99 protein-coding genes (2 of these 99 running past the window's edge) are annotated in these 115,343 nt (G+C 38.8%); 46 read left to right on the plus strand and 53 right to left on the minus strand.

Annotated elements, in window-relative coordinates; translation table 11 throughout:
* On the minus strand, window positions 1-153 hold the beginning of the coding sequence (locus RB215_RS15405; RefSeq protein ID WP_089369317.1) for a DNA replication terminus site-binding protein. It extends 723 nt beyond the left edge of the window; the window shows 153 of its 876 coding nt (coding positions 1-153); its start codon is at window positions 151-153; its stop codon lies beyond the left edge, outside the window.
* Between the two features lie 1,140 nt (window positions 154-1,293).
* On the opposite strand from RB215_RS15405, the gene RB215_RS15410 reads away from it, so the two are divergent.
* Window positions 1,294-2,643 (plus strand): class II 3-deoxy-7-phosphoheptulonate synthase, encoded by a 1,350-nt coding sequence (locus RB215_RS15410; RefSeq protein ID WP_172459254.1) that lies wholly within the window; start codon window positions 1,294-1,296, stop codon window positions 2,641-2,643.
* An 82-nt stretch (window positions 2,644-2,725) separates the two neighbouring features.
* Here RB215_RS15410 and RB215_RS15415 read toward each other — a convergent pair whose 3' ends face one another.
* A complete protein-coding gene (locus tag RB215_RS15415; protein ID WP_011330181.1) occupies window positions 2,726-3,535 on the minus strand; it encodes a pyruvate, water dikinase regulatory protein in 810 nt (269 codons plus the stop codon).
* A gap of 313 nt (window positions 3,536-3,848) precedes the next feature.
* Here RB215_RS15415 and ppsA point away from each other — a divergent pair, with 313 nt between their 5' ends.
* On the plus strand, window positions 3,849-6,224 hold the full coding sequence (gene ppsA, locus RB215_RS15420) for a phosphoenolpyruvate synthase (RefSeq protein ID WP_089369316.1): 2,376 nt from the start codon (window positions 3,849-3,851) through the stop codon (window positions 6,222-6,224).
* Between the two features lie 66 nt (window positions 6,225-6,290).
* Here ppsA and RB215_RS15425 read toward each other — a convergent pair whose 3' ends face one another.
* Window positions 6,291-6,500: a PGPGW domain-containing protein gene (locus RB215_RS15425; protein WP_089369315.1), complete on the minus strand. Its 210-nt coding sequence runs from the start codon at window positions 6,498-6,500 to the stop codon at window positions 6,291-6,293.
* 147 nt (window positions 6,501-6,647) lie between these two features.
* Here RB215_RS15425 and RB215_RS15430 point away from each other — a divergent pair, with 147 nt between their 5' ends.
* Window positions 6,648-9,704, plus strand: a complete 3,057-nt coding sequence (locus tag RB215_RS15430) for an FAD-binding and (Fe-S)-binding domain-containing protein (RefSeq protein WP_309217376.1) — start codon at window positions 6,648-6,650, stop codon at window positions 9,702-9,704.
* 61 nt (window positions 9,705-9,765) lie between these two features.
* On the opposite strand, the gene RB215_RS15435 is transcribed toward RB215_RS15430, so the two are convergent.
* Both RB215_RS15435 and RB215_RS15440 read right to left on the minus strand, forming a co-directional pair.
* Window positions 9,766-10,959, minus strand: a complete 1,194-nt coding sequence (locus RB215_RS15435) for a cation:proton antiporter (protein ID WP_309217377.1) — start codon at window positions 10,957-10,959, stop codon at window positions 9,766-9,768.
* Entirely contained in the window at window positions 10,959-12,170 is a 1,212-nt protein-coding gene (locus tag RB215_RS15440; RefSeq protein WP_011330177.1) for a tyrosine-type recombinase/integrase, read from the minus strand. Before RB215_RS15440 ends, RB215_RS15435 begins: the two co-directional genes overlap by 1 nt.
* A 138-nt stretch (window positions 12,171-12,308) precedes the next feature.
* On the opposite strand from RB215_RS15440, the gene RB215_RS15445 reads away from it, so the two are divergent.
* Both RB215_RS15445 and RB215_RS15450 read left to right on the plus strand, forming a co-directional pair.
* A complete protein-coding gene (locus tag RB215_RS15445) occupies window positions 12,309-12,872 on the plus strand; it encodes a YSC84-related protein (RefSeq protein ID WP_011330176.1) in 564 nt (187 codons plus the stop codon).
* A gap of 289 nt (window positions 12,873-13,161) precedes the next feature.
* A complete protein-coding gene (locus RB215_RS15450; protein ID WP_197182639.1) occupies window positions 13,162-13,785 on the plus strand; it encodes a hypothetical protein in 624 nt (207 codons plus the stop codon).
* Between the two features lie 220 nt (window positions 13,786-14,005).
* On the opposite strand, the gene RB215_RS15455 is transcribed toward RB215_RS15450, so the two are convergent.
* Window positions 14,006-14,737 carry an MIP/aquaporin family protein gene (locus RB215_RS15455; protein WP_033103174.1) on the minus strand — a complete coding sequence of 244 codons (732 nt, stop codon included), beginning with the start codon at window positions 14,735-14,737 and terminating at the stop codon, window positions 14,006-14,008.
* A 271-nt stretch (window positions 14,738-15,008) separates the two neighbouring features.
* Window positions 15,009-16,493, minus strand: coding sequence for a glycerol kinase GlpK (glpK, locus tag RB215_RS15460; RefSeq protein WP_192531716.1), 1,485 nt, complete (start codon window positions 16,491-16,493; stop codon window positions 15,009-15,011).
* Between the two features lie 188 nt (window positions 16,494-16,681).
* Between glpK and RB215_RS15465 the strand changes: the two genes are divergently transcribed.
* The 4 genes from RB215_RS15465 to RB215_RS15480 all read left to right on the plus strand — a co-directional run bounded on the left by RB215_RS15465 (window position 16,682) and on the right by RB215_RS15480 (window position 21,448).
* Complete coding sequence (locus tag RB215_RS15465) at window positions 16,682-17,443, plus strand: DeoR/GlpR family transcriptional regulator (protein WP_011330173.1); 762 nt, start codon at window positions 16,682-16,684, stop codon at window positions 17,441-17,443.
* A gap of 289 nt (window positions 17,444-17,732) precedes the next feature.
* Window positions 17,733-18,701 carry a class 1 fructose-bisphosphatase gene (locus RB215_RS15470; protein WP_197182640.1) on the plus strand — a complete coding sequence of 323 codons (969 nt, stop codon included), beginning with the start codon at window positions 17,733-17,735 and terminating at the stop codon, window positions 18,699-18,701.
* Window positions 18,702-18,812: 111 nt separating this feature from the next.
* Window positions 18,813-19,709, plus strand: coding sequence for a fructose bisphosphate aldolase (locus RB215_RS15475; RefSeq protein WP_011330171.1), 897 nt, complete (start codon window positions 18,813-18,815; stop codon window positions 19,707-19,709).
* A 122-nt stretch (window positions 19,710-19,831) separates the two neighbouring features.
* Window positions 19,832-21,448 carry an FAD-dependent oxidoreductase gene (locus RB215_RS15480; protein ID WP_309217378.1) on the plus strand — a complete coding sequence of 539 codons (1,617 nt, stop codon included), beginning with the start codon at window positions 19,832-19,834 and terminating at the stop codon, window positions 21,446-21,448.
* A gap of 141 nt (window positions 21,449-21,589) precedes the next feature.
* Here RB215_RS15480 and RB215_RS15485 read toward each other — a convergent pair whose 3' ends face one another.
* The 4 genes from RB215_RS15485 to RB215_RS15500 all read right to left on the minus strand — a co-directional run bounded on the left by RB215_RS15485 (window position 21,590) and on the right by RB215_RS15500 (window position 26,314).
* Complete coding sequence (locus RB215_RS15485; RefSeq protein ID WP_309217379.1) at window positions 21,590-22,633, minus strand: patatin-like phospholipase family protein; 1,044 nt, start codon at window positions 22,631-22,633, stop codon at window positions 21,590-21,592.
* Window positions 22,634-22,816: 183 nt separating this feature from the next.
* Window positions 22,817-24,223, minus strand: coding sequence for a sodium:alanine symporter family protein (locus RB215_RS15490; protein WP_011330168.1), 1,407 nt, complete (start codon window positions 24,221-24,223; stop codon window positions 22,817-22,819).
* A 112-nt stretch (window positions 24,224-24,335) separates the two neighbouring features.
* Window positions 24,336-25,247 (minus strand): citrulline utilization hydrolase CtlX, encoded by a 912-nt coding sequence (gene ctlX / locus RB215_RS15495; RefSeq protein ID WP_309217463.1) that lies wholly within the window; start codon window positions 25,245-25,247, stop codon window positions 24,336-24,338.
* Window positions 25,244-26,314 (minus strand): ornithine cyclodeaminase, encoded by a 1,071-nt coding sequence (locus RB215_RS15500; RefSeq protein ID WP_011330166.1) that lies wholly within the window; start codon window positions 26,312-26,314, stop codon window positions 25,244-25,246. Before RB215_RS15500 ends, ctlX begins: the two co-directional genes overlap by 4 nt.
* A 168-nt stretch (window positions 26,315-26,482) precedes the next feature.
* Between RB215_RS15500 and RB215_RS15505 the strand changes: the two genes are divergently transcribed.
* Window positions 26,483-26,914 (plus strand): Lrp/AsnC family transcriptional regulator, encoded by a 432-nt coding sequence (locus RB215_RS15505; RefSeq protein WP_011330165.1) that lies wholly within the window; start codon window positions 26,483-26,485, stop codon window positions 26,912-26,914.
* 93 nt (window positions 26,915-27,007) lie between these two features.
* Here RB215_RS15505 and RB215_RS15510 read toward each other — a convergent pair whose 3' ends face one another.
* The 3 genes from RB215_RS15510 to RB215_RS15520 form a co-directional block, all read right to left on the minus strand.
* Window positions 27,008-28,027: a patatin family protein gene (locus RB215_RS15510; protein ID WP_309217381.1), complete on the minus strand. Its 1,020-nt coding sequence runs from the start codon at window positions 28,025-28,027 to the stop codon at window positions 27,008-27,010.
* A gap of 270 nt (window positions 28,028-28,297) precedes the next feature.
* Window positions 28,298-29,287, minus strand: coding sequence for an LLM class flavin-dependent oxidoreductase (locus RB215_RS15515; protein ID WP_309217464.1), 990 nt, complete (start codon window positions 29,285-29,287; stop codon window positions 28,298-28,300).
* 128 nt (window positions 29,288-29,415) lie between these two features.
* On the minus strand, window positions 29,416-30,159 hold the full coding sequence (locus RB215_RS15520) for a siderophore-interacting protein (protein WP_309217382.1): 744 nt from the start codon (window positions 30,157-30,159) through the stop codon (window positions 29,416-29,418).
* Between the two features lie 120 nt (window positions 30,160-30,279).
* Here RB215_RS15520 and RB215_RS15525 point away from each other — a divergent pair, with 120 nt between their 5' ends.
* From RB215_RS15525 to RB215_RS15535, 3 genes are all read left to right on the plus strand, one after another.
* Window positions 30,280-30,699, plus strand: a complete 420-nt coding sequence (locus tag RB215_RS15525; RefSeq protein ID WP_086999137.1) for a MarR family winged helix-turn-helix transcriptional regulator — start codon at window positions 30,280-30,282, stop codon at window positions 30,697-30,699.
* 82 nt (window positions 30,700-30,781) lie between these two features.
* On the plus strand, window positions 30,782-31,195 hold the full coding sequence (umuD, locus tag RB215_RS15530) for a translesion error-prone DNA polymerase V autoproteolytic subunit (RefSeq protein ID WP_011330160.1): 414 nt from the start codon (window positions 30,782-30,784) through the stop codon (window positions 31,193-31,195).
* On the plus strand, window positions 31,183-32,442 hold the full coding sequence (locus tag RB215_RS15535; RefSeq protein ID WP_309217383.1) for a Y-family DNA polymerase: 1,260 nt from the start codon (window positions 31,183-31,185) through the stop codon (window positions 32,440-32,442). The genes umuD and RB215_RS15535 overlap by 13 nt, the downstream gene beginning before the upstream one ends.
* A gap of 18 nt (window positions 32,443-32,460) precedes the next feature.
* On the opposite strand, the gene RB215_RS15540 is transcribed toward RB215_RS15535, so the two are convergent.
* The 5 genes from RB215_RS15540 to RB215_RS15560 form a co-directional block, all read right to left on the minus strand.
* Window positions 32,461-32,922, minus strand: a complete 462-nt coding sequence (locus RB215_RS15540; protein ID WP_011330158.1) for a hypothetical protein — start codon at window positions 32,920-32,922, stop codon at window positions 32,461-32,463.
* A gap of 191 nt (window positions 32,923-33,113) precedes the next feature.
* Window positions 33,114-33,632, minus strand: a complete 519-nt coding sequence (locus RB215_RS15545) for a DUF4240 domain-containing protein (protein WP_011330157.1) — start codon at window positions 33,630-33,632, stop codon at window positions 33,114-33,116.
* Window positions 33,632-33,823 carry a YwbE family protein gene (locus RB215_RS15550; protein ID WP_011330156.1) on the minus strand — a complete coding sequence of 64 codons (192 nt, stop codon included), beginning with the start codon at window positions 33,821-33,823 and terminating at the stop codon, window positions 33,632-33,634. The genes RB215_RS15545 and RB215_RS15550 overlap by 1 nt, the downstream gene beginning before the upstream one ends.
* 69 nt (window positions 33,824-33,892) lie before the next feature.
* Entirely contained in the window at window positions 33,893-34,174 is a 282-nt protein-coding gene (locus RB215_RS15555) for a hypothetical protein (RefSeq protein ID WP_011330155.1), read from the minus strand.
* Window positions 34,175-34,270: 96 nt separating this feature from the next.
* On the minus strand, window positions 34,271-34,483 hold the full coding sequence (locus RB215_RS15560) for a hypothetical protein (RefSeq protein WP_197107475.1): 213 nt from the start codon (window positions 34,481-34,483) through the stop codon (window positions 34,271-34,273).
* An 80-nt stretch (window positions 34,484-34,563) separates the two neighbouring features.
* On the opposite strand from RB215_RS15560, the gene RB215_RS15565 reads away from it, so the two are divergent.
* Window positions 34,564-35,373 carry an ion transporter gene (locus RB215_RS15565; RefSeq protein WP_176359708.1) on the plus strand — a complete coding sequence of 270 codons (810 nt, stop codon included), beginning with the start codon at window positions 34,564-34,566 and terminating at the stop codon, window positions 35,371-35,373.
* A gap of 151 nt (window positions 35,374-35,524) precedes the next feature.
* Here the strand turns inward: RB215_RS15565 and asd are convergent, their stop codons facing one another.
* The 14 genes from asd to RB215_RS15635 form a co-directional block, all read right to left on the minus strand.
* Window positions 35,525-36,664 carry an aspartate-semialdehyde dehydrogenase gene (gene asd, locus RB215_RS15570; RefSeq protein ID WP_041454945.1) on the minus strand — a complete coding sequence of 380 codons (1,140 nt, stop codon included), beginning with the start codon at window positions 36,662-36,664 and terminating at the stop codon, window positions 35,525-35,527.
* 198 nt (window positions 36,665-36,862) lie between these two features.
* Window positions 36,863-39,544 carry a TonB-dependent receptor plug domain-containing protein gene (locus RB215_RS15575; protein WP_309217387.1) on the minus strand — a complete coding sequence of 894 codons (2,682 nt, stop codon included), beginning with the start codon at window positions 39,542-39,544 and terminating at the stop codon, window positions 36,863-36,865.
* A gap of 90 nt (window positions 39,545-39,634) precedes the next feature.
* Entirely contained in the window at window positions 39,635-41,251 is a 1,617-nt protein-coding gene (locus RB215_RS15580; protein ID WP_309217388.1) for a hypothetical protein, read from the minus strand.
* A 309-nt stretch (window positions 41,252-41,560) separates the two neighbouring features.
* Window positions 41,561-42,886 carry a CDC27 family protein gene (locus tag RB215_RS15585; RefSeq protein ID WP_309217465.1) on the minus strand — a complete coding sequence of 442 codons (1,326 nt, stop codon included), beginning with the start codon at window positions 42,884-42,886 and terminating at the stop codon, window positions 41,561-41,563.
* Window positions 42,887-42,937: 51 nt separating this feature from the next.
* Window positions 42,938-43,543: an energy transducer TonB gene (locus tag RB215_RS15590; protein WP_011330148.1), complete on the minus strand. Its 606-nt coding sequence runs from the start codon at window positions 43,541-43,543 to the stop codon at window positions 42,938-42,940.
* Between the two features lie 9 nt (window positions 43,544-43,552).
* Window positions 43,553-43,963, minus strand: a complete 411-nt coding sequence (locus tag RB215_RS15595) for a biopolymer transporter ExbD (protein ID WP_011330147.1) — start codon at window positions 43,961-43,963, stop codon at window positions 43,553-43,555.
* 54 nt (window positions 43,964-44,017) lie between these two features.
* Window positions 44,018-44,545, minus strand: a complete 528-nt coding sequence (locus RB215_RS15600) for a MotA/TolQ/ExbB proton channel family protein (RefSeq protein WP_011330146.1) — start codon at window positions 44,543-44,545, stop codon at window positions 44,018-44,020.
* A gap of 3 nt (window positions 44,546-44,548) precedes the next feature.
* On the minus strand, window positions 44,549-45,916 hold the full coding sequence (locus RB215_RS15605) for a MotA/TolQ/ExbB proton channel family protein (protein ID WP_309217390.1): 1,368 nt from the start codon (window positions 45,914-45,916) through the stop codon (window positions 44,549-44,551).
* A 10-nt stretch (window positions 45,917-45,926) separates the two neighbouring features.
* Window positions 45,927-46,679, minus strand: a complete 753-nt coding sequence (locus RB215_RS15610; protein ID WP_011330144.1) for a DUF3450 domain-containing protein — start codon at window positions 46,677-46,679, stop codon at window positions 45,927-45,929.
* Between the two features lie 307 nt (window positions 46,680-46,986).
* A complete protein-coding gene (locus RB215_RS15615) occupies window positions 46,987-47,601 on the minus strand; it encodes a DsbA family protein (RefSeq protein ID WP_309217392.1) in 615 nt (204 codons plus the stop codon).
* A 117-nt stretch (window positions 47,602-47,718) separates the two neighbouring features.
* Window positions 47,719-49,608: a methyl-accepting chemotaxis protein gene (locus RB215_RS15620; protein WP_309217393.1), complete on the minus strand. Its 1,890-nt coding sequence runs from the start codon at window positions 49,606-49,608 to the stop codon at window positions 47,719-47,721.
* A gap of 278 nt (window positions 49,609-49,886) precedes the next feature.
* The gene (locus RB215_RS15625) at window positions 49,887-50,399 is read right to left on the minus strand and encodes an RNA methyltransferase (RefSeq protein WP_011330140.1); all 513 of its coding nucleotides are present in this window, start codon (window positions 50,397-50,399) and stop codon (window positions 49,887-49,889) included.
* A complete protein-coding gene (locus tag RB215_RS15630) occupies window positions 50,399-50,911 on the minus strand; it encodes a YcgN family cysteine cluster protein (protein ID WP_011330139.1) in 513 nt (170 codons plus the stop codon). Before RB215_RS15630 ends, RB215_RS15625 begins: the two co-directional genes overlap by 1 nt.
* Before the next feature lie 93 nt (window positions 50,912-51,004).
* On the minus strand, window positions 51,005-52,858 hold the full coding sequence (locus RB215_RS15635; RefSeq protein WP_309217395.1) for a DUF885 domain-containing protein: 1,854 nt from the start codon (window positions 52,856-52,858) through the stop codon (window positions 51,005-51,007).
* Window positions 52,859-53,015: 157 nt separating this feature from the next.
* Here RB215_RS15635 and RB215_RS15640 point away from each other — a divergent pair, with 157 nt between their 5' ends.
* Both RB215_RS15640 and RB215_RS15645 read left to right on the plus strand, forming a co-directional pair.
* Window positions 53,016-54,287, plus strand: coding sequence for an amidohydrolase family protein (locus RB215_RS15640; RefSeq protein ID WP_309217396.1), 1,272 nt, complete (start codon window positions 53,016-53,018; stop codon window positions 54,285-54,287).
* A 293-nt stretch (window positions 54,288-54,580) separates the two neighbouring features.
* The gene (locus RB215_RS15645; protein WP_309217397.1) at window positions 54,581-57,001 is read left to right on the plus strand and encodes a TonB-dependent receptor domain-containing protein; all 2,421 of its coding nucleotides are present in this window, start codon (window positions 54,581-54,583) and stop codon (window positions 56,999-57,001) included.
* A gap of 73 nt (window positions 57,002-57,074) precedes the next feature.
* Here the strand turns inward: RB215_RS15645 and adhP are convergent, their stop codons facing one another.
* Window positions 57,075-58,085, minus strand: coding sequence for an alcohol dehydrogenase AdhP (gene adhP / locus RB215_RS15650; RefSeq protein WP_011330135.1), 1,011 nt, complete (start codon window positions 58,083-58,085; stop codon window positions 57,075-57,077).
* Between the two features lie 225 nt (window positions 58,086-58,310).
* On the opposite strand from adhP, the gene RB215_RS15655 reads away from it, so the two are divergent.
* A complete protein-coding gene (locus tag RB215_RS15655; RefSeq protein ID WP_011330134.1) occupies window positions 58,311-58,856 on the plus strand; it encodes a GbsR/MarR family transcriptional regulator in 546 nt (181 codons plus the stop codon).
* Window positions 58,857-58,920: 64 nt separating this feature from the next.
* Here the strand turns inward: RB215_RS15655 and RB215_RS15660 are convergent, their stop codons facing one another.
* Both RB215_RS15660 and RB215_RS15665 read right to left on the minus strand, forming a co-directional pair.
* Complete coding sequence (locus tag RB215_RS15660) at window positions 58,921-59,937, minus strand: lytic transglycosylase domain-containing protein (RefSeq protein ID WP_179806790.1); 1,017 nt, start codon at window positions 59,935-59,937, stop codon at window positions 58,921-58,923.
* Window positions 59,930-60,211, minus strand: a complete 282-nt coding sequence (locus tag RB215_RS15665) for a YcgL domain-containing protein (protein ID WP_179806791.1) — start codon at window positions 60,209-60,211, stop codon at window positions 59,930-59,932. The genes RB215_RS15660 and RB215_RS15665 overlap by 8 nt, the downstream gene beginning before the upstream one ends.
* 155 nt (window positions 60,212-60,366) lie before the next feature.
* Between RB215_RS15665 and minC the strand changes: the two genes are divergently transcribed.
* Genes minC through minE form a run of 3 tightly spaced genes read left to right on the plus strand, consistent with a single transcriptional unit; the run spans window position 60,367 to window position 62,154 of the window.
* Window positions 60,367-61,071, plus strand: a complete 705-nt coding sequence (gene minC / locus RB215_RS15670; RefSeq protein WP_309217400.1) for a septum site-determining protein MinC — start codon at window positions 60,367-60,369, stop codon at window positions 61,069-61,071.
* Window positions 61,072-61,076: 5 nt separating this feature from the next.
* Window positions 61,077-61,886: a septum site-determining protein MinD gene (minD, locus tag RB215_RS15675; protein WP_011330130.1), complete on the plus strand. Its 810-nt coding sequence runs from the start codon at window positions 61,077-61,079 to the stop codon at window positions 61,884-61,886.
* A gap of 1 nt (window position 61,887) precedes the next feature.
* Window positions 61,888-62,154: a cell division topological specificity factor MinE gene (minE, locus tag RB215_RS15680; protein WP_024604840.1), complete on the plus strand. Its 267-nt coding sequence runs from the start codon at window positions 61,888-61,890 to the stop codon at window positions 62,152-62,154.
* 123 nt (window positions 62,155-62,277) lie between these two features.
* Here the strand turns inward: minE and ltrA are convergent, their stop codons facing one another.
* The 5 genes from ltrA to RB215_RS15705 all read right to left on the minus strand — a co-directional run bounded on the left by ltrA (window position 62,278) and on the right by RB215_RS15705 (window position 69,640).
* Entirely contained in the window at window positions 62,278-63,552 is a 1,275-nt protein-coding gene (gene ltrA, locus RB215_RS15685; RefSeq protein ID WP_309217402.1) for a group II intron reverse transcriptase/maturase, read from the minus strand.
* Between the two features lie 923 nt (window positions 63,553-64,475).
* Window positions 64,476-65,651, minus strand: a complete 1,176-nt coding sequence (gene kch / locus RB215_RS15690; protein WP_011330128.1) for a voltage-gated potassium channel protein — start codon at window positions 65,649-65,651, stop codon at window positions 64,476-64,478.
* A 188-nt stretch (window positions 65,652-65,839) separates the two neighbouring features.
* Entirely contained in the window at window positions 65,840-66,970 is a 1,131-nt protein-coding gene (gene rnd, locus RB215_RS15695) for a ribonuclease D (RefSeq protein WP_011330127.1), read from the minus strand.
* A 51-nt stretch (window positions 66,971-67,021) separates the two neighbouring features.
* Window positions 67,022-68,674 carry a long-chain-fatty-acid--CoA ligase FadD gene (gene fadD, locus RB215_RS15700; protein WP_089369289.1) on the minus strand — a complete coding sequence of 551 codons (1,653 nt, stop codon included), beginning with the start codon at window positions 68,672-68,674 and terminating at the stop codon, window positions 67,022-67,024.
* A gap of 114 nt (window positions 68,675-68,788) precedes the next feature.
* Window positions 68,789-69,640, minus strand: coding sequence for an alpha/beta hydrolase (locus RB215_RS15705; protein ID WP_309217405.1), 852 nt, complete (start codon window positions 69,638-69,640; stop codon window positions 68,789-68,791).
* Window positions 69,641-69,968: 328 nt separating this feature from the next.
* Between RB215_RS15705 and RB215_RS15710 the strand changes: the two genes are divergently transcribed.
* Complete coding sequence (locus RB215_RS15710; protein WP_179806857.1) at window positions 69,969-71,258, plus strand: alkaline phosphatase; 1,290 nt, start codon at window positions 69,969-69,971, stop codon at window positions 71,256-71,258.
* Between the two features lie 92 nt (window positions 71,259-71,350).
* Here RB215_RS15710 and RB215_RS15715 read toward each other — a convergent pair whose 3' ends face one another.
* The 3 genes from RB215_RS15715 to RB215_RS15725 all read right to left on the minus strand — a co-directional run bounded on the left by RB215_RS15715 (window position 71,351) and on the right by RB215_RS15725 (window position 74,387).
* A complete protein-coding gene (locus RB215_RS15715) occupies window positions 71,351-71,680 on the minus strand; it encodes a hypothetical protein (protein WP_309217406.1) in 330 nt (109 codons plus the stop codon).
* Between the two features lie 76 nt (window positions 71,681-71,756).
* Window positions 71,757-72,461: a tRNA (adenosine(37)-N6)-threonylcarbamoyltransferase complex dimerization subunit type 1 TsaB gene (gene tsaB / locus RB215_RS15720; RefSeq protein ID WP_179806858.1), complete on the minus strand. Its 705-nt coding sequence runs from the start codon at window positions 72,459-72,461 to the stop codon at window positions 71,757-71,759.
* 9 nt (window positions 72,462-72,470) lie between these two features.
* Window positions 72,471-74,387 carry an ATP-dependent DNA helicase gene (locus RB215_RS15725; protein ID WP_309217407.1) on the minus strand — a complete coding sequence of 639 codons (1,917 nt, stop codon included), beginning with the start codon at window positions 74,385-74,387 and terminating at the stop codon, window positions 72,471-72,473.
* Between the two features lie 329 nt (window positions 74,388-74,716).
* On the opposite strand from RB215_RS15725, the gene RB215_RS15730 reads away from it, so the two are divergent.
* A complete protein-coding gene (locus RB215_RS15730) occupies window positions 74,717-76,000 on the plus strand; it encodes a sodium:proton antiporter (RefSeq protein ID WP_309217408.1) in 1,284 nt (427 codons plus the stop codon).
* Window positions 76,001-76,284: 284 nt separating this feature from the next.
* Window positions 76,285-78,141, plus strand: coding sequence for a cytochrome c/FTR1 family iron permease (locus tag RB215_RS15735; RefSeq protein WP_309217466.1), 1,857 nt, complete (start codon window positions 76,285-76,287; stop codon window positions 78,139-78,141).
* A 112-nt stretch (window positions 78,142-78,253) separates the two neighbouring features.
* On the opposite strand, the gene RB215_RS15740 is transcribed toward RB215_RS15735, so the two are convergent.
* The gene (locus tag RB215_RS15740; protein WP_192531736.1) at window positions 78,254-78,490 is read right to left on the minus strand and encodes a hypothetical protein; all 237 of its coding nucleotides are present in this window, start codon (window positions 78,488-78,490) and stop codon (window positions 78,254-78,256) included.
* A gap of 10 nt (window positions 78,491-78,500) precedes the next feature.
* Window positions 78,501-78,773 (minus strand): hypothetical protein, encoded by a 273-nt coding sequence (locus RB215_RS15745; protein WP_309217410.1) that lies wholly within the window; start codon window positions 78,771-78,773, stop codon window positions 78,501-78,503.
* 135 nt (window positions 78,774-78,908) lie between these two features.
* Here RB215_RS15745 and hisG point away from each other — a divergent pair, with 135 nt between their 5' ends.
* The 14 genes from hisG to RB215_RS15815 all read left to right on the plus strand — a co-directional run bounded on the left by hisG (window position 78,909) and on the right by RB215_RS15815 (window position 95,007).
* Entirely contained in the window at window positions 78,909-79,808 is a 900-nt protein-coding gene (hisG, locus tag RB215_RS15750) for an ATP phosphoribosyltransferase (protein WP_193038640.1), read from the plus strand.
* A 5-nt stretch (window positions 79,809-79,813) separates the two neighbouring features.
* Entirely contained in the window at window positions 79,814-81,115 is a 1,302-nt protein-coding gene (hisD, locus tag RB215_RS15755) for a histidinol dehydrogenase (protein WP_309217411.1), read from the plus strand.
* The gene (gene hisC, locus RB215_RS15760) at window positions 81,105-82,214 is read left to right on the plus strand and encodes a histidinol-phosphate transaminase (RefSeq protein WP_309217412.1); all 1,110 of its coding nucleotides are present in this window, start codon (window positions 81,105-81,107) and stop codon (window positions 82,212-82,214) included. Before hisD ends, hisC begins: the two co-directional genes overlap by 11 nt.
* Window positions 82,211-83,272, plus strand: coding sequence for a bifunctional histidinol-phosphatase/imidazoleglycerol-phosphate dehydratase HisB (gene hisB, locus RB215_RS15765; RefSeq protein ID WP_011330115.1), 1,062 nt, complete (start codon window positions 82,211-82,213; stop codon window positions 83,270-83,272). Before hisC ends, hisB begins: the two co-directional genes overlap by 4 nt.
* A complete protein-coding gene (gene hisH / locus RB215_RS15770) occupies window positions 83,269-83,859 on the plus strand; it encodes an imidazole glycerol phosphate synthase subunit HisH (protein ID WP_041454940.1) in 591 nt (196 codons plus the stop codon). The genes hisB and hisH overlap by 4 nt, the downstream gene beginning before the upstream one ends.
* A 33-nt stretch (window positions 83,860-83,892) precedes the next feature.
* The gene (locus tag RB215_RS15775; protein ID WP_192531741.1) at window positions 83,893-84,621 is read left to right on the plus strand and encodes a 1-(5-phosphoribosyl)-5-[(5-phosphoribosylamino)methylideneamino] imidazole-4-carboxamide isomerase; all 729 of its coding nucleotides are present in this window, start codon (window positions 83,893-83,895) and stop codon (window positions 84,619-84,621) included.
* 561 nt (window positions 84,622-85,182) lie between these two features.
* The gene (locus RB215_RS15780) at window positions 85,183-86,250 is read left to right on the plus strand and encodes an efflux RND transporter periplasmic adaptor subunit (protein ID WP_309217413.1); all 1,068 of its coding nucleotides are present in this window, start codon (window positions 85,183-85,185) and stop codon (window positions 86,248-86,250) included.
* A gap of 11 nt (window positions 86,251-86,261) precedes the next feature.
* A complete protein-coding gene (locus RB215_RS15785; protein ID WP_309217414.1) occupies window positions 86,262-89,327 on the plus strand; it encodes an efflux RND transporter permease subunit in 3,066 nt (1,021 codons plus the stop codon).
* Window positions 89,328-89,589: 262 nt separating this feature from the next.
* A complete protein-coding gene (locus RB215_RS15790) occupies window positions 89,590-89,718 on the plus strand; it encodes an SDR family NAD(P)-dependent oxidoreductase (RefSeq protein WP_309217467.1) in 129 nt (42 codons plus the stop codon).
* Between the two features lie 321 nt (window positions 89,719-90,039).
* On the plus strand, window positions 90,040-92,415 hold the full coding sequence (locus RB215_RS15795) for a diguanylate cyclase domain-containing protein (protein WP_309217415.1): 2,376 nt from the start codon (window positions 90,040-90,042) through the stop codon (window positions 92,413-92,415).
* A gap of 394 nt (window positions 92,416-92,809) precedes the next feature.
* Complete coding sequence (hisF, locus tag RB215_RS15800; protein ID WP_011330107.1) at window positions 92,810-93,583, plus strand: imidazole glycerol phosphate synthase subunit HisF; 774 nt, start codon at window positions 92,810-92,812, stop codon at window positions 93,581-93,583.
* A complete protein-coding gene (gene hisIE / locus RB215_RS15805) occupies window positions 93,580-94,194 on the plus strand; it encodes a bifunctional phosphoribosyl-AMP cyclohydrolase/phosphoribosyl-ATP diphosphatase HisIE (RefSeq protein WP_086997536.1) in 615 nt (204 codons plus the stop codon). The genes hisF and hisIE overlap by 4 nt, the downstream gene beginning before the upstream one ends.
* A 104-nt stretch (window positions 94,195-94,298) precedes the next feature.
* Window positions 94,299-94,814: a hypothetical protein gene (locus tag RB215_RS15810; protein ID WP_306288260.1), complete on the plus strand. Its 516-nt coding sequence runs from the start codon at window positions 94,299-94,301 to the stop codon at window positions 94,812-94,814.
* Window positions 94,815-94,830: 16 nt separating this feature from the next.
* Window positions 94,831-95,007 (plus strand): DUF1289 domain-containing protein, encoded by a 177-nt coding sequence (locus RB215_RS15815; RefSeq protein WP_065813981.1) that lies wholly within the window; start codon window positions 94,831-94,833, stop codon window positions 95,005-95,007.
* Window positions 95,008-95,176: 169 nt separating this feature from the next.
* On the opposite strand, the gene RB215_RS15820 is transcribed toward RB215_RS15815, so the two are convergent.
* A complete protein-coding gene (locus RB215_RS15820) occupies window positions 95,177-95,707 on the minus strand; it encodes a gluconokinase (protein WP_309217468.1) in 531 nt (176 codons plus the stop codon).
* Between the two features lie 162 nt (window positions 95,708-95,869).
* Between RB215_RS15820 and gntU the strand changes: the two genes are divergently transcribed.
* Window positions 95,870-97,213, plus strand: coding sequence for a gluconate transporter (gene gntU / locus RB215_RS15825; RefSeq protein WP_309217416.1), 1,344 nt, complete (start codon window positions 95,870-95,872; stop codon window positions 97,211-97,213).
* Between the two features lie 174 nt (window positions 97,214-97,387).
* Here the strand turns inward: gntU and gntR are convergent, their stop codons facing one another.
* The 3 genes from gntR to RB215_RS15840 all read right to left on the minus strand — a co-directional run bounded on the left by gntR (window position 97,388) and on the right by RB215_RS15840 (window position 100,308).
* On the minus strand, window positions 97,388-98,398 hold the full coding sequence (gene gntR / locus RB215_RS15830) for a gluconate operon transcriptional repressor GntR (protein ID WP_197183020.1): 1,011 nt from the start codon (window positions 98,396-98,398) through the stop codon (window positions 97,388-97,390).
* 240 nt (window positions 98,399-98,638) lie between these two features.
* Entirely contained in the window at window positions 98,639-99,910 is a 1,272-nt protein-coding gene (locus RB215_RS15835; protein ID WP_011330101.1) for an O-acetylhomoserine aminocarboxypropyltransferase/cysteine synthase family protein, read from the minus strand.
* Window positions 99,911-100,089: 179 nt separating this feature from the next.
* Window positions 100,090-100,308: a MetJ regulator of methionine regulon gene (locus RB215_RS15840; RefSeq protein ID WP_309217418.1), complete on the minus strand. Its 219-nt coding sequence runs from the start codon at window positions 100,306-100,308 to the stop codon at window positions 100,090-100,092.
* Between the two features lie 185 nt (window positions 100,309-100,493).
* Here RB215_RS15840 and RB215_RS15845 point away from each other — a divergent pair, with 185 nt between their 5' ends.
* Window positions 100,494-100,826 (plus strand): PBPRA1643 family SWIM/SEC-C metal-binding motif protein, encoded by a 333-nt coding sequence (locus tag RB215_RS15845; protein WP_309217419.1) that lies wholly within the window; start codon window positions 100,494-100,496, stop codon window positions 100,824-100,826.
* A gap of 133 nt (window positions 100,827-100,959) precedes the next feature.
* On the opposite strand, the gene RB215_RS15850 is transcribed toward RB215_RS15845, so the two are convergent.
* The 3 genes from RB215_RS15850 to RB215_RS15860 all read right to left on the minus strand — a co-directional run bounded on the left by RB215_RS15850 (window position 100,960) and on the right by RB215_RS15860 (window position 107,362).
* A complete protein-coding gene (locus tag RB215_RS15850; RefSeq protein ID WP_309217420.1) occupies window positions 100,960-103,131 on the minus strand; it encodes a S46 family peptidase in 2,172 nt (723 codons plus the stop codon).
* Between the two features lie 178 nt (window positions 103,132-103,309).
* On the minus strand, window positions 103,310-105,409 hold the full coding sequence (locus RB215_RS15855) for a bifunctional diguanylate cyclase/phosphodiesterase (protein ID WP_011330096.1): 2,100 nt from the start codon (window positions 105,407-105,409) through the stop codon (window positions 103,310-103,312).
* 165 nt (window positions 105,410-105,574) lie between these two features.
* Complete coding sequence (locus RB215_RS15860; RefSeq protein WP_309217421.1) at window positions 105,575-107,362, minus strand: M61 family peptidase; 1,788 nt, start codon at window positions 107,360-107,362, stop codon at window positions 105,575-105,577.
* A 226-nt stretch (window positions 107,363-107,588) separates the two neighbouring features.
* Here RB215_RS15860 and RB215_RS15865 point away from each other — a divergent pair, with 226 nt between their 5' ends.
* The 7 genes from RB215_RS15865 to RB215_RS15895 all read left to right on the plus strand — a co-directional run.
* Complete coding sequence (locus RB215_RS15865) at window positions 107,589-109,103, plus strand: GGDEF domain-containing protein (protein ID WP_309217469.1); 1,515 nt, start codon at window positions 107,589-107,591, stop codon at window positions 109,101-109,103.
* Window positions 109,104-109,324: 221 nt separating this feature from the next.
* Window positions 109,325-110,668 carry a nucleotide 5'-monophosphate nucleosidase PpnN gene (gene ppnN, locus RB215_RS15870; RefSeq protein WP_011330093.1) on the plus strand — a complete coding sequence of 448 codons (1,344 nt, stop codon included), beginning with the start codon at window positions 109,325-109,327 and terminating at the stop codon, window positions 110,666-110,668.
* 8 nt (window positions 110,669-110,676) lie between these two features.
* Window positions 110,677-111,450: a flap endonuclease Xni gene (gene xni, locus RB215_RS15875; protein WP_011330092.1), complete on the plus strand. Its 774-nt coding sequence runs from the start codon at window positions 110,677-110,679 to the stop codon at window positions 111,448-111,450.
* Window positions 111,451-111,519: 69 nt separating this feature from the next.
* Complete coding sequence (locus tag RB215_RS15880) at window positions 111,520-111,903, plus strand: DUF3192 domain-containing protein (RefSeq protein WP_011330091.1); 384 nt, start codon at window positions 111,520-111,522, stop codon at window positions 111,901-111,903.
* Window positions 111,904-111,915: 12 nt separating this feature from the next.
* On the plus strand, window positions 111,916-113,598 hold the full coding sequence (locus RB215_RS15885; protein WP_309217422.1) for a hypothetical protein: 1,683 nt from the start codon (window positions 111,916-111,918) through the stop codon (window positions 113,596-113,598).
* A gap of 187 nt (window positions 113,599-113,785) precedes the next feature.
* A complete protein-coding gene (locus RB215_RS15890; RefSeq protein WP_011330089.1) occupies window positions 113,786-114,793 on the plus strand; it encodes an isocitrate dehydrogenase in 1,008 nt (335 codons plus the stop codon).
* Between the two features lie 438 nt (window positions 114,794-115,231).
* A protein-coding gene (locus tag RB215_RS15895) for an acetolactate synthase 3 large subunit (protein ID WP_309217423.1) crosses the window boundary here: on the plus strand, window positions 115,232-115,343 show its beginning. 1,613 nt of this gene lie beyond the right edge of the window; 112 of the gene's 1,725 nt are visible here — the first part of the coding sequence; its start codon is at window positions 115,232-115,234; the stop codon falls past the right edge of the window.

Consider the following 115,343-nt stretch of genomic DNA (forward strand, 5'->3'; position numbering starts at 1 on the left):
TTCGGCCACTTTATCTTCATCAACAGTGCTTATATCAGGAAGTTGATAATATTCGGCTTTTGTATATTCACATAGATTAAGCTCTTCTATTAGCCTTAATGTTAGTTCGCTCATTAAATCAAACTGACTTCTTATTTGTACTTTAGTTACCATGCAACCTCCAAAGAACACATCTTACCTAACTAATTATCGCACATAACCTTATCTTTGTTTAGCAAATAATTCTAGTTTACTCGGGGCTAAGTTTATCTAATAATCTAATTTAAGTATGATGTGTTCTTTGCAGCTTTGGTTAATTTTAAATCTCGTGCTTATGCATTTGAGTAGCTTAGCTCTTAATAATAATTCCCCAATACTCACATTTGTATACCGTTATAGGTTACAGCTAATAACGGCCTACTAGCTTCTGAGTGCAATTTAACTTTAGCCATGATTTGTAGTGAGGCTTTAAAATCAGGTTGATATAATTAACCGGCTCATACTTTGGGATACTTAAAATGTTTAGCTTGTGAGAACTGAATATACATTTATTAGTACCGGGCAGGGCAAACCATTTTGAGTTCCCTGTAGCTTAACTAATTAAGCAGCTAGCTAGTGCTGTTAATTAGTGCCGATCCAAACGTTCATACAAAGAGTAACTTAATATATTGCAGAGTATTCTATTATGCCTGGGTGAAATACAATACGTTGTCATGTCTATTTACACTACAGCATAAGATGCTGCAAAGCGTAAAACTTATACATATTAAAATAAGTTTTAACCTCAGTAATAACTGCCACTATTCACATTTTTATAAAAACTTAGTACTGAGACCAAATAAGTCTTTGTATTTTAACCTTAATCAGGGAGAGCTTTAGCCTAATAAACCCACTGTTTATAAACATCTAGTATATGTTGCGGTGGTAAATAAAACTCGCCTTAGCATGTATTTTTAAAAGTGCATAGTTATTGGTCAATTATTGTTTATATTAACTGTAAAGTTAAGAATACACATGGTGCAATTTAAGTATGATGTGTTCCCAGCTCGACCTGTTATAATAATTAACTCAGATTGAATGTAGGTCAACAACTAAAAAGTAACCATGATTAATCTTAACTTTATGTTTTTAATCAGTTATATTCTTTCTATTTATCATTTTATATTTGCGCTAAGGGCCCAACATATATGGCTAAATATATTAATTACCTAACCCATAACTAAATAATTAGTAAATAGTGAATTTAGTCCTTGAACAAACAGCCCTGCATACGTTAATTTCGTTGTATCAGGTAAATAGGAATGAGGAATGAATATGCAAACGTGGAACCCAAATAGCTGGAGAGAACTGCCAATATTGCAGCAGCCAAACTACCCAGATCAAGAATCACTTAAATCAGTAGAAGCGCAATTAAAGAGTGCTCCGCCTTTAGTATTCGCTGAAGAGACCAGAAGTTTATTTAAGCAGCTAGAAGATGTATGCGAAGGGCGCGCTTTTTTACTACAAGGTGGTGATTGTGCTGAGTCGTTTAGTGACTTTAATGCCGCTAACATTCGCGATACTTTTAAAACAATTTTACAAATGGCCGTGGTATTAACTTACGGCGGTAAATGCCCAGTAGTTAAAATAGCGCGTATGGCAGGGCAGTATGCAAAACCACGTTCAGCAGATTTAGAAACGATTGATGGCGTATCACTACCGTCATACCGTGGCGACATTGTTAACAATTTTGAGTTTACCGAACAAGCGCGTATTCCAGATCCACAACGCCTAATGACAGCGTATCATCACAGTGCCGCTACGTTAAACTTACTGCGTGCATTTGCACAAGGTGGCCTTGCTGACTTACACCAAGTAAACCGTTGGAATATGGGCTTTGTTGCGGCCAATCCACAAAAAGAAAAGTATCAACAGCTAGCTGATAAAATTCAAGATGCGCTTGAGTTTATGGAAGTGTGTGGTATTAATTCTACTATTGCACCAAGCTTAAAAGAAACCGATTTATACACCTCTCACGAGGCGCTATTACTAGGCTACGAAGAAGCACTAACTCGCCGCGACCATTTATCTGGCGATTGGTACGATTGTTCTGCGCACTTTGTATGGATTGGCGAGCGTACGCGTCAACTAGACCACGCGCACATTGAATTTTTTAAAGGAATTAAAAACCCAATTGGGGTTAAAGTTGGTCCAGGTATGGACCCTGATGATTTAATACGTTTAATTGATGCATTAAATCCAGATAACATTCCAGGTCGATTAACATTAATTACCCGTATGGGCGCAGATATACTCCCTGAAAAACTGCCGGCATTGGTACGCAAAGTACAACAAGAAGGCCGTAAAGTAATTTGGAGTTCTGATCCAATGCACGGTAACACCGAAAAGGCGAGTTCAGGATACAAAACACGTAGCTTTGATAACATCATGCGTGAGATCAGCCAGTTTTTTGCAGTGCATAAAGCCGAGGGCAGCTATGCAGGCGGCGTGCATTTAGAAATGACAGGCCAACATGTTACTGAGTGTACTGGCGGTGCGTACGGACTGTCTGACGACGATTTAGCACAGCGCTATAAAACCCAGTGCGACCCACGTTTAAATGCCGATCAAGTATTAGAGTTAGGCTTTTTAGTTGCCGATTTATTAAAAGACGCACGTAAATAAATAAAATAACTACCCTAAATACAAACGCCGCTAATTAAGCGGCGTTTTTTATACTTTTTAGTTAAGTTAACCGCTAAGTAAGTTAGTACTTACGGCGCTCAAGATCGGTATCAGATATAATCTTCGCTGATATTTCTTCAACTGAGTGATGAGTAGAGTTTAAAAATGGAATTCTATTACGCTTATACAGCATTTCTACTTCGCGCACTTCTATACGACATTGACGAATAGATGCGTATTTAGAATTAGCCATACGCCTATCTCTAATGGCAGCAAGGCGCTCAGGATCAATAGTTAAGCCAAATAATTTATGTTTAAAAGGTATTAAGCATTTAGGCAGGCCTTCAGTTTCAAGGTCGTCTTCGGTGATTGGGTAGTTAGCGGCTTTAATACCATATTGTAGTGCTAAATATAAACTCGTTGGGGTTTTACCACTGCGGCTCACACCGATTAAAATAATATCGGCCTCTCCATAGTTTTTAATATTACCGCCATCATCATTCATCAGCGCGTAGTTAACCGCATCAATTCTAAAATCATAGCTTTTTTCATGAATAGAGTGAGTTCGATGAATTTTTGGTACTGGCGCCACATTTAGTTCTTTTTCTATTTTTTCGCTATAGGTTGTCAAAAAGTCATAACACACTGCATTAGCAGAGCTAATAATTTCAGTTAAGTTGTAATTTACAAAGGTAAAAAATATTAAAGGCTTTTCACCGTCTCTTTTAGCCGTTGCATTAATTAACTCTTTAATTTGATGCGCTTTCTCTTCTGTTTCTACAAAGGGAATGGTTTTATGATTAAATTCAACAGGGAACAGTGACAAAGTAGCATGGCCAAAAACCTCAGAAGTAATTGCTGTGCCATCTGAAATATAAAAAGCAGTTCTCATAAATCCTCTTTTTTATTACTTTTAATTTTAAAATTAAGTTTCTCACGGTTTACGTGAGGACTGTTGCCAGTGTAGAATGGGTGTGACCTTTATAAAAGGTTTTCTTTCTTAACTCTCACAGTTATATCGATTGTATTAAGTAAATAGTCAATTATAGCGATAGGAAGCGCTTTATTAGCAACATAAAAATTAACAGGTAGTTGTTCTACATGAAAATTTTTAACTTGTTAATACAATGTCTAACTCGCTAAAATGATTAAATGTTAATTAGTTGGTATTTAGTACTACAATTTGTTTTTTTGGAGAAAGATCCGTGCAAGAATACGTTCTCTGGTATCAAGAGCTTGGTATGCAAGATGTTCCTCGTGTTGGCGGTAAAAACGCTTCACTTGGCGAAATGATTTCAAACCTAGCAAACGCAGGTGTACAAGTGCCGGGTGGTTTTGCAACTACCGCTGATGCTTTTAATGAGTTTTTAGATCAATCAGGACTCACCGCAAAAATTCACGATATTCTAGATACACTTGATGTTGAAGATGTGAATACACTCGCTAAAGTCGGTGCCGATATCCGCCAATGGATAATCGATACACCATTCCAACCTAATCTAGATAAAGCCATTCGCGAAGCATACAGCCAACTCCACGGCGACACAGCAGCCGATGTTTCATTTGCAGTACGTTCATCAGCTACTGCTGAAGACATGCCAGACGCATCATTCGCAGGCCAGCAAGAAACTTTCCTAAACGTTGTTGGTATCGACTCAGTAATGGTCGCTATTAAACACGTATTTGCTTCATTATTTAACGACCGCGCTATCTCTTACCGTGTTCATCAAGGGTACGATCACCGTGGTGTTGCACTGTCTGCTGGTATACAACGCATGGTTCGTTCAGATAAGTCAGCATCTGGCGTTATGTTTAGTATTGATACCGAGTCTGGTTTTGAAGATGTTGTATTTATCACATCAAGCTACGGGCTAGGAGAAATGGTTGTACAGGGCGCAGTAAACCCTGATGAATTTTATGTTCATAAACCAACATTACTTAAAAACAAACCTTCAGTAGTACGTCGTAACATTGGCTCTAAAGCCATTCAAATGATTTACTCAGAAGACAAAGCACATGGTAAGCAAGTAGACATCGTTGATGTTGCCCCTGAGCTTTCAAATAAATTTTCGATTACAGATGAAGAAGTGCAAGAACTTGCCAAGCAAGCTGTAATCATCGAAAAACATTACGGTCGTCCAATGGACATCGAATGGGCAAAAGACGGTAACGACGGCAAACTATATATAGTTCAAGCTCGTCCAGAAACGGTTCGCTCAAACGAAGATGCCAACGTAATGGAACGTTTTCAATTAAATGGCACCAGCAAGGTTGTTGTTGAAGGCCGTGCAATTGGTCATAAAATTGGTAGCGGTGTTGTTCGTGTTCTTAACTCAATCAAAGAGATGGATCAGGTTCAAGTAGGCGACATTTTAGTTACCGACATGACCGACCCAGATTGGGAACCTATCATGAAACGTGCTGCAGCGATTGTTACAAATCGTGGTGGCCGTACTTGTCATGCTGCAATTATTGCACGTGAACTTGGTATTCCAGCCGTTGTTGGCTGTGGTAACGCAACTGATTTAATTACAGCTGGTCAAGAAGTTACCGTATCATGTGCCGAAGGTGATACAGGTTTCATCTACGAGGGTATTTTAGACTTTGAAGTACTTACTTCACGTGTTGACGAAATGCCTGAGTTACCAATGAAAGTAATGATGAACGTAGGTAATCCAGATCGTGCATTCGATTTTGCTCGTTTACCGCATTCAGGTGTTGGCCTAGCCCGTGTTGAATTTATTATCAACCGTATGATTGGCGTTCACCCTAAAGCACTACTTAATTTTGATGCACAAAGTGATGCGTTAAAAGCAGAGATTACCGACATGATGGCCGGTTATGAATCTCCGGTAGAGTTTTATATCTCTAAATTGGTTGAAGGTATTTCTACTCTGGCGTGTGCATTTGCACCAGAGCGTGTAATTGTTCGTATGTCTGATTTTAAATCAAACGAGTACGCAAACTTAGTTGGCGGCCAACAATACGAACCGGAAGAAGAAAACCCTATGATTGGTTTTCGTGGCGCCGCTCGTTATGTGTCAGAAGCTTTCCGCGACTGTTTTGCACTAGAGTGTGAAGCAATTAAACGCGTAAGAAACGGCATGGACATGACTAATATCGAAATCATGATCCCATTCGTACGTACCGTTGAAGAAGGTAAGCGTGTTATTGAACTACTTGAAGAGCATGGCCTTAAACGTGGCGATAATGGTCTAAAAGTAATTATGATGTGTGAACTGCCTTCAAATGCACTATTAGCTGAAGAGTTTTTAGAGCATTTTGATGGTTTTTCTATCGGTTCAAACGACTTAACTCAGCTAACGCTTGGTTTAGACCGTGACTCAGGTTTAATCGCACATTTATTTGATGAACGCGACCCTGCAATCAAAAAGCTACTTTCTATGGCAATTAAAACAGCTAAAGAAAAAGGCAAGTATGTAGGTATTTGTGGTCAAGGTCCTTCTGATCATGAAGATTTTGCAGCATGGTTAGTAGAGCAGGGCATCGACTCTGTTTCATTAAACCCAGATACAGTACTAGAAACATGGTTATACTTAGCTGAAAAACTAGCTAAATAATTACTTTGTTTAATAAAAATGCCAGCTTTTGCTGGCATTTTTGTTTGTGTAATTTAAAACAAAGTTTTAACGAGCTAATTTTTTATCTAAATATCGGCACGATTTAGTTAACGCTTTTTGACAAAGTCTCAAATAATGCCTTGCTTTTGGGTAGTCAAAAGAAAAACACAATAACCCCGCCATAAAAAATATTAACGATGGTCCAGGTACAATCGCAAAAAATAAACCCAGTAACATGCACAATACACCGGCTAAAAGTAATAGTATTTTTTTCATAGTTAAAGCCCCCTAGTAACTGTTAACTTGAGTATAATTGCAGTGCGAATAAAATCGATTAAAAGAGTGTTACAAACTGTAAAATCTTCAATTTCTATTACCCCGCAGCATGATATAATTAATCAAATGCCTTAAAATATCGCCGTCATGATAGCAACTATTACACAGCAAGATGCCGCGACAGAAGTTGTCGCAAATTACTTAAGTACCATTAAAAATCAAGGGTTTACTGGAGACACTGACGCAAGTTATGCAACCCGCATAACAGCTTCAACCGATAACAGTATTTACCAAGAGCTACCGCAAGGTGTTATCTTTCCTAAAACCGAAAAAGATATTCAACTTGCGTTGCAAACAGCATCTCGCGCCCCCTTTTTATCGTTAACATTTGGTCCGCGCGGCGGCGGCACTGGGACTAACGGGCAATCATTAACCCCTGGTATTATTGTCGATTTATCACGATACATGCGTGAAATACTCGAAATAAACACGCAAGAAGGCTGGGTGCGTGTACAAACTGGGGTAATAAAAGATCAGCTTAATGACTTTTTAAAACCTTATGGGTTTTTCTTTTCACCCGACTTATCTACCAGTAATAGAGCAACCATTGGCGGTATGATCAGCACTGATGCTTCGGGTCAAGGCTCGCTAGTTTACGGTAAAACGAGTGACCATGTTTTAGGGCTAACAACTTATTTGGTCGATGGCACACCTATGTGTACTGCAGCTATTGATACAGAGAAAGCAAAGGTAATCGCAGAGCAAGACACATTAGTTGGTCATTTATACAAAACCGTTTTAGATATTGCACTAAATGAGCGCGAAGCGGTATTAGCTAAATTCCCTAGATTAAACCGCTTTTTAACCGGATATGACCTAGAGCATGTGCTAAGTGATGACTTACAAACTTTTGATATGAGCCGTTTAATTACCGGCTCTGAAGGATCATTAGGTATAGTTACCGAGGCTAAATTAAAGCTAACCCCCATTGCTGAATTTAAAACTTTAATTAATATTAAGTATGATAGTTTTGATTCTGCACTACGTCATTCACCATTTTTGGTAGCTGCGAGAGCAACCTCAGTTGAAACTGTCGATAGCAAAGTTTTAAACTTAGCACGCCAAGATATTATTTGGCATTCAGTATCGGACTTAATAACCGATATTCCTAATAAAGATATGCAAGGGCTCAACATGGTTGAGTTTAATGCTGTATCACCAGAGGATATAAAAGACAAAGTAGACACTTTGTGCAAACTATTAGATCAGTGCGTGGCACAGCAAACTAATGGTGTTATTGGTTACCAGCTAACCAGTAATAAAAGTGATATTTTAAAAATTTACGCCATGCGTAAAAAGTCAGTCGGGCTTTTAGGTAATGTAAAAGGCAGCCAAAAACCACTCGCCTTTGCAGAAGACACCGCGGTACCACCTGAAAACTTAGCTGATTATATAGTAGAGTTTAGAGCATTACTCGACAGCCATAATTTACAATATGGAATGTTTGGCCATGTTGACGCTGGAGTTTTACATGTTAGGCCCGCGCTCGATATGTGTGACCCAGAACAAGAAAAACTGTTGCGTGTTATTTCAGACGAAGTGGTAAAACTCACCGCTAAATACGGTGGTTTAATGTGGGGCGAACACGGTAAAGGGTATCGTAGCGAATATGGCCCAGCGTTTTTTGGCGAACACTTATTTACTCAGTTACGTAAAATAAAAACTGCATTTGATCCAAACAACCGAATAAACCCAGGTAAAATATGCACACCTATCGATAGTGAAGACTCACTAGTTAGTGTTGATGGACAAAAACGTTCATGGTTCGATAAACAAATATCTATTGATGTAAAAACAAGTTTTAATAATGCCATGACTTGTAACGGTAACGGAATATGCTTTAACTACGATGAAAACTCACCAATGTGTCCGTCGTATAAAGTAACCGGCGATCGCCGACATTCACCTAAAGGCCGCGCAAGTTTAATGCGCGAATGGTTGCGCCTGCAAGAAGCAAAAAATGTAGATTTACTTGAGGTCGAAAAGCAACTTAATAAAGGCGAAGTAATTACCTGGTGGGAACGTTTTGTTCACAGCCGTGAAAAAAACAAAGGCATTTACGACTTTTCTCACGAAGTTAAAGCTTCGATGGACGAGTGCTTAGCCTGTAAAGCATGTACTACTGCTTGCCCAATTAAAGTAGATGTACCTACTTTTCGTTCGCGTTTTTTAAATTATTATCATAGTTACTACGCACGTCCACTCAAAGATTACCTAGTGGGTAATATAGAAGTTAGTGCGCCATTAATGGCTAAATTTGCACGTATTATTAATCCTATAGTAAGTACAGACCTAGTTAGTAACATAATTAAAAAAACCGTGGGTTATGTAAATACACCACAATTAAGTATTCCCGCACTAACTAGTCGAGTAAACAAAGCTCATACTTTTAATTTTGAATTACTAAATAAATTAAGTGCTGAGCAACAAAACGAATATGTATTAATAGTACAAGACCCATTCACTAGTTTTTATGAAGCAGAATTAGTAGAGAGTTTTATTACGCTTATTACTCAGCTCGGCAAAAAGCCAATGTTATTACCTTTTAAACCCAATGGAAAACCACAACATGTAAAAGGGTTTTTGCATGAGTTTAAAGTAACAGCAAAAAACGCTGCGGAGTTTTTAAATAAACTTAACGATATTAATGCGCCACTGGTTGGTTTAGATGCTTCATTAGTTATGTGTTACCGCGATGAATACAATACAATTTTAGAAAATAATCGTGGTGATTTCCATGTGCAACTTGCTCACGAGTGGTTACAAACTCAGTCGTTTACGCAATTAAAAACAAAACAAAATACTAATACTAATACTGAATTTACTTTATTAAGCCACTGTACCGAAACTACTGCCTTACCAAAAGCTGCGAGTGTTTGGCAAAATATTTTTAGCGATATTGGCTTAACATTAAAAACAACCAGTACTGGTTGTTGCGGCATGGCGGGTACTTATGGTCATGAAGCACAAAACCAAAACAACTCGCGCGCACTATACGAAATGAGTTGGAGACCTATTGTAGATAAAAATAAACCCGAGCAACTGTTATCAACAGGATTTTCTTGTCGTAGCCAAGTTAAACGATATGAAAAATTTAAACCTAAACATCCAATTGAGTTACTTGCACACCTACTTAGCAATTAAACTTTATTAGGCTGATTAAAAAATGCGTAACTTTATAAATAAAATTACGCATTTTTACTTTTTACTTTCTAGCAAAACTATCTGCAATTGGCTTAGTAGTTATACCATGAATAAATACACTAAATAAAATAGTGGTCATAGCAATAGTTGCAATCTGATATTTATTTTCTATTTGAGTATCAATTACCATTAACGTAAATACTATCGATGCGAGTCCTCTTGGTCCAAACCAAGCAAAAGTAAATCGCTCTTTTATATTCAGTGCAGTAAATTGCAGTGACAACATAACCGGAATTATTCTGATCAAAGTTGCACTAAGTAAAGCATAAATGATTATTTCAAAACTGAGTTTTGGTAAAACCAAATAGGCACTTACAAAACCAAATAAACACCAAATTAATAATGCAGCAAAATCGGCTATGTGCTCTGAGTCTTCAACAATTTCACAACGTATCGATTCTGGAGAAAACCGGTCAAACAATAAACCTGCTACAAACACGGCAATAAAACCACTACTATGAAAATACTGTGTAATAGAAAATATCGCCATTGCAAAACCTACCAGCAAAAAAGGACTGGTTTTTTGTGCAAAATAATGGCGTTGCATAGCAAAGTTTAAAGTAGGAATAAATATCGCAACACTCGCAATTGCAATTAATAGCGCTATACCAAGTTCCCGAGTAAAAATAATCATAGTTTGTGAAGCTGTGATCCCAAGCTCGGGGTTATTAGCTAATAACAAAAAAATTAAAAATACAGGTACACATAAACCATCATTTAAACCACTTTCAGTATTTATTCCTTCGCGGATATTTTCGGGCACTTGTGTACTTTCTAATAGTCCTTTACTGAGTGCTGCATCGGTTGGTGTTAAAATAATTGCTAATAATGCAGCTTGAATAAGTGTTAACTCTGCAAATAAAAATAATGCAGTACCAATACCTAACAACAAGGTAAGGGGTAGGGCAACAAATAATAATAAACTTGGGTACTGATAACTATGTTTTAAAACGCTTAGTTTTGTTTTTGTAGCGTCGGTAAATAAAAACAAACTTAAAGTTAATTCAATTAAAGGTAATATATAAGCTCCACCATTTTTTAATTGTTCAACTTCCTCAGGTATAAACCAGGCAAGTGCTATTCCTCCAATCACAAAAAACATTGGGCCAGTGATTTCGGTTCTTTCTAATTGCCGGATTGTTAATGAATAAATTAAAAACAAACTGCCAATAAAAGTAATAACTAAATATTCCATTATATTTTCCTTTTTAAACCAGATTTTGCACGTTCTTTTATATTTGTTTGAATATAAATTTGGTCTGTAGTTGCTATTTTTGCGTGTCCTAAATCTTCAGATAAATGTTTGAGTGGTCGTGTTTGCGCATCGTGTGTTGCACCTGTATGTCTAAGCCAATGTGCGGTTGCTGCTTCAAGTTGTTCAGAGTCATCTTTAAAACCATCATCAAGTAAAGATTGCTGAGCTAAATCAAAACTTTGTTGTACCAAACGTCGTATTTGCCTAACTGTCATGCCACCTTGGCCACGGATTTTATGCACCAAAGGTTCAGATTCATCAACGCGTGGTAGGGCAGGTAAACCACGATAAAGTCGGTAGCGTTTTAAATATTCAACAAAATCATCGCTTAGAGTTACATCTCGTAATTTATTACCTTTACCCATAATACGCAAAAACCAAAAGCCATCGTTGTCTTGCCAAAAATGCGACATAACGGGCGACCATTGTGGCCGCTCTGACAATTCGGAGATCCGTAAATATAATCCTTTTAAACATGCCAGAGTAAATAAATTTCTTTCTAGATCCGGTTGTTGCTCACATAAGTCGCGCGTTACCCCAAACACATATTCCCATTGTATATCGCTTAGCGTATCGGGGATCTGTATTTGCGATTGAACCACTAAATAGGGACTATTCTTTTTTACTACAGGCACAAAATTGGCAAAGGTTTTTTCTTCTAAAATAGCAAATTTATAAAATACGTTAAGTGCAGTAAACATTGCCGATAATGTTTGTTGGCTAGCAATTGATTCTTTTTGGATGAAAGGGCGCCAATTTGTATTTAAACGACGAATACCTTGCTCGTCTTTATAACGCCATTGTACTGATGTTGTAGCCCAAGCTTTATCTGGTTCAACAACAAAATCTACATAACCTTCAATATCTTCGCGCTTTAAATCAAATACTGATTTTTCAGCCACTAACCATGCCCATAAATAAAAACGTTCAAGCTCACTTCTAAACCGACTATAGGTTGCTTCCGATTTGCGACCATAAACATATAAAAACTGGTATAAGAAGGTAAGATCTTGTTTTGATTCAGTTACAGTCAAGCCAACTTGCTGTATAAAGGTAGCCAGTTCTGGATATTCTGAATTTAAAGTATTATCTTCAAGATGAGCAATTTGATATCTCAATTGTTTTAACGTATCAACCAAAGCAACTAGCATAGTAATAAAATATTCAATAAAATAATAGACTTATAGATTAACCATAAAGTCCGATACTGTCTAGTATTGGACATAAATAGATTCTATTATTTTGTAATTATATACTTGCTAGTTATAAATGTTATTTAAGGAAAATTCATGAAAAGATTTATTTTGCTAAGTATGGTCGTATTTACACTCGCGCTCACGGGTTGTGCAACAACAGGCAGCGCCTCACCAAGCGAAAAACGTGCATTAGTACATAGCATGGAATCAAATACATTAAGTAAACTTTACGCGATAAAACCAGATGTTAAAAAGCAAATTGCTAACTCTGCAGGTTATGCTGTTTTTGATAATGCCAACGTCAATGTTGTTTTAGCTAGTTTTGGTGGTGGTTATGGTGTTATTAAAAATAACCTAACGGGTAAATCTACATACATGAATATGGGCGAAGCCGGTTTAGGCCTAGGTTTAGGTGTTAAAGACTTTAACGTTGTTATGGTTTTTCATAACCAAGCGGCACTAAACAGATTTATTGAACACGGTTGGGCATTTGGCGGAAACGCAGATGCAGCAGCTAAATATAAAGAAAAAGGCGGTGCATTAGTTGCCGAAGCAATAGCAGACCAAGTTACTGTGTATTCTTTGACCGAAAGCGGCCTTGCACTACAAGCAGTATTAAAAGGTACTAAGTTTTGGGTCGACTCCGAGCTTAATTAACCCCTAAATTACTCTCCTAAAAGCGAGCTGATTTGAATAATCACCCTCGCTTTCTTTTAAATAAGGCAATTTAACATAACATAACTTATAGGTTATCTATTATGCTGTAAATGAGAGGTTACTAGCTGATTAGCAATGGCTGTTAATTTCATAAACTTTAGAGAAATTAACCAATATTTCCCTCGTTAGCCATATAGTTCTCTCTTTATTTAGACATTAATTAAGAGTAGTCTAGCTATCTGAAAATTAATGTCTTTTAAAGTTCTTTTGATCAATCTGTAGGTAACAAATGGAAGTGAATTTAAGTAATAAGCCAAGTAATGTGATGTCAGATAACTTCTTACGTCAACGACGTAATTTGTTTATTATAAATTTATTAGTACTTTTTATGATGTTAGCAGAAGTGCAAGCAAATAAGATTACGCTGGGGGGAGTTAGCTTTGAAAAGTTTGGTAACCCAAAAGCAATATTTCTTTTCTTATGGGTTTCATGGGGCTATTTTTTCTATAGATTTATTCTTTATTTCCTCGAAGATGAATGGTCTAAGTGTAAACATAAATTTTCTGACTCCTTCCACTATTTCCTTAATAATAAATATAGAAAATTATTATTCATTAGTGGTAAAGATCTTAGATTTAATGATTTTTCATATTCTCAACTTAAGCATAATCGTTTCAGATGTTTGATTCCAATGCCTTATAATCCAATTTCTGAATCTCAAAAGAACGATGAAATTCAGTTTTATGAAAAACAGTTCATGTTTACTAAACTAAAGTTTTTTCTGAATTTTTTGTTCTTAACTACAATTTTTACTAATTACTTTCTTCCATTTTTGATTAGTCTTTTTACTTTTGTAGTTGCGTTAAAATCAGATTGGGAAGGTTCGATTATTAAACTAACCACTTTTTTTTGAATAGAATTAATAATAGTAAAATTCTGTCCAATCAAATCTCCCAACTGACAGGCTGTCAACCATGACAGCATTGTAACTAATTAATAAAAAAGGGCTTTTCGCCCTTTTCTTTAATGTTACGTACCGTAATTTATGGGCTGTAATAACTATACAATAAATAAGTATAAGATCCAGATGCCCTGTATTATACAGAGCGTCTGGATCTTAATTATAACTTTTATTAACTAAGAATAGTGTAAAGTAACGCAGCTAAAGTACCACCTATAGTCGGACCTAACACTGGAATCCATGAATAACTCCAATTACTATCTATCTTACCTTTGATCGGTAACAAAGCATGTACAATTCTAGGCCCTAAATCTCTAGCTGGATTTATTGCATATCCTGTTGTACCACCCAATGAAAGCCCAATTCCCCACACAACAAAAGCAACTGGAATTGCACCTATAGAGCCCAAACCAATTTTAGTCCCAGTACCATTGTCGATTTCAGCCGCCGAAAAATAAAATACACAAATCAATAAAACAAAAGTACCTACAATTTCACTAATTATATTTCTAAATGTATTTGGTATTGCTGGTGCTGTACAAAAGACTGCTCGTTTTAATTCTGCATCATCTGTAGCATCAAAGTGATCTTTATATATTACATAAACTAAAAAAGCTCCAATCATTGCACCAATAAATTGTGCAGCAATGTAAGCAGGGACTTCAGTCCAAGAAAATTTTTCAGCTACTGCTAAGCTAAGTGTTACAGCTGGGTTTAGATGTGCTCCACTATAAGGGCCAGCGACAACCACACCAATAAATACAGCAAGACCCCAAGCTGTAGTAACAGCCATCCACCCTCCTCCTTCACCTATTGTTTTTTTTAAAATATTATTAGCAACTACACCGCCTCCAATTAAAATTAAGAGGGCCGTTCCTAATATTTCTGCTATAAATGGTGTCATTTTATATTCCTTGCTAAAAGCTAAAATTAAATCTACCTTAATGAACATGTCTTTTTATAAGCGAATACTATCTACACTATGAAACTATTTTTGTTTAAATGTTGTAATTCAAAGTGCTTGATATCCTTAAAAGCATCTATAATGGTCACTAATAAAACTATCCTATTGAGCTTAGAGTTTATGATTGCGAGTTTGAATAACTTTACTTACATCCATAAACTCTAATCAAACAAGTTTGGTATGAATTTATATTTAAAGGTAAATTAGTAACTTATCCTTCACTTTGTACTTTTTTAACTGATTTACACCAGCCATCATAAAGCTCATCACGTTTTGTTTTGGTCATGCCAGGTTCGAATCGTCTTTCACAATTCCAATTAGTTGCCAATGACTCAAGTGATGAGAATACACCAGCCCTGAGTCCTGCAAGATAAGCTACACCTAAAGCAGTCGTTTCACTAATAGTTGAACGGTCAACCTCTGCACCTAAAACGTCTGACAAAAACTGCATAAGCCATCCATTTATGACCATACCACCATCAACTCTAAGTACCTGAGGCCTTACGCCGTCTGATTCCATAGCCTTTTGAAGATCTTTAGTTTGAAAACAAACAGACTGTAATCCTGCTGTTACTATCTCTTTAATACCCGTATCTCTAGTTAATCCAAATATAGCCCCACGAGCATTTGGATCCCAATATGGTGCACCCAAACCAGTAAATGCAGGAACCATATATATTCCATGATCTAGGGAGGTATTGATAGCGAGTAATTCTGTTTCATCTGCTTTTTCAATTAACTGTAAGCCATCTCTAAGCCATTGAATTGCTGCGCCAGCTATAAAAATACTGCCCTCTAATGCATAGGTTGGTTTGCCATTCAAACGATAGGCGACAGTACTAAGAAGTCTATTTTTAGATTGAAGAACTTGATCACCTGTATTAACCATCATAAAGCACCCTGTTCCATAGGTACTTTTAGCCATACCTGCTTGAAAGCATGTTTGGCCAAACAGTGCTGACTGTTGATCACCTGCCATACCTAAAATAGGCACTTCGTAACCTAAATATTTTTCACTCGCCATACCAAAGTCATCTGATGAATCCATTACTTCTGGTAGCATATTTAATGGAACATCAAGTAATTCAAGTAGTTCGGTATCCCATTCTTGCGTATGAATATTAAATAGCATAGTTCTCGATGCATTAGTTGCATCTGTGCGATGTTCTTTTCCGCCTGTCAACTTCCATAACAAATAAGTATCGACCGTACCAAAAATTAAATCACCATTTTCTGCTTTTTCACGAGCGCCTGGACAACTTTCTAAAATCCAATTTATTTTAGTCGCAGAAAAATACGGATCGATTAATAACCCCGTTTTTTGCATAATTAGTTCTTCTTTTCCTGCAAGCCTTAAACTATCGCATAGTTCTGTTGTACGCCTATCTTGCCAGACTATCGCATTATAAATGGGTTCACCGGTTACTTTATCCCAAACGATTGTAGTTTCGCGTTGATTAGTAATACCAATAGCAATAACTTTATCATGCTCAGGATCTAGGTTCTTCATAACAGCATTAATAGTATGAAGAACAGACTCCCATATGTCCTCAGGCTTATGCTCAACATAACCATCTTTTGGAAAATGTTGTTCAAATTCTTGTTGTTCTATATATGCAACTTTGCCATTTAAATCGAATAAAACACTGCGAGAGCTAGTCGTACCTTGATCAATTGAAAGGATATAATTATTCATTATTTTTTACACTTTAACATTCGGTTATTTTCGTTTTTGTACTATTACATGAATTAAATGTAACATACAACAAATATCAAACTTTTATATACAATTATTTAATGAAATAATTTCTATAAAATTCTCATTTACTTCTTTTTCACTTATAATAGTTTTACTAATTAAAATTAAAATTATGCTAAATAAAAATGACCCAAGATCAGAGACACGAATCTATATTAAAACTATTAAAAGAAAGAGATTCCATTTCTATTGAAGAATTAGTTGAGCACTATAAAGTCACTCCACAGACGATAAGACGCGACCTTACCCATCTTGCAAAGTTAAACAAATTAAGGCGTCATCATGGAGGCGCTAGTGTAGTCTCAAGCATTCAAAATATGGCGTATCAAACTAGAAAAATCATGGATTTAGAAGCTAAACAAAAAATAGCGCAACATTTAGTTAGTATGATACCAAATGGTTCTTCTTTATTTATAAATATAGGAACAACGACTGAGACTATAGCTAAAGCACTTCTATCGCATGAAAACCTTAAAGTTGTAACTAACAATTTAAATGTTGCTGCTATATTAGGCGTTAAAAAGGATTTTTCAGTTCTTATAGCAGGAGGAGAAGTTAGACATAGAGATGGTGGTATTATTGGTGAAACAACTGAAGATTTTATCAATCAGTTTCGTATGGACTTCGGCATTATCGGCATAAGTGGGATAGAAGAAAATGGTTCTCTACTTGATTTCGATTATCGTGAAGTTCGTGTTGCTCAAGCAATCATCAAAAATTCACGTAAAGTTTTACTCGCCGCTGATAATTCAAAATTTGGTAGGTGCGCTATGGTTCGTTTAGGTAACATTAGTCAAGCAGATGACTTTATTACTGATGCTAAACCACCTAAGAGTATTCTAACCTTACTTTCCGAACATGACGTTAAGCTTCATATAGCACGATAGTAGTCAATCAAAACCATCTAATACATACAGAACAATTCAAATAATTTCAAGTAGATACCATGAATTTCGTTGTTAATGTAGTTAATAATTAAATAATAAATTGGTTAAATTAATATATAACTTTGTAATTCCCTCCTCTATTTCACTCCTGTATACCAGAATTTATTTTCTTTTATGTACTTTAATGTTTGCAAATGTTCGCAAATAAGTGATACTTTTAAAAATGAACATAAAAGCAAATTAAAACCATGTATTACTCTTTAGTATTAATGTTATCGATAAGGCACCAATGAAAAACCTATATACACAATTAGAGCAGGATAACGTTCCAAAAACACTCACACTGCTGCTCCAAAGCATAGTTGGTGCATGCACAGAAATAGCTACTCGTATTAATCATGGTGCATTATCTGATGTGCTTGGCTCATTGCCTGATCACAATGTACAAGGAGAGGTACAAAAGAAGTTAGATGTTATCGCTAATAATATTTTGATTGAATCTCTAAAAAAGAATAAGCAGGTTAGAGCTGTCGCATCTGAAGAAGTAGAAGACATTATATTATGTAATAGTTTTGGCAAATACCTTATTTGTTTCGACCCATTAGATGGTTCATCTAATACTGATGTAAATGGTTCATTAGGTACTATTTTTTCTATAACTTCAGCTTCTCCTGCCCAAACAGAAGTTAGTGAAGAAGACTTTTTTTCTACAGGAAGATCAATTATCGCTGCAGGCTATGTTCTATATGGCCCATCGCTTATGCTTGCCTTATCAACAGGTTCAGGAACACATATTTATACATTAGATCCCTCAAATAATAACTTTATGCTCACACATCCTAATTTAAACATTCCAGAAGATACGAATGAATTTTCATTTAATTTATCAAACCAATTTAAGTGGCCTGAAAATGTACAAAAATATATTGTTGATTTACAGCTTGGTACCGATGGTATCCGAAAGAAAAACTTTAATATGAGATGGTTGGGAGCCATGGTAGGTGATATGCATAGAATTCTATGTAAGGGAGGTATATTTGGGTACCCTGAAGAAAAAAACTTTAAATACGGTAAATTAAGATTACTTTATGAAGCAAACCCAATTGCATTTTTAGTAGAGCAAGCAAATGGTTTAGCAAGTAATGGGACTACTTCTATTTTAGACACTGTGCCTTCAAGTATACATCAACGGATCCCTGTATTTATTGGTTCTAAGAATGAAGTTCTACTTATAGAAAAGTATGCTTTAGGAAAATAAAAAACATACATTATTACTTTAAGAGTGACATCTGTATTTATATAGAAATTGTATCTAACTTTACTTTTGTTAAGAAACATATCTGCTTTCAATTATTTAAAGGTTAAAATCATGTCAATAAGACTTAACATGCTAGAAAAAATAAAAAATAGTCAAGGCTTTATAGCTGCACTAGATCAAAGTGGTGGGAGTTCACCAAAAGCTTTAGAGCAGTATGGTATCTCATCTAGTGAGATTTCATCTGATGAGGAGATGTTTAAATATATACATTCTATGCGAGCACGAATAATTTCAAGTAGTCCATTTAATTCACAAAAAATATTGGGCGCAATTCTATTTAAAGATACTTTAAATCGTTACATTGAAAATATTCCAACAGCTGAATATTTGTGGAAACATAAAGAAATTGTACCATTTTTAAAAATAGATGAAGGTTTAATGCCTGAATCTGACGGTGTACAGTTAATGAAACCCATTAAAAACCTTGGTTCAATACTAACGGTTGATACTAATTTTGTTTTTGGCACAAAAATGCGGTCTGTTATAAAACAAGCTAGTCGTATTGGTATCCAAAATGTTGTTAAACAGCAATTTGAAATTGCAAAAGAGGTAATAAATTCAGGGCTAATGCCTATTATTGAGCCTGAAGTTGATATTTATTGCGAAGAAAAGCAATCTGCAGAACTCATGTTGCATGATGTAATTATTGAAGAGCTGAATAACCTTGAAAATGGACAGCAAGTAATATTAAAACTCACGTTACCTGAAGTGCCTAATTTATATAAAGATCTTGCAACACACCCAAAAGTTTTAAAATTAGTTGCTCTATCTGGTGGTTACTCTATTACACAAGCCAATGAAAAGCTAAAAAGAAATACTGGTATTATTGCTAGTTTTTCAAGAGCATTATTGATTGGCCTACATCATGACATGTCTGATAAAAAGTTTGATGAAAAATTAAATAATTCTATAGAAGCCATTTATGAAGCTTCAATATATAAATTATAAGTAATCCAACTTCCATAAGCATAAAAACTTTATACGTAATCTTTTATAGCTCTAGCTTGTACGAAAATAACCTAACCAAGTAGATATAAAAGGCTAGTAATTAATAATAGGTAATCCAAAAAATGAGCCAACTGAGAAAGAATAATATAAAAAAACTTCCTCAAGATATATTCGATGTATTGATAATTGGAGGGGGTATTAATGGTGCAGTATCAGCTGCAGCATTAGCTGCAAAAGGCGCCAAAGTTGCATTAATCGATAAAGGAGATTTCGCTGGTTTCACTAGTTCAAACTCATCTAACTTGGCCTGGGGCGGCATAAAGTATTTAGAAAGCCATGAATATAACTTGGTAAATAAACTATGTAAAAGTAGAAACCATTTAATGCGCAGCTACCCATCGACAGTTAAAGAAATTCGTTTTTTTACCAGTATTCAAAAAGGCTTTAGATTCCCAGCTTTCTTTGTCTATTTAGGAACAATCGTCTATTGGTTTATGGGCCGATTTTTTACGCAATCGCCTCGCTACCTTAATGCAATAAAAATTAAATCATTAGAGCCAGTCGTCAACACTACAAATGTAGAAGCCGGTTTTGAGTATTCAGACAGCTTTTTATTAGACAACGATGCCCGGTTTGTTTTTAACTTTATTCGCTCTAGTATGAGCCATGGCTGTATCGGTGCTAACTATGTAAGTGCACAAGGCTCAAACCGTACAGGTGATATTTGGACAACAAATGCAATGGACGAAATAACGAAAGAACAATTTTCGATACGTTCTAAAGTAATTATAAACGCCGCAGGCCCTTTTGTTGATCCTATTAATATTACTAACAGTCAAACTACAGCACATCACCATTTATTTTCAAAAGGTATTCACCTTATTGTTGATAAAATTACTAGCAGTAATAAAGTACTTACATTTTTTGCTGACGATGGCAGACTATTCTTCGTGATCCCTATGGGACCTAAAACTTGTATTGGTACAACTGATACACAAGTTGAGAGCCCACATTCGCATGTTACTGATGAAGATAGAAAGTTTGTGTTAGATAATGCGAACAAGTTACTAGAACTGGATAAACAGCTCACAAAAGACGATATAATAGCTGAACGATGTGGTGTAAGGCCATTAGCAATTAAAAAAGATGGTAATGGTAAGGCTGACTGGGTGCAATTATCGCGCAAACACGCAATCGACACTAACTATGAGAAAAAATACCTTTCTATATTTGGTGGGAAATTAACTGATTGTATCAATGTCGGTGATGAAGTTGCTGAGTTAATCAAAAAGCTTGGTATTAACCTTCCTTACGAGGATTACAAATGGTACGGCGAGCCTGACGATACTGTCAAAAATGAATTTATGCATCGTGCTAAGCTAATGAATTTAGACGGCTTAACTCCCAAAACATCTACTGAAGTACTCAGCAAACGCTTTTGGAGACGTTACGGAAGAAATGCAATTAACATGTTAGAAAAAATTCGAGAAGTTCCTGAAAAAGCTGAGCTTCTAATTAAAAATTCAGAGTATTTACGTGTTGAAATTGAACATGCTGCCGAACGAGAAATGGTAACTAAACTAAGTGATTTTTTACGTCGCCGCTCTAAAATATCACTGGTTGTACGTAAAGAAGATATCCTCTCTGATCCGGGGCTACAAGAGGTATGTCATATTCTATTTGGTGAAGAAAATGCGCAAGCCAGGCTTCAAGAATATATAGAGGAAATATCCCAATAACCCATCGATTCCGTGATTTTATTTAAATACACAGCAATCAAAACCAACCATAGGGCTAATTTACATCACTATATAATCGCGATGTAAACTAGCCCTTTTATATAACAATAAATGCTTCATTGCATCAGCAAAACTGGCAATTTATTCAATTGGTATTATTTTAAAATTATTATATAACTTCTCATCAAACGCCTCTGCTAATCTTTCTGTTTCACTAAATACTGTATTCCAATATTTAATGCGTGTGTCGGCATCTAGATCGGTAAAATCATTTCTATCTGGAATTTTTCCGTAAGGTAAGCCTGCTATAAATTCTTTTGATGGCGTGATCATCACCACGTTATCGTAATTAAGTGGTGAGACTTTACGTTTTAAATTTTTATCAAACCACCCTGCTTTTGGGTCGCTATTAAAGTGCGGATATAAAATGAGTCCTGGGTTGTTAATTTTTAAATCAAAGTGGTAGTCAATAATTCCGCCATCGCGATACATGCCAAGCGGTGAACCGGAAATATTTTTAATCCCTTGCATAACTAACGGTATTGAACCCGATGCAAGTAATGCCTCTTTTAAATTATTTTGGTTAAGCGCTATTTTTTGTGTTTTAAAATTATAGCTGTCGGTAATTGATAAGTCGCTTGTTGCGGGGCCAAATATAAAACGCTCATATTGCGATCCTAAATATTTTCGGTTTACTCGATTAAGCATATAACTTTTTGATAAACCCATAAGCTGTAATAATTTATTTTCACTGGCTATAAATCCATTCGATTTTGCCACTATAAAATGTGCTTTAAATACGGGGTTATTTATAATTTCAGCCACGCCGTTATTGCTAAAAACATCTTCAAGCAGTGCGCGGGCTTTTAATGTAATTTCCGCAGGTGTTGGTTTATTACTAGAGTATCTGGTTTGCGAATACGATGTGGCTAAACGTTCAATGGCTGCCACCGGATCATTTTGCGCAAAACACGCTGAGCGAAATGCACCGGCCGAGGAGCCAATTAAATTAAGTGGTTGGCTATGGTTTTTAAAAAACTCACCAAATATATATTTGTCTAAACCAAACAAGGTAAACCATTTTGGCCCGCCGCTGGCACCTAAAAATGAGCTGAATAATTCGGGTTTAAGCCCCTGTTCGTTTATTATTTTTGCAGCAGTTTTACCTGCGTAAATGTTGATCATCTAAAAATTTAGCCTATAAAATCTGTGGTTAATTGCGCTGCTTATTTCTATTTAATGGCATATACTTGTTAATTACTTTGTATATAACCAGGCTAAAAATAGAATAGTTATGCAAAAATAAAAACGATTTTATGCTGCCATAAAACCGTTTATTAATGCTAAAAGTGACTTAATAAACGTTAACTAGTCCCAAATGCCGGTTTCGCATTTACCCTGTACTTTTACATCATTTACTTTAAATTCGGGCTCTAAGCCTTTTTCGCGTTGCGTATGATAATCGCGAGTAACTGCTAATATTGTTGGGGTTAGCAATATAATAGCGATAACGTTAACCACTGTCATTAAACCTAAAGCAATATCGGCTAAATCCCATACTTGCTTTAATGTGGCCGACGCGCCCCACAACATCATTGATAAATAAAGCAAAGTATAAATACCACGACCCATTTTGTTATCGAGTTTAAATAAGTGCAAGTTACTTTCTGCGTAAGCATAGTTGGCTACTACAGACGTAAAGGCAAACAAGGTAATAGCGGCTGCTACAAAGTACACACCCCCTTGCGCTAAATGAGCGGTCATGGCGCTTTGCGTTAAACGTATACCTTCCATTTCGCCGCTTATGTCTATATCGGCAAGTAAAATAATAACCGCAGTACAACTACACAATACTATGGTGTCGAAAAACACCCCTAACATTTGAATGTAGCCCTGTGTTACCGGATGATTAGGCAGTGGGCTTGCACTGGCTGAAGCATGTGGCACACTGCCCGCGCCCGCTTCGTTTGAATAAAGGCCACGTTGAATACCATTTTTTATTGCTGCGCCCATCGCGCCTGCACCTGCTTCTTGCAGCCCAAATGCTGATAAAAATATATCTTTAAGCATAGCAGGCACTTGGGTGAAGTTTATTAAGGTAATAATAACTGCAACAAGCACAAACACTATGCCCATTACCGGTACTACGCGCTCAGCAAAGCGAGCGATTGCTTTAAAACCACCCACAATAATAGAGCCGGCTAACACAGTGATCACTAATCCAGAGTAAAAGGTTGGAATTTCGAAGGCAAAATTAAGTGCATCGGTAATGGTGTTGGTTTGCATGGCGCTAAAGGTAAAGCCGTAACCTAAAAATAAGCACAGTGCAAAAGTAATAGCGAAGGCTCGATTGCCTAATCCTTGTTGAATATAATACGCAGGGCCGCCTCTAAACTCGCCTTGGCTGTCGCGCACTTTATATACTTGACCTAATACACTTTCGGCAAAGCCTGTGGCCATGCCTAATATGGCAATAACCCACATCCAAAAAATGGCACCACTACCACCTAATGATATAGCAACGGCAACACCTGCTAAGTTACCCGTGCCTACCCGCGCACATAAACCAGTACACAGCGCTTGAAATGATGATATGTCGCCTTTTTTACATTTGCTGCTGCCTTTTAGTAAACTAAACATATGTTTAAATTTAAGTATTTGAATGGCTTTTAAACGCACCGAAAACCAAATACCAGCAAACAATAAAATGTAAATGAGGACTTGGCCCTCTCCCCATAAAATACCATTTACACTTTTTACTACGGTATCGAACATTGCTAATTCCTTGTTATATTTCTTATTTAAATAGGCACTGCAAGCGACACAAATATACGTTATAAAATAATAAAGGCAGTAACACTGCCTTATACTATTAAATTTTATACATTTACTTTGTTGGTAAATGAATGCCAGCGATCATACACCTTACTGAGCCACCAGCAGATTCAATGGTAGGAATAGGTAAAGGCACCAATTTGGCACTTTTTTCTATTACCTTAATTTGCGCTGCAGTAAGTGCTTTAAAAGCCGTTGCTGATAACGCTAAAATCCGTCCGCTTTTACCCTGTAACTCAATGGCATTGCCGCAAAAGTTATTAATTTGATCGCCCGATAACTCAATGACTTGATGATAGCTTTGCAATAAATGGCTTACTAGCTGCCTGCGCTGTTCGTTTGGCACCATGTCTAAGCCAATCATGGCAAACTCTGTAGCAACACACATTAATACATTGGTATGGTAAACCGCTGTGCCTTGCATATCGTAGGCATTAAAAACCACCGGGATTAGCTTTAATTGCTCGCATACTGTGTTAACAACTGACTGTGTCGTTCGCTTTGATTCAACCGCATAAGCAAACTTATATTGATGATCAATAACCAGTGAACCAGTGCCTTCTAAGAATGAATTTTCTTTCGCTAAAAATGAATAATCAGTCACTGAAGACACTTTATATTGATCCGTTAAAAAATCAATAATATCTTTGCGATATTCTGCTCTTCTGCTTTTTGCGTACATTGGATAGGTTAGTATTTCGCCATTTTGGTGAGTAGTAAACCAATTATTAGGAAATACCGAGTCGGGCGTATCTTTATGCTGGTCTTCAAAAAGGTGAACGAGGATCCCTTCTTGCTTTAACACTTCTACTGCATTGGTTACTTCGTTATACGCATGTAAGCTTTGATCTGTTGTTAAACAGCTGCGTTGAAATGTGTTATCACGCATGGTTTGCGGGTTAGAAGTAAAATGATGTGGGCGAACCATCACAATACTATTTGGTGCTTGGTTTACCATACTTATGCCACACTCTCTTGCTGCGTATGCTCAGCGGTTAACACTGAAAACAAATTACGCGGATCGGCTTGCTGGGTAATTAAATCAAGTAAGCTGTACTGCCCCGTTGCAATGAGCTGATCGCGAATAAATGCCAATGCCGTAAAATCTTCGCTAGCAAAGCCCACACCATCAAAAATAGTAAGTTGTTGCTGACTCTCACGCCCGCAAGCTTGCCCATTAATAACTTGATGAAACTCGGTTACAGCAAAATCTGCCCTCATTTGTTGAATTTCACCTTCAATACGTGTTTGTGGCTCGTACTCTACAAATACAGCGGCGCGCTCAAGCAGCTTTGCATCTAATTCTGTTTTACCTGGGCAGTCGCCACCAATAGCATTTATATGCACGCCTTGTGGGATCATCTCGCTGGTTAAAATTGTGGCGTTGGTTTTATCTGCAGTGCACGTTGTTATTATGTGCGCACCTTTTACCGCCTCTTCAGCACTGTTACAAATAGTGACGTTTAAGCCATAGGCAGTGAGGTTATTAAATGCTTTTTGCGACGCACTCGGGTCTATATCGTATAAACGAATATCAGTAATACCTAATACACTTTTAAATGCCAACGCCTGAAATTCAGACTGCGCACCGTTACCAATTAGCGTTAGTGTGGTTGCATTTTTAGGAGCTAAGTATTTTGCGACTAATGCTGAAGTGGCTGCAGTTCTGAGTGCGGTAAGTAGGCACATTTCGCTGATCATAATCGGATAGCCGCTATCTACATCGGCTAAAATTCCAAATGCAGCAACGGTTTGCAGTTCTCTAAAGGTATTTTTAGGGTGCCCGTTTACATACTTACAGCTAAATAGTTCGCCGTCGCTCACTGGCATAAGCTCTATTACGCCCTCTGGTGAATGCGCTGCATAACGTGGGGATTTATCAAATTGCTGCCAGCGAGTAAAGTCTGTTTCTAGTCGCTTTGTTAGCTGTTGTAAAACATTTTCTATGCCGAGTTTATTTATAAGCTGTGCCATTGTTTGTACGCTAACAAAAGGAACGCCTTGTTTTGGCTGTGCTATAAAATGCGTCATTAAAACCTCTATAAGTAAGTGTGTGCAATTATTTATAGACAGTTTATCGCTCTGGTGCGTCAGTTAAAATGGCAATTAATTATACAAATAGCATTGTTTTTTGTCATTTTGCTAGGCGGCAATGGTTAAATTTAGTATTTTGATTAAAACTTACCTAAGGCTTAACCTATGACTCCCTATATTTATGACGCCCTCGACAAAGCATTAATAGCTGAACTTAGAAAAGACGGCCGCGCTTCTATTTCAACCTTAGCCACTACATTAAACGTGTCGCGGGGCACAGTACAAAATAGGTTAGACAGATTACTTTCATCAGGGGCAATTTTAGGTTTTACCGTGCGTGTACATCAGCACATTGAAACCGAAGCAGTCAGAGCAATTATGATGGTAGAAGTGGTAGGTAAGTCGACCTCGCAAGTTATAAAAACGATGCGCGGTATTCCTGAGCTAACTAAATTGCACACCACTAACGGTGCATGGGATTTAGTAGCCGAAATTCAAGCTGCTAACTTAAGTGAATTTGATGGGGTGCTTAGGCAAGTAAGGGAAATAGACGGTATTTTAAATAGCGAAACCAGTATTTTGCTTTCGTCTACTTAAAATAAAATGCTGGCGTGCATTACATACGCCAGCAAAGAGGTTATTTATTACCTCAATTCAATTGAGTAAATAACCCCCTTAATTTAGTTATATTTAGTTATAACAGTACTGCAATGCTTGATTATGGCTATGATCCCAAATTTGCGGGTTTTGCTCTGCTAAATAAGCACGCCCTGCCTGTAAACCAAGTTTGTGATCAAAACGTAAATCGTTATCTGAACTGCCAAGTAATTTGCTATGCAGTTTTTCGGTTGCAAAAATTTGTATAATTTCAACATCCTCTGGTGGGTTTGCAATAAACTCCAACTCTTCTTGATATGCTTGTTCGTGCTGTAGTAAATAATCTATGGTTTTAGGACAATAGCCTGACGCGCACACAAATGCTCTTAGTTTATTTACCCATGCCGATTGTACTTGAAAGTTAATATCGACCGTGCGGATCACCACTATTTTACGTGCGCCTCGGTTATAGGCTTCACGTACAGGTAAAGGTGCTGCAAGGCCGCCATCTAAGTAAAAGTCGGCTACTGCTGGCTCTACTTGCTCTAAGGCAAGCTCGGCTTCGTTAGCTGCTAAAGTATTCATCCAAGGTGTTAGTTTTACACCTTGCTTATACAAAAATGGTAACGCACTTGATGCTTTTAATAGCTCACGCCATTGCTTGCTCTCGCCTGTAGGCGCTAAAAAGTACGGTTTGCGGTCTCGTGAGTTGGTTGCTGTAATAAGCAATTCACGATCCCCTAAGTTATTTTTGGCTGTTTTAAAATCTAAACTACGATTTACCTCTGTGGTTTTATCAAAGTACCAGTCTAAATCCAATATGTGCTTACCAATTAAACCGCGGCTTAATTGAAAAAAATTTTTATTACGCGACAACCCTCTTATCAAGCGTTTTGCATAGCCTTTTTGCCTGGCTAAAAAACTAGTTAAGTTTTGCGAACCCGCAGATGTACCAATAAATAAATCAAATGGGTCGTAGTCTTGCTCTAACCATGCATCGAGTACACCGGCTGTAAATATACCTCGCTGTCCGCCACCTTCAGCAATCAGCGCAATTTTTGGCAGCGCTGCTTTATTAACTGAATTAGGGATTACATTATTTAGCGAGTTCACGGTGCACCTTCCTGTAAAAAGTAGAGTTATAGAGTTATAACGTTTTGTGGTTTTAATTATAGCGGGTAAGTTATCACTATAAAATTTGATTAAATCTATTAGTTTAATCGCTTAAAGCGAATACGGTAGGGTAATTTATTTGCTGTTATTTGGGAGTAGCTTAAATGAGCAGCCAAAATACAGATTGATGTTGCCTATAAGCAAAACTAGTTTAGATTTCGCGTATAATATAGCAGGCGTAAGGTGTACGCCTGCTTAACTAAATGAAACTTAACGTTTTAATTCCATTAAAATTTCGATAGCTCTATGGCGTTTTTCGCTGTCGTATAAATCGTTGGTAAATATAAATTCATCAACGCCCAGCTCTTTTACTATCATTTCTAACTTGTGTCTTATACTTACATGCCCGCCTATTACACTTAAACTTAAAAAGTTTTCCACTTGTGCACGCTCTTGCTCGCTCCATAGGCCGTCCATAGAGTCAACAGGTGGTTGCAGCCATAATTCACTGCCACGCATTAGCGCAAGTACCCGCTGTTGCGAAGTGGTCGATAGGTATTGTGCTTCTTCGTCGGTATCGGCTGCTATCAGCGGTAACGCCAGCATTATGTATGGCTTATCAAGTACCTTTGAAGGTTTAAATTCACGCTTATACAGCTCTATTGCATCGTACAAAAAGCGCGGAGCAAAGTGCCCTGCAAATACATACGGTAACCCTTTTTGCGCTGCAAGTTGCGCGCTAAATAAGCTTGAGCCTAATAACCAAATAGGTATATTGGTATCCTCACCGGGTATAGCCCGTATTGGGTGAGTGCCATTATAAGGCCCTAATAAGGTTTGCAGTTCGGTTACTTCTTGAGGGAAGCGCTCTGCTCGGCTCATGTCTGAATTTAAAGCTCTACTCGTAATAGGATCGCTTCCTGGTGCACGGCCAAGCCCTAAATCAATACGCCCTGGGTATAAGCTCTCTAATGTACCAAATTGTTCGGCTACAACTAATGGCGAGTGATTCGGCAGCATAATCCCCCCCGAACCTACACGTATACGATCTGTTTTACTGGCAATATGGCCCACTAAAATAGAGGTAGCTGCACATATAATGCCTAGCATATTATGGTGCTCTGCTAACCAAAAGCGATTAAAACCTAGTTCGTCGGCTCTTTGAGCGTACTTAGTACTTTTATGTAGTGTTTCGGATACCGTTGCCCCTTTGGGCATCGGGGCAAGCTCTAATAACGAAAAGGGAATATTAGATAACAAAATAGCAGCTCCTATAAATGGCATGCTTATGGTGTGCTATAACCACAAGCATAAAAACTAGAGATGGGTGTGCGTTACCTGTAATTCAAGATACTAAAGGTGCTAAACACTAAATAACCTGAGCATATTTAAGCGGGTTGTGCCGCTTGCTGACGTTGCTGTTTATAGCTCTCTGAATTTAGTCCCTTTTTCCAATAACCCGATGCCACAATATGCGTACGTGGCATGGCGTATAGCTCATTAAGTTTAGTTTTAACTTTGCGCACTAAACCTGCCTCAAGCGCCATAAAAACAATTGGGGGTTGTACGCCTATTTTTAAATTGTTTAATGCAGTTAGCATGCTTTCATCTGGGCTATTGGTAACTAGCCAATTTACAGGGCGCGGCGTATCTAAACTAATAATGTCTTGAGCGCTAGGAGCATGAATAAACATATCAATTTTCGCGCTATGCGGTAACTGCTGAGCATAGCCTTTCACTGCATTAACTGAGGTTAAGTCGCCAAGGAGTACGTAGTGCGAATGGCTATAATTATCGAGTTTTTTAGGGCCCGGGCCAGCTATGGCTAGGGTGTCTCCTACTTTTGCTGTTTGCGCCCAGTTTGTAGCAGGACCTTGATGCATATTAATTACAAAGTCGAGCGTGAGCGCCCCCGTTTGCTCATTAACATGGTTAATAGTATAGGAGCGCATAAGCGCCGTTTTTATGTTTAAATCAAGTTCACCATTATGGGGCAGTAACACTTTTACATAGTGGCCTATGTAACTTGGCGTAAGATCTTTAAATTCATCAGAACCCACCACAATGCGCTGTAAGTGCGGTGTAATTTGCTTCGTACTTAGCACCTGCGCTTTGCGTATTTGTCTACTCATGTATTACCTCGTTTTACAAAAAGTTTAAATTGCATGCAGCAACATTTGCACAACGCCCCATTGGTTGATAAAATCAACTATAGCAATTTAATTGATATTGTCAACCATTTGGTAATTACTATGAAATCATCTCTACCTAATACACTCTTTATGCTAATGCAAAGCTACCGCGTAACAACGCGTGATGCGATTAATGCGAACGACCTTGGTTTAAACGCTATGCATGTGCGTTGCTTGCATATTATTGCAGCAACGCCGCAGTGTACTGCTAACGATATTGTTACCCAAACTCAACGCGACAAAGCACAAATTGCCCGCTTAATTAAAGAGCTTTTAGCATTAAATTTAATCAACAAATGTGCCAGTGAGCACGATAAACGCTGTTTTATTGTCTCTTTTACTGCCTCTGGCACTGCGCTTTTTAACAAATTACTAAGTGCCGAGCGCCAGGTTAACGAGCAAATGTGTAAAAATTTAAACTCGACGCAAATCAACGACTTCTTAAATACCGCACAAACAATGATCAAAAACATGCAGTGATCTTTCATTCATTACTTGGCAAAAGTAAAACAAAACGCATATACTGTATACTTGTACAGTATATGCGTTTTGGTTTATCTTTATGTTTGTTATTCCCATTTATATAGAAGCGGGTGTGTGCGGGTTTGAATCGCCTGCTGCACCATATAGCGAGCTTGGTGTGTCGCTTGATGAGCTATTAATAAAGCACCCCGACGCCACTTTTATTGGCGTTGCCTCTGGCAGCTCAATGCAAGACGTGGGTATTTTTGAAGGTGACTTGCTAATAGTAGACCGCGCTGAACAGGCTAAAAATGGCGACGTTATAGTTGCTAATTTAAATGGCTTATTTGTGTGTAAGCTACTTGATAAAACCAATGCTCGGCTGCTCTCGGCATCCCCTTTGTATAAACCAGTACAACTAACCTCCTGCGATGAGTTTCAGCTTGAGGGCGTAGTGACACGCTCAATTCGTCTGCATCGCCAAAGCCCTGAGTTACTGCTATGTATGCCCTAGTAGACGCGGTGGCCTTTTATGCCAGTGCCGAAAAAGTATTCGACCCAGCGATTCGCTCAAAACCTGTGGTGGTGCTTACCAATAACGACGGTTGCATATGCGCGGTTTGCCCCATTGCTCGTCGTTTAAATATTCCTAAATTTGCGCCTTACTTTAAAGTTAAGCAGTTACTTGCGCAAAATAATGTAGTAATTCGTTCTAGTAATTACGAGCTATACGCAGATTTAAGCGACAAAATGATGAACGTTATTGGCCGTTTTTGCGACGTTCAACACGTATACAGTATCGACGAATCATTTTTACACTTTAACGGTTACACCCCTGTTATTAATGACTGGTTTGCATACGGGCACACTATTAGGCGCACCGTATGGCGCGAAACTAAGCTCCCCGTTGGTGTTGGCTTTGGCTCTACGGCTACTTTAGCAAAAGCGGCAAACCATGCCGCTAAAAAATTATCCGGATTTAATGGCGTTGCTGTTATTAACTGCGAAGCAAGCCGTAAAGCTATTTTACAAAGAATGAGTTGCCAAGATATATGGGGTATTGGTAAGCGTTTAGCCAAAAAATTAAAAGTAATGAACATACACACTGCATGGCAATTAGCGCAGCAAAACCCTAACAGTATGCGCCGTGCATTTAGTGTGGTGGTAGAGCGCACTGTAAATGAGCTTAATGGCATACCTTGCTTAAATTGGGACGACGTACGCCAAGATAAGCGCGAGATATTTTCGACCCGAAGCTTTGGTGAGCGTATATACGAGCCAACGGCACTTAAAACCGCGTTAATTAATCACGTTACTGTGGTTGCTAGTAAATTAAGAAAGCAAAAATCGCTTACCAAACAACTTTATATTTTTGCGGCGAGCTCGTCTCACGAAAACGTTTTTTATAAAAAGTCGTATATGTATACATTTGCCAGCCCCACTAACGACACCTGCGTAATGGCTAATGCTGTATCTCAAGTGTTTGAGCAAATATACCAGCCGGGTATTCGCTATTATAAATGTGGTGTAGGTGCTTTAGAGCTTATTGCGCAGCAATTTCAACAAGACGATTTATTTAATGAACGCACCGACAATCCACCACTAATGAATTGTCTTGATGCAATAAATAAACGCTATGGTAAAGGAATGCTAAGTTTAGCAAGCAGTAAATTAAATGAAGGTTGGCATATGAACAGGAATTTTTTATCCCCGCAGTACACCACGCGCTGGCGTGATATACCCAAAATATATTGTGAGTAAGTACAGCTTACCTATGCGTTATTGACTGTCGGGTACTTTTTTAAAAGTGCATGCAACGCTTGGCTGGCTTAAAGTATATTTAAGTGTGTCGTTAGCTAAAAAGTAAATGCTTTGGCTAATTATTTTTTCGTTAGCTGGATTTTCGCAGCGACTCATTCTTAAGCCGTTTTCAATGCCGTCGCTTTTGTATTTTAATGAGCTAGTAACAAAACAAAAATCGGGCTTTTTAACCGTTTGTGTTCCGTTATGTAAAGAGTCAAAAATAATTTGCTCACCTAAAGTAAAACCGGCATCTTCATTATCTGGATTTACTAAACTCAATTGGCTATTAACGCATAACGCTGAATTAGCCGACACCACCTCATAGGCACCCAGTTTTGTTTTTAAAAGCGGAATAAAACGGCTTTTATTACTTGGGGTTGCAACTGCATGAGCGCTGGTAAAAGCAATAGCTAATAAAGCAAGTGTTAAGTATTTCATTAAGTGGTTGTATCCTCGAATTAGTGGGTTAAATAATAGCGAAATGCTTGGTTGCTTAATTTTTATAACTTTTATAACTATAACAGAGATTTACTTTAAAAGGAGAGAAGTCGTGTTGCTTTAAAAAGGCGCTACACACCCTAAGCGTTTTTATACGTAGTAAAAAATAAAACGATTAGGGTGTTAAAATATTACTGCCAGTACTTAGCAAATAACAGCGGATAGCTTTGCTTTAAAAACTTAGCTTTGTCTTTAAAGCGTTTGCCTCTTGGCTCGTCACTTCCTGAGGGAATAAATGGCAGTTCGTCATCGTTACGCTCCTCGTAAAGTAAACCAGCAATTAAGTCGTATTCATCAATGTACGGATAAGGCTGCTCGTTAACATGATACACAGGCGTACAGGCGGCAATTGAATCGGGGTTGAGTAAAGCACTTTCGAACACGTCTGCGCCGCGCGATATTAACCAGCATCTAAACTCACTAAAACCATATTCGTCGTTACAACCGGCCATTACAAATGCTGCGCCAAATAAATCCCAGGTGTAGCATTTACGCATACAAATACCAAAGAATTTATCAAACTCAATTAACTGCTGATCGGTTAAATCGTGCAGTTTAAGCTTTAAGTTATCACTCACATTTTGCGGATCGAGCCCTAAATCGGGGGCGGTTACTAAATCCCAAAAAGCCTGTTCTGTTAAAGTGCTCATTATAAGATCTCTTTCACTCGGCCTACTTGGCCATCGTCTAAACGTACTTTAATACCATGAGGATGGTTTGGTGACTTTGTTAATAAACGCTCAACCACACCTTGCGTTAATGTGCCACTGCGTTGATCTTCTTTTAATACGATATTTACTTTTGTACCAGGGGAGATTTGCGAACGAGTAGGAACAGCCATAATTTATACTCTAAAAAATAATTTGGCCAATTATAGCCTTCAAGCATACACAAACCAACCTAACAAAGGTTAATCGACTAAAAACGAAATGTTCGCTGCTTTAATAGCCAAACCAATTGTTGCAAGCTGTTGTGTGATCTCATTTTTAAGCGCGTCAAAATGTAACTCGCTTTTTTGATACGCTAGGTCATCGTTAAAATAGCATTGGACTTTTAAGGTGTTAGCTTCGTTATTTAAATCAACGGTATGTGTTAAATAAGCAAAGCCAAAATCGGTTTGTTTTATATTTTCACAGGCAATTGTCAGTACTTGGCGTATTTGTTTATCACGCTGTTTTTGAGTTTTTGTCATAATTTTTTAGCCATAGCCTCTTAATTTATTAGTATTTGAAATTAAATAGTAATAACGCTTAATAGCCGTTATTTAATAAGAGTGATTGAATAAGCGTTACTGAGTGTTTTCGGCTCGTTGTTTTTTAAACTCTTCAAAATTAGCCTCTTGTAATTTAAGGCATTCGTAATATTCTTTATCTGCTTTGTAGTTACACTCATCAAGACGAGCAGATTGTATTTCATGAAAGCGTGCATCAGAGCTGCAGCCAGCGAGCAAACTCAAACCGGTTACAAACAGTAAACTCGCATTTAGTTTATTGATAATCATTAAAATTCCTTACACTTTAGAAGGTAAAAACTGTATATTAAGCGCCTCAAAAAACCTTACTTTGTACAGGACTTATTATGATGTTGCCGCAGTTGCAAAAGCAGTTTCAGCGTATAGATAAAAGCAAACTATTTCAATCATTTGTTATTGCTGTAATTGTTGTTTCTGCTCTTACCGTAGGTGCTCACACCTATTCACTTCCGCCAACGGTAGAAATTGTCCTTAACTGGATGGATATAGGCATTACGGCGTTCTTTTTAATTGAGCTCGTAATTCGCTTTATTGCCAGTAAAGGCATCAAAGATTTTTTCTCCAAAGGTTGGAATATTTTCGACACCCTTATTGTACTAGGTAGCTTATACCCTGCGGCAGGCTCAAGTATGCTAATTGCACGCTTATTGCGAATATTTCGTGTATTGCGGCTGGTGTCTATGGTCCCTGAGCTGCGCTTATTAGTTAACGCTTTACTTAAAGCTATTCCGCAAATGGGTTACATAGCCCTGCTGATGTTTGTTATTTTTTACATTTACGCCGCTGTAGGCAGTATGATGTTTGCACATATAAACCCTGTATTGTGGGGTGATGTATCAATATCTATGTTGACCTTGTTCAGAATTGCCACGTTTGAAGATTGGACCGACGTAATGTACGAAACCATGCTGGTTTATAAACTTAGCTGGATTTACTACTTAACCTTTATATTTTTAACTGCGTTTGTATTTTTAAATATGATGGTTGGCGCTATTTTAGAAGTGATGTCGCAAGAGCACAAAAATGCCCGCGATGAGCTGGCCGATAACGACTCACTGCCCGCGACACAAGGGCAAGTAAACGCCTTGCAAGCACAAATTGCTGATCTAAAATCATTACTCAAAGAAAAAGAGTATTAATAAAAAGGCTATTAATTATTCACAGCCACCAGCTTAATAGTCCTAAGTTGAAGAATAATTAATTTAGCATTTAAAATAAAAAAGGGTTAGCCAATGGCTAACCCTTTTTATAAAACAATGTGAGCGTTTATACGGTTACATTAAATTGCTATTATTCGCTGTCAACAATTATGCGAAGCATACGACGTAGCGGCTCTGCAGCACCCCATAACAGCTGATCGCCAACGGTAAAGGCGCTAATATATTTAGGCCCCATGGCTAATTTACGAATACGCCCAATTGGAATATTAAGTGTACCGGTGACCTTAACTGGGGTTAAGTCGGTAGTGCTAATATCGCGCTCATTAGGAATAACCTTTACCCACTCGTTATGCGATTCTAAAATTTGCTCTATTTTGGCAACGCTAATATCTTCGCGTAATTTAATAGTCATTGCTTGTGAATGACAACGCATAGCACCAATACGTACACATAAACCATCTATTGGAATAGGTTGTTTAGCCGAGCCTAAAATTTTATTCGCTTCAACTTGCGCTTTCCACTCTTCTTTACTTTGACCACTTGGCATAGGCACATCAATCCACGGAATTAAACTTCCCGCGAGTGGCACACCAAACTGATCCTGTGGCAATTGGTTCGAGGCCATTTTTTCACTGACTATTTTATCTATTTCTAAAATAGCAGCACTTGGATTTGCAAGTTGCTCGGCAACACTTTGATGAATTGCGCCCATTTGTGCAATTAACTCTTTCATGTTGCGCGCACCCGCGCCCGACGCGGCTTGGTAGGTCATGGGGCTTACCCATTCTATTAAGTCTTGCTCAAATAAACCGCCCAGTGCAAGTAACATAAGAGAAACCGTACAGTTACCGCCTACAAAGGTTTTAACACCTTGTGATAAACCTTGCTCAATAACGTCTTTATTGACCGGATCAAGCACTATAATGCTGTCGTTAGCCATACGCAGTGCCGACGCTGCATCTATCCAATAACCATCCCAACCCGACTCGCGCAATTGTGGATAAACCGCATTGGTGTAATCGCCACCTTGGCAGGTAACAATAATGTCCATTTTAGCCAGTTCGGTAATATTGCTGGCATCGAGTAACGGCTTTGCTTCGCCCGCAATATCTGGGCCTAATTGGCCCGCTTGTGAGGTGGTGAAAAAGGTGGTGTCGATAAGTGCAAAATCACTTTGTTGCTTCATACGCTCTAATAACACAGAGCCAACCATGCCACGCCAACCGACTAATCCTACTTTTTTCATTGTGAGTTCCATTATTTGATTCATAAAAGTTGCCTGAAAAGATTAAAAATTAAAATTCATTGCGTGAGATTTAATTTTCATATCAAGCTTAAGCTAACACTGGTGGTTTAACAAAACTAGTTAATAAGTTACAACTTAAATATATTTCATACTAAGCCATAAAAAACCAAAAGCCCCATACCAAAGCATGGGGCTATAATAATTACCTTTACGCTAGCGTGGCTAAAATGTGTAGCTGTAGCTCACATCAAAGGTCATTCCCACTTCTTTAGAGCGTACTACAATATCTGACTGCGTAACTTGCTGCTCTTCATCAAGTAAGTTTGTCACTTTAAACTTAACGTTGGAGTTAAAGTCGGGATACCAAGTGTAAATTAAATCGAGTGAGTGAAAAGGCTGCTCGTAGGCATCATCACGCCCGGCTATACCGGCGGCCAATATACGCTCGCCAAATACGTTATACACCAACGAGCTACTATGCTGGCCATCAACAGAGTCGTAGTTGAGCTGTAGGTTAACCACGTATTTAGAATGCCCTGTCATGCGTTTAGTCGGGTTAGTTAAGTTACTCGCAAGTGCAGGATCGATATCTGCCTCTGAGTCACTTAACGTAATGTTACCGCTGGTAAATAGCCCTTCGGTTAAATAAGTAAGATCTTTTAGCCATTCGGTTTCTATACCGTATACCTGCGCAGTTTTACCATTTACAAATGAGGCTGAGTAATCTTCATCGCCAATGCGTAATACAGTTTCAATCGGTTTATCTATGTCTTTATAAAAGGCTGCTACAGAGAATGAATCTCCGGTGTTGCCATAATATTCATAGCGTAAATCGTAATTTTTAATTGGGCTACTTTGCAAACCCACGCGGCCAAAAGTACGAATATCGGTTAGCGGATCAAAATACGACACTGGCACTACTTCACGTAAGTCGGGGCGCACTACTGTTTCGCCATACCCTAAACGTACTTGGTAATTTTCGCCGCCTAAATAAGTAAGCGATAACGCCGAAAAAAAGTCATCTTCATTAATACTGCCTGCGGCTATTTTTTCTGGGGAATAGTAAATATTTAAGTCATCCGCAGTAAAAATTAAGCTTGAGGTGCCTATAGAGGTTTGTTTAAATTCTTCATAACGCACCCCACCACTTAAGCGCAGTAAGTCATCATAAATAACATCAAACGAGCCATACGCAGCTGATATTTTTTGCCCAGCAATATAGTCATCGGCATCGGGGGCTGAGGGTTCATTAAAGTCGAGTAAAATACGTTCGCCGTCAATAAATTCATCGGTTAAATAATTGCCCGCATCAAGCGGATTATCTGCCACAGTTAACGCCAGACCAGTGCCGTTATTTACAGCAAAACTAGAGGTGTTATAAATACGCGCTCGGTCAGCAATATCAAAGCCGGTTTTTAACTCTACCTCAACAGCATTAAAGCTTAAGGGAAGCGTTAAATTACCACCGTATGAATTTACTCTGTCTTGCATATTTATATACGAGAACAGCGCACGGTTATCATCGCCGGTAATTTGCGAGTTGCTATAGTTACCGCTGTTATCGTAGTTATCTCTAAATTTAAACTCTACATTAGTTGGAATGTCAGTACTGGCTTTAGAGCGAGTATATTGCCAGTCGGCGCCAATACCCCAGTAATCTAAAAAGGTATGCTGACCCAATAACTGATTTACCGTAAGTGTACGCTGCTCTAAATTAAACTCATGAGTACGATTAGCCCGGTTATCATTTACTATGGTAAATACCGAGCTGCCTGCGGGGCTTTGCGACGTGGCTACCTCGGTTTCATCCTCGTTGTCGCGTAAATATAAGCTCATAAATGAAATACTATGGGTATTTAATCTATAACCTAAATTTAGCGTGGCGTTATAACGCTCGTTTTCTGTGGTGGTTACTGAGTCTTTAACTGTGTTAAAACACGATGTACTTACATCTTGCGCTGAATTAAGGGTGGTTGCACAATCATCACCAATATCTTGGGCTATAACAGCGGTTCTTCTTTTTGCCGAGTCCCAGCTTTTATCGTATTCACCTGAGAGTAAAAAGCCAAAAGTGCCGCCTAAAAAGGACTCATCAAAACTATTGCCTAAATGGCCTTTAATATCCCAATTTGGGTCTAGCGATTCATCTTTTAAAGCAAAATTGCGTGGTAGCGATTTTAACAATTGATTGTTAATGGCAATTGCTTGGTCTGAGCGTGACGCCTCGCTGTTATCAACCAAGTTATCTTTAGCAATAATGTTCCCCACATCAAAATTGCCTTTGTATTGCACTATGGCGTTATTTAAAATTTGGGGTATATCGCCATCGTTGCCTTTATAGGTAAAACCGCTGCTAGCCGATGTATCTTTAGATAAACCAACCGCAAATCCGGCAGTAAATTCTGCAGGAATTGATTTAGTACGAATATCGATATTACCGCCGCCAAACGCCGCTGGCATATCTGGAGAGTAGGCTTTTTGTACCGCCATACTTTGAATAATACTGGCAGGAAAAATATCCAACGGCACTACGTTGCGCGTTAAATCTGGGCTGGGAATATAAGCGCCGTTTAAACGCGCGCTAGAATAGCGCTCACCTAAGCCACGTACGTAAATAAACTTACCATCTACTAAGGTTAAACCCGTTACACGGCGCAGCGCCGAAGCCGCATCGCTATCGCCGGTTCGCGCAAGTTGTTCAGCACCTAAAATATCGGCAACAAAGGCTTGGTTTTTACGCTCCTCGACTACAGCAGCGGCGCTGCCTTGTAGCCGAGTGCCAACAGCAACAACCTCTTCTATTTCGCTTTGCTCACTTTGTGCAGCGCTCAAATTAAGCGAGCTTGCTAAAAGCGAAAGACTAATTGCCAATGACAATTTATTCAATCTAGCTTGATTCAACATCTTTACAGATCCCTAATCAGTTAAAAAAGGGGCGCCTAAAATGCACTTTGCAAATGGCGCCCTAACTATTTAATGTGCGTTACTGAGGTATTAGTCTTGAGCTGATGCAGCGAGTGCTGTTTCTACCCACTTGTACCAAGGTGATGTGGTGTCTTGATCAGACACTGCACCAATGTAAGGAGCGGCTTCAAAAAAGCTCGCATCTAAGCTACTTAAGTCGTTAGCGGTAACAGTAATATCGGTTGAGGCAGTATTTGTAGCAAAGCCATTGCTGGCAAATACATCGGCCCCTTCGCCTATACGTTGATTACTGCCGTTATTATCAAACCAGGCAGTAAGTGTAGTGGCCGTTAAGGCTGCAGGCTCTTTGCCACTATTGAAGGTGCCATCGGCATCGTCAAATTCAGAGGCGCAGGTCATTACTGAGCTATTAAAAATAATTTTATCGGCTTGTTTTTCGCCATCGCTTGAAAAGCTAATACAGCTAGATTGCAAAGCTATGTCTTTGGTCATTAATACGTTATAAAAATTAGCATTAAATGAGTCATCAAATTTAAACGCATTTGAAGGGTCAGTATCGCGAACCGATAGGCCATCGGTAGTGATGATAGTGACATTAGCAATGGTTGGGTTTGATGGTGCCACTTGCGCACTTGATGTACCTTTTACGCCGTCTGACTCAAAGCCGTTATTACCCATATATACTGTGGTGCCTTCGCGGGTAATTACGGTGCCGTGTTTAACAAACAAAAACTGCGCTTTGCCCTGCCAACCTGCATCAAAGTCAAAAGAATCATCTTGAGTGTCGGTTACAACAACATGCTTAATGGTGGTTGCGCCACCAAATATTTCAATACCATCATCAAAACCTTGGTGAATATGAATGTAGTCAAACTCTGAACCCGAGCCTACCGCATTGAGGGTTAACGAGTTTAAATCATCCCCTTCTCCGCCTACTTTAGGACCTGATCCGGCATACCAAATTTTGGTCCATTTAATATTACCGCTAGAGTCGCTATTATCATTACCACCAAAGTAACTGGTGATCCCTTCTGAGGGCACATTACACGTTGCCGCGTCGCGCTCTGCGTCAGTACATTGGTCAGTAATGCCATTACCATTAATAATTATGCCGCCCCAATCTGCATAGAGTGGGCCTTTACCTTCGGCATCAAAACGAGGAAACGCCTTAGCAGAGGTAAATACAATCGGTTTATCGGCAGTGCCAACAGCTTGAATTTTTGCACCACGAGCAATGCGCACAATAGCCTCACCCGATTTAAATGCAAGAGTTGCCCCAGGCTTAACCGTTAACGTAGGGCCGTTTGTTGGAATGCTAAAATCAGTAGTCGTGTCGCCATCTGTACCAATTAATAATGCGTCTTCGAATAAGTGAACACCGCCATCTGGTAATTCTTCAAAGGTTAAGTTAGCTGTAATTTGAATGTTTTTACTGGCAAACGAGTCATTATATAAACAGTCTTTACCATCAAAAATACCAGCAACCGTGCCCGCATCAGTTTGATACTCGGTACAACTAATATCATCGTTAGTGCCACCGCTATTATTATTTGAATTATTAACACTGTTATCAGTACTGGTGCTGTTATCGTTCACCGTGGGTGTAATTTCGATATCGCCGCCACAGCCTGCTAAAGTCATTGCAGTAGCCACTAGACTAACCTTAAATAAGCCAGATAATTTCATTGTTCACTCCGTTAAAGTATTTAATTATTTTGTTAGCGCATTAAGTAATAACTTAAGTCACTTTAAGGCACGACACTCATGCATTAAGGTCACTTGAGTTATCGAATAGGAGTACAATACGGGAGAGATATGACAGTGCCGTTACATTTTAATAAACACTATGTGACAATAATAAATTAAATATATTCATATGGTTAACTTTACAGAAGTAAAAAAACCGCACTAAATTAATATTAGTGCGGTTTGGCGTTGCGATTATAAACTGTTTTTATGCGCTATTAATTTAGCACCTAGCGCAAAAGTAAAACATTAAAGTAATGCTGTTTTTAGGGTTTCAGCATGTATTTTTTCGCGCTTTACATATTTAATCCATTGCTTGGCTAAGCGCTGCGACTTTTTATGTATTTGCGCTTGTTCAAACGCTAAAATAGAGGCATCAAAGTTTTGTAAATTGAACTGTGCCATGCCCAAAGCTACAAATGCGTTTGATTCAAAATCAAGGTTGCCTTTATCAAGTGCTTTACGCGCAGAGTCGGCAGCTTCTTCATATTGCTCTGTATTAACATACACTTGTGCTAAGCGCTGATCGTGGTTACCACTGCTTGATAACTGCGCCGCTTTTACAAAGTATTTAATCGATTGCGCATCTTCTTTAGCTTGGATCATGGCTTCAGCTACAAAGGCATAGTTTTTAGCGGTTTGCTCTGCTATTCCTGCCTCAATTGCTTTACTCATCACTATGGCTGCTTTATAAGCCAAGCCATTGTATAAATACACCTGGGCTAATTGGCGTAAATCTGACTTGGAGGTTAAAAAGCCTTGCTGATATGCCGCTTCAATAATTGCTAGTTGTTGTTTTTCTTGACCTGTTTCGCCATACATACCTGCTAACTGCACCCAGTATTCTGGTTTGTTATACAGCTTAACCATGCGCTCTAGTACCTTTACCACTTTATCGGACTGATTAAGTGAGTAGTACATAGCACGCTGTAATACTAGCCAGTTCTCTTTTGGTACTTTGCCTTCGCTGTCACTTAGTGTAATAGCTTGCGTTATATAGTTAAGGCCTTGCTGGTAGTCTTTTAGCTGATAATAGGTTTGCGCTCTTAACACATAGTAGCTCTCTGGCTTATCTTTTGTATTAATAGCATCCCATTGGTCTAAAAACGTAATTACTTTGTTGTAGTCACTGTTAGCCATTGCCAATTGAGCCAAACTAAACGTAGTGCTTAAACGTAATGTTTCTGGAATACCCTCCTCAGCGACTACTTTTTCAAACGCGGCTATTGCTTTGGGTAAGTCGTTTTCGTTGTAATAAATAAAACCATAAAAGTTATGCATCATTGCAATTTCGTAGGAGTTCATGCTTGATGCGCGATCTTGTATAGAATCAAGCGCTTCAAGGCCTGCTTTAACATCGCCATCGTCGGCAAGCTTTTGGGCTCGCGCTAACTGGCTATATACTTTTTCACGCAGGGCCGGTACTCGTTTGGTTTTTTGCTCTGCGGCTTGCGCTGTAAAAGCACTCACACCTGGTAATAAACTAAGTGCACTGGGGGTTACAATACTTGCGCTTATTGTTGCGGTGCAAAAAAGTGTTAATTTAAAAATAACTGCTATTGGTTGTAATTTCATCATCGCCTCGCTTTTCTATCCATTAATAGGTTGAATTAATTAATCCAAAAATTAACCGCTTATCTGGAAAGATATTTTGTTCTGCACTCCCGCAACTTCAACGGCTTCACCATTGACTACGCGGGGCTTATATTTAAATTTAAGGGCTGCATCCATCGCCGCTCGGTCAAATAGCGATTCAGGCTCTGCCTTTAATACCTGAGGGTCGCGAACAGTGCCTTGTTTGGTTACTGTAAACTCAACAATAACGTAGCCTTCAATCCCACGAGACAGTGCGCGCCTTGGGTACACTGGCGCCACTTTTACAATGGGCAGGTATTCACCATCACTTGATTCAAGGGCTAAACCACCGGCTAAATTTACCTCGGCATCAACATTGGCCGCAAAGTCAAAATTATTAGCTTTTGCATTGGCATCGCTGTTTTGCATTTTTGGTGACTCCATTGGTGGTGGCGGCTCTTTGGGTGTGGGTGGTTTTTGTGGTTTGCGCTGTTTTGTTTGTAAGCTTTCTTCTTTTTTAAGCCGTACAAAGTCAAGCACGTTCCCCTTTGCAGGTTCGCTCATTGCGCCCTCACCACCAGTAATAAGTGCCTGCATGCCTAAAAACAGCATAAAGGTTACTAAAATGGCTATTACAAATGCTATTAAATAACGCATGGCTAACCCTTAGGCTTCTTGGGCCGCAATCGACACATCAAACACACCCGCGGCGCGCGCTGCATCCATTACTTTAATTAAAGTATCCGTGGTCGACTTTTTATCTGCTTGAATAACCACGCTCCCTTGTGGGTTTTCGGCTTTTAAACGCTCAATATTTGCCTGCACCGCACGCACATCTATTTGGCGTTTATTAATCCAAATTTCACCTGTGTCTGAAATAGCGACCAAAATATTAGCGCGTTCTTTTTTAACCGCAGTGGCGGCTTCGGGGCGGTTAACATCAATACCCGACTCTTTTACGAATGAGGCGGTCACAATAAAGAAAATAAGCATGATAAATACCACATCTAGCATGGGGGTCATGTTTATTTCTTCTGCTTCGTCTTCTTGAAATAGGTTTCCTAATGGGGCTCTCATTTTTTATTCTCCTGAAATAAGTGGCTATAGATAGAGCCACTTATTAATAATTGCTTAATGGTCTAAAACCATGCTGTCTTCAAGTAGCGCTACTTCACGTTTAGCCCGGCGTTGTAAGTACGTTGAGGCAAATACCCCAGATAACGCACCGACCATGCCTGCCATAGTTGGAATAGTTGCTTTAGATACGCCCGACGCCATAGAGCGCGCACTGCCTGTACCTGTAATAGCCATAACATCAAACACTTCAATCATTCCTGTTACTGTGCCAAGTAAGCCAAGTAGCGGACACAATGCAACCATCACATTAATAAGTGCTAAGTTAGCGTTAAGACGCATACTGGCGCGTGAGATCATCGCTTGGCGAATTTGTTCTGCATTCCAGCTATTACGCTCGTTGCGCTTAAGCCAACTGTTTTTGATGGCTTTTTTGTAACCACGAAAACCATTAAAAAAGTAAATGAATCGCTCGAGTATCAATAACCACATCGCGAAGATTAACACCCCAATCACCAAGAGAACTTGGCCACCAGTGTCGAGAAAATCACGGATAGCATTGATTGAATCAATCAATAGCACCATGGTTTATGCTCCTTTTTCACTTCGTTTTGCAATAATGCCCGCGCTTTGCTCTTGTAAAATAAGCAGTAAGCTTTTTGCTCGGGTGTTGAGTATGGTGTAAATAAATACTGTGGGTATTGCCACAACTAAGCCAAGTACTGTTGTTACAAGCGCTTGAGAAATACCGCCTGCCATGAGCTTAGGATCCCCGGTGCCAAACAAGGTAATGGCTTGGAAGGTATTGATCATCCCGGTAACTGTACCAAGTAAACCAAGCAGCGGAGCCACTACTGAAATAATTTTAATCAGGGTTAAGTTACGGGTTATTTTTGGCATTTCACGCAGTATAGCTTCGCTTAATTTAAGCTCTAGGGTGTCGTAGGCTACATTTGGGTAGTCGTCTTTTACTTTCATAACACGGCCTAGTGGATTATCGTCGCGAGCAACCGTGTCTTTAAGTTGACGGCGAATTTTGCCACCCACTAGCAATAAAGATACAAAACGCTCAATTGCAATTAACAGTGCTAATAAACCCACACCTAAAATAACGTAACCCACAGCGCCGCCTTGGTGAACTTGCTCAGCGGTATCTGGGGCTTGTACTAGTAAACCTAAAATTGAGCCACCGGTTGGGTCTAGTGCAAACTGTACAATACCGTTTTTAGCCTGCTGTAACTCGCCTGCGGTTGATGTATAGCGCGATACGGGCTGGCGAGTAAGCTCACTTAGCGTATTTGTACTTGGGCTGTACTCTAAATATTTACCGTTGGAAATAAGGTTAAAAGCACCAACACGCACAACTTCTTGCTCTGCTTTGTTACCACCTTCAATAATAACCTGAGTATTAAAGCGGCTCACTTTGCCTTGCTCGGTCATTTCACGTTGTAGCTCGTACCACACTTTTTCAATATCTTCGATTGAAGCAAGTTGTGAAGTAGATCCCATTTTTTGTGCCAGATCGTCCATAAAAACACTTCGCCCTGGTATTTCTGCCGATACCACAGAGGTAGCAAACTTATTGCTTGAATCGCCTGCCACTTGTTGCAACACACCAAACAATTCTTTAAGTGATCCCATACGCTTTGATAGGGTGTCGGTTAAATTAGCCAATTTAATTTCGTTTTCTTCAAACTGGGTTTCTAACCGCTCTGATTCACTGAGCATTTGGCTACGCTTTGCTTGCGTGTCTTTTAGCATTTGTACTTGCTCGTTTTGACGCGCAGTAAATTGTTGTTCACGCTGAGTATTTTGCACACTTTGCGCAGATTTACCTTGTTCAAGGTTTTTAAGTAATGAATCTAAATCCATTGGCTCAGCTGCTACACTTGCGCATGTAAAACTTATACTTGCAGCAAGTACGGCCATTTTTGTCATTTGAGTAAACAATTTCATTTTCGACCTCTTATCGTGCTGCGTGAACTGGCAGAGTTAACATATCTGGGGCAAGTTGCTTACGCGCAATGCGTAAACCTTTATTAATTTGGCTAATGGTTGAGTCTGGAAGTGCTGCAAACGTTTTTGTTTGTGTATCCCAGCTACCAGCTAATTTACTATCGCGGGTTAAGTAAATGAGCTCTAAGCGACCAATGCGTAAAAAGTCAACTTCGCGTTCTTTACCATTTACCTCAAGCAGTGCGCTGTAAGCTTCAATAGTGCGGCCATAATCAACTTCTACTTGGTAGGCTTCGAGTACGCGGCGGAACTTTTCGCTAGAGGTAATATCGGCACGTTCCATCATGGCTTTTAAAGAGGTTAAACGCTTTTCACGCTCGTCTTTTAAAAATGGCACATCGAGTAATACAAACTGTTCAAGGCCGGTGATCATGCGCATCATTAGTGGCGTAATTTGACGCTCAATAATTGAAACCTGATCCATAGAGAGATTCATCGATTGCATTTCTGCAATTTGGTTATTTAACTGTTTTGTAAGCTGAGCGTTATACACAGCTAAACCATCAATTTCTTTATTAAGAGTTTTAAACTGTTGCAGACGCCCTTGCATTGAATCTGCAATCTTGTCTATTTTTGTTTGTGATTGCGCAGCCGATTTAGTAATTTCACTGCTTTTATCAATAACCTTATTTAAATCGTTTGCGTGTACAGCGGCACTTGCGGCCACAATACCAGCTATAATTAATGGTTTAACGCCTTTCATCGCATACACCTTTACTCGTTAGTTAGCAGATTTGCTAGTTTGTTTTTGTTAGCTTTAAACGTTTGATACAAACAATTAAAAACTAAATATTTTCAATGAGCGAAAGTGTATAGATGAAAAATGACAAGCATGTTGCGCAAAGAAGTCGCTTTTATGACAGCGTTAATAAATAGCCTGTGTAAGGAGTGTTGTGCAAGGGGTTGTGTAAGGAGTGCTGTGTAATGTGTAAAAAGTGTTATAAGGGAGAGTGAGTGTTTGGCAGCCAAACACGCATAATTTAGCAATACTTAACTAGTGTTCACGTTATTTAGCTTAAAATAGCATTAATTTGATTTAATGTTTTTTGCCAGTCGGTGTAGTTTATTGCTATTGGGTGCACTTTATTGTCATTTATAAGCACTAAAGATGGAAAACCCTGAATGGGCAAACTATGTACATAATTAAGCTCTGCAATTAACTCATCATTAAGCTCTTTTGATTGAAGCCTATTTGCAAACTGCGCTTTATTTAAACCTATTTGCTCGGCTAAGCTAATTAATGTGCTTTCATCTGAGGGGTTTTGAGCATTTAAATAGTAAGCTTGCTGAATGGCTGCAACCATTGCACTTTCTTTGCCCGCTTTACGCGCAATAAGCGCCGCTCTACACGCCGGGTACGTTGAGCGCCTTGGTTGGCAGTTGCGCCAAAAATCAAAATTAAACTCAGTGCCCAGTTGCGCTGCTATTTTATGCCAGGTGTTTTGTAGCATATCTTGCATGTTTTGTGGCATGGGATTTTGGCTGTCAGGAGCAAGCCCTCCAACTTTGTATTCAACTACTAGGTTACTCTCAAGAGCGGCTTTTAACTTAAGCCAGCTTGGCGCATAACCCCAGCACCAACTGCACATAGGGTCGTGTACATAAACAAGTTTACTTTGAGCCATTTGCTCCTCCGTATTAACAGCTCGTGCTTAATATAAGCCACCAGCATTTACACATACTATAATGATTAATAGCTAAACTGTTGTTAGCGTTTGTTTTTAAACTTTAAACTTTAAACTTTAAACTTTAAACTTTTTAACCATACGCTCTAAATCGCTAAATTGTTGTTTAAGCTTGGTGCATTCATCCAAGGTACGGTTTAAATTAGCTTTGCCCTGTATTGAAAGCTCACTAATATTATGAATGTCTGAATCAAGAGACTTAACAACCTGATTTTGCTCATCGGTTGCACTAGCTACAACATGATTCGCATCGCTAATTTTTTGTATTGCATCTATAATCTGCTGCATTACAACACCTACTGCATCGGCTTGTTGCACGCTTGTTTCACTGTCGCTTAAACTGGTTTTCATTAGTTCTACCGCTAAATTAGAGCCTTTTTGTAATTGACTTACGGTGTCTTCTATTTCTTGGGTTGATTGCTGGGTTCGGTGCGCTAATTGACGAACTTCATCAGCAACTACAGCAAAACCTCGCCCAGCTTCACCAGCCCGAGCAGCTTCTATTGCAGCGTTAAGGGCCAGTAAATTTGTTTGCTCGCTTACCCCTTTAATTACCTCAAGCACTTGGCCAATACTGGCTGTATGCACGTTTAAGCTATTAATAGTTTGCTGTGCCTGTTCCATATTTTTTGATAACTGATGAATACTGGCCACATTATTACTGAGTGTTTGCTGGTTTTGTGCTGAGTGCTGATCGGCATTTTTAGCTAACTTAGAGGCACGCTCAGCACTGTTTGATATTTCCATTGCGGTGGCAGAAAACTGATTAATTGCGGTAGCTACACTGTCGGTGCGTTTAGTTTGGTCTTCGTACATTAATAATGTTGAGTCGGTTTGCGCCACTAAACTCGAAATAGCCACATCTAATGACTCTGTGGTGTGTTTTACTTGTTCAATAGAGTGCTGTATTTTTTCAATAAATAAATTAAAAGAATGACTTAACTCGCCAAATTCGTCTTCATTTTCAACTTCTAATCTACACGTTAAGTCGCCTTCACCTTGGGCAATGTTTTTAATAGCGTCGTTTAATCGCTGCATTGGGCGCATTAAATAGCGCAATAATAGTTGCATCATAATAATGATAACAACGATACCAATAAGCATATATATAGCGGCCGTTTTACCAAAGGCCGACACACTGGCAAAGGCTTTATCTTTATCGATTACCACGCCTAAGTACCAGTCAACATTTTCTATACCGCGTATTTTTGTATACGATATAAGCTTACTTTGCCCTGCCACTTGATACTCTGTAAATTCGCTTTGTAAAGCTGTATGGGTACCAAATAACTCAGTGGTATTTTTTAAATTAAGCGCTCTGTTAGGGTGGCTTAACACTTGGCCGTTACTGTCTATTAAAAAGCCGTAACCTAAGCCTAAAAAGTCTATATCGTTAATAATTTTTGTAATAATGCTCATTTCTATATCGGCGCCGGCTACGCCAATAAACTGCTCATTTTGCTGCATCGGCACAACCGCAGATATAGTAAGTTCATTGCTGGTTACATCTATATAGGGGGTAGTAAACGCAGTATTGGCTTTGTTTTCTACTAGCTTGTACCAAGGGCGAGACGTGGCATCAAAATCAGCGGGCAATACTACGCTTTGATCGTTTAATATAAACACGCCATTGGATTTACCAATATAGGTATTTTTAAAGTTTCCGGCCAACTCAGCGGTATTAAGCTGTGTAAGGGTAAGCGCCTTGCTGTCACTAGATTGGTGCGTTTTTGCTATGGCTATAACAATTGCCAGTTTGTCGTTTAGCCAATTAGCAATGTTTTGCGAAACAGATTCTGAACTTTGTTGCAGTACAAGAGCAAGTTGCTGCTCGGTTTGATTGCGCATAGATACATAGTTATTAATTGTAAAAACACCAAGTACTAATACTAATACCAGTGATGCAGCAATAGTGACCTTAGAGGTAAATTTTAACGAGCCAAACATAAGTGCCCTTTTTTAGTTGTTATTATTAGCACCTACAGTTTTAGCAAATATTTAACTAAATGTCTTAGTTATTAAAGCTTACAAGCAACAAAAAAGCTAAAACAGTAATAAAGGCTTAATTATGATTATTCATGAACTTAGAAGGAACGGGGAGATTAAGGTGTGTTGTTTAAATTGTGTACTTAAAAATACAAGCCCCTTACGAGGCTTATTACTGATTGCACTTAACTACGGGGAATTTATGTCGTTTTAAAATACGCTGCACAGCGACTAAAACGCTATGCTTTTTCCCATTTCATTTTATTATTGGTGTCGCGCGAATTGATAATTGTAGTATCACTGCTCTCTACGCCGCCTAGTTTTGCTAAACGGTCGTATAGCACCACATTACAAGTGGCAGCGAGGTTCATGCAGCCAATAGTAGGAATATACACGACTTCGTCGGCCCACTTTAAAACGTCTTTAGACACTGAGCCATCCTCTGGGCCAAACACATAAAATGCGTTTTCTGGGTGGGTAAACTCAGGCAGTGGCGTTGCACCTTCAATTAGCTCAATAACCACAACCGTGGCACCTTGTGGCTTTACTTTTTCTAAATTATCGGTGGCCGTTAGTGAAATTCGCTCAACCACATTTTTTGTATCGGTATGAAACTTTTGTGCATTTAAATAACGGTTTCCGGTAAAAAACACCTGCTGTGCGTCGTAGCAACCTGCAGCACGTAATACACCGCCCACATTAGTTGGGCTTTTGGGATTTAATAAACCAATAACAGCCTGTTGCTTGCTCATTAATCACTATCCTTGGTTGGCCACTCGGCTATATATAGGTCAAAATCATCGAGCTTAACGTCGCAATCTTTTACTGTTTTGTCTTTTACCGAAATGCCCTGCTGATGCATTTTTGTTTTGTCGCCATTATTTAACAGCGGATGCCACGAGGCCAACCCTCGCCCTTCGTGCAAACGGCGATAGCTGCAACTTTGTGGCATAAAAAAGATATCTTTGAGGTTTTCTTTGGTAAGTTTTACACAAGATGGTACCAGCGTTTGACGATTTTCGTATTCGCTACAACCACAGGTATTATTATCGAGATACTGACACACAATATTAGTAAATATTAACTGCTCACCTTCGCGTAGCTGATCGGTGGCGGTAAATTCATCTTCATCTTCGCTATCAATAAAGGTATTTAAGCAGCATTTCCCGCAGCCGTCACAAATGGCTTCCCATTCATTTTGGTTCATGTCGCTTAGGCTTTTTTCAAGCCAAAATTGTGTATTTGCTAATTGTTGATCAAACATAATGTACTCGCGCCCCTAAAGAGCGCGCATTCTACCGTATTGCTGCAAATGGCGCAAAGCCAATACCTTGCAGGTAAGGGCTTTGCCTAAGCATTATTGTACTGATTTAACCCAGCGCTTTATTTTCTGTTCTAAAATTGGCATAGGTAATGCGCCATCTATGAGTATTTGCGTGTGAAACGCTTTAATATCAAACTTATTACCTAGCTGTTTATGTGCGTAGTCGCGCAGCTCACTAATTTTAAACTCTCCTAATTTATATGACAGCGCTTGGCCTGGCCATGCTATGTAACGCTCAACTTCGGCTATTACATCACTTTTAGCCATAGACGAATTAGCTAGCATGTAATCAATACCTTGCTCACGCGTCCAGCCTTTTGCATGAAAACCAGTGTCGAGTACTAAACGCATAGCGCGTAATTGCTCATCTGATAAACGCCCATACCACATATACGGGTCGGTAAATAAGCCAAGCTCTTTCCCTAAACTTTCAGCGTACAACGCCCAACCTTCGGCAAATACGGTGTAGCCACCAAATTTACGAAAATCTGGCAGGCCATCTATTTCTTGCTGTAATGCTATTTGAAAGTGATGCCCAGGTGCTGCTTCGTGAATCGATAGTGTTTCGAGTAAAAACTTAGCCTGCGCCTTTAAGTTATAGGTATTAATATAAAAAACACCTGGGCGAGAACCATCTGGTGCTGGAGACGCATAAGATGCGCCCGCAGCCGACTGTGCTCTGTAAGCTTCTACTGCTTTTACAACGTATGGCGCTTTTGGTGCTATGTTAAAAAGCAGTGGCAAACGCGCATCAATTTTTTGTTTTACGTTTTCGTATGCCGCTATTAACTCTTGCGGCGTGTTGTAATAAAATTCGTCCGAATCACGTAAGTGGTCAAAAAATGCAGATAAGTCACCTTTAAAGCCAACTGTTTCTTTTACTTTTTTCATTTGCGATAAAATACGCGCTACTTCACTTAAACCAATATCATGAATTTCGTTGGCAGATAAACTAAGCGTAGTGTGTTTTTTAATTTGGTATTCGTACCACGCTTTACCGTTAGGTAAATCGCTATAACCAACACTTTCTCGGCTATTAGGAATATATTGATTAGCTAAAAACTCGCTCATGCTGTTATATGCAGGTACTAAACGCTCTATAATCAATTTTCTATATTGTGCTGTAATTTGTTGCTTTTGCTGTGCTGTAAACGACTCTGGGAAGTTTTTAATTGGCGCCCAAAATAGTGAGTCTTCAGCGTCAGTTACCACATGGGCTGCAAATTGTGGTTGCAGCTTTTTAGCCAGTGGCCTTGGTAACACTACGCCCATCTTTATGCCTTGCGCCATTGATTCTTGCACACTTACAAGCCAATTAATAAAGCCCTCACTTCGGGCTAAAAAGTTGCTGTAATCTTCAACTGTATTAAAAGGTTGTGCACTTTGTCCCGAGCCAAAACCAGCAAAGGTGTTATGTGCCCCTGCCATTTGATTAATTGGCAGTAAATAATCTGGGTATTGCATTCCTTCAAGTTTAAGCGCTAAGTCTTGGGTTAATATTTCAAAGCTTAATAATGCTTGTCCTACTAGCTGCTCTTTATCTATAAGTGTTAAGCGCTGTTGATATTTTTTATAAAAAGCGGCTTTTTTATCACGGCTAGCCGATGAAATAACAGGCGTAAATTGGTTATTAAACTCATTACGGCCATTGTAAGTGGCACTGAGAGGGCTAAACATAAGCGATTCATCGTAATATTGCGCTACCAGTACATCAAGCTGTTGCTGCGCTGAAAGCTCTGACACCACTGCTTTGGCAGTATTAGCCATGCTCAATTGCGCGTGGCTACTGGTGGTGTTACTTTCATGCTTACTTTTATTTATATTAGTGCAACCACTTAAAGCAAGCAGTACACCACTGGCTATAACCGCCAAGTTTATTAATTTCATGCTGATACCTTGTTAAAATTTACTTATCGAGTATGCGTAGTTACATCAACTAAATAAAGAAATTACGATAGATAACAGCCATCGCTATTTATTTGCAGTTTGTGTTTAGCTTGGTAAAGTCGAGTTAATTTAAAATACTAATAAAAGACCCCCTAATATGAAAAAACAACTACTGTCTGCTTCTATCGCACTTTTATGTTTAAACAGTATGAATGCCTATGCTGTTACTTATGTATCTGCTAAGGCAATGCTTGATGTTCAAAGTGGTAAGTTAATACAGTCACCCCTTATTACCATAGATAATGGCGTGATCACCGCAATTGATAGCAATAAAACGCCTAAGCTTAATAAAGGGGATGAACATATTAAGCTGCCTGAACTGACACTTATGCCAGGATTAATGGACATGCACGTGCATTTAACCAGCGATCCAACGGTACCTCGCAGTGAGCGTGTAGGACAATCGATACCGCGTATGGCTGTAAAAGCAGCATACTTTGCGAAAAAAACCCTAGAAGCTGGGTTTACTACTGTGCGTAACGTAGGCGCAGAAGGTTACAGCGTAATTGCAGTACGCGATGGAATTAATGCAGGCGATATAATTGGCCCTCGTATTTGGGCAGCAGGCCCCTCTTTAGGTATTACCGGCGGCCATTGTGATAACAACCGTTTGCCACCTGAGCTTAAATATACCTCGCAAGGCGTTGCGGATGGTCCATGGGCGGTACGCGTTAAAGTGCGCGAAAATATTAAATACGGTGCCAACGCCATTAAATTTTGTGCCACAGGAGGAGTATTTTCAAAAGGGACTAAATTGGGTGCACAGCAGTACTCATTTGAAGAAATGAAAGCCATTGTAGATGAAGCGCATCTTCGCGACTTACCAGTAGCCGCGCATGCTCATGGTACAGATGGTATAAAAACCGCAATTAAAGCCGGTGTTGATAGCGTAGAGCATGCCAGTTATTTAGATGACGAGGCAATTAAATTAGCTAAAGATCATGGTACTTGGCTTTCAATGGATATTTACAATACCGAATATACACTGAGTTTTGGTGAGCAAAATGGCGTAGATGAGGAAAACCTAGATAAAGAACGCCAAGTATCTAAAGTACAGCGTGATAGCTTTAAACGTGCAGTGAACGCCGGCGTAAACATGGTATTTGGCACCGATGCTGCTATTTACCCGCATGGCGATAATGCTAAACAGTTTTCTCGCATGGTTGAGTTTGGTATGACTGAACTGCAAGCAATTCAAGCATCTACTGTAAATAGCGCAAAGCTATTAAAAATGGATAAGCAGTTAGGCCAACTTAAAACCGGCTTTGCAGCCGATATTATTGCAGTAAAAGGCAATCCGCTTAAAAATATTGCAACACTTGAGCACATTCCTTTTGTAATGAAGGCAGGGGTAGTTTACAAAAATTAGTAACTCTTTTTAGATAGCTCTACATAAGGCCCGCTTTTAATTTATAGCGGGCCTTTAATTTAAGTCTAAATAATTTTTATGCCTAAACAATTAATAGCTGAAACTTTGGCCAACTTAGGCTGAAAAAGCTAATCGTACATTTAAAAAGCATAAGTTACGCTTACCAATTTCAACACGCTTAAAAAAACAGCAAACAGATTGTTATTAAAGTTTTTTTTGAACTTTTTATTTATTTTAATAACGATAACCATTATCATTCACTCAACTTGTTAAATACGAATACTTACCATTATATGCATAACTTTAAATATTCTTTACTTACCCTTGCTTGTTTAAATGCACAATTAGCCTTTGCTAATGATATAAAAGTTGAAGACAACATAGAGCGCATTAGCGTTTACGAAAAACAAAACCGTGTTGTTATGAGCTCTGGCTTAGCTACTAAGTCAAACATGTCGTTAATGGAAACCCCAGCTCCTGTGGTTATTATTGACCGTGAACTTATTGAATCACAAGGGGTTAATAGCCTGCAAGATTTAGTACGCAACGTAAGTGGTTTAACTCAAGCCGGCAATAACTACGGTATTGGCGATAATTTAGTTATTCGCGGCTTAGATGCCAATTACACCTACGACGGTATGTATGGCGGTGCTGGGCTAGGTAATACCTTTAACCCGACTCGTTCGCTTACTAATGTTGAATCGGTTGAAGTACTAAAAGGCCCTGCTACTGGTTTATATGGCATAGGTAGCGCTGGTGGCGTAATAAACCTAATTGAAAAAAAGCCTGAGTTTAACGAAAAACATAAAGTGGGCGTAGAGCTTGGCCAGTGGGATAGTTATGCACTTTCGATTGATAGCACCAATGCTATAACCGATAATTTAGCCTACAGGGTCATGGCTAAAACAGCTTCAAGTGCCGGCTTTCGTGACTTAAAAGAAGATCGTGACGAAATTTATACCTCGCTTAAATATGTATTCGATAACAAACAAAATATTATGCTCTCCGCGGCCTACATTAAAGATGCCATTGCAGTGGATTCAATTGGTCACCCTATTCGTATTTACGATGCAAATTCGGTAAATGGACTAACGTCAGATCAAGTAACCGGTGCTGATTTAGTAAATGATCCGTCTGGCAATGGCTTGCAATTATCTGAAGCGCAGCGCATTGAGCTTGCAAATTCATTATCGTCTTCAGATGGTTTAACGCCTTACAGCTTTGGTACTAATGGTATTATTTCACCTATGGCTAAAGATAACGAAGGTGAGGAGCTGCGTTTTAAATTAACCCACAACTACTTTATTACCGATGATTTATTTTTGAATCAACAATTGCAGTATCGTAATTACACCTCAAGCTTTGCTCGTCAAACCGGGGCTTATAATTACGTGTATTCAACTCGCAGTGGAGTAATAAACCAAGATCCGCGCGCGCCACTAGTTGAAGACGGGGTACTTTACCCGTTTGCAGCACGCCGCCAAGAGTATCGCCAAGTGGAGGCCGACGAGAAGTCGTGGCAGTACTTTGCCGATTTGCGTTACGACTTTTCAGTAGCCGATATAGACAACGAGTTATTAGTAAACGCTAATTATGAAGATAGAGATATTGGCTTTAAACAGTACTCTATTTATGATGCCGATAAAGTGATCAACGAGAGCGACGGTAACTTACTTTACCAAGGCACACTGCCCTACATTTACGATATACGAGAGCCTAACTGGCCAACCGGTAACTTTGCCGATTACGACCCACTTAAAACCAGCGACTATAATAAAAAAGTACAAGCTTGGGGGTTAGGTATTCAACATGTAAGCTATATTAATGAAGCCCTTACTACACGTATTGGGGTTGCCTATAACCGCATTAAACAAAGTTACGAGCATTTAGGTGTAGATGAGCGCTACAGTTCAAGCCGTGCAAACCCAACACCTGAGGCAAATACATCAGACAGTGGTTTAACCTATAATTTAGGTGCGACTTATCAGCCAACTGAAGATTTTTCGATATTTATTAATCATTCTAAAGGGCGTACAGCCTACAGTGTTTTAGGCTCTGTAAGTGGTAATGAAGCCGACAGAGAAGATTCTGAATCGTTAAGTAACGATTTAGGATTTCGCTTTAAGGCCTTTGACGATCAGTTATTAGCATCTATTGTGGTATTTGAAAGCGCACGAACTAATTTAGAGTATGCTAATCCTCTTTATGAAGCGGGTGTATCTGCAGAGGGGGTAGTTGAAAGCTTTTATAATGGTAAAGAAGAAACCAAAGGTGTGGAGCTTGATTTAAACGCTTACTTAAACGATAAATGGAAAATAAACGTCAACGGCGTATACCAAGATGCACGTGATCAAAGTAATCCTAATAGCAGCAGTTTCGATACTCGCCAAAAAGGCGTGCCCTATGTAACTGCCAGCACTTGGGTAACTTACTACGCAAACATGTTTAATTTACCAGAGGCGGTAAATATTAGCGGCGGTATTACTTTTGTAGATAACCGCAGCACTAACTCTAGCTCGTTTTCGATTCCGGATGGTTATGTACCTAGCTATACAATTTATGACACTGCTATTTCGTACACAACTGATAAATGGCATATGCAGCTAAATCTTAATAATTTATTTAATAAGCGTTATTACTCTAAAGCCATGTTTTTAGGCGGTATGCCTGGGCAAGAGCGCAATGCTAAATTGAGCTTTAGCTACACACTTTAACTAGGATTTGTCACTAAAATAATAAAAGGCGTACATACTTAATATGTACGCCTTTTATTGCCTTTTTTAACCGTTAAATAGTAACAACTATACGGCCGTTAATTTCGCCTTTGAGCATATCATCAAAAATTTCGTTAATATCCTCTAAGCGTTTTTCTTCAATAATTGCTTTTACTTTACCTTGTGCTGCAAATTCTAAGCACTCTTGTAAATCTTTTCGAGTACCTACAATAGAGCCCACAACTGACACACCATTTAATACTGTGTCAAAAATAGGTAATGGCATATCCTCTGGCGGTAAACCAACTAACACACACTTACCACCACGACGTACACTTTTATAAGCTTGCTCAAAACCAGGCTTTGAAACTGCAGTACATACAACTGCATGCGCGCCGCCTACTTGTTCAAAAATGGCTTCGCTTGGAACCACTTCTTTAAAGTCGAGGGTAATATCTGCGCCAAGCTCTTTGGCCAGCGCGAGTTTTTCTTTGCCGGTATCAACCGCTATAACATTAAACCCCATTGCTTTAGCATACTGTACAGCTAAGTGCCCAAGACCGCCTACTCCCACAATAGCCACCCATTGCCCGGGTTTAGCTCCCGATACTTTAAGTGCTTTATACGTGGTTACTCCAGCGCAAAATAATGGCGCGGCTTCTGAAAAGCCAAGCCCTTCGGGTATTTTTACCACGTAGTCACCATGTGCTAAACAATATTCGGCGTAACTACCATCTATAGAGTAGCCGGTATTATGCTGTGACAAACACAGGGTTTCTCTGCCATCTAAGCAAAACTCACAATGCCCACAGGCACTGTAAAGCCAAGGCACACCTACGCGATCGCCTACTTCTAGGTGTTTAATATTGCTACCGACCTTTTCAATTACACCTACGCCTTCGTGACCTGGCACTAAAGGCATTTTAGGCGCAACAGGCCAATCGCCATGACATGCATGTAAATCTGTATGACACACCCCACAGGCCGCTATTTTTACCAATACATCATTTATGCCAACCTCTGGGATAGGCATGTCTATTATTTGTAATTTACCTTTAAATTCATTATTAATTGCAGCTTTCATAATCATTCCATCGTTTAAGTAATACCTATAAAATAAGTATTAATGTGTATTAAAAATAAACTTCATTGCTTTATACCCGTTACAACTTAAACCAATATAGCTGAGTGATTATTAATCTAAATTAAACTTTAGTCTGACAGTAATTACTTAACTCGCTGTAAAATCTTGCCATACTCAATAAGCGTGCTAGCATTAGTTTCTGAAATTACTAAAAATTAAGAAGCTATGAGTTTATCCGACAAAAATTTTTCCTTTGTAATGCACTGTGGTGAAATGGGTAGCCGCTGGGGATTCAATCGTACTATTGGACAAATGTGTGGCTTATTGATTATTACTAAAAATCCGATGACCGCGAACCAAATTGCAGAATCCCTCAGTATTTCACGCGGCAATGTTAGTATGGGCATTAAAGAGCTGCAATCGTGGCAGCTCATTAAAGTACAACATATTCCTGGCGACAGAAAAGAATATTATGCCCCTGCGGGTGATATTTGGGATATGGCTAACCGGGTGTTCGAAGAACGTAAAAAACGCGAAGTAGAGCCTACTCTAAGCTTACTGCGCGATAATCTATTAGATACTGCAAGCAACGAAGATGAACTTTACGCACAAAAACAAATGGGCGAAATTCATAACCTGCTTGAAACAGTGACTAAATGGTCATCTGAATTACAGCGTTTAACCCCTGAGCAGCTTAATAAGCTAATGAAGTTAGGATCTGGCATCGGTAAGGTAATTGATTTAAAAGATAAAATATTTAAAAAAGAGTAAGTAAAACCCAAAATTCAAAAAAGCCGCAATTGCGGCTTTTTTTTAGATACTTATTTAATCTGTATTATATTTTTGGATAGCCAATTCTGTCTGACAAATAACCTACACTGGTAGCAAAGTAATACGAGCGATTCCAGTGCATAAATACTTTATAGTTATCGTAGGCTAAGTACATACGACCATTTATATCATCTGGCATTACCAACGCTGCTCGTACATCTACATTTGGCAGATCACTACCATCTGCACGGCGTACACCTAGTGCTTGCCATTCGGCTAATGAGCGCTCTGAATCATTCCAAAATTCTAACCATTGTTTACGCGTTTTAGTACCGCGCACTAGCACGTATTTACTATCAAAGTTTTCTGGTAACTTAACCTGACGACCCCATGTAAGCGAGTCGTTCCAGCCTTCTTGCTTTAAGTAATTAGCAATAGAGGCAAATGCATCTTCTTTGGTAGTCCAAATATCTTTGCGACCATCGTTATTATAGTCAACCGCGTAAGCGTTAAATGAGGTAGGCATAAATTGCGTTTGCCCCATAGCACCTGCCCAAGAGCCTTTAAACTTATCAAGGGTAATGTGCCCTGACTTTAAAATATCAAGCGCAGCCCAAAGCTGTTTTTTATACATGGTTTCGCGACGACCATCGAATGCGAGCGTAACGAGCGATGAAATTACATTATGGCCACCTTGTATAGCACCAAAGTTACTTTCAAGGCCCCAAATTGCCACAATAAAGCGCGCTTGCACGCCAAAGTCTTTAGCTACTTTTTCTAGCACGTCTTGGTTTTCGGCGTATAATTTACGGGCGCGATCAATTTTCCATTGCGGTACGCGTTTAGGTAAATAGGTTTCGAGCGTTTCTTTAACTTCTGGCTGATTTTTATCTGCAGATACTATTTTTTCTTTATAGCTTGCACCAGCAAATGCTTGATCAATAAGCTGGCTGTCGTAACCCTTTGCAATTGCTTCTTGCTTTAAAGCGTCTAAATATGTTTGAAATTCAGCTTGGGTTTTTGCCATTACAGATGTGCTTAAACATACTCCACATAAAATTATGGCTAATTTTTTAATCATTCTCGGCTCCGTTTTCTTTTCGCAATTGGCTTAACAGATTCTCTTGCGGAGGCGGTATTTGTAAATAATACCCTTTTTCTGTCAATGCTGCTTTTACGGTTTCTAAATCAGCTGTACCTAACACCTCACGTTTTGCTAGGTTTATCAGCATCACATATTTAGGTTGACCAAACATAGCCATTAAAGGTTCCGGAACTTTAGTAAAATCATCTCTTTTTTCAACAAATAAGAAGCTATCCGCTTTTTTCTTACTTTTATATACCGCAGTGAGCATTATGGCCCTATAAATTCTTGCTTAACAATGATTCACACTATAACATGAGAGCAATAATAAGTTAGAAAAATTAGATTGAAAATTTCAATAAAGGCCTTATTCAGCCTGCGTTTATCTAAATTTAATCTCTGATCAGATAATTCAATTGAGCGTGTATGTCAGAACAAATTTTTGAGCTAAAAGGGAATCTTTTTACGTTATCAGTTTTACATCTTTATAGTACTGATATAAATCTTTTAGCAGAGCAACTGTATATAAAAATAGCCCAAGCACCCAAGTTTTTTAAAGGTGCGCCTATTGTTGTTAACTTAATTGAGATAAAAAATAACTCTCTCGATTTTGTCCATTTAAAGTCATTACTTGAGCGCATGAGCTTTAATGCCGTTGGTGTATGTAATGGCTCAGACGAGCAACATACGCAAGCCAAAGCTGCTGGCCTATCGGTATTAAATTATTCACAAGACGTTAAGAGTGAATCTGTTAAAAAAGAACCCAATACATCTATTGTTGAAAAAACAGTGCACTTGCCTGCACAAATAATTAATGGCACGGTACGCTCTGGTCAGCAAGTTTATGCAAAAGATCGCGATTTAGTGGTACTAGGTGCTGTAAGCCATGGCGCAGAAGTTATTGCTGATGGCAACGTACATATATACGGAACCCTGCGTGGCAGAGCAATCGCTGGCGCAAAAGGGTTTAAAAACGCACATATATTTTGTAATCGCTTAGAAGCAGAACTTGTTTCTATTAATGGCAATTACTGGATCAGTGATTCACTGCAAGGTGAACACTGGGGTAGCGCTGTGCAGATACAACAAAAAAATGAATCATTAGAAATTTCAGCTTTGGTTAAAGGATAAATCTCATGGCAAAAGTTATTGTCGTTACCTCGGGTAAAGGTGGCGTTGGTAAAACAACGTCAAGTGCCGCAATTGGTACAGGCTTAGCATTAAAAGGCTACAAAACAGTTATTATCGATTTCGATATTGGCTTACGTAATTTAGATTTAATTATGGGTTGTGAACGTCGTGTAGTGTACGACTTTGTAAACGTAATTAATGGTGAAGCAAATTTAAATCAAGCACTTATTAAAGATAAGCGCGTTGATAAACTATTTTTACTCCCTGCATCACAAACTCGTGATAAAGACGCCCTAACACGCGAAGGTGTTGAGCGCGTGCTTAACGAATTAAAAGAAGACTTTGATTACATTGTTTGTGATTCACCAGCGGGTATTGAAGCTGGCGCTATGATGGCTATGTACTTTGCCGATGAAGCAATTGTAACAACAAACCCTGAAGTATCGTCAGTGCGAGATTCAGACCGTATTTTAGGTATTTTACACAGTAAGTCTAAGCGCGCTGAAGAAGGCTTAGAAAACATAAAAGAACATCTATTAATTACTCGCTACAATCCAGATCGTGTTTCTAAAGGTGAAATGTTATCGGTTGAAGATATTCAGGATATTTTAGCGATTGATTTATTAGGCGTTATTCCTGAGTCTCAAGCAGTATTAAGCGCATCTAACTCTGGCCAACCTGTTATTTTAGACAGCGAATCTGATGCAGGCCAAGCTTATGCAGATGCGATTAGCCGCTTACTAGGTGAGACTGTCGACTTTCGCTTCTTAGATGTAGAAAAAAAAGGTTTATTCAAACGGATATTTGGAGGTTAACGTGTCTTTACTTGACTACTTCCGCTCAGAAAAGAAAAACAGTGCGTCATTAGCAAAAGAGCGATTGCAGATCATAGTCGCGCACGAACGTTCTCAACGAGGAACGCCGGATTACTTGCCACAATTAAAACAAGATATTTTAGATGTGATCCGTAAATACGTTAACGTGAGCAGTGACGCAGTCCAAGTTCAATTTGATCAGAACGAAGATGACTTAGCCGTACTTGAGCTAAACGTAACCTTGCCTGACGAAGAGCCAAAAGTATAAGGCAGTAATTAAGCATTAAATTACTGCTCGCATCGAGTAGGGTGAGGCTTTTGCCTCATCCCTCTCACAGAACCGTACGTACGGGCCTCGTATACGGCTCCTGTATTCTTCTATCCCTTCGGCTTATTTTCTAAACGCCGATTGAGCAAGCCATCCTGTACTTACTTTTTCCATTGAATATAAACCTTGCTCCTCAAACCATTGGTTTGGCATCGCTACATTCGATAATGGACTTAGAGAGTTTCGCCATGAGTTCATTTTGATGAACTTAAATGGCGGCTTTTTCCCTAATTGTTTTAGTCGCTTATGCAACCTCGCTGGGTTTTTCCACAACCTTAACTGAATTGCCCTTAATCGTCGTCTCACCCACCTTGCCAACAAATTTAGCACTCGTTTACTATTGGCTATACTGAAATAATTTACAAAGCCGCGCACCACTGGATTGAGTCTTTTTATTACTTCAATTAAGTTCATGCCACTATTTCGCTTTGTTAATCGTTTAACTCTTTGTTTAAAGCCTTTGAGTTTTGTGGCTTGGATACGCGTCCAATTACTGCCTATCTCCACTCCCAAAAATTTTACGCCTTCACTACTATGCGCTATGTGCGTTTTCTTTTGGTTGACTGTTAACTTTAAGCCTTTTTCGAGTATCTGAGTCGCTACTGTGAGTGCATTCTTGGCTGCTTTTTCTGTGCAGCATAAGATCAATATGTCGTCGGCGTACCTCACTATTCTGTGATTTCGCTTTTTCATTTCTTGATCAAATGCATCTAGGTAGATATTCGCCAACAATGGACTGATAACACCACCTTGTGGACTTCCTAGCTCACTCGCTTCCCAATTATTGCCTAGCATTACTCCGCTTTTTAAAAACTGTTTGAGCAGTTTTAAGATGCTACCGTCTGTCACTTTGCGTTTGACGCTGCTTATGATCAAGTCGTGATCGAGTAGGTCAAAACACTTCGACAGATCCATATCAACCACCCACTCACGGTGATATTTACGAATAAATACCGTGGCTTTGCTGATGGCGTCATGACAACTTCGTTTCGGCCTGTACCCATAACTTGATGGGTGAAAGTCGATGTCGAAGAGCGGTTGGAGAATGTTCAATAGTGTTTGTTGTACTATGCGGTCGCGAACTGTTGGAATTCCCAGCAGTCTCACACCACCATCATCTTTCGGTATTTCTATCCGTTTGACTGGCTGTGCGCGATACTGCTTGCTTTGCAGTTCACCTTGCAGTTGTTTCAAGTTTTCTTCTAAATTCAAGGCGAACGCGGCTATGGACTGCCTATCTATTCCGGCCGCTCCTTTCGCTGCTTTCACTTTTTTGAATCCCTTGTACAGGTTATTAATATCTAATAATTGCCCATACAAGCTGTAGTAAACTGTCATCAATTGCCTTTGCTTACGGTATGTCTGTCGTTTCACATTGATGTATAGTGGTGTTCTTCATGAGGACATTAGGTGTGCTAGCCGAATGGCAATCTGCCTAAGTGGTCGCTCATTACTCCCATGCTCGGCCTTCAGTTCTCAGCGTCCACATTCCTGCTTAGCCGTCATCTCTTGCCTATTTCCGTCGAAATACATGTGAGCCTATACGTCGATACTCCTGATTTTCATACACTTAAAGAATACTTCCCCCCTTCGCAATCAATTAAAACTTTTGATTAAAATTGACCCTATCAAACATTCTGTTGATAGTCGGCTTGGTTTTGTCCTCCACACCATTACTGGCTTTCATCGGCCTAGCCTTACTCACTACTACGGGTTCATCTGCCACCTCACACCGACGTTAAACCTTGGGTTTCCCCTTGAGTTCAGGCCACTTATTTACACTAAGTTTAGATGCCAGGCTTCCCCAGTTACTGCACTGGCTCCCTGTTAGAAATCCCACCCTCAAGCACAGTATTGGTCTGACTAAGTATAGGGCGTTGCGCTATTTTGCACGCTGACCCACCAATACTGCCGAAACAGGTTACGGTTAGTTGTGTACCTCTAACTTCTTATGGCTTCCTTCAGACCCCACCGTTGGCCAGTGACGCCCTTGCCATTCAGATTATCTTCCCCTTAGTCAGGGTGATAAGGCATCTTTCAGCCTATCGGGTTTGCCAGCTTCGCTGGGCAAACAAAAAAGCCGTTCATTAAAGTGAACGGCTTTTTTATTTTTAACGACTTTATTTTATAGCTTTACCATAAAATGGAAATAAGAGAGTCATTTAAGCTTTTTTATTTCAACTTAATGTTGAACCAGTTTAGCTAACACTTAGGGTTATTATAATAAATAGTTAAACATTGGCCTGAGTAATTAGCCGAGCTTATTCTGCATCACCAAAGAACAACTTAGTGATTAGCTTATTATCAATAGTCTCCCCCTTTAGGGTTCTCACTAACAATTCACTGCCGAGTAATTGCAATGAAAATACTACGTCAGGTTTTACGCGCTTAATTTGCGGAATATGTTTACTTGAATTAACCAAAGCAATTGTTTTGGTGTCCTCGCCAGCAACTTCTTTAGCCGCTAAAATACTAAACGCATTTTCAGCATCATCATTACGTAACGCTAAAATATAATTTGCCTTTTTGGCGCCCGCTTCTATTAAGATATCTGCTGAGCTTGAGTCGCCATAAACAATGTCTGCATCTACCGGGTATTCGTGTTCAGACCCTGTTGGGCACACTAAAGTAACTGCATCGCCACGCTCTACCAAACCGGCATAAACACTGTGTGCGGTGGGTGAAATACCTAAAATAATAAAATGATTTTTTCTCATTACGTTCGAAATCCTACCTTTAACAATTTTTTTAAGATTACCACCAATCACAGGGCCTATAATAGCACTGATCGAAGTAGCAAAAACGGTAATACCCATAACAATAATTGATGCGGTAAATAGTCGCGCCGTAGACGTTACAGGGTAAAGATCGCCATAGCCTACCGTCGACATGCTCACAATAGAAAAGTAAAATGCAGTGGGTAAATCGGTAATAGGGGTACTAAACTCGCTGCCTAAATACAAAGTGCCAAACACAGCATAAAGCATTAATGCACCTGTACTCGTTAGAGCAAACAAACTACCTGCGGTAATACTAGAGCCATCAAAGCTTTTCCAGTATACGAGTAATAACATGCTCACAACCATAGTGTAAGACAATAATATTAGCCCAGAGCTTGACGATGAAATACTAATAACCGCGACCACTATTAATAGTATCAGTGAAAAAGCCCACGCTAAACGTGCTTTTAAAGCTAAGCCAACCGACATTATTATTAAGCCTGCACCTAAAATAAAGCGCGGTAGTTCTGTTATTCCTATTTTATCAATTAAATTTAACCAATCGAGCGACCAGTTTAATACACCCGGTAGCATTTCGAGCATACGTGCAACAACAGGTTTAATTAGCCAGTAACCATTAAAAGCAACCAAAATAGCTAATATCCAAGCTGGTTTACATAGTTCTAATAGTTTACGTTTTATTGTTTCAACTTTCATAAAAAGCACTTTAATAACAGTGGCATATAAAAAATACCACTAAATGAATAGCAAATAAATTAATAAAGCTATTATAACTGCCTCCCAATAATAGGTGCACTTATAATAGTTTAGTATTTATACCTGTTAGCTCAATACACTATTAAGTAAGTTATCTATGTAAGCTAACCTTAGATACTTAAATACGATCAAACATCCCATTCTTTTAGCGTATCTTTTACAAAAGAATAGCGCCAAGAACTAAGCAAATCTGGTTTAATATGCTGCTCTTTTTGTGCTGCAGATAATTTCCAATTCCAACTAATTAGTTGATTAACCTGCTTTTTAGAAGCCATTACATCCTCTGGAATATTATGTTCTTTGGCAACTTTATTAATTTTTTGTTTTATCTCTTTCGCTACTTTTTTGTAACTAGGAAAGTCTATTAAACGCTTTAAAATTGCTGGGTGTTGCTCCTCAGGCAATGCTTTTGCTTGCTCAATACACTTTAGTATTTCGACTCCCGAGCGGTTCACTTCTATCGCCTCAACGCCCGGAATTTGCCTTAATGCATTTAAACTTGCTGGCCCTCGTTTAGCAATTTCTGTCATATTATGTTCTTTTAATACAAAGTTAAGTGCTAAATTTTTACGAATTGCTTTATTTCGACGCCAAACAGCCAGCTCTCTTAATATTGCAAGTTCATGTGGCCTTAGTTGCCACGCATTTTTAATGTCTTTATAGAGCAGTTCATCTGGGGTTTGAAATTCACGCTTATTAGCCACTAACTCACTTTCGCTAATAACAATATTAAATAAATCGGCGGCTTTTACACTGTCAATAATAAGATTAAAACAGGGTAATAAATGATAGGCATCGGCAGCAGCGTACTCTAATTGTTTATTTGTTAATGGCCGTTGCAACCAATTTGTACGTGATTCACTTTTATCTATTTCAATATCCAGTAAGGTTTTTACCATAAGGGCAAAGCCCATGCAGTTTCCTTCGCCTAAAATTTGCAGTGCAAATTGAGTATCGAATAATGGTGTAGGAACAAACCCAGCGTACTTTTGAAAAACTTCTATGTCTTCTGAAGGAGAGTGAAATACTTTTAAAACAGCAGGATCTTTTAAAATTTGCCAAAAATCGAATAATGACAGTTCTGCCAGTGGATCTATAAGTGCTAAATGCTCGCCATCATAAACTTGAATAAGTGCAACTTCTGGGTACAAAGTACGGCGACGCATAAACTCTGTGTCTATGGCTAAAACGGGCTTGTTTTTAATTTGCTCAACAAAAGTATTAAGCTGATTTTGGGTTTCAATTAATTGGTAGTGCACTTAGTCTCCTACAATAAAAAAGCCGACATATGTCGGCTTTTTTAATGGTTGCTAATCTTTCAAGGCTCTTCTGAGTATTTTACCTACGTTAGTTTTAGGTAACTCATCCCTAAACTCAACAAGCTTAGGCACCTTATAATTAGTTAAATTATCACGACAGTGTTTTATTATATCTTTTTCAGTTAAAGAAGGGTCTTTTTTTACAACAAAAACTTTAACTTGTTCACCACTCGTATCGTGAGGGATACCAATAGCTGCTACTTCAAGCACTCCGTCGTGCATGGCAACAACTTCTTCAATTTCGTTAGGGAATACATTAAAGCCCGAGACAATAATCATATCTTTTTTACGATCGACTATATAAAAGAAACCTTCGTCGTCATAAGTTGCTATGTCACCGGTAGCAAACCAGCCATCTTGTAAGCTCTCAGCGGTTGCATCTGGGCGTTTGTAGTAACCAAGCATAACTTGCGGGCCTTTAACCCAAAGCTCTCCTGGTTCACCTTTTGCTGCTTCTTGGCCATTATCAAGAATTAATTTGATTTCGGTACTTGGAGCCGGTAAACCAATTGAGCCATTATATGCCGTTAAGTCATAAGGACTAACGGTAACTAAAGGAGAACACTCGGTTAAACCATACCCTTCCATTAATTTAGATTTTGTAACTGTTTGCCATTTTTCAGCAACTGGGCGTTGTACAGCCATACCGCCGCCTAATGACATTTTTAAGTGACTAAAATCAAGTTCGGCAAATCCTGGCGTGTTTAACAAACCATTAAATAAAGTATTTACACCCGTAATAGCAGTAAATTTAGCTTTACTTAATTCTTTAATAAAACCAGGCATGTCGCGTGGATTAGTTATAAGTACATTTAATCCACCGTACTTCATAAATGTTAAGCAGTTAGCCGTTAATGCAAAAATATGGTAAAGCGGTAACGCAGTTATTACCACTTCTTTACCGCGCTCAAGCACTGGGTCTAAACATCCTGAAACTTGCTCAAGATTACCTACCATATTACCGTGGCTTAACATTGCGCCTTTAGATACACCCGTTGTTCCACCGGTATATTGTAAAAAAGCTAAATCACTTAAGTTAACCTCTGGACGTACATAGGCATTTTCGTCGGCTTTAAGTAAGTCGCAAAAATCAATGGTATTTGGCAAAGTATAGCTTGGCACCATTTTTTTAATGTACTTAACAACAAAGTTTACAACATGCTTTTTAATCCCACCCATCATGTCGCCCACTTGGGTAACAACAATATGTTTAACATCGGTATGCGGTAGCGCTTTTTCGAGTGTATCGGCAAAGTTAGCCAATATAAAAATTGCTGAAGTATCAGAATCTTTTAGTTGGTGCTCAAGTTCACGCACTGTGTAGAGTGGATTTACATTAACAACAACACAACCGGCACGTAAAATACCTAAAATAGCAATGGGCGTTTGTAACAAGTTAGGCATCATAACTGCCACTTTGTCACATTTTTTAAGGCCTAAATCATTTTGAATATAAGACGCAACTTTTTTAGTTGCAGTATCAATTTCATCATAAGACAAGGTTTTACCCATATTTGTAAATGCGGGTAAATCTTTGTAGTCGGTAAAACTTTTTTCAAACACTTCGAGTAATGAGGCGTAGTGCTCAGGATCGATAGTTTCAGGCATACCTTCTGGGTAGCGCTTAAGCCAAATTTTTTCCACTCTTAGCCCCTGTTTATAGTTATATTTTTATTAACCTTAATCTAAGTAAGGCACTTTGACAATTGAGCAAATACTCTAATGAAGAATAATCCCACATTTAACGCTAATATACAATTAACACACGCTACTTTGCACCATAAATGCTTGAATCTGTTCAAAACAGTGCGCACTACTTTGCATATGACAGTGATGCCCGCCCTCTACAGTTATTACGTTTAAGCTATTGTAATATTTAGCATAGTTTTCTAAATTTTGTTTTACAAAAGTGTAGCCTGTATCCCCTAGTATTAACTGACATGGCGCAATTAAATTTTTTATTGCACCAATACATTGCGCCTCATCAAACCTAAAACCTGAATGATTTTTAAGCTTTGGGTCGGTTGTTAATGCAAATCCATTTTTAATTGTTTTAATATTGCGCGCCATTAATACCTCAACAAGCTGGCTACTTAAATCTGTTGTTTGCGCACGTGCTTGGTGTATTTGCTCTTTAGATTGATACACTCTTGGCTTTTTATTTTTTAGCCTGCCTCGGTTTAAAATAGCACTTTTAAGTTTTTGCGTTACTTCTTCACTTGGGGTTGTTACGTACCCAATCCCTTCTATAAATGTTACAGACGTTACATAATCACTAAAACAGCTTGCAAACAACCCCGCCACCATAGCGCCCATAGAGTGCCCTACTAGGTGTACTTTTTTTACCCCTAAAGCATTTATAAACTGATATATATCATCAATATAATCTACAAAATAATAGTGTGCGTCGTCGCTACGCCACGACGACAAACCGTGTCCGGCAAAATCAAGGCAATACCACGTTTGCTGTACTTTGGCATTTGCTAACATAGGGATATAACTTGCACTATTATCAAGCCAACCATGCAGCGCAATTACAACTTCATCTCCACTTCCCGCTTTTAAACCATGAATATTTAAATTATTGATTTGAATATTAAATGGTTCCACAGCATACCCCTATTAATTTTATTAATGATTATTTATAACTGTTAGCTCTAACGTGTTTTAAAAGGTGTTTTTAAATCTATCTTTCAGTAGTTATAGACAATGTAACCTTTAATGATAGGTATTTGCTACCAGCTAATTTAAAACAAAGGAGTAATTATAACTAACTAAGCAAGTAAATTAGTTTATATAATCCTGATTTAATAAAGCTTAAGCGCAATATAACTTTAACACTTTGCTTTAGTCGTTCATCGATATTAATTTATTTATCATATTAATTGTATACAATAACTCCAAGCTATTAAATTAAGTACATTTAAAAGGTACAAACATGAAAAAACAGCTCAGTTTATTGGCGCTTTTATGCAGCGCAACAGGTGCTTATGCAGATTCGGCACCAAAAAACATTATTTATATGATTGGTGATGGTATGGGCCCAGCTTATACAACTGCTTATCGTTACTTTAAAGACGATCCAAACACAAAGGCAATTGAAAGCACTGTATTCGATACTATGTTAACCGGTATGGCACACACCTACCCAGACGATCATACTTATGTTACCGACAGCGCAGCAAGCGCTACAGCTTTAAGTAGTGGTCATAAAAGCTATAACGGTGCTATTGGCGTAGATACCAATAAAAAGCCCGTTAAAACGATGTTAGAAATTGCAAAAGAGCGCGGTATGACCACTGCACTTGTCGCTACTTTACAAATTAACCACGCCACACCGGCAAGCTTTGCGGCTCATAATGAATCTCGCGGTAACTACGATGAAATTGCTAACGATTACATTGATAATAAAATTGCCGGCAAGCTACCCGTTGATTTAATGCTAGGTGGAGGGACTAAATATTTTATTCGTGAAGACCGTAACTTAATTGAAGAATTTAAAGCCGCTGGTTATCAATACTCCGACGACATTAATAACCTAGGCCAAATTACGCAGCTCCCTGCCATTGGTTTATACGCCGAAAAAGGCCTTCCATACGCAATTGATGAACACCCTACTCGCCTTGCAAGATTAACCACTAAAACACTTGATTTGTTAGATGGCCAAAACAAAAAAGGCTTTTTTGTGATGATTGAAGGCAGCCAAATTGATTGGTGTGGCCATGCTAACGATATAGCCTGTGCTATGGCAGAAATGGACGACTTTGCTAAATCGGTCGAAAAAGCAAAAGCATACGTTGATAAAAACCAAGACACGATTTTAATTGTTACCGCAGATCACTCAACAGGTGGTTTAACACTTGGTGCCCACGGACAATACAAGTGGGATACCGAAATAGTTAAAGGCGTTAAAGCCTCGGCTGGTAAATTAACCTCGCTATTAATGGATGCCAGTGATTTAAAAACAGTTTGGTCGGCTAATACTAATATTGAGTTTAGTGCTGAGCACCAAATTAAACTTGAGCAAGCTAAAAAAATGGGTAAAAAGCCTTTAAATTTAGCCATTAAAAGTATTATTAACGATGCCAGTTTTACTGGCTGGACAACTGGTGGCCACACAGCAGTTGATGTACAAGTATTTGCCTATGGTAAAGGTAGCGAGCAATTTACGGGCTCACAAAACAATACTGACATTGCCGATAAGCTAATTGCATTTATAGAAAAATAACGTTATTAAATACAATAAATATGTAACAAACAAAAAGCCCGAGCATCTAATATGTTCGGGCTTTTTATTTTTAAATTTTATGCTTGAGTAATTTAAGCGTAAATGTCTACACCAATTAAATCTTGCACTTCAGCACGTCGTTCTAAATTTGCAAATTCGGTATAAGTGGAAATAGCCTTGCTTACTTGTGCTGAGGGTTGGTCGTAAATAGTTTGATTATATTGTGTATTTGCTGCGCTTGCTTTAAAAAATTGATTGGCTAACTCTACGCCTTCACGACTGTTTTTAACATAATCGGTATTCGTTTTTGGCGCAGCAGTGTGCTCTAACAAACCTTGAGGTTTATTAGTAACTACTTTAGCAGAGCTAACTCTACCCAGAATATCTCCGGTAAAAAAACCTGAACCAATAGGCAGCGTCATTACGCGTCTCCAATCTTAATCTATTTAAAATTATGATTTAAAAACAACCGATTTGCAAATACTCGTTATTTAATTTTCACTCTCGACCTGGAAGCTTTTTCCAAGTAACAGTATCGCGTACATATTTAGGCTGTGCATCGCTTGCTTTTACAACGTTACCCGCTAAAAAGCCTGCCTCTACAAATGCTAGCATGTAGCGTGCATCGGGCAGTGTGATCTCGCTATTAATAGTTACGTTATCAAAATCATTCAACGCATCAGGGTATGTTTTAAACCCTGTACCTACAGCAACCGATTGTGGTGCACTATTGGCTATATAATCTTGATTTAACAACTCAGGTTTAATTACGCATTCTTGATTAGCTAATTGCATTAAGCCATTTTGTGCTTGGTAATGCGCAAAGTAAATCTCTCCCATGCGGGCGTCAATACTAGGATAAACACTTTCATGGCCGTGTTGCTCAAACGCTTGTTGCGCCATAATAGCTAACGTAGATACCCCTACAAGTGGCAATTTAGTTGAATATGCAAGGCCTTGTGCAATAGCTACACTAATACGTACTCCCGTAAAACTACCTGGACCTTGACCAAAGCCAATTACGTCTAAGTCTTTTAATTTACAGTTTGCGCTGGTTAATAGCTGATCTATTAATGGCAGTATTTTTTGACTATGCTGCTGTGGGCATTCTTCAAAATGATGAAATGTTTGCCCCTTAAAATGTAAAACAATTGATAGCGCTTCGGTAGACGCATCAAGGGCAAGAATATTACTTTTGATCATTTTATTACTCTAATTAATTTGTTGTAAAAATTTATTGGCATCTTCTAAGCTTCGCGTGCGACGCATTGGCGGTAAGCTCTTTAAAAACACTTGCCCATATTGGCGTGTAACTAGGCGGTTATCGCATATTACAAGTACACCTTTGTCTTTACTGTCGCGTATTAATCGCCCTACTCCTTGCTTAAGCGCAATAACTGCTTGTGGTAATTGTATATGTGCAAAGGGGTCTTTTCCTTGCATTTGACAGTCTTGCATTTTAGCTTGTAGTAAAGGGTCATCTGGTGCGGCAAATGGAAGCTTATCAATAATAACACAGCTTAGCGTACTGCCGCGTACATCAACTCCTTCCCAAAATGAAGCTGTTCCTAATAGCACTGCGTTACCATGGCGAGTAAACTTTTCTAAAATAATACGTTTCGACATTTGTCCTTGCATATAAACTGGGTAGTCTATTTGCGTAGTAAGCCCTTCGGCTACTAAATGCATCATACGGTAACTTGTAAAAAGTACAAAACAGCGCCCTTTAGCCGACTTAATTAATTCTAGGGTTAATTTTACAATTGCGTGGGGCATATTGTCTGCATGCGACTCTGGTAAGTAACGCGGCAAACACAGCAGTGCTTGGTTTGGATAATCAAACGGGCTATCTACCATCATGCTTTGTTTGGGTGTTAATCCAAGGCTAGCGTTAAAGTGGTTAAGCTGATTATCGACCGACAATGTAGCCGAGGTAAATACAAACCCTGCGCCAGTATCAGCCATCATTTTAGCAAATTTAACTGATACATTTAATGGCGTTATATTAATAGTTAAATAACGGCGGGTGGTTTCGTACCAATAGCTAAAACCTGTTTGCGTGATATCGAATACCCGCTCCAACTGGCCTTTGAATGCAAGTGCACGTTCAAACGGGTGCTCTATTTTATCGCTTCTGTCTAAGCAAAGTTTTAATACCTGATAAACAAAGTCTAGGTCGCTAATAACCCGATGCAACGCGGCGCAAATTTGCTTATCGCTGAGCTTGGTGCGCCAATCACCACGGCTGCCATCAACGCCAAACTGCAGACGTAAATCGGCAACACTGGTTTCGAGTTTATTTAAGCTTTTACCTAGCTGCAGCATGTCAGGGATTTCGGCACGATAAATGGCACGTAAATCGTTAATTAAATCCACCAGCTTTTTAGTGCTAACGCTTTCGCCAAAGTAATCACTAGCAATTTCGCTTAATTGGTGTGCTTCGTCAAATATATAAGCATCTGCTGTGGGCATCAGCTCTGCAAAACCACTGTCTTTTACCGCTATATCAGCAAAAAATAAATGATGGTTAATTACCACTATATCGGCATCAGCCGCATTTAAGCGTGCTTTTCTTATATAACAAGCCTGAAAGTCGGGGCATTCTTTGCCTAAACAGTTGTCTGCGGTGGAGTTTACATAAGGTAATACTTTTGCATCGTCTTCTATACCAATACAGTCGGCTAAGTCGCCTGACTGTGTTTCGCTGGCAAACTTAGCCACCATAGCTAATTGGTGCATTACATCAGAATCGTCGGTAGGTACATGAGCCACATGCTGATTAAGTCGATAAGTACATAAGTAGTTTGCTCGGCCTTTTAATAATGCCGTTTTTTTAGAAGCACTTAACGCTTTTACGAGTTGAGGTAAGTCGCGATGATATAACTGCTCTTGCAGGGCTTTAGAGCCCGTAGATATGATGGTTTTACCTTTTGATTTAAGCGCGGGGGCTAAGTAGGCAAAGGTTTTTCCTGTGCCCGTACCGGCTTCAACTACTAGTTGTGAGCTGTTTTTTAACGCATCAGCAACGGCAACGGCCATATCTATTTGTGGCTGTCGTGGTGTATACCCATCTAAAGATAACGCCAAAGGCCCGGTTGCACTAAACAGCTGTTTGATAATACCAATCACTTTATAATAAATAATAGCGCGATTTTACGTAAGCTAACCACCAAGGGCAAGTAATTACAAAGTAGTTTTACTTTTATGACGCTATTTATAAAATCTTCATTTTAATTATTCAACCTAACTAACCATGACACGTTATTACTAACTTAGCTTTAAAGTTATGACAACACTATTAACAATGGCTCATTTACTATTAACCAATTGCGCTACTAAGGTTAAATTAAACACCTAATTAGCCTATAAATATTGTGACACTCTAATATGACAGGAGTACCATAGCGGCCTTGAAACTCGCTTTTTGTGTGTCGCTTATAATTAATTAAGGTTAATCGATGAATGCTTGGTACCTCATTTGCTTTCTTTCTGCACTTGCTATTTTTATTGCATTTGCAAATCAATATATTCTTAAAATGCAAACCACTATTGCCATTACCACAGGCTCGGTTGTCATTTCATTATTGTTGATCATTGCCGTTAAGCTTTTGGGCGATCAAAACGCGTTAGCTATGACCCAAATTGTCTCGAGTATTAACTTTAACGAGTTATTACTCAAAGGTATGCTCGGATTTTTACTTTATGCTGGCGCACTGGAAATTAACCTTATGGCGCTTCGTAAACAGCGCTGGGAAATAACCGCATTGGTATTATTTTCAACCATCGTGTCCACATTTATAGTGGGTTATTTAAGCTTTTATTTATTCCCCGTTTTTGGTTTTGATATTCCTTTTATTTATTGTTTATTGTTTGGCGCGCTTATTAGCCCAACCGACCCTATCGCTGTACTTGCTATTATTAAACAAATGCGAGCGCCAGAAGGTATATCGGTTCAAGTAGAAGGTGAGTCGCTATTTAACGACGGTATTGGTTTAGTAATATTTACCACTATATTTTCTGTTGCTTTTTATGGCACAGATGCACAATTTGGTGACATAGCAGAGCTATTCTTTGTTGATGCAATAGGGGGCATTGCGTTTGGTTTAGTCATTGCATTAGTTGGCCACTTTTTAATTATTAATAGCCGCGATGTAAATATTCGCTTATTAATTACCTTAACTATCCCAACTGCAGGTTTTGCTGCTGCAAATATTTGGGAAATATCTGGCGCACTTGCCATGGTAACCAGTGGAATATTAATGGGTAACATTACTCGCACCAAAGCAACCGAGCGTACGGGGCCTGAAGACACTCGTTACGTAAAAGATTTTTGGCATGCAACCGACAGCTTTTTAAATGCGCTACTGTTTTTAATAATAGGTATGCTAATAGTCACTATGCCAATTACCCTTGGCGAAATTGGTTTAGGTTTATTAATGGTGCCGGCTGTATTACTTGCACGCTTTATAAGTGTAGGCGCACCATTTGTAATTTTTAAACGCTTTAGAACTTACGATAAACACAGTGTTAAAATTTTGACCTGGGGTGGACTACGTGGTGGCCTTGCTCTGGCAATGGCGGCAGCAATCCCACGCGAGCAAGTTTTTGTAGGCGGCTCTGACCTACATAACCTAATAGTAATTGTTACTTACGTAGTGGTTATATTTTCTATTATTGTACAAGGCTTAACTATTTCGCCGCTTATTCAAAGCAGCATTAAGTCCGCTGAGCAAGCAAAGTAATAAATGTTTTACCCGCAACACATTCAGTAACCAAGTTATTAAAAATAATCACTTGGTTACTGTTACTCACGTGTTACAAAAACACTTTAAAGTTCTACAAATTGTTATCCTTTTTATTTATCTGCTTTGTTTAAATTAATCCGCTTGAAATGTAAATGAAAACAATTATAATTTTGGCTTTTCCTCTACAGGGCTTTTCGATGTCCATAAATAATTCTCACATGTTTCTAAATTTGGTTTCTCTGGGCAAACGACAATTTCAATGTTTTTTTATGCTTTTTATAATGGTCATGGCAAGCTTTAGTGTTTCAGCCTCGCCTAATGAGCAAACAAAAATAAAACAAATTGCACAGCTTGCAGAGTATGTAGGTGTTGATTACGTGGCAGCTGTTGGGAATGGTGAAATACTCGACCCCGACGAATATCAAGAAATGACTGAATTTTCGAACGTCATTATTGACCAAGCTGGACAGCTATCAAGCCAAACAAATGAGTTTGGTACAGTAAAGGCACAAGCTAAAGCCCTGCATTCAGCGATTGCCAATAAAGCGAGTGTTGCCGATGTACGTGCAGCAAGCTCAGCGCTTCGTGAGTCGCTACTGACCTTTATGCCGCAACTATCGTTACCTACATCACTACTTCCTGTTGAGCAAACTAAAGCGCTTTTTGCTGCTAACTGTTCAATGTGTCACGGCCCAAGTGGTCAAGGCGACGGCCCGCTTGCAAAAAACTTATCGCCAGAGCCTACCAACTTTACCGATGAAGAACGCGCAACTAACCGCTCATTAATGGGTTTATTTGACGCTGTAAGTAACGGTATTAACGACACGCCAATGGTTGCTTTTACTCAATTTAATGAACAACAACGTTGGTCTTTAGCTTTTTATGTAGGTAGCTTGGCATTTAAAGATGTTCAAAAACCACAAAATCTAGAGCAAAACATTACCGCTTCGCAGATTGTAAACTTAAACCCTGCACAATTATCGGCAGGTCAAAGTGAAGCACAAGCTCATTACGTTAAATGGCTTCGTGGTAATCCAGAGCAACTATTTACCGGTAAAAAGAATCCGATAACGGTTACTCGCACGCAGTTACTTGCAGCACAAGCCGCGCATGCTAAAGGCAATTACTCACAAGCAAGTGATTTAGCAATTAGCGCTTACCTAGATGGCTTTGAGCTTGTTGAAAACAACTTAAATGCCTACGACGAAACACTGCGTAAAAACATCGAAGTACAACTGATGAACCTACGCCAAACATTTAAAAACGAGAAAGATGCAGCCATCGTTGACGAAAAAGTAAGTGCAGCGCTAGCTCAACTCGCTAAAGCAGATAGCATGCTAAACGAAACCAAACTAACTGACGGTGCGCTACTTTCAGCAAGTTTAGTTATATTACTGCGAGAGGGCTTGGAAGCTCTACTTGTTGTTATTGCCCTTATGACTGTGCTTATTAAAACTAAACGCCAAGACGCACTTAAATATGTACATGTTGGTTGGGTAACCGCACTTATTGCTGGTGGCTTAACATGGGCTGCGGCGCAAACATTAATAGAAATAAGTGGTGCAAGTCGCGAAGTTATGGAAGGTGCTGGTGCATTGTTTGCCGCTGTAATTTTACTGTATGTTGGCGTATGGATGCACAGTAAAACCAGTGCGCAGCAATGGCAAAAATACATCAAAGACAATATAGATAAGCGTCTTGAGTCGGGTACATTATGGGGATTAGCTGGGCTTTCTTTTATTGCCGTTTACCGTGAAGTATTCGAAACAGTGCTGTTCTACCAGTCATTATTAACACAAAGCTCGCCTGCTCAATATTCATCTATTGCATCGGGTTTTGCCATCGGTGTAGCAATACTGGCTATTATTACGTGGGTATTAATTAAATACTCAATTAAATTACCGGTTGCTAAGTTTTTTGCAATTACCACTTACCTATTATTTGCACTCTCGTTTGTGCTTATGGGCAAAGCAGTTATTGCACTGCAAGAGGCCGATATAATAGGTATTGCTTCACTGCCAATTAGCTTTGATATTGCATGGCTTGGTATAAAGTCAACATGGCAAGGTATTGTGGCTCAAGTATGTGTGTTCGCTATATTTAGCTTTTATATATTTAAAAGCAAAAGCCAAGAGTAATGCCAATCTGCTTAAGAGTTTAAGCTAATTGGCATAAGCAAAATACATAGTAAAAAGGCCCGAAAGGGCCTTTTTGATTTGATTACTTATGTATTTAGTAAAATTGCTGTTATCAAGCCCAGGTATCTAAATGGGGATTTTCGTCATCATCTAAGTTAGGCTTTTTTTTATTATTTTGATCATCAAGCATATTGAGCTTTTTCTTTTTTTGTAACTCGCGCCTTTTTTTATTCTCTAGTTCAACTTTTTCAGCGGCAGCCCCACTTTGCACACCCGCAATATGAAAAGCACTTTTTGACTCAACTTCTAGCCTAGTTATTCTTCCTAAATAAGGGATCATAATATCCATGCGTACTTCCTTATTTTTTCATTTTATTCATTAACCACTTGGTTTGAGTGATAAACAACCAATTATTGGCGAAAATCGCGCTTATTATCTTAATATTATCGACAGTTATAACATATGCTTTAATTAAGCTAAAAAAACTTGCCATAATATAGCTGTTTATGTTTTTATGAATGTGAAATTTATTTAAACAGATAACAATCGCACGTTCACAAAACAACGGGCAGTTAAATAGGATAAAAAATGCGCTTAAACCTGACAACAGTACATCATCACCACCATTCACCGGAATAACCTGTCAGGTCTTTCGCTGAGAGGTTATTCCTAAAAGGAACCTCTGGCGATTCAAATAACATTGATTCATTTTCGCCCTGAGGTTCCCCTCGGGGTTTTTAGTTTTTAAATTAAAGGAAAATGAATAATGAACAACAGTAATCGTCTACGTATCGCCATCCAAAAGGGCGGCCGCCTATCAAAAGATTGTCAAGATCTGCTTAAACAGTTAGGTGTTAAACTTAACCTTCGTGAACAACGCTTAATTGCACACTCAACTAATATGCCAATTGACGTACTACGTGTGCGCGATGACGATATTCCGGGTTTAGTAATGGACGGTGTATGTGACCTAGGCATAGTTGGCGAAAACGTACTAGTAGAAGTTCAAGCAGAACGTGAACGCCAAGGTGTTCCAAGCGAAGTAAACAAACTTTCAAAACTAGATTTTGGTTACTGTCGTCTTGCACTTGCTTGGCCACAAGAGCTAGGCGCTCGCGATAAGAGCTGGTTTGAAGGCAAACGTATTGCAACTACCTACCCAGAAATTTTAACTCAGTGGTTAAAGCGCGAAGGCATCAACGCAAGTACAGTAATGCTTACTGGCTCTGTTGAAGTAGCACCACGTGCAGGTTTATCTGATGCAATTTGTGATTTAGTATCTACTGGCGCAACACTTGAAGCTAACGGCTTAATTCAAGGTGATACAATTTTAGAATCAAACGCATGTTTAATTCAAAATAAAGATCTGCAAGACGCTGACAAACTAGCACTAATCAATAAGCTTATGCCGCGCCTACGTGGTGTTAGACAAGCTAAAGAAAGCAAATACATCATGCTACACGCACCAAAAAACAAACTTGATGAAATTTGTGAAATTTTACCTGGTTCTGGTCAACCGACTCTACTTGCCCTTGCGGGTAATGATGAATACGTAGCACTGCACATGGTAAGCAGCGAAACATTATTTTGGGAAACAATGGAGCAGTTAAAAGCCCTAGGCGCTAACTCTATTTTAGTTATGCCAATTGAAAAAATGATGGAGTAAGTACCATGCTTCGTTGGAATGAGGAATCTTCACAAGTACAAGCAGCGGCGCTAATGCGCCCTGCAGTTTCTGTAAGCGCAAAGGTTGAAGCTATATGTAAAACTATTTTAGCTAAAGTAAAAGAGCAAGGCGACGAGGCTTTGCTAGACATGGCTAAAGAGTTTGATAATAGAGCGAATCCACGTTTACGTGTGCCGCTTGATGAAATAAACGCATCTGAGCAGGCGCTCAGTGCAGAGCTTAAGTATGCCATTGATACCGCTTATGCAAATGTAAAATGTTTTCATGAAGCGCAATTACCTAAAGATATTAAATTATCGACCCAACCGGGCGTTGTGTGTGAACTGAAATATCAAGCCATCGAAGCTGTTGGTATATATGTACCCGGTGGCAGTGCACCGCTGCCATCATCGGTTATTATGCAAGGTGTATTAGCCCAATTAAGCGGTGCAAAAACCGTTGTACTTGCTACCCCCGTACAAGGCGATAAGGCCATTAACCCCGCTATTTTATACGCAGCAAAATTATGCGGCATTACCACGCTAATAGAAAGTGGTGGCGCAGGCGCAATTGCAGCAATGGCTTATGGCACAGAGTCAGTGCCTAAAGTAAATAAAATTTTTGGCCCAGGTAATAGCTTTGTCACTATGGCTAAGCAACTTGTGGCGCAAACTGTACCTGGCATGGCCATTGATATGCCAGCAGGCCCATCTGAAGTATTAGTTATTGCAGATGAACGTGCAAACCCAGAATTTATAGCCGCCGATTTACTCTCACAAGCAGAGCACGGTGCTGACTCGCAAGTTATTTTATTATGTAACAGCGAAAGTATTATAGAACAAACTCAGCAGGCGCTTACTCGCCAACTTGCTAAATTAAGCCGTAAAGAAACCGCCGAGCAAGCCTTGGCTAACTCGTCACTTATTTTAGTTGGCTCAGTCGCACAAGCGTTTGACGTATCAGCGCAGTACGGCCCTGAGCACTTAATTTTGCAACTAGCAGACTCCACACCCTACCTAAATAAAGTTAAAAATGCGGGCTCAGTATTTGTGGGCGATTATACGCCTGAATCGGCAGGCGATTATGCCTCAGGTACTAATCACGTATTGCCAACCTATGGTTATAGCGCAAGCTATTCTAGCTTGAACTTACTTGATTTTTTTCGCACCTACACAGTGCAAACAATTACTAAAAGTGGTTTAACCCAGCTGTCAAAAGCTATTTTACCCCTTGCAAATGCCGAGGGCCTTGATGCTCACGCAAATGCGGTTTCAATTCGCTTAGAGGCAATTAAAAATGAGCAATGAGAGCACGCAAGCTAATAACTTATTACCAGCAAATATTGCAGCGCTTGCTGCTTACAGCTCAGCTAAAAGTGAAAAGTTAAGCGGCACAACTTGGTTAAATGCCAACGAAAGCCCCTATGCTAAAACCATCCAGCTGAGTGCTGAAGATTTAAACCGCTATCCAGATCCACAACCACAACTGGTTATTGACCGCTACGCGGTGTATGCAGAGCTTGAAAGCGAAAACGTGCTAATGACCCGTGGTGCCGACGAAGGCATAGAGCTTTTAGTGCGAACATACTGCGAAAGCGCAAAAGACAGCATTGCGCTATTTTTGCCAACTTACGGCATGTATAAAGTCACTGCCGATACACACAATGTCGCCATTAACGCACTAACACAAGCGCAATTATTAAATGGCAGTGTTGATGAAATAGTAGATGCGGTTGGCAGCTCAAAATTGGTATTTATTTGTAACCCAAATAACCCCACAGGCAGCTTAACCCCACTTGATAAAGTGACAGCAATTGCAACAGCACTTGCAGATAAAGCATTGGTTATTGTTGATGAAGCCTATATAGAATTTTGCCCAGAGCAAAGCGCTACAAAATTAATAAACCAATTTAGTAATGTAGTGGTGCTACGTACCCTTTCAAAAGCATTTGCACTGGCAGGCCTTAGAACCGGTTTTACGCTTGCACAAGCAGCAACTCTTGCGCCAATTCGTAAAGTAATAGCGCCGTATCCGGTATCTGGCGTAGTAGCAAGTATTGCAGCGCAAGCAATTGCTCCCGATGCAATTACCTCAATGCGCCGCCAAGTGATTATTTTAAACGCTTTAAAAGCTAAACTTGTACAGTGGCTAAGTGAATCGCCTGCTGTATTAAAAATTCTCACTGGTGAAGGTAACTTTGTTACTTTAAAGTTAGCCGATAAAAACTATTTTAAAATCGCACTTGAGCAAGGTTTGGTTATGCGCGCTTTTACCTTATATGGTGAAAGCGACTGGCTACGCATTTCAATTGGTAGCGAACAAGAACTTAAACAAGTAAAAATTTGGCTTGATGGCCTAGCATTGCCAACAGCCTCAGCAATTTCAGCACAACAGGAAGTATCATGAGTAACCCCTATTTATTTATTGACCGCGACGGCACCATAATTGAAGAGCCAATTACCGATAAACAGGTAGACAGCCTTGAAAAGCTGGCGTTTTTACCCGGTGTAATGCCCGCATTATTACAATTACAAGCAGCAGGCTATCGCTTAGTAATGGTATCTAACCAAGATGGTTTAGGCACCGACAGCTTTCCTACACAGGATTTTGATCTAGCCCAAAACAAAATGATGGACATACTACAAAGCCAAGGCATTAACTTTGACGAGGTATTAATTTGTCCACACTTTGACGAGCAAAACTGCGATTGCCGTAAACCTAAAACAGGTTTACTTACCGAGCTAATGCGTTCTGGCAAAGTAGATTTAGCGCGCTCTTTTGTAATTGGCGACCGTGAAACTGATATAGGCCTGGCGCAAAATTTATGTTGCGAAGGTATTTTGTACGATGGCGATTGGAGTGCAATAGTTACTAAACTAACTACCGCAAACCGCGAGGGCCGCGTTACACGTAATACCAAAGAAACTCAAATAGATGTAGCAATAAACTTAGATCAAACTAAAAACGGCAGTATAGATACCGGCCTTGGCTTTTTTGATCATATGCTTGATCAAATTCGCACCCACGCCAACATTGGTTTAAACATTAAAGCCAAAGGCGATTTGCACATAGACGAGCACCACCTTGTTGAAGACATAGGTATTGCTCTAGGTGTTGCACTTAAACAAGCCTTAGGCACTAAATCGCAAATTGCTCGCTATGGTTTTGCCCTGCCAATGGATGAATGTAAAGCCGAAGCACAAATTGATTTATCGGGGCGTGCTTCGTTTGTACTTAACGCTAATTTTAGCCGCGAAAAAGCAGGCGATTTAGATGTACAAATGGTTGAGCATTTTTTCAAAAGCTTAAGCGATAACGCCGCAATTAGCCTAATTTTATCGGTAAGCGACGGTAACTGCCATCATCAAGTAGAGGGTTTATTTAAAGCTTTTTCTCGCGCACTGCGCATGGCAATAGCGCAAGATATTAGCCAGCAAACTGCTAGCTCTAAAGGGTGTTTATGATTGCGATAATAAATACCGGGTGCGCTAATATAAACTCAGTGCGTTTTGCCTTTGAACGTTTAGGACAAACGCCAACTGTAATTACCTCTCCAGAGCAGTTAGCGGGTTTTGAGCGCGCTATATTACCCGGTGTTGGCCATGCTTCGGTTGCCATGAAACGCTTAGTAGATAACGGTTGGCAACACGCTATAAACGAATACCAGCGCCCGCTAATGGGTATTTGCTTAGGTATGCAGTTACTGTGCGAAAGCACCGAAGAAGGTAACGTGCAGTGCTTAGGTAAAATACCTGGGCATGTAACAGCGCTTGATGTAGGTCAACTTACGTCACCGCATATGGGCTGGAACAATTTAACCATAAATAAAGAGCATGCCTTAACAAAAGGACTAACACCAGACGAGCAAGTGTACTTTGTACACAGCTTTGCGCACACGGTAAACAACGCCACATTAGTAAGTGGCGAGTACGGACAACGTTTTTCGGCCATAGTGGCCAAAGATAACTATGCCGGCATGCAGTTTCACCCAGAGCGCAGCGCTAAAATAGGCGCGCGTTTATTACAAAATTTTGTTGATTGGCAGTTGTAGGCTGCCCCTCATCTATTAATAAAGAGACACACTGTGATTATTCCAGCATTAGACGTATTACAAAATCAAATTGTGCGCTTATACCAAGGCAAATACGAGACTGTACAGTTTTACCCATTCGAGTTAGGCGCGCGTTTAAAAGAATACGCCGACAGCGGCGCAGGTAAACTTCACTTAGTTGATTTAGAAGGTGCCCGCGATCCAAGTAAAAAACAGTGGCAACACATTCAAGCGGCTACAAAAGCACTTAATGTGCCGTATCAAGTTGGCGGTGGCATTCGCTGTGAGCAAGATGTAAGTGATTGGCTAAAAGCCGGCGCAAACCAAGTGGTTATTGGCTCAATGGCGGTTGAAAAACGCGAACAAGTTAAAGCCTGGATTGAGCAGTTTGGCGCAGAGCACTTTGTTATTGCCCTTGATGTAAATAAAACATCCACTGGCTGGGCTCCGGCAACCCATGGTTGGCTAACTGAATCTGAGTTTGGTTTACTTGAGCTAGTAGATTTTTATGCTAACTTAGGTGTTATCGATTTTTTATGTACGGACATCAGTAAGGATGGCACCATGACCGGCCCATCGTTCGCGCTGTACGAGGATTTAATTAAGCATAACTCAACTATTAAAGTACAAGCATCTGGTGGCGTAAGCTCACTTGATGACATTAAAAAGCTCAAAGAGTTGGGTATTGGCGGTATTATTTTAGGTAAATCACTGCTCGATGGCGCCTTTAGTGTGGAAGAAGCACTAGCAGTAACACGCTAAGAATCTAATATATATACAAAAAAGCACAGTACCTATACTGTGCTTTTATTCATTAACTTAATTATTAAGCAACACCTCAGGTAAAGCCCTTAACCTAGCCTCATACAGTACTTAAAGTAGCCCTAGTAATATATTAAGCTCTTTCAAGCTCGCAATTTTGCAACATAATATACTTACCTGTATCACTGAGTTACACAATCGCACAAACAAAAACATTAACGCACAGATATATTAACGTATTGAATTTACAATGTTATTCTTAAAATATGCGCTAAAGTACACTCTTTATAAAGCAAATATTAAATTAACATTATAATAACAATTATAATTGCAGTATTTGGCTTTATAGCGTTTACTTCTAATAACAGCATAACAATACAGAATTACACTCAATCGATTTGGTATAATTATTCATAAGTCGTTGGGAAAGTTAATAAAAGCAATGGTGATACTCCTTATAAGTAATAAGGTTATCAAGCTTATTAATAGTTACACAGTTTGTTGTAGGTTTACCGGTTTATATAGTTTAAGCGTACCTGATTTTTATAAAAGGCATAAAATATGAATATAAAACACGTAGTAAAAAATCGATATACGCTAAGCATTGCATTAGCAGTACTACTGTCGGGCTGCTCTGAGCCTGAGGTAGATACAAAAATTGAAAAGGCCCCAAAGCCTGTTAAATTAATTACCATTAAAGATACTGCGCAATCAAACATTCTTACTTATCCTGCTACTGTCGATGCGATAAAAAGCGCAAAGTTGGCATTTCAAGTTGGCGGCAAAATAGACAAACTCAATGTTATTGCAGCGCAATCTGTATTAAAAGGTGACGAACTGGCATCGTTAGAAAAACGTAACTTTGTTAACGAAGTAAACTCTACAAAAATACAGTATGAAACAGCTAATAATGACTTTAATCGCGGAATTAAACTCTCTAAAGATGGCGTAATTTCGGCTAGAGATATAGAGCAGCTAAAATCGAAAAAAGAAGTTGCTCAATCTCGCTATGACTCAGCAAAAAAAGCACTGACAGACAGTACTTTAGTTGCCCCTTATGATGCAATTGTAGCCGCTGTACCAGTAGAGGCGCTTGAGAATGTAAATGCAGGCCAGCATATAGTTACTTTATTTGGTAAAGGCGAAATGGAAGTGGTTGTTAATATTCCATCTTCTATTGTTGCCACCGTTGACTCGCGTACAGACAGCCGTGCCTTTGTACTTTTAGAATCAGCTGCTAATACTCCTATTCCTGCTACATTTCGTCGCGCTAATTTAGAAGCTGATACGTCTAGCCAAACTTATGAAGTTAGGTTTTCATTTGCTGTACCGCAAAACCTAAATATTTTACCCGGCATGAATGCCAGTTTACGTATCGAATTTGATAATAAGTCGACTACAAATGAAATTACTCTGCCTACATTTGCTATTTTTGAAGAAAATGGCCAGCACTATGTATGGACAGTAAGTGAATCTATGATCGTGAGTAAAACGGTTGTCACCTTAGTAAACGGTATTGGTGAAGAACTAGTTGTTACCAGTGGTATAAAAGCCGGCGATGTAATTGTTGGTGCCGGTGCAAATTATGTAACCGATGGTATGAAAGTACGCGCTTGGACTAAGTCATAGGAGCTTGAGTAATGGATTTAGCAAAGTGGACTATTAATAACAAACTCATTAGTACCATAATTATTATACTGACGTTAGGCTTTGGCTTCTCTTCATATAAAAACATGGCACGATTTGAAGACCCTGAGTTTATAATTCGTACCGCACAAGTGTTTGTTCCTTACTCTGGTGCGAGCCCTTTAGAGGTAGCCCGAGAAGTAACTGAGCCTTTAGAGCGTGCTATTCAAGAATTGCAGGAAATTGATACCATATCGTCTACCTCTTCATCGGGTATGTCTGAGATCAAAGTTGAGATTAAATCGGAGTTTTCGCCGACAAAGTCTGAGCTACAGATAATATGGACCAAACTAAGAAATAAAATTAATGATGCTCGCCCTTCCCTTCCACCAGGTACAGGTACGCCACAAATATTTGACGATTTTGGCGATGTATATGGTTTGAGCTATTTAATTACAGCCGAGGGTTACTCTCCTGATGAGCTGCATGCTTACGCTAAAAACCTGCAAAGTGATATTTTACAAGTTAAAGGCGTTGCTAAAGTAGCCATGACCGGTGTTAAACAAGAAGGTATTTTTGTTGAAATAGCCCGTGAAGATTTGGCCACTTTAGGTAGCTCAATCAGTAATATTTATTCAATTTTAGATAAGCAAAATACAGTAATAAGTGCCGGTAATACGCAAATTGGTGATCAACGTATTTTTATAGATCCAACCGGCTCTATTAATTCTATTGAAACAATACAAAATCTATTAGTGAGCGCCACCAATGACGGTAAAGCTATATATTTAAAAGATATTGCTAATGTATATCGTGGTTTTCAAAGCCCAGCAACTAAACTTGTACGTTACAACGGGCAACCGGCAATTTCTTTAGGGGTTGCCAGTGTGCTTGGTACTAACGTTGTTAAAGTGTTTGAGCGCGTAGATGAGCGCGTTAAACAAGCTGAAAACGTGAGACCCATTGGTATAACAGTGCATGAATATTATCATCAAGGTAAGGTTGTTCAGGCATCGGTAGATAACTTTGTAGTAAATGTAATTGTGGCATTAATTATTGTTGTTGTTACTTTACTTGTATTTATGGGGCTGCGCTCTGGGCTTGTTATTGGCGCAGTATTACTACTGACTATTTTTGCCACGCTAGCAACCATGGACTTTAGCGGCATACCCATGCACCGAATTTCACTTGGGGCATTAATTATTGCTTTAGGGATGATGGTTGATAATGCCATTGTTGTCACCGAGGGAATACTGGTGGGTACTAAACAAGGGCGCAAAAAGCTAGAAATAGCATCTGAAGTTGTAAAGCAAACAAGGTGGCCTTTATTAGGCGGCACTTTGGTAGGTATTGTGGCCTTTGCACCTATAGGTTTAGCACCGGGTGATACTGCCGAATTTACTGGGCATTTATTTTGGGTTATTTTAATTTCTTTACTTTACAGTTGGTTATTTGCAATTACCCTAACGCCACTATTTTGTTTTTGCTTGTTTAAAGAACAAGATAAAGACACCTCTACAACAGCTAAGCCTAATATGATTATGGCGGCTTATCAATCCATTGTTGTTAGCTCGCTTAATCATCGCTGGTTAACAGTTGCTGTAGTGATATTTACTTTTAGTGCATCAATGTGGGGATTTCAGTTTGTAAAATCTGGGTTTTTCCCAGCCTCTACAACACCACAAATGGTAGTAGATTTTTGGTTACCGCAAGGAACTGATATCGAAAAAACCAAAAAAGATATGATCAAGCTTGAATCCTTTATTCAACAACAAGAGAGTATTGAGGGCGTACAAACCTTAATTGGTGGGGGCGGTTTACGATTTATGCTTATTTATGGAGCAGAATCACCAAACAGTTCTTATGGCCAAATATTAGCTAAAGTAGATGACTATAAAGTGCTTGATACTATGATCCCTAAAGTACAAGCGTATATAGATGACACCTTCCCAGAAGCGCAGGGCAAAGTATGGCGTTTTGTAATGGGACCCGGAGGTGGTTCTAAAATTGAGGCTACATTTAAAGGGCCAGAACCCGCAGTAATTCGTGAATTAGCCGATAAAGCGAAAGCAATCATGATTGATGACGGCGGTGCACTCTCAATTAAAGATACTTGGCGCCAGCAAGTTAGGGTTATTGAACCGCAATACTCGCCAATTAATGCCCAGCGTGCAGGTGTAACACGCAAAGCAATTGCTGAAGCGTTACAACAAAACTTTTCTGGTAAAACGGTTGGCCAATATAGAGAAGGTGAAGAGTTAATTCCTATTATTGTTAGAGCTCCCCTAAAAGAGCGCTCGAATGTTAATGATATAGGCAACATTCAAATTCCTAGCCAAATCACAGGTAAAACAATCCCATTAGAGCAAGTTACTAATGGATTTAAAACCGTATGGCGTGATGGTATTTTAAAGCGCGAAGATAGAATGTGGACAATTAAGGCTCAAGCCGATCCACTTCCTGGGCAGCTTGCATCTGAATTATTTAATCGAGTAAGGCCACAAATAGAAGCGATTGACTTACCTGCCGGTTACACATTGGAATGGGATGGTGAGTATGGGCAATCAAAAGAGTCAAATGAAATGCTTGCATCAACACTACCACTTGGCCTTTTAGCTATGGTGCTAATTGTAGTGGTGTTATTCAATGCTTTAAAACAACCTATTATTATTTGGCTTGTGGTACCGCTGGCTCTTATAGGCGTGGTATTTGGCTTAGTAACAACTCAAACCCCACTTGAGTTTATGGGGATATTAGGATTGCTCTCTTTATCTGGTCTACTCATTAAAAATGCCATTGTATTGGTTGATCAAATGGATATGGAAATTAAGCAAGGTAAACCACGTTATGATGCCATTGTCGATTCGGCTAATAGCCGAGTAAGACCAGTAATGATGGGAACACTAACAACAGTACTTGGGGTAATACCGCTTTATTTTGATGCGTTTTTCCAATCAATGGCGGTTGTATTAGTATTTGGCCTACTCTTTGCCACATTACTAACCTTAATTGTTATACCTGTGCTTTACGCTATTTTTATGGGCGTTAAAAAGGATGAACGTACGCCAGTTAATGCCTAAGGTAATAAACTAAATATTGCAAAGTAAATAAAATATACGGCCAGCTAATGTAAAATATTATCTGGCCGCATGCTTTTTTATACCCAACCCACAACATAAAATATCGCTCTATGCTGTTGATAAATAACTAGCTTCATAACTTTAATAAAGTGCCCATCAGCGTACTTGTTAACACTGTTGGCGGCGATGGTACAGGTAAATAAAACCCTTGCGACATTAAAGTAGCCAATTTAAACGCGTATTTGATATGAATGTGTTTACCATGTGCCGACTTTGTCAATTAGTGGCTCCTCACATGAAAAATAGCGATTATGGCAGCATAATTAATATCTCTTCTATGGCGAGCGTTAACAACAGCCCCGCTATTAGCGCCATGGCCCACGCGCTGTAAGTACTGATGCACTTAAAAAGTGCTTACCTCTGAAGTATTAAAACAATGTTACTTCATACTTTTATTATCAATACGTTAAAGCTAACTCCATAGTTAATCCAACAAACTCATTTTATATCGCAACTTACTTAACATAACCAACTTGCTTAACCCTATTTCCCCGTTATAAAACCTCTAAAAACCCTCATACTAACGGTACTAAAATAACCCAAAGTAATATTTTTCAGTTAAGCATTTAATGGTCAACACTATATTTGTATACTATACTTAAGTTATTCATAAATAGGCCCTTAGAGCTTATAATTAAGGTGAGGGACCGCATTGACTAATCATTTAACGCTACATTTTGTAACGCCAGAAATGCTCAAAGCAGCGGTGATCACAGCCAAATATGACCCCATACTTGTTTTAGCATCTGTATTTACAGCGGTATTTGCATCTTATATTTCATTTTTACTTTCTGCTCGTATTAAAGGCGCGCAACTTAAAAACGAAAAGCTTTTTTGGACCCTACTGTCATCATGCTTTTTAGGTGCAGGTATTTGGGCAATGCATTTTGTTGGCATGTTAGCCTACCAACTCCCTATTCCTGTAAGATACAATATACCTATAACACTAGTTTCAATTTTACCCAGTATATTTGCTAGTTATTTTGTTATATCCCCTAATTTAGAGCGTTTTAAACACTTATGGTTTAGAAGTATACTTATGGGCTTAGGTATTTGCAGTATGCATTACGTAGGTATGATAGCAATGATAATGCCAGCGCATATGGCTTATGAGCCCATTCTGTTTACGTTCTCTGTATTTGTTGCCGTAGCACTTTCGGGTTTAGCTTTAAAAATAGATGAATTACGCCAAACAACGCAAAATAAACAAAAGCGGGTTAACTTCTTAGCAGCGCTGGTAATGGGCAGTGCTATTTCGGGTATGCATTATATTGGTATGCTCTCTATGTATGTATTTGAATCTAGCCATACAACCTACCTTGCAAATGACAACAGTGCACAACTTGCCCAAGTGATTATATTTGTAGTGCTAGTATTGAGCTTATTTTTAGTAGGCAGTATGGAATTACGCGCCAGAAGCTTGTTATCGGCAAAGTTAAAAGCAGTACTTAATACAGTGCAAGACGTAGTGATATGTTTTGATCGACAAGGCATTATCGAATTTGCCAACCCTGTAACTGCAAAAGTATTTGGTTTTGAGCAACAAGCGTTAATTGGCAAAAACATTGCTATATTGCTGCCAAAAAAGCATGCAAAGTTTTATCATTCATTTAATGAAGATCAACCCAGTTTTGGAAAAAGCCAATTATTACAGGGGTGCAATAAGTGTGGGCAAGTTTTTCCCATAACAATCGCAATCAACCCTATAAGCGAGTTATCTAACGCCCCTTTAGTCGCTACTATTAAAGATTTAACCGATATTCAAAACCAAGAAGCCTTTACACAAACTATATTTGATACCCTACCTAACATTTTATTTATTAAAGAAACTAAGAGCCTAAATTATAGTCATGTAAATAAAGCCGCTGAAAAATTACTTGGTAAATCACAAGAACAGCTTATTGGACTAAATGACTTTGATATATTCCCAGCAGAGCAAGCAAAGTTTTTTGTAAAAGCTGATCGCAAAGTATTGAACTCCAACAATTCGCTAACAATTAACGAAGAACCCGTAACCATAAATGGAACAACTCGTTATTTACGTACTCACAAGGTGATTATAAAAGATAGTATAGGTAAGGCTAAGTTTTTACTTGGTATTGCTGAAGATATTACTGAGCTCAGAGAAGCTAGAATTGAGCTAGATAATTTGCATCATCGAATGGCATTAGCCGCAGATGCGGCTAATATTGGCATATGGGAATGGAACTTTAAAACCGATGTGCTTATTTGGGATGACTGGATGCACACACTTTATGGCATTAAAAAGAGTACTTTTTCTAGTAACTATGCTCAGTGGTCACAAACAATTCATCCTGATGATTATGATAGTGTTACAAATAGCCTGACCAAGGCAATAGCAAACAATGAAAAGTTTCATGCTGAATTTAAAATTATACTGCCCTGTGGAACAATACGTTATATAAACGCCGATGGCCGAGTATATGGTGATAGCATAGTCGGTATTAATTCTGATATTTCAAAGCGTATTATCGCTGAAAACAAAGTACTCAAACTAGCTCAAACCGATTATTTAACCGGGCTTGCAAACCGCAACACCCTAACAAAGTTTGCTGAATGTGAGTTTAGAAAAGCTAAACAAGAGAACAGTAAAGTAGCTTGTTTATATTTTGACTTAGATAAACTTAAGCCAATAAACGATACTCACGGCCATATAGTTGGCGATTTTGTATTAACCGTAATAGCCGATCGTTTAAAGGATATTACCCGTAAAACAGACTGTATCGCGCGTATTGGCGGGGATGAGTTCGTTGTTATAAGCACCGATATTGAAAACGTCAACCAAATAGAAAAACAAATAACCAGATACTTAAACGCTATTGAGTTACCTATTGTGTTGCAAGATAACGAACTCTTAATTACAGTGAGCATTGGCTATGCGTTATATCCCGACGAAGCAGCAAACTTAGATGAGTTGCTTAACAAAGCGGATAAAAGAATGTATGAACATAAAAGTAAAAAGCATGACCATGCTAATAACAGCCAACCACAAGTCAATTTAAGTTGAGCATTTAATTTTAACAATACATAACTTAAATGAACTGAACTGAAAAACTCAAATATTCCTACAGCTTCACTATGTATATCCTAAAAAGCGCTAAGTTAGCGGCTGCTTAGAGCCGTTCATTATAGGTTAACGCATTAATACAGCACGTAATTAGCATCCGTAAACACGCACTTTTTGTTATTTATACAATCCTCTGAATAGCTTTAAAAGTAATTAACTATAAGATATTTCGCCTATAAATAACGCTTAGATATATATATACTGTAGGTAATTATTAAGATCACTTTTGCCGACAATAATGTTTTTGATGTTGTTGTTATTCATGCAAAATATTAACGAAAAGAATAGTAGCTATGACTTTCAAAAATAAACACACTACCTGCGAGACTTTCCCATGTTATCAAAACGTATAATTCCATGTCTCGACGTTAAAGACGGCCAAGTAGTCAAAGGCGTAAAGTTTAAAGGCCATGAAGTAGTTGGTGATATTTTAACTATGGCAAAAGCTTACAGCGAAGCCGGTGCAGACGAACTGGTTTTTTACGAAATTAGTGCCAGTGTTGAAAAACGCTTACTCGATGTAAATTGGGTAGAGAGTATTGCCCGCCATATTGATATTCCTTTTTGCGTGGCAGGCGGTATTAAGTCGGTTGCCGATGCAGCTCGCGTACTTGAACGCGGCGCAGACAAAATCAGCATTAACAGCCCTGCTATTGCCCGCCCTGAGCTAATAAAAGAGCTGCACGATGAATTTGGTAAGCAATGCGTAGTGGTCGGTATAGATAGCTTTTACGATGAAGTGACCGGTGAATACTTAGTGTACCAACTTACTGGCGATCCTAATGCGTCAAGCCGTACCCGCTATAAAACGCAAGAATGGGTTAAACGTGTACAAGATCTTGGTGCTGGCGAAATAGTATTAAACTGTATGAACCAAGACGGCGTACGTAACGGTTATGATATTGAGCAATTAAGTAAAATACGCGAACTGTGTAATATTCCTCTTATCGCCTCAGGCGGTGCTGGATCTATGCAAGATTTTGTAGATGTGTTTAAACAAAGTGAAGTTGATGGCGCACTTGCAGCCAGTGTTTTTCATAAAAATGTGATTAACATTGGTGAACTAAAACAATTTTTAACTAATAACCAAGTGGCCGCAAGATTATGATATTAACACTCGACAACCAAACTCAAGTTGATTTCACTAAAAGTGAAATGATCCCTGCTATTATTCAAGATGCACGCTCTGGTATTATTTTAATGCAAGGCTTCATGAACAGCGAAGCACTTAACGTGACATTAAAAACTGAAAAAGTAACCTTTTACTCGCGCTCAAAAGAGCGTTTATGGACCAAAGGCGAGTCATCTCAAAACTATTTAAATGTTGTGTCAGTGCATACCGATTGTGATAACGATTCTATTTTAGTACTTGCCAACCCAGAAGGCCCAACGTGCCACTTAGGCACACAAAGCTGTTTTGGCGATGATGCAAAACCAAGCCTAAGCTTTTTAGCGCAACTTGAAGATGTTATTGTAGCGCGTAAAAACGACGACCCAGCTAAAAGTTATACAGCGTCTTTGTTTGCAGAAGATTTAAGCCGTAGTTGTCAAAAAGTAGGCGAGGAAGGCGTAGAAGTTGCCCTTGCTGCAATGAAACACGATAACGATGAGCTAACAAACGAGTCTGCTGATTTAATTTATCACCTTACAGTGTTATTACAACGCCAAGGCTTAGCCCTTGAAGACGTAGTTAAATGCTTAATAGGTCGCCACAAGTAAGTTGTAACTTTAATACCAACAACTTTTATAAAAGCACGCTTAAATTATTTAGTGTGCTTTAGCACATAGCGCACTAAATTCATTAATTAAAAGGATAATATTGAATGAAGAAGTTAGCCTCTGTCGTATTTACTGGCTTGGTAATTTCAGGTTGTTCTAGCGTTGTTACTGAGCAAACAGCCGCCATAGATCAACTTACACCATGTAATAAAATTCAAACCTTACTTGGTGCATACGATACCCGTTTTGAATCGCTAAAAACAACCAAAGTAACTACAAAATTTATGGATAGCTGGAGTACTAACTATCATTTAGTGGGTAAGCAATGCCAAATTACTGCATTTGATCATGATAATGTTATTTACCGCTGTCAAAATAGTTACAAAGAGCAAGTAGCTGCTGTAACAGATCATCAAAAAGCAGTGGCTTTTACTCGCCAATGTTTGCTTGAAAGCAATTGGCATGAAAGCCAAAAAGAGTCAAAAAACTCGATTCGTACTACTTTCGTACTTGATGAAAACACCCCTGTTATTTCAATCTACACCGGTAAAACGTTATCTAGTTTAAAATCGTGGTCTACCTCATTAGAAATTGGCAAATCAGTAGCTACTAAACAATAATTTTTTATAGGGTTTTATGGGTTTTCAAACAAAAACTAGCAAGACTAAACTTAAAACCGATTGTATTGGAGTTTGCCAGCGACGCAGTGGCCTATGTACTGGCTGCGGACGTACCAACGATGAAATTTTTGAGTGGATTATTTTATCTGAAGATGAAAAAAAGGTGATTTTAGCAACCCCACGAGCCGATTAAGCAATGAATAGCTGGGGTTTTAATAGGTAAGCTAAACATCTGGGTTATAAAACTTTAACTTCAATAATAGACTAAAACTAACTGTTGTTAAATTTAGCCTGTTATTGAACGTTTGAAATAAATGGCATCTACTTTATTACTCATTATTTTTGTATTTATACCTTATAGGTTACCCGCTAGCTAAATTTATATCGGTTTGCGTAGCTTGAAAACAAGCGCTTACAACCTGCTTAAATGATTTATTAATGTCGATACTAATTACATTTAACTCATCTGCTTGGGGGATTTCCAATGTCTCGAATTGACTTTTTAATAGCTCAGTAGGCATAAAGTGCCCTCTTCTATCTTGCATTCGCTGCTTAACTAATTCAAAATTTCCCTGTAAATGTAAAAAAGTAATATTCACATTTCCTTCGCATATTTGCTCTCGGTATTTTTTCTTTAAGGCTGAACAAACAATAACGGCCACTTCATTTTTCTGCTCAATACTAAACGCAGCGTCACGAATTCTTTCTAACCACGGCACCCTATCATCATCATTAAGCGGTTGTCCTGATGACATTTTTAAAATATTTGCTTTGGGATGTAAATCATCGCCATCAATAAATTTAGCGTCCATTTTTTTCGCAAGCGCATAACCAATACTCGACTTTCCGGTGCTTGATACACCCATAATAATAAATATTCGACCCGCGTTTATTTGGCTCATTTAGCTAATCTCACTCTATTTTTTAAAAATTCATTAGCTTTGAATGAATTTTTATATTAAGTTACTGGTAACATGTTACGCGTAACTTAATATAATATGAAATTAAACACAAGTTAACTATCCTAATTTGAGTTGGATTTAAGTAGGAAATATATGTCAGATTTATCTTTAATACTAACCGCGGTAGGTTCTATTCTACTGTTACTTTTTTTAGTCATGAAAGTAAGGCTACACGCGGTTGTCGCTTTAATTTTAGTTTCGATGATAGCCGGGCTATTCTCTGGAATGAGCCCACAAATGATCGCAGAAACTATCCAAAAAGGAATGGGCGGCACTTTAGGCTTTGTTGCTGTTGTGGTTGCATTAGGTGCCATGTTTGGCAAAGTAATGGAAGAGACTGGAGCGCTTGACCGTATTGCTCATACCTTATTACATCGTTTTGGCGAGAAAAACGCTAACTGGGCGCTCACCTTTACTGGTTTTATATGTGCTTTACCACTATTTTTTGATGTTGCTGTGGTGCTTTTAATTGGTATTGCATTTGCTGTGGTACGTAAAGGCGGTGGTAGTGTTATTAAAATAGGGATTGCACTGCTTGCTGGTATTGCTGCTTGTCAGGCATTTCTTATCCCTGCGCCAGGCCCTATTTTAGTGGCATCTCAACTTGGTGCCGATTACGGTTATATGATTTTATTTGGTTTGCTTGCTGCTATTCCAGCTATGATCATTGGCGGCCCTCTTTGGGGATCGCTAATTGCTAAGTCAATTCATGTTGAACTACCTGAACACGCCCAAAACAATGATAATACTAGAGACGGTGAGGGCGAGCCTAGTTTTGGCTTAGCTCTAGGTTTAATTGCACTGCCATTATTAATGATTGCCTTAAATACGATTGGCTCTCGTTTTGTTGAGCAACAATCTAACTTACATCATTGGTTAGAGTTTATCGGCCACCCATTTACTGCAATTCTTGCAGCTTGCTTAATGGCATTTTATTTACTGGGTGTAAAACGCGGTGTACCACAAGATCGTATTATGGAAATTTGCAGTAGTGCCTTACAACCTGCTGGCGTTATCATTTTGGTAACAGGCGCTGGGGGAGTATTTAAACAAGTATTGGTTGATTCGGGTGTAGGGGCAGCGCTTGGTAATATGCTTGCGGGATCTGGCTTACCGATTGTTATGCTAGCTTTTATATTAGCAGCCGCAGTACGCGTAATTCAAGGCTCTGCAACTGTTGCTATGCTTACAGCATGCGGTTTAATTATACCTATGTTAGAGCCGCTTGGACTAGATGGCGCTCAGCTTGCTGCGGTTACTATCGCCATTGGTGGAGGCTCAATCGTTTTATCGCATGTAAATGACTCTGGCTTTTGGTTAGCTAATCGCTACCTTGGCCTTACTGAAATGCAAACGCTGAAAACATGGACGGTGATGGAGACCATCATTGGTACAACGGGTGCTATTGTAGCTATGATTATTTCCCTCTTTTTATAAATTATTTTTATTCATAAAACCCTAAATATGTCCGATGCTGTGCTTAAATAGCAGCATCGGTGTTTACTTCGAGTGTTATAGCTTTTACTGTTTGATGGAGGCAAGCACCATATTTCACTTACAACTCAATATTCTAGGTTTAATATTTTCTTGCTTTATGAGTGACATAGTTAATCAAACACTTTCGCCTAAATGAATCACATAACCGGTATCACATATTTGCTCATCGGGTGTTTCAATATCTGTTGTTGAACTAATACGACTGAGTAATTTAGCCCCTGCAAGGTTACCAATCTGATAACGCGGCGTGATCACACTGGCTAGCTGAGGCACCATAGATTGACCAATATCATGGCCATGAAAGCCTGCAACCCCCATATGCTGAGGAACAGAAATATTATTTCTTTGACACTCAAAAATAGCACCAATAGCCAAATCATCATTAGTACAAAATATACAGTCAGTATCTGGATGTTCTGTACGTGTTTTTTGCAATAATTTAGCGCCCAAACTAAACGACGAAGCTTCATTTGTCATCACACTTTTAGGAGTAAACCCCCTTAGTAACATTGCGTCGCTATAGCCTTGAAACTTCAATTGTGTGCGCATATCTAACCTTGCACCAAGGTAAACAATATTCCGGTAGCCTTTATCTAAAAGCGCATTGGTCATCTCAAAAGCAGCTTTAGCATTATCAAAGCCAACCGCTTGGTGTATTGGAGTGTGATGAATATCCATTATTTCAACCACAGGAATACCCGCCATAGCAATCATTTTTCGGGTTCTGTCGGTATGCGTTGTTTCCGATAAAATTAGCCCATCTACATGATATGATAATAAATATTCAACTCTCTTTTCTTCAATTTCGGGGCTATAGCCATAATGCGCGAGCATTGTTTGATACCCAGCAGGCTCAGTAATATCTTCAATTCCGCGAATAACTTGCGAAAACACTTGATTAGTTAACGATGGGACAAGCACACCTATAGAGTAGCTTTTGGCATTAGATAATAAATCTGGGGCTTTATTAGCAATATAACCAAGTGAATCTATGGCTGCTTTAATTTTGATTTGAGTTGTTGCTGATACTTTCTCTGGGTTACGTAAATAACGACTTACCGTCATTTTAGTGACCCCAACTGCATCCGCTATATTTTGAAGTGAAGAGCGTTTATTTTTTTTCATCACAGGTAATTAATTTATTATGTTACACGTAACATAACAATTATAATTGCGGTTAGCCACTTTTAAGCTATTTTGCTAGATAAATATAACCTTATTGATAATTATTTATACTATCCTGGCTTGCTTAGACCGTTTACTTATCAAGTTAGATACTTAATTATATGCTTTTCAATGAGTCAATAAATACAAATGCCTCAGTGTATAGAGGCATTTTAAACGATGTTATTACTTATAAATAGCTTACGCTTTACCGAGCGCTTGACTTACATCTGCAATAATATCGTCGATATTTTCAATACCAATCGATAAACGCACTAAATCACGGCTCACACCTGCATTAGCGAGTTCTTCATCATTAAGCTGACGATGCGTGGTTGATGCAGGATGACACGCTAGCGACTTGGCATCGCCGATGTTTACCAAACGCAGTATCATATTGAGTGCGTCGATAAAACGAGTGCCGGCTTCCAAGCCACCTACAATACCAAAGCTTAATATACCCGATGCTTTACCATTAGTTGTTTTTTTACACATTGCGTTGTATGGACTTGACGCTAAGCCTGCATAGTTAACCCATGAAACTTTAGGGTGCTTTTGTAAATACTCAGCCACCTTTTGTGCATTTTCGCAGTGACGTTCCATTCGCAAACCTAAGGTTTCAAGGCCAATTAGAATGTCTGATGCATTTTTTGGTGCAAGTGCCGCACCGGTATTTCTAAGGGGGACCACTCTACAACGGCCAATAAACGCAGCTTCTGCAAAGGCTTCGGTATAAACAACATTATGATAAGACGGATCGGGCTCGTTCATCATGGCAAAACGCGTAGCATTTGCTTTCCAATCAAATTTACCTGAGTCAACAATCATGCCGCCAATGGCAGTACCGTGCCCATTTATGTATTTAGTTAATGAATGCACCACTATATCGGCACCCAGCTCGAATGGGCGGCATAAGTACGGCGTTGCTACTGTGTTATCAACAATAAGGGGCACACCCTTACTGTGTGCTATTTTAGCTAATCGAGCAATATCAACAATGTTACCTGCAGGGTTGCCAATTGATTCACAAAATACCGCTCGAGTATTATCATCTATCGCGCTTTCAAAGGCCTCAAAGTCATCTGCTTTGATCATCCGTGCTTCAATACCTTGGCGTGGTAATGAATGCGCAAATAAGTTGTAAGTGCCACCATATACTTGGCTAGTACTGACAATGTTAGTGCCAACTTCACATAAACATTGAATTGCGTAAGTAATTGCTGCCATGCCAGAGGCTACAGCTAGTGCGCCTACGCCCCCTTCCATAGCGGCGATACGCTGCTCTAATACTGCGTTAGTTGGGTTCATAATACGGGTGTAAATATTACCAGGTACTTTTAAATCAAATAAATCAGCACCATGCTGGGTGTTATCAAACGTATAAGATGACGTATTATAAATTGGCACTGCTGCAGACTTTGTGGTTGATTCTGATTCGTAGCCATGATGCAGCGCTAAAGATTCTAGTTTCATTAGTATATTCCCTGTTATTAATTTACTTAGCGTTAAATTAGCACTTATATGCTACTAAGTGCACTTGAAATATACTAATGACAATTGAAATTTTTAACCTTTAAAAACAACCACTGTTAACTTTTAAAGCTATAACTAGTTTAGCTGTAAACTAAAACCAATAATAAAGAGTATTACGCCTAAATAAATAATACATGCAGATTCATATTTTTTGATGTCTCACCTGCAATCAGGTCGCACGTGCCTGTATATATCCCTTTGCACACCAATAATATTCCCCTGGTTAGCCTATAATTATTTAAATTTATTTTACCTTTTTCATCTGTAATAATGCGCAAATAACCAATAAGTATAATAATACTTGCCGATATTAATAATCCAATTTCTAAGCTTTCCATGGATATGCTCACTTGAAATTTAAGTGTTTTGTTTAATATTGATTGCTTGAAAGGTCGTTATGCTTATTGACGCAACTTTTAACTTCACTATTTAAATTGGCTAATAGTGCGTACATCTTAGTTATATTATGCCTAAGCTGTTAGGATACGCCGTCTAAATAATGTAGAACGGTTATATAAGTATAATGTCTAAATTTTTCTTTATGGGTAAGCCCGATATAATGGGTAAAAATAACAGTAACGGTTTTAGTCCTAAACGCAATGAAAAAGTGGGCAGCGAGCTTCATCCATTATCGTTAGTGGTTAACTCACCACAGCGCGAGTTAGAAGTAGAAGCAATAGTAAAAGAACATAAGTTATTTGCTACAGTAGAGCTTAATACTCAAAATGATGAAGATATAAGAGAGCTTGAATTCGCGCTGGTTAAGTCTACACCGCAAGTATTCGATAAAGTCCCTGAGCGTAACTCTCCTTGTTTATGCGGTAGTGGTAAAAAGTATAAAAAGTGTTGTGCTTAAATTATAGCTCACAATTTAATCTCCTTTCTCATTCTTTAATATAAAAATGCCACCTGTTAATAACAAGTGGCATTTTATTATTTGCTATAAAGTTCAGCTAAAATAAAGGTTCGGCTTTATTTTTACGCTTAACTTATTTTACTATTTTCATTTCATCTAATAAATTTTGGGCATTATCTACCTTGTCCATTACCCATAGCATGTAACGAGAATCTACGTGAATTGAGCGGTTTAGTTCTGGGTTATAATCCCAATCGCCAATGATGCTTTCATATACGCCATCAAACAATAAACCCACCAGCTCGGCTTTACCATTGAGTGTTGGCGAGCCTGAGTTACCGCCGGTTGTATCTACGTTTGATAAAAAGTTAACAGGTACTGTGTTCATGCCGCCGGTGTAATCACCGTAAAGTTTCGCTTTAATTTGCTGTTGTAGCTTTTTAGGTGCATTAAATGGCGCTACATTGGTATTTTTAGCTAGTAACCCTTCAAGCGATGTAAAGGGTGTTGCTACCAAGCCATCTTGAGGTGAGTAGCCACCTACCGTGCCGTAAGTTACTCGTAATGTGCTGTTTGCATCTGCATATACGGCCTTATTTTGTGCTTTATTAAAGGCAATAATAGCGCTCATTAATTGTGGGCGAGCAGCTTGTAACTTGCCTGCAAGTGCTTTTGATTTATCTTCTTCAGTTTTCATTACTGCAAATATCGCTTTAGCGTATTGCATAAATGGGTCTTGGCTTTGGTTTAGCTGGCTAAACGATTGCTCAAACAATGAATTGCGTACAACTTCGTTATCAAGTGTTGATTTAGTATACATTTGCTCAAGCAATGCACTTTGTTTCGCTTTATCAAAACCATTTTGTAGTTTAAATGCCTTATCAACCTCGCTAAAGCGCTCTTCTTTCGGAAGTGCGGCATAAAGCTCTAAAAAGTGCAGTAAAATAGCTTTATCTACATTGGCATCAAAGCGACGCGTCATACGCTCAAGCCCAGCTTTAATGCGCGGTAAGTCACGCTCTTGGTATCCAGACTCTCGCTCTGCATTTGGCTTTTGTTGCTCATACGCTAAACGGTATAAGCTGCGAGCGGTACTGATCATTTGTGATCTGTGTACATAACCTAACATACGATCGCGCTCGCTATGCAGTTGCGATTGCGCTACTAATGCCGATAGCTCATTTAAAACATCGCCATATTGCTGCTTGCGTGTTTTATCACTATTAATCCATGCCGTTAGCTCTTGTTCAAACTGCTTTTTACGCTGAAACATAGTGCCTTTTTTAAAGCTTTCTATCATTGAGCCATAGTTTTTAATGTAATTATTGTAACCTGCAATAGTGCTTTCGTAAGCTATACGCGCTTTACTGCCGTCCTCTGCGTTTTCTTCAATAAGTGCTACGTATTTTGAATTATGTTCACGCGCTTTAGGATAGCTGTCGTTAAATACGTTATCTACTTCTGCAGCAATACGGTAACGGTTAGTACGCCCTGGATAGCCTGTTACCATTACAAAGTCGCCCTCTTGCACACCTTTAGCACTTACACTTAAGTAAGAATCGGGTTCATAAGGTACGTTATCTTCGCTGTACTGTGCTGGTTTACCATCTTTTCCTACATACGCACGGTAAAAACCAAAGTCGCCGGTATGGCGCGGCCACATCCAGTTGTCTATATCACCGCCATATTTACCTACGCCCATAGCGGGAGCGTATGCTAAGCGTACATCTTTTATTTCTAGCGACTTAATGAGGTAATACTCTAAGCCACCATGAAACGAATACACATTACAACGATAGCTCTCATCGGCTTCACACTGAGCCACCAGTGCTTTTTCATTTTTTTCAAGGGCATCGTAGCGTGCTTTAGCACTTAACTGTTGAGTGTCTTTAATTACTTTGTCGGTAACGTTAGTTACGGTTTTAGTAACATAAACACGAGAGCCAGGAGCTGCGGGTAAATCTTGCGCTGGAGTTTTAGCTAAAAAGCCATTTTCTAAAATATTATTATCGGTTGTTGAGTTGTATTGAATAGAGCCATAAGCACAGTGATGGTTTGTTACCACCAAACCTTTTGGCGATACAAATGATGCCGTACAACCACCTAGGCTAATTACCGCATTCATCGGGAATTCGGTTAATTTTGAAATAGATTTAGCATCTATTTCAAGCCCTTTGGCTTTTAATATTGATTCTAATTCTGGAAGCTGATGTGGTTGCCACATGCCTTCATCTGCAATTGCAGTGCTTGAGAGTGTAATTGCTAAAGTTGATGCTATTGTAGCGACAAGAGGTGTTAAACGCATTATAGAGTCCTTTTTATTGTTTCTATAACAGGTTACTCGTGAAGTATTATGCAGGTCAATACCGTGGTAATAAATTGTTACAATGTGCCCTATAAACCCTCATATATAGCGTTAATAGCAAACTGTGGCAGCTATATTTTGTATTTACTTATAACTACTTTATATAATATGTGATTATTTATAAAAACCTTGGTGAAAAATCCAATAACAACTCCTCAGGTAATGGCTTACTAAAATAGTAACCTTGAACAAAATCACAATTTAACTCACCAAGTAAAACAAGCTGCTCTTTCGTTTCCACTCCCTCTGCAACCACGGTTAACCCTAAGCTATGCGACATGGCTATAGTTGCTTTGACTAAATTACAGTCTTCTTTTTTGGATGTAATGCCATTAATAAACATGCGATCTATTTTTAAAACATTAAATGGGTACTGCCTTAAATAGCTTAATGATGAATACCCAGTACCAAAGTCATCCATTGATAGCTTTATGCCCAATTTAGTTATTTCTTGCAAAGTGTCGTTTATATTCAATTTAGCATTCATTAACACCCCTTCGGTAATTTCTAACTCTAAATATTTAGCCTTTACATCTAGCTCGCTAAGAGTGTCTTTTATAAAACTAAGTAGGGCTGTGTCTCTAAATTGACTTGGGGATAAATTAACAGCCATAGTATATTTATGGTGTTGTCCTTTATTAAGGCACTGATTTTGCCATTTTTTTAAAAGTTGTAAGGCTTGCTTAATAACAAACTTCCCAATGGAGATAATCAACCCATTATGCTCGGCTATTGGAATAAATTCATCGGGCGGTATATTCCCCAGCACTGGGTTATACCAACGTAGCAAAGCTTCCGCGCCAGTAACATGTTTATTTTTAACATCTAACTGCGGTTGATAATGTAATTCAAATTCATTACGCTGCAACGCACCGTGCATCTGCTCCTCTATCGCGAGTCGACGCTGAATTACTACGTTCATTTGTGGAGTGAAAAAAGAGTAAGTATTTCGGCCTAATGCTTTTGCTTGATACATTGCCGTATCTGCATTGCGTAAAAGATCAGACGCTGTATCGCCATTTTCGGGGTACATAGCAACCCCAATACTCATAGTGAGTACAAGTTCTCTCCCTTCAATTTTAAATGGCGAGGTAAAATTTTTCAGTAGCTTTTCTGTAATATCTATTGCGTTATAATGACAATTTATCCCCCGTAACAATACAATAAACTCATCTCCTCCTAAACGTCCTATGGTGTCTTCTTTGCGGATGACTTGCTGTAATCTTGCAGCTGATTTTATCAGTAGCTTGTCACCTAGTTCATACCCAAACGAGTCATTTACTTTTTTAAAGTTATCTAAATCAATAAAAAGTACAGCCACATGTCCCTTGTTTCTTTGTGCTTCAAAAAGCATATGCGATAGTCGGTCAAGTGCTAAGAAACGGTTTGGTAAAGAGGTTAAATTATCATAATAAGCTTGTTTACGGATCAGCTCTTCTGCATCGTGCTGCTCAGTGATATCTCTAATAATAACCATAACTTGCTGGTATTGCGAAACATGGTTAATTCTTGCCTCAAAGTACACAGCTCCCTGCGACATAGTTAGTTGATATTGAAAGCTCACCATTTGTTTTTGGCTTAAGGCTTGGGAAATATTTTTTCTAAACTTACTGCTAACATCGTCTGGTAATAAATCAAACATACTGCTACCAATAAATTGCTGAGGTAAAGCATAAAGATTACTGCTACTACTGCTGCTGGCTTGATAATCAAGGATTTTGCCATCTTCTTGCATTACAAAAAATAGATCAGGAATAGCCTCAAATATTGTTTCCAACATTTTCTCTCTAAACATAGCCTGTTCTTGCGCCTGTTTAACATCGGTTAAATCAATATCAATACAATACATTTGTTTAATGCCATATTGATTTATAAACATTACATGGCTTGAAAACACCGAAACATCATTATTATTTTTATCACGAAGAGTTAGCTCTGCTGCAGGAATTTCTATTCCTTTTGTGATCCAATGAGTATGGGCAGCAATCACTATCTCTTGTAAATCACTTGGTATAATTAAGTCTTCAATTTTCTTACCTGTTGCTTCACTTTTTGTATAGCCATAGAGTACTTCGCTGCCTTTATTCCAATAAATAACACGGCGTTGTTCATCATACCCCTGTACAGAAATAGCATTCACAGCATCAAATAATTGATGTAATGGGTCATTAACAACATATTGGTGAGCTAAAGTATGTATATTATTTTTAGATTTCATTCTGATTAATTACTAAACAATACTTAATGTTAATAATAGAACGAAATAATTAAATTAACACTTAAAGGAGCGAATAAATGCTTTTAGGTAATGCGGCAATATAAGAGTGTAAAAATAAAAAGGAGCCGTTGCTCCTTTTAGTTATTAGTTTTTAACTCATTAATGTTAATCTTTTTTAGCGTTATTAGGATGCTCAACACCTATCCATGCTTTAAACAACGCCTTTTGTTCACTCGATGCTTGCTTATTAGCAATCACCTTTTTAGGTTTATCAAAATCTTCTGATAAAACTAAACTGGTGCTAGCAAGTGCATCGCGGCGAATATAATCAATTGTAATTTTATCCCCTACTTTATACATTTCTAGGCTGCTGGTTAAATCCTTACCAACGTGATGCTTATTAATAGCAACAATTTTATCATCTGTTGTTAAGCCTGCCTGCCATGCACTGCCACCGCGTTTAACATGCGAAAGCGTAAGGAGTTGGCCGGTATTTTTTGCCACAGCATTTATACTCGCTAAGGCTTTCGCTTTTTCTGGACGCTCAAATGTTAAACCTACTTTATTGAGTAACTCGTCAAAATTTAGTGAAGCTGGCGAGTCGACATTAGTTTGCCACCAAGTGTTGTAATCACGCCCGGTTAGGTCTTTTAAAATATTGAGTACATCTAAAGAAGTAAAACCTGCAGGTAATTTATGTTGCTTATAAAGTGCCTTGTGTACATCGCGATAACTTATTTTACCTTGGCTTTTTTCTAGTAAATCAATATCTAAAGCAAGAGATAACAATGAGCCTTCTGAATAAATGTTAGTAGAGTAATTACGCGCGTGGTCCCCGCCTTGGTTTATCCACTTATCAAAGCTGGTTTCGCTGGCGCTTTGTACTTCGCGACCAGGTGTTTGTAGATGACGATTAATTGTTTTACTCAGTAGGTTAAAAAACTCATCAGTGCTTTGAATGCCTGAACGCACTAATAAATGATCTTCAAAATAGCTGGTTGAGCCCTCTGCTATCCAAAGTAATTTAGAGTAATTCATATTGGTGTAATCGTAAGGTGTAAGGCCCGCTGGGCGGTATGCTTTAACGTTCCAAGTATGAATAAATTCATGTGCCGCAGTGCTTATAAAGGCTAAGTAATCTTCGCGCTTCGCAAATCGGTCTCGCGGGCGCTGAATAATAGTCGAATTTAAATGTTCAGTAGCACCACCCGCTCCCGATGTTGCATGCACCATAAATACATAACGTTCATACGGGTAGCCATCCCAAATTACATTACCAGTAGCCACTAATTTTTTTAGATCAGTTAGCATGAGCTCTACATCATAATTACCATCGCCCCATATAACTAAATCGTATTCACGGCCATCAACTTTAAAGGTGTGTAATTGGTTAATACCTGTCTCGATTGGTGAGTCTACAAGTACGTCATAATCTGCCGCCTTAAATGTATTTTTACCTTTGTTATTTTTCATTCCAGAAACAGAGCGCCACTGTTTAGGCACCTCTAAATTAACCGTAACGGGTTCTTGGCGAAATGAGTCACTAAACATAAAAAAGCCTGATGCATCAATAAATGCATGGCTGTCATCAATATGGCGCGCACGTTTGCCAAGCTCATTTGCGTATACTTGATATGCTAAGTTAACTTTAGTTGGTTTATTTAAATGTACACGCCAGGTGCTGTGATCAATTTTTTCCCACTTTAGGGGGTTACCCGTACTGTCTTTTGCATCAAAGTAACGCACCCCATTGGCTAAATTTAATATTTCGTAACGCCCAGTGCGCCATGCAGGTAATTTAATGTCTAAATGCGCTTGTGCCGTTTTGGGAAACTCTACCGTAACATTACCTAAGTGGTGCTGTGGCTGAGAAATGTTTAATGAATAATTTACATCAGCAAACGTAGGGGCTGAACATGCGGCTAAAATAGACAGCGCTAATAGCTTTTTCATAATGGCTCATAAAGATAACTTAGTGTGTAAAGAAGACTAACAAGGCGCTATTTAAAAGTGAATTAAAAGCGATAAATAGACTTTTAGATACGTTTATTGGCAATATCTCATTAAAAATACAAAGTTTTTAATGAGATAACTACACTTAATATAAATTTGTTGTAAACTTAACTGATACTAATTAACACAATGGCGGTATGTTTAGGTGCCTGATAAATCTAATCCTATGGACAAAAAACTCAAACAAGCTATTGAACAACGAATAGTAATTGAGAGCGCAAGGAAAACTCAAGTAGACACTCTGTCAAATTTTGCAGCTAAATTATCTTTAAGCTGTAAGGGTCTTGATATTGAATTAGATAATCGCCTAGCCAAATTTAGAAGCGCACTTAATAAAGGAGTTAGCTTTGAGCACTTATCGCCGTTAATTAATGATATTTTAGTACTTTTAAAAAACCAAGAAGCCATTCAACTCGCTCATCAACGCGATTTACGCACAAGTGTAAAAAATGCAGGTAAACAATTACAAAAAACCAATGGTTTACCTGACAACACACGCAGAACACTGCGTAACTTGTTAGATAATGAACTTGATGCCGTTCAGTCAACCCATGGTTTTATACCGCTATTAAATCAATTAATTACTATTTATAACCAAGCGTTGCACACTAAATTTAATGCAATACCCGCAGAACAACATACCGATACTCCAGCAATTGCTAAAAAGTTGTTAGAACTTGCCCACCAGCTGGTACTTGAAGATGAAGCAGCTGAGCAAATTAAATCGATAAGAACCACTATTTTACAAAGTAATACAGTAGATGACTTACTCGCTGCCGCGATTGAAATTATTAATATTATTGTAAAAAACATTAATAACGAGCGCCAATCAGCGCAAAGCTTTTTAGTGTCTTTAAATAAAACCTTAGAAGAGTTACACCATTCGATTTTTTCGACCAGTAAACATTCCGAATCTATGGGAATTGAGTTTGACGCATTAAATAAGCGTATAAAAACTAAAATTAATAATCTTAATGAACAAACTAAGAGTACCACTTCAATTTCATCGTTAAGAAAATTGGTTGATCATGAATTAAAATCCCTCGGTGAAGATTTTATTGCCAAAGAAGAACTTGAACGCAAAGATCGCAAAGTACTTATAACCAGCTTTGATGAAATAAATAATCGTATTGGCAGCCTAGAAAAAAAACTCACAAAGTATAAAAAGCGTCTTAACGATCAACGTTTTAAAAGCCTGTTCGATAGCCTAACTAAACTGCCAAACCGAGCTGCGTTTGATGAGCGGTATAACCACGAAATGCACTTATTTAATGTGCAAGCATCCGATGTTACTCTGGTGGTAATTGACGTAGATTATTTTAAGTCAATAAACGACAGGTTTGGTCATACTGCTGGAGATATTACGCTACAAGTTATTGCTAAAGCCTTGCAAAAGTCGATAGAAAAAACTGACTTTATAGCGCGTTATGGCGGCGAAGAATTTGTACTATTAATGCCAGGTACTTCTTTGGAGCATGCCATTCCCCAACTCGAAAAGCTTAAAAATAATATAAAAAAGATCCCGTTTAAGTTTAAAGATAAGCAAATAGAAATTACAGTGTCACTTGGCGCAACTCAGTTTAAACAAGGTGACACATTATTAAAGGCATTTGATAGAGCAGACGATGCTTTATACGAAGCCAAAAACGCAGGTCGGGATCGTCTGTGTATACGTAAATAATGTTATATAGCTCAATTGTTTTGAGTTTTAAAACTAGCTAGTTTTTTACATTTTATACCAATTGTATTAAATGAGTCGTTAATTATAGCAACCGCTCTAAAAAAGTACGGCACTTGAGCTTATATATTACTTATATAAGTTTAAGTGCCCAAAATGAGTTTAACCTGCTAGAGCAATCAACGCTTGTATTCAATTGGTATTAAGCAGCAAGGAGAATGCCGATGTTAATACAGTTAAACCCTACTGGGGTTTTAGATTTACTGTCGCAATTAGAAGTTGATTTATTAGAGCAATCTTCCGCTAGTGAACGCTATCGATTATTTAGAAACTGCGCGCTTGCCGTCCTCAACGTAGGCAGCCATACAGATGAAAGTAGCGATATCTACGATAAATACCAAGACTTTGATATTCGTTTAGTTAGCCGTGAGCGTGGCATAAAAATAGAACTAATTAACGCACCTGATACCGCATTTGTTGATGGTGAAATTATTACCGGTATTCACGAACATATATTTTCTGTGATCCGCGATATTTTATTTATATGTCAAAAATACGAAAAAGATCTTAAAGAACAAAAAGCCATTACCCACATGGTTTTTGATATGCTCAGAAATGCCGATGCACTAAAAGTAAACAGCGAACCAAGCATGATTGTATGTTGGGGTGGGCATTCGATTAGTGAAGTTGAGTATAAATATACCAAACAAGTAGGCTATGAGCTGGGCCTGCGCGGCTTAAACATTTGTACCGGCTGTGGCCCTGGCGCTATGAAAGGCCCAATGAAAGGCGCTACTATTGGCCACGCTAAGCAGCGCATTAAAAACAATCGTTATTTAGGATTAACCGAGCCCAGCATTATTGCAGCAGAGCCGCCTAACCCAATTGTAAATGAATTAGTCATTTTACCCGACATAGAAAAACGTTTAGAAGCCTTTATACGCACAGCTCACGCTATTATTATTTTTCCTGGTGGCGCTGGTACTGCTGAAGAGTTTCTTTATTTATTAGGGATATTATTACACCCAGAAAATGACAAGCAGTGCCTACCGGTTATTTTAACAGGACCCAAACAAAGTGAAGCCTACTTTAAAGAGCTGTGCCACTTTATTGAAATGACACTGGGTGTAGAAGCACTCAGCAAATTTGAAGTTATTATAGATAACCCACAATTAGTGGCGCAAAAATTAAAGTCGACCATGGCTAATGTTCGCGACTATCGTAAAAGCCAAGGCGATGCATACTATTTTAACTGGACATTAAAAATAGAAAATGACTTTCAACAGCCGTTTATACCATCACATGAACAAATGGCGAACCTAGACTTGCACCTAGAACAACCAAAACAGTTATTAGCTGCAAATTTACGCCGCGCATTTTCGGGCATTGTTGCCGGTAATGTTAAAGAAGAAGGCGTAAAAGCAATTAAACAACATGGGCCTTATATTCTAAGTGGCGAGCCTAGTTTAATGAAAGCAATGGATAAGTTATTACAAGCTTATGTTGACGAGGGAAGAATGAAACTGCCCGGCAGTAAATATGTCCCCTGCTACACAATCAAGGCGTGAGTTCTGTATTGAAACCCCATTTATTACTTATTGATGCGCTTAATTTAATTAGGCGCATTTACGCGGTAGACGCGAATCAAAAACATCACAGTGATGAGCAGATGCTTAAAGCAAGCTGCGCACGTGTAGCGCATGCCTGCTCAAAACTTTTAAGCAGCACTAAAGCAACCCATGCCATTGCTGTATTTGATGGCGATAAAAGTTGGCGCTATCATTTTTATAAAGATTACAAACACTCCCGTGCTCCCATGCCACAAATACTTAAAGATGCATTAGTGCAATTTAAAGCCGCCATTGAAGAAACCGGTATTGTAGTGTTTGAACCAATAAACGATGAAGCTGATGATATTATTGCAACTCTTGCAAATAAGGCATCACATAACAACATCAGCAGTGTGATTGTCTCAACTGATAAAGGCTTTTTACCTTTTTTAAATGAGCATATAGCTGTGTATGATTATTTTAAAAAACATTATTTAGATCAAGATAGTATTAAGCAACGCTTTGGCGTTGAGCAAAAAAAACTAGTAGAGTTTTGGGCATTTGCTGGCGATAAAACCAATGATATTCCGGGCGTAAAAGGCATAGGCACTAAATCGGCACAGCTACTAGTTAATAACTATAGCTCTGTCGAGGATGCACTCAATGACGATGCTCTTAGTGCCAGCTTACGTAAAAAGCTAACTGAGAATATGGATATGTATGTTATTTCAAAGCAACTGGTTAGTTTACGCACCGATATAAACTTAGGCTTTAGTTTAAAGCAGTTAAGGCTTAATTAGTCGCAAGTTAATAGCACTGCCGTACGACAATACGTATACTATTAGCAGTGATGGTTAGTAGAGTAAGTAATGTTCAAAAAGTTTTTTAGATATTTAATTTTAGGTTTAGGGCTGTATGCGCTAATAGCCACGTTAGTGATCGTTTTTTATAAAGATGATCCACAAGCTATGATTTGGCAAGACAGAGAAGCCTATAATAAACGCTATATCGAAAAGCTAAAAATAGAAGACACTGCAACCCTCAATAGTGTACTCGAATATTTAGGTAGCCCAGATCTTACCTTTGCTAAGCGTGATGAGGACCAAGTATGGCAAATTGTTTTTTATCGTACCCAGCATAAAACATCTGACGGCATTACTACTATAGATGAATGTACCGGCTTATTATTTAAAAACGGGCAGCTCATTTTATGGGGTCCCAGTGCTTACGATCAATATCTAAAACCAGGTTAGGGAAACGGCATAATGGATGAGCCTGTATCAATAAAGCTAAAAAGGTTGCTTGAGCATACGCAGCTATTTTTAGCTTCATACAATAATAAAAAACAATGGCCTACCTTTTATCCGCTAGTGTGCAAACTTGCAGAGCAATACCGAACCCTTTATAAGCAAAATCCGAGTGCTCTACAAGCGCAACTTATGCTTTATAAAACTCAGTACGACTTTGCTACCAACCTTGTAATTAACCAATGTATTTTAACAACCGCACTGTGCGTAAGCCAAAATTACGATGACGAACTAAGTGAGCTGTATATTAGTGCGTCATTAATTGAGCACTTGTGCGTAGGCGCTCAACTTAATAAACTGTCCAAACAAATAGCGTTTACCAGTACCGAAAGCCAAATATGGCAATTACGCCACAAACTTGCAGCGCGCGTATTACTAACCGCAAAGCAACCTGCCCATAGTATTACTCAAGTATTAGCTAAACTGAGTAAATATAAACACGCTTTAGTAAGCACCCCTAAAATAATGTTATACGATGGCGGCACAGTAATTGTGGCGTTAGCTAATATTTTGGCAGTTAACCTCACGTGTAATGCAGCAAATCAGCAAATAAATTTTTATAAAGCGATAGCAGACTTATATTTGCGAACCCCAAATTTATTTGCTCAGCGACTCTTAAAATCATTAATTGCGCATATTGGCCCTTTGCTCCCCGGGAGCCGAGTTTTATATGCCGAACAAGCAATGATTTATTTAGCAACCGACGCCGAGCAGCGCCACATACTTATTAAAAGCTTAAAGAACAAAATAGTTTGGTACAGGGTAAAAGCAACGCTTAACGATAACGCAGTACAATGGCTATGCGCTGATAAACGTATACTTTATAAAGTGTGGGATACTGAATATGTAAATATAAAAGCCGCAACTCCCAGTACCCAAAACACATTATATGATCTAATTGGGCTTATTAAACTGCAACAAGAGTATAGCTTTAACAATATAAATACTTTATTAGCCCCATACCCTAATGTTATTAAAAGCTTATGCCAAGCAGTTAAACCGTATAACAAAGAGCATCAAGCCGCTAAAAATTTAACGCATAGTTTGTCTATGGTTGGCTACAATAATGCCCCTGCTATTATACAGCGCGTGGTGTTTGAGCAACTAGTTTTTGCTATTCCGCATCCTTTACATGCTTTTTTAGTTAATCGACTCAAATGTATGGTCGATATAATGAGGCTATTGGTCTATAACAATAAGCAATATCAGTTTGAGCATATTTGTTTGCCTTTATATGCTTACGCGCATTACTTATTAATACATTGTAGTACGCAACTTTCAAGAAAGACGCCTATAGCGCACGCCCCCAATAAATCATCCGATACACCTATGTGCGCATTTTTTGGCATAGAAAGCATGGATAGTAAGCATTTAAATCAGCAGTTATCAGCGCTTTTAAGTGATAACCCATGGACCTTTGCATTATTAGATGCCGAACAAGTAGCTAAAAACGAACTCACTGAGCAAAGTAAGTTATGGGTAGCATTTAAAGTCGTGGCGCAAAGCGTGTTTAAGCCAAAAACAGCATTAACACCTTGGCAACAGCAAACACTTAAGCAGCAATTAATAGCCCAGGGCTGGGACAATCAAGCCGATTTTTATGACAAACTTCAAACATTAGCTTTGTTTGATAGTATTTAAGCTACTTATTTTAACTATAAACAGCGGTTATACCCAGTATTAATAGTATAAACTGGCAAAATGACTTAATAATTGGTATAAATGCGCCCTTGAATTCTCAAGCTCGTTCACATAAATTTTCTAACAAGCAGTTGCTCCCTCGGAGCCACAATTTATGTGCAAATCAAACTCTTTAAAGGATAAGTTAATGGCCAAACAAACCATAACAGTGATCAAAGGCGACGGCATCGGCCCTAGCATTATCGACTCAGCACTTGAAATACTAAAAGCCGCAGGATGCGATTTTGATTATGAATTTGTTGATGCTGGCCTAGCTGCACTTGAAAAAACAGGTGAGTTACTTCCGCAAGACACAATCGATACTATCGCTAAAAACAAAATCACCTTAAAAGGTCCTTTAACAACGCCAGTTGGTGAAGGCTTTACTTCTATAAACGTAACACTACGTAAGCAATTTGGTTTGTACGCAAACGTACGTCCTGTTAAATCGTTTGTAGGCACAAAAGCACGTTATGATGATATTGATATCATTACTATTCGTGAAAACACCCAAGGTATGTACTCTGGCGCTGGTCAAATTGTAAGTGAAGATGGTAACGAAGCAGAAGCAAAATCTGTTATTACTCGCGAAGGCGCAGAAAAAATCGTAACGTTTGCTTACGAGCTAGCAGTACGTGAAGGCCGTAAAAAAGTAACAGCGGTACATAAAGCAAATATTTTAAAATCTACATCAGGCCTATTTTTAAAAGTAGCGCGTGAAGTTGCTGAGCGTTTCCCAGAAATTGAATCAACCGAAATGATTGTTGATGCAACCTGTATGAAACTAGTAATGACGCCAGAAGAGTTTGACGTAATAGTAACCACAAACTTATTTGGTGATATTTTATCAGACCTATGTGCTGGTTTAGTTGGCGGCTTAGGCATGGCACCAGGTGCTAACATTGGCGAAGATACTGCAATTTTTGAAGCAGTACACGGCAGTGCGCCTGATATTGCAGGTAAAAACTTAGCTAACCCTACTTCTGTAATTTTAGCGTCTATTCAAATGCTTGAGCATTTAAACATGGGCGACACCGCAGAGCGCATTAGAAGTGCAGTTGCTGATGTGATTAAGTCAGGCGATCGTACTACTCGCGATTTAGGCGGCAGCCACGGTACAACAGACTTTACTCAAGCTGTTATCGACCGTTTGTAATATAAAGTATAAAGTACATACATAAGTACTTGTAAGCGTACTGATATAAAAAGCCAGCAATTGCTGGCTTTTTAATATTCCAACTTATAAAACTGCATAAAACCTCCTTTTATCCACTTTCAAACTTCAAAAAACAACTAATTCCAGCACAAAAATAGCATGATGAGAAAAAATAATGCAAAAAAGCCATTTCGCGGTTGACATACTCCCTCAAAACCCTTAAAAATAACCACATACACAATTTTAGTTTAAAGCAGTATTAACGCTTTGTAATAGAGTAATTAATTATGAATACTACAATTCGCCTATTAGTCGTACTCGTACTGGTCTTAGTTATAAGCCCAGCGGGGATGTATTGAAAGGTGATACTGCTTTTTAAAAACCCCCGCCCCATGCGGGGGTTTTTTTATGCATAAAAATAACGGCAGAGGAATGAGGATGAGCAAACAACAATATAATGGTTCTGAACTAGTTGTTCAGGCATTAAAAGAATTAAAGGTTAAATACATATTTGGCTACCCCGGGGGGTCAGTATTAGATTTATACGATG

Origin of the sequence: Pseudoalteromonas sp. HL-AS2 (genome assembly GCF_031198805.1) — a bacterium.
Taxonomy (GTDB): domain Bacteria; phylum Pseudomonadota; class Gammaproteobacteria; order Enterobacterales; family Alteromonadaceae; genus Pseudoalteromonas; species Pseudoalteromonas nigrifaciens.

Coding starts and splice junctions, on each gene's coding strand:
- ppnN (WP_011330093.1), top strand. CDS start 109,325: ATGTTAATACAGTTAAACCCTACTGGGGTTTTAGATTTACTGTCGCAA.
- RB215_RS15615 (WP_309217392.1), bottom strand. CDS start 47,601: ATGGCTCAAAGTAAACTTGTTTATGTACACGACCCTATGTGCAGTTGG.
- RB215_RS15430 (WP_309217376.1), top strand. CDS start 6,648: ATGATAGCAACTATTACACAGCAAGATGCCGCGACAGAAGTTGTCGCA.
- RB215_RS15790 (WP_309217467.1), top strand. CDS start 89,590: ATGTGCCGACTTTGTCAATTAGTGGCTCCTCACATGAAAAATAGCGAT.
- RB215_RS15655 (WP_011330134.1), top strand. CDS start 58,311: ATGAGTTTATCCGACAAAAATTTTTCCTTTGTAATGCACTGTGGTGAA.
- RB215_RS15580 (WP_309217388.1), bottom strand. CDS start 41,251: ATGAAATTATCTGGCTTATTTAAGGTTAGTCTAGTGGCTACTGCAATG.
- RB215_RS15500 (WP_011330166.1), bottom strand. CDS start 26,314: ATGACGCATTTTATAGCACAGCCAAAACAAGGCGTTCCTTTTGTTAGC.
- RB215_RS15835 (WP_011330101.1), bottom strand. CDS start 99,910: ATGAAACTAGAATCTTTAGCGCTGCATCATGGCTACGAATCAGAATCA.
- RB215_RS15625 (WP_011330140.1), bottom strand. CDS start 50,399: ATGAGCAAGCAACAGGCTGTTATTGGTTTATTAAATCCCAAAAGCCCA.
- hisB (WP_011330115.1), top strand. CDS start 82,211: ATGAGTAACCCCTATTTATTTATTGACCGCGACGGCACCATAATTGAA.
- RB215_RS15735 (WP_309217466.1), top strand. CDS start 76,285: ATGGTCATGGCAAGCTTTAGTGTTTCAGCCTCGCCTAATGAGCAAACA.
- RB215_RS15600 (WP_011330146.1), bottom strand. CDS start 44,545: ATGGTGCTATTGATTGATTCAATCAATGCTATCCGTGATTTTCTCGAC.
- RB215_RS15780 (WP_309217413.1), top strand. CDS start 85,183: ATGAATATAAAACACGTAGTAAAAAATCGATATACGCTAAGCATTGCA.
- RB215_RS15595 (WP_011330147.1), bottom strand. CDS start 43,963: ATGAGAGCCCCATTAGGAAACCTATTTCAAGAAGACGAAGCAGAAGAA.
- asd (WP_041454945.1), bottom strand. CDS start 36,664: ATGAATCAAATAATGGAACTCACAATGAAAAAAGTAGGATTAGTCGGT.
- hisG (WP_193038640.1), top strand. CDS start 78,909: ATGAACAACAGTAATCGTCTACGTATCGCCATCCAAAAGGGCGGCCGC.
- RB215_RS15480 (WP_309217378.1), top strand. CDS start 19,832: ATGAGCCAACTGAGAAAGAATAATATAAAAAAACTTCCTCAAGATATA.
- RB215_RS15485 (WP_309217379.1), bottom strand. CDS start 22,633: ATGATCAACATTTACGCAGGTAAAACTGCTGCAAAAATAATAAACGAA.
- RB215_RS15715 (WP_309217406.1), bottom strand. CDS start 71,680: ATGACGCTGCCTATTGGTTCAGGTTTTTTTACCGGAGATATTCTGGGT.
- RB215_RS15565 (WP_176359708.1), top strand. CDS start 34,564: ATGTTGCCGCAGTTGCAAAAGCAGTTTCAGCGTATAGATAAAAGCAAA.
- RB215_RS15535 (WP_309217383.1), top strand. CDS start 31,183: ATGTATGCCCTAGTAGACGCGGTGGCCTTTTATGCCAGTGCCGAAAAA.
- RB215_RS15660 (WP_179806790.1), bottom strand. CDS start 59,937: ATGATTAAAAAATTAGCCATAATTTTATGTGGAGTATGTTTAAGCACA.
- RB215_RS15550 (WP_011330156.1), bottom strand. CDS start 33,823: ATGGCTGTTCCTACTCGTTCGCAAATCTCCCCTGGTACAAAAGTAAAT.
- minC (WP_309217400.1), top strand. CDS start 60,367: ATGTCAGAACAAATTTTTGAGCTAAAAGGGAATCTTTTTACGTTATCA.
- RB215_RS15455 (WP_033103174.1), bottom strand. CDS start 14,737: ATGACACCATTTATAGCAGAAATATTAGGAACGGCCCTCTTAATTTTA.
- RB215_RS15610 (WP_011330144.1), bottom strand. CDS start 46,679: ATGAAAGGCGTTAAACCATTAATTATAGCTGGTATTGTGGCCGCAAGT.
- RB215_RS15540 (WP_011330158.1), bottom strand. CDS start 32,922: ATGAAATACTTAACACTTGCTTTATTAGCTATTGCTTTTACCAGCGCT.
- tsaB (WP_179806858.1), bottom strand. CDS start 72,461: ATGATCAAAAGTAATATTCTTGCCCTTGATGCGTCTACCGAAGCGCTA.
- RB215_RS15815 (WP_065813981.1), top strand. CDS start 94,831: ATGGGTTTTCAAACAAAAACTAGCAAGACTAAACTTAAAACCGATTGT.
- RB215_RS15855 (WP_011330096.1), bottom strand. CDS start 105,409: ATGAAATCTAAAAATAATATACATACTTTAGCTCACCAATATGTTGTT.
- RB215_RS15860 (WP_309217421.1), bottom strand. CDS start 107,362: ATGAAAAAGCTATTAGCGCTGTCTATTTTAGCCGCATGTTCAGCCCCT.
- RB215_RS15890 (WP_011330089.1), top strand. CDS start 113,786: ATGGCCAAACAAACCATAACAGTGATCAAAGGCGACGGCATCGGCCCT.
- RB215_RS15635 (WP_309217395.1), bottom strand. CDS start 52,858: ATGAAATTAATAAACTTGGCGGTTATAGCCAGTGGTGTACTGCTTGCT.
- RB215_RS15785 (WP_309217414.1), top strand. CDS start 86,262: ATGGATTTAGCAAAGTGGACTATTAATAACAAACTCATTAGTACCATA.
- RB215_RS15450 (WP_197182639.1), top strand. CDS start 13,162: ATGGAAGTGAATTTAAGTAATAAGCCAAGTAATGTGATGTCAGATAAC.
- RB215_RS15590 (WP_011330148.1), bottom strand. CDS start 43,543: ATGCGTTATTTAATAGCATTTGTAATAGCCATTTTAGTAACCTTTATG.
- RB215_RS15850 (WP_309217420.1), bottom strand. CDS start 103,131: ATGCGTTTAACACCTCTTGTCGCTACAATAGCATCAACTTTAGCAATT.
- hisIE (WP_086997536.1), top strand. CDS start 93,580: ATGATATTAACACTCGACAACCAAACTCAAGTTGATTTCACTAAAAGT.
- RB215_RS15740 (WP_192531736.1), bottom strand. CDS start 78,490: ATGGATATTATGATCCCTTATTTAGGAAGAATAACTAGGCTAGAAGTT.
- RB215_RS15665 (WP_179806791.1), bottom strand. CDS start 60,211: ATGCTCACTGCGGTATATAAAAGTAAGAAAAAAGCGGATAGCTTCTTA.
- hisD (WP_309217411.1), top strand. CDS start 79,814: ATGCTTCGTTGGAATGAGGAATCTTCACAAGTACAAGCAGCGGCGCTA.
- RB215_RS15465 (WP_011330173.1), top strand. CDS start 16,682: ATGACCCAAGATCAGAGACACGAATCTATATTAAAACTATTAAAAGAA.
- RB215_RS15445 (WP_011330176.1), top strand. CDS start 12,309: ATGAAAAGATTTATTTTGCTAAGTATGGTCGTATTTACACTCGCGCTC.
- kch (WP_011330128.1), bottom strand. CDS start 65,651: ATGAAAGTTGAAACAATAAAACGTAAACTATTAGAACTATGTAAACCA.
- RB215_RS15435 (WP_309217377.1), bottom strand. CDS start 10,959: ATGGAATATTTAGTTATTACTTTTATTGGCAGTTTGTTTTTAATTTAT.
- adhP (WP_011330135.1), bottom strand. CDS start 58,085: ATGAAAGCTGCAATTAATAATGAATTTAAAGGTAAATTACAAATAATA.
- RB215_RS15865 (WP_309217469.1), top strand. CDS start 107,589: ATGGACAAAAAACTCAAACAAGCTATTGAACAACGAATAGTAATTGAG.
- RB215_RS15490 (WP_011330168.1), bottom strand. CDS start 24,223: ATGTTCGATACCGTAGTAAAAAGTGTAAATGGTATTTTATGGGGAGAG.
- hisH (WP_041454940.1), top strand. CDS start 83,269: ATGATTGCGATAATAAATACCGGGTGCGCTAATATAAACTCAGTGCGT.
- RB215_RS15640 (WP_309217396.1), top strand. CDS start 53,016: ATGAAAAAACAACTACTGTCTGCTTCTATCGCACTTTTATGTTTAAAC.
- RB215_RS15605 (WP_309217390.1), bottom strand. CDS start 45,916: ATGAAATTGTTTACTCAAATGACAAAAATGGCCGTACTTGCTGCAAGT.
- RB215_RS15630 (WP_011330139.1), bottom strand. CDS start 50,911: ATGTTTGATCAACAATTAGCAAATACACAATTTTGGCTTGAAAAAAGC.
- RB215_RS15560 (WP_197107475.1), bottom strand. CDS start 34,483: ATGATTATCAATAAACTAAATGCGAGTTTACTGTTTGTAACCGGTTTG.
- RB215_RS15645 (WP_309217397.1), top strand. CDS start 54,581: ATGCATAACTTTAAATATTCTTTACTTACCCTTGCTTGTTTAAATGCA.
- ltrA (WP_309217402.1), bottom strand. CDS start 63,552: ATGACAGTTTACTACAGCTTGTATGGGCAATTATTAGATATTAATAAC.
- gntU (WP_309217416.1), top strand. CDS start 95,870: ATGTCAGATTTATCTTTAATACTAACCGCGGTAGGTTCTATTCTACTG.
- minD (WP_011330130.1), top strand. CDS start 61,077: ATGGCAAAAGTTATTGTCGTTACCTCGGGTAAAGGTGGCGTTGGTAAA.
- RB215_RS15880 (WP_011330091.1), top strand. CDS start 111,520: ATGTTCAAAAAGTTTTTTAGATATTTAATTTTAGGTTTAGGGCTGTAT.
- glpK (WP_192531716.1), bottom strand. CDS start 16,493: ATGAATAATTATATCCTTTCAATTGATCAAGGTACGACTAGCTCTCGC.
- RB215_RS15475 (WP_011330171.1), top strand. CDS start 18,813: ATGTCAATAAGACTTAACATGCTAGAAAAAATAAAAAATAGTCAAGGC.
- gntR (WP_197183020.1), bottom strand. CDS start 98,398: ATGAAAAAAAATAAACGCTCTTCACTTCAAAATATAGCGGATGCAGTT.
- RB215_RS15525 (WP_086999137.1), top strand. CDS start 30,280: ATGAAATCATCTCTACCTAATACACTCTTTATGCTAATGCAAAGCTAC.
- hisC (WP_309217412.1), top strand. CDS start 81,105: ATGAGCAATGAGAGCACGCAAGCTAATAACTTATTACCAGCAAATATT.
- RB215_RS15520 (WP_309217382.1), bottom strand. CDS start 30,159: ATGAGTAGACAAATACGCAAAGCGCAGGTGCTAAGTACGAAGCAAATT.
- RB215_RS15505 (WP_011330165.1), top strand. CDS start 26,483: ATGACTCCCTATATTTATGACGCCCTCGACAAAGCATTAATAGCTGAA.
- RB215_RS15620 (WP_309217393.1), bottom strand. CDS start 49,608: ATGTTTGGCTCGTTAAAATTTACCTCTAAGGTCACTATTGCTGCATCA.
- RB215_RS15410 (WP_172459254.1), top strand. CDS start 1,294: ATGCAAACGTGGAACCCAAATAGCTGGAGAGAACTGCCAATATTGCAG.
- umuD (WP_011330160.1), top strand. CDS start 30,782: ATGTTTGTTATTCCCATTTATATAGAAGCGGGTGTGTGCGGGTTTGAA.
- RB215_RS15585 (WP_309217465.1), bottom strand. CDS start 42,886: ATGAAATTACAACCAATAGCAGTTATTTTTAAATTAACACTTTTTTGC.
- RB215_RS15545 (WP_011330157.1), bottom strand. CDS start 33,632: ATGAGCACTTTAACAGAACAGGCTTTTTGGGATTTAGTAACCGCCCCC.
- RB215_RS15810 (WP_306288260.1), top strand. CDS start 94,299: ATGAAGAAGTTAGCCTCTGTCGTATTTACTGGCTTGGTAATTTCAGGT.
- RB215_RS15440 (WP_011330177.1), bottom strand. CDS start 12,170: ATGCTAGTTGCTTTGGTTGATACGTTAAAACAATTGAGATATCAAATT.
- RB215_RS15425 (WP_089369315.1), bottom strand. CDS start 6,500: ATGAAAAAAATACTATTACTTTTAGCCGGTGTATTGTGCATGTTACTG.
- RB215_RS15845 (WP_309217419.1), top strand. CDS start 100,494: ATGTCTAAATTTTTCTTTATGGGTAAGCCCGATATAATGGGTAAAAAT.
- RB215_RS15575 (WP_309217387.1), bottom strand. CDS start 39,544: ATGTTGAATCAAGCTAGATTGAATAAATTGTCATTGGCAATTAGTCTT.
- RB215_RS15730 (WP_309217408.1), top strand. CDS start 74,717: ATGAATGCTTGGTACCTCATTTGCTTTCTTTCTGCACTTGCTATTTTT.
- RB215_RS15840 (WP_309217418.1), bottom strand. CDS start 100,308: ATGGAAAGCTTAGAAATTGGATTATTAATATCGGCAAGTATTATTATA.
- RB215_RS15555 (WP_011330155.1), bottom strand. CDS start 34,174: ATGACAAAAACTCAAAAACAGCGTGATAAACAAATACGCCAAGTACTG.
- hisF (WP_011330107.1), top strand. CDS start 92,810: ATGTTATCAAAACGTATAATTCCATGTCTCGACGTTAAAGACGGCCAA.
- RB215_RS15415 (WP_011330181.1), bottom strand. CDS start 3,535: ATGAGAACTGCTTTTTATATTTCAGATGGCACAGCAATTACTTCTGAG.
- RB215_RS15710 (WP_179806857.1), top strand. CDS start 69,969: ATGAAAAAACAGCTCAGTTTATTGGCGCTTTTATGCAGCGCAACAGGT.
- RB215_RS15885 (WP_309217422.1), top strand. CDS start 111,916: ATGGATGAGCCTGTATCAATAAAGCTAAAAAGGTTGCTTGAGCATACG.
- RB215_RS15470 (WP_197182640.1), top strand. CDS start 17,733: ATGAAAAACCTATATACACAATTAGAGCAGGATAACGTTCCAAAAACA.